The 115343-nt window shown below is 37.7% G+C and carries 98 protein-coding genes and 1 riboswitch (1 of these 99 cut by a window edge); of the genes, 70 read left to right on the top strand and 28 right to left on the bottom strand.

The window, feature by feature from the left end; translation table 11 throughout:
- Window positions 1-2: 2 nt before the first annotated feature.
- The gene (locus AA0017_RS14000) at window positions 3-377 is read right to left on the bottom strand and encodes a hypothetical protein (RefSeq protein ID WP_413375313.1); all 375 of its coding nucleotides are present in this window, start codon (window positions 375-377) and stop codon (window positions 3-5) included.
- A gap of 148 nt (window positions 378-525) precedes the next feature.
- Between AA0017_RS14000 and AA0017_RS13995 the strand changes: the two genes are divergently transcribed.
- Entirely contained in the window at window positions 526-1098 is a 573-nt protein-coding gene (locus AA0017_RS13995; RefSeq protein WP_413375311.1) for a thioredoxin family protein, read from the top strand.
- A 587-nt stretch (window positions 1099-1685) separates the two neighbouring features.
- Here AA0017_RS13995 and AA0017_RS13990 read toward each other — a convergent pair.
- The 3 genes from AA0017_RS13990 to AA0017_RS13980 form a co-directional block, all read right to left on the bottom strand.
- Window positions 1686-2996, bottom strand: coding sequence for a D-serine ammonia-lyase (locus tag AA0017_RS13990; RefSeq protein WP_413375309.1), 1311 nt, complete (start codon window positions 2994-2996; stop codon window positions 1686-1688).
- 100 nt (window positions 2997-3096) lie between these two features.
- On the bottom strand, window positions 3097-3549 hold the full coding sequence (locus AA0017_RS13985) for a hypothetical protein (protein ID WP_413375307.1): 453 nt from the start codon (window positions 3547-3549) through the stop codon (window positions 3097-3099).
- A gap of 130 nt (window positions 3550-3679) precedes the next feature.
- On the bottom strand, window positions 3680-4639 hold the full coding sequence (locus AA0017_RS13980; protein WP_413375305.1) for a D-2-hydroxyacid dehydrogenase: 960 nt from the start codon (window positions 4637-4639) through the stop codon (window positions 3680-3682).
- Between the two features lie 1297 nt (window positions 4640-5936).
- Here AA0017_RS13980 and AA0017_RS13975 point away from each other — a divergent pair.
- From AA0017_RS13975 to AA0017_RS13960, 4 genes are all read left to right on the top strand, one after another.
- Window positions 5937-6914 carry an acyltransferase family protein gene (locus tag AA0017_RS13975; RefSeq protein ID WP_413375303.1) on the top strand — a complete coding sequence of 326 codons (978 nt, stop codon included), beginning with the start codon at window positions 5937-5939 and terminating at the stop codon, window positions 6912-6914.
- 180 nt (window positions 6915-7094) lie between these two features.
- On the top strand, window positions 7095-8825 hold the full coding sequence (locus AA0017_RS13970; protein ID WP_413375301.1) for an ABC transporter ATP-binding protein: 1731 nt from the start codon (window positions 7095-7097) through the stop codon (window positions 8823-8825).
- Window positions 8818-10632 (top strand): ABC transporter ATP-binding protein, encoded by a 1815-nt coding sequence (locus AA0017_RS13965; protein WP_413375300.1) that lies wholly within the window; start codon window positions 8818-8820, stop codon window positions 10630-10632. Before AA0017_RS13970 ends, AA0017_RS13965 begins: the two co-directional genes overlap by 8 nt.
- A gap of 210 nt (window positions 10633-10842) precedes the next feature.
- The gene (locus AA0017_RS13960; protein WP_413375298.1) at window positions 10843-12132 is read left to right on the top strand and encodes an ATP-binding protein; all 1290 of its coding nucleotides are present in this window, start codon (window positions 10843-10845) and stop codon (window positions 12130-12132) included.
- A 204-nt stretch (window positions 12133-12336) separates the two neighbouring features.
- On the opposite strand, the gene AA0017_RS13955 is transcribed toward AA0017_RS13960, so the two are convergent.
- Window positions 12337-13260: an EamA family transporter gene (locus AA0017_RS13955; RefSeq protein WP_413375296.1), complete on the bottom strand. Its 924-nt coding sequence runs from the start codon at window positions 13258-13260 to the stop codon at window positions 12337-12339.
- A gap of 369 nt (window positions 13261-13629) precedes the next feature.
- On the opposite strand from AA0017_RS13955, the gene AA0017_RS13950 reads away from it, so the two are divergent.
- The 21 genes from AA0017_RS13950 to AA0017_RS13850 all read left to right on the top strand — a co-directional run bounded on the left by AA0017_RS13950 (window position 13630) and on the right by AA0017_RS13850 (window position 39242).
- Window positions 13630-15303, top strand: coding sequence for a glycerol-3-phosphate dehydrogenase/oxidase (locus AA0017_RS13950; RefSeq protein WP_413375294.1), 1674 nt, complete (start codon window positions 13630-13632; stop codon window positions 15301-15303).
- Between the two features lie 217 nt (window positions 15304-15520).
- Entirely contained in the window at window positions 15521-16855 is a 1335-nt protein-coding gene (locus tag AA0017_RS13945; protein WP_413375292.1) for a polysaccharide biosynthesis protein, read from the top strand.
- 83 nt (window positions 16856-16938) lie between these two features.
- Entirely contained in the window at window positions 16939-18042 is a 1104-nt protein-coding gene (locus AA0017_RS13940) for a sensor histidine kinase (RefSeq protein ID WP_413375290.1), read from the top strand.
- A gap of 20 nt (window positions 18043-18062) precedes the next feature.
- Window positions 18063-18707: a response regulator transcription factor gene (locus AA0017_RS13935; RefSeq protein WP_413375288.1), complete on the top strand. Its 645-nt coding sequence runs from the start codon at window positions 18063-18065 to the stop codon at window positions 18705-18707.
- Between the two features lie 185 nt (window positions 18708-18892).
- On the top strand, window positions 18893-19825 hold the full coding sequence (locus tag AA0017_RS13930) for an ABC transporter ATP-binding protein (RefSeq protein WP_413375286.1): 933 nt from the start codon (window positions 18893-18895) through the stop codon (window positions 19823-19825).
- Window positions 19826-19837: 12 nt separating this feature from the next.
- On the top strand, window positions 19838-21085 hold the full coding sequence (locus AA0017_RS13925) for an ABC transporter permease (protein WP_413375284.1): 1248 nt from the start codon (window positions 19838-19840) through the stop codon (window positions 21083-21085).
- Window positions 21082-22158, top strand: coding sequence for an ABC transporter permease (locus AA0017_RS13920; protein WP_413375282.1), 1077 nt, complete (start codon window positions 21082-21084; stop codon window positions 22156-22158). The genes AA0017_RS13925 and AA0017_RS13920 overlap by 4 nt, the downstream gene beginning before the upstream one ends.
- 97 nt (window positions 22159-22255) lie before the next feature.
- Window positions 22256-23605 (top strand): aspartate aminotransferase family protein, encoded by a 1350-nt coding sequence (locus AA0017_RS13915; protein ID WP_413375280.1) that lies wholly within the window; start codon window positions 22256-22258, stop codon window positions 23603-23605.
- 907 nt (window positions 23606-24512) lie between these two features.
- Window positions 24513-25925: a PTS system trehalose-specific EIIBC component gene (gene treP, locus AA0017_RS13910; protein ID WP_413375278.1), complete on the top strand. Its 1413-nt coding sequence runs from the start codon at window positions 24513-24515 to the stop codon at window positions 25923-25925.
- A 257-nt stretch (window positions 25926-26182) separates the two neighbouring features.
- Window positions 26183-27850 (top strand): alpha,alpha-phosphotrehalase, encoded by a 1668-nt coding sequence (gene treC / locus AA0017_RS13905; protein ID WP_413375276.1) that lies wholly within the window; start codon window positions 26183-26185, stop codon window positions 27848-27850.
- A 21-nt stretch (window positions 27851-27871) separates the two neighbouring features.
- Window positions 27872-28585 carry a trehalose operon repressor gene (gene treR / locus AA0017_RS13900; protein WP_413375274.1) on the top strand — a complete coding sequence of 238 codons (714 nt, stop codon included), beginning with the start codon at window positions 27872-27874 and terminating at the stop codon, window positions 28583-28585.
- Between the two features lie 421 nt (window positions 28586-29006).
- The gene (locus AA0017_RS13895) at window positions 29007-30257 is read left to right on the top strand and encodes an NlpC/P60 family protein (RefSeq protein WP_413375272.1); all 1251 of its coding nucleotides are present in this window, start codon (window positions 29007-29009) and stop codon (window positions 30255-30257) included.
- A 175-nt stretch (window positions 30258-30432) separates the two neighbouring features.
- Complete coding sequence (locus AA0017_RS13890) at window positions 30433-30921, top strand: glutathione peroxidase (protein WP_413375270.1); 489 nt, start codon at window positions 30433-30435, stop codon at window positions 30919-30921.
- Between the two features lie 87 nt (window positions 30922-31008).
- Entirely contained in the window at window positions 31009-32094 is a 1086-nt protein-coding gene (locus AA0017_RS13885) for a nitric oxide synthase oxygenase (protein ID WP_413375268.1), read from the top strand.
- A gap of 91 nt (window positions 32095-32185) precedes the next feature.
- Entirely contained in the window at window positions 32186-34084 is a 1899-nt protein-coding gene (locus tag AA0017_RS13880) for an ABC-F family ATP-binding cassette domain-containing protein (protein ID WP_413375266.1), read from the top strand.
- A 56-nt stretch (window positions 34085-34140) separates the two neighbouring features.
- A riboswitch (TPP riboswitch) is annotated at window positions 34141-34241 on the top strand.
- An 81-nt stretch (window positions 34242-34322) separates the two neighbouring features.
- The gene (gene thiT, locus AA0017_RS13875) at window positions 34323-34868 is read left to right on the top strand and encodes an energy-coupled thiamine transporter ThiT (protein ID WP_413375264.1); all 546 of its coding nucleotides are present in this window, start codon (window positions 34323-34325) and stop codon (window positions 34866-34868) included.
- 299 nt (window positions 34869-35167) lie between these two features.
- Window positions 35168-35356, top strand: a complete 189-nt coding sequence (locus AA0017_RS13870; protein ID WP_413375262.1) for a CsbD family protein — start codon at window positions 35168-35170, stop codon at window positions 35354-35356.
- A gap of 258 nt (window positions 35357-35614) precedes the next feature.
- On the top strand, window positions 35615-36526 hold the full coding sequence (locus tag AA0017_RS13865; RefSeq protein ID WP_413382598.1) for an SDR family oxidoreductase: 912 nt from the start codon (window positions 35615-35617) through the stop codon (window positions 36524-36526).
- Between the two features lie 25 nt (window positions 36527-36551).
- Window positions 36552-36716 carry a hypothetical protein gene (locus tag AA0017_RS13860; protein ID WP_413375260.1) on the top strand — a complete coding sequence of 55 codons (165 nt, stop codon included), beginning with the start codon at window positions 36552-36554 and terminating at the stop codon, window positions 36714-36716.
- A 122-nt stretch (window positions 36717-36838) separates the two neighbouring features.
- On the top strand, window positions 36839-37633 hold the full coding sequence (locus AA0017_RS13855) for a carbon-nitrogen family hydrolase (protein ID WP_413375258.1): 795 nt from the start codon (window positions 36839-36841) through the stop codon (window positions 37631-37633).
- Between the two features lie 250 nt (window positions 37634-37883).
- Window positions 37884-39242: an L-cystine transporter gene (locus AA0017_RS13850; RefSeq protein WP_413382596.1), complete on the top strand. Its 1359-nt coding sequence runs from the start codon at window positions 37884-37886 to the stop codon at window positions 39240-39242.
- A 46-nt stretch (window positions 39243-39288) separates the two neighbouring features.
- Here AA0017_RS13850 and mreBH read toward each other — a convergent pair whose 3' ends face one another.
- Window positions 39289-40296, bottom strand: coding sequence for a rod-share determining protein MreBH (gene mreBH, locus AA0017_RS13845; protein ID WP_413375256.1), 1008 nt, complete (start codon window positions 40294-40296; stop codon window positions 39289-39291).
- Window positions 40297-40750: 454 nt separating this feature from the next.
- On the opposite strand from mreBH, the gene AA0017_RS13840 reads away from it, so the two are divergent.
- From AA0017_RS13840 to AA0017_RS13825, 4 genes are all read left to right on the top strand, one after another.
- Window positions 40751-41155 (top strand): thiol-disulfide oxidoreductase DCC family protein, encoded by a 405-nt coding sequence (locus AA0017_RS13840; protein WP_413375254.1) that lies wholly within the window; start codon window positions 40751-40753, stop codon window positions 41153-41155.
- Window positions 41156-41437: 282 nt separating this feature from the next.
- Window positions 41438-42805, top strand: coding sequence for a sodium-dependent transporter (locus AA0017_RS13835; protein WP_413375252.1), 1368 nt, complete (start codon window positions 41438-41440; stop codon window positions 42803-42805).
- Window positions 42806-42938: 133 nt separating this feature from the next.
- Window positions 42939-43280: a hypothetical protein gene (locus AA0017_RS13830; protein ID WP_413375250.1), complete on the top strand. Its 342-nt coding sequence runs from the start codon at window positions 42939-42941 to the stop codon at window positions 43278-43280.
- 79 nt (window positions 43281-43359) lie between these two features.
- Window positions 43360-44256, top strand: coding sequence for a polysaccharide deacetylase family protein (locus AA0017_RS13825; RefSeq protein ID WP_413375248.1), 897 nt, complete (start codon window positions 43360-43362; stop codon window positions 44254-44256).
- On the opposite strand, the gene AA0017_RS13820 is transcribed toward AA0017_RS13825, so the two are convergent.
- Entirely contained in the window at window positions 44249-44500 is a 252-nt protein-coding gene (locus AA0017_RS13820) for a hypothetical protein (RefSeq protein ID WP_413375246.1), read from the bottom strand. The two genes, AA0017_RS13825 and AA0017_RS13820, sit on opposite strands and share 8 nt — an antisense overlap.
- Window positions 44501-45443: 943 nt before the next feature.
- Here AA0017_RS13820 and AA0017_RS13815 point away from each other — a divergent pair.
- The gene (locus tag AA0017_RS13815) at window positions 45444-45575 is read left to right on the top strand and encodes a hypothetical protein (protein ID WP_413375244.1); all 132 of its coding nucleotides are present in this window, start codon (window positions 45444-45446) and stop codon (window positions 45573-45575) included.
- A 171-nt stretch (window positions 45576-45746) separates the two neighbouring features.
- Here AA0017_RS13815 and AA0017_RS13810 read toward each other — a convergent pair whose 3' ends face one another.
- Window positions 45747-45884, bottom strand: a complete 138-nt coding sequence (locus AA0017_RS13810; protein ID WP_003324720.1) for a hypothetical protein — start codon at window positions 45882-45884, stop codon at window positions 45747-45749.
- An 86-nt stretch (window positions 45885-45970) separates the two neighbouring features.
- Here AA0017_RS13810 and rnhA point away from each other — a divergent pair, with 86 nt between their 5' ends.
- The 6 genes from rnhA (at window position 45971) to AA0017_RS13780 (ending at window position 53876) form a co-directional block, all read left to right on the top strand.
- Complete coding sequence (gene rnhA, locus AA0017_RS13805; RefSeq protein ID WP_413375243.1) at window positions 45971-46600, top strand: ribonuclease H; 630 nt, start codon at window positions 45971-45973, stop codon at window positions 46598-46600.
- Window positions 46601-46626: 26 nt separating this feature from the next.
- Window positions 46627-47994, top strand: coding sequence for an aldehyde dehydrogenase (locus AA0017_RS13800; protein WP_413375241.1), 1368 nt, complete (start codon window positions 46627-46629; stop codon window positions 47992-47994).
- A gap of 594 nt (window positions 47995-48588) precedes the next feature.
- Window positions 48589-50208, top strand: a complete 1620-nt coding sequence (ggt, locus tag AA0017_RS13795) for a gamma-glutamyltransferase (protein WP_413375239.1) — start codon at window positions 48589-48591, stop codon at window positions 50206-50208.
- A 249-nt stretch (window positions 50209-50457) separates the two neighbouring features.
- A complete protein-coding gene (locus AA0017_RS13790; RefSeq protein ID WP_413375237.1) occupies window positions 50458-51429 on the top strand; it encodes an AAA family ATPase in 972 nt (323 codons plus the stop codon).
- A gap of 1 nt (window position 51430) precedes the next feature.
- Window positions 51431-52537, top strand: a complete 1107-nt coding sequence (locus AA0017_RS13785) for a DUF58 domain-containing protein (protein WP_413375235.1) — start codon at window positions 51431-51433, stop codon at window positions 52535-52537.
- A gap of 10 nt (window positions 52538-52547) precedes the next feature.
- Window positions 52548-53876 carry a hypothetical protein gene (locus AA0017_RS13780; protein WP_413375233.1) on the top strand — a complete coding sequence of 443 codons (1329 nt, stop codon included), beginning with the start codon at window positions 52548-52550 and terminating at the stop codon, window positions 53874-53876.
- 236 nt (window positions 53877-54112) lie between these two features.
- Here the strand turns inward: AA0017_RS13780 and AA0017_RS13775 are convergent, their stop codons facing one another.
- A complete protein-coding gene (locus AA0017_RS13775; RefSeq protein WP_003322104.1) occupies window positions 54113-54562 on the bottom strand; it encodes an Lrp/AsnC family transcriptional regulator in 450 nt (149 codons plus the stop codon).
- Window positions 54563-54818: 256 nt separating this feature from the next.
- On the opposite strand from AA0017_RS13775, the gene AA0017_RS13770 reads away from it, so the two are divergent.
- From AA0017_RS13770 to AA0017_RS13760, 3 genes are all read left to right on the top strand, one after another.
- A complete protein-coding gene (locus tag AA0017_RS13770; protein ID WP_413375231.1) occupies window positions 54819-55400 on the top strand; it encodes a chromate transporter in 582 nt (193 codons plus the stop codon).
- Window positions 55397-55933 (top strand): chromate transporter, encoded by a 537-nt coding sequence (locus AA0017_RS13765; RefSeq protein ID WP_413375229.1) that lies wholly within the window; start codon window positions 55397-55399, stop codon window positions 55931-55933. The genes AA0017_RS13770 and AA0017_RS13765 overlap by 4 nt, the downstream gene beginning before the upstream one ends.
- Before the next feature lie 298 nt (window positions 55934-56231).
- Window positions 56232-58031, top strand: coding sequence for a M3 family oligoendopeptidase (locus tag AA0017_RS13760; RefSeq protein WP_413375227.1), 1800 nt, complete (start codon window positions 56232-56234; stop codon window positions 58029-58031).
- A gap of 189 nt (window positions 58032-58220) precedes the next feature.
- On the opposite strand, the gene AA0017_RS13755 is transcribed toward AA0017_RS13760, so the two are convergent.
- Complete coding sequence (locus AA0017_RS13755) at window positions 58221-58358, bottom strand: FbpB family small basic protein (protein WP_003322108.1); 138 nt, start codon at window positions 58356-58358, stop codon at window positions 58221-58223.
- 192 nt (window positions 58359-58550) lie between these two features.
- Here AA0017_RS13755 and AA0017_RS13750 point away from each other — a divergent pair, with 192 nt between their 5' ends.
- From AA0017_RS13750 to AA0017_RS13735, 4 genes are all read left to right on the top strand, one after another.
- Window positions 58551-58982 carry a hypothetical protein gene (locus AA0017_RS13750; RefSeq protein WP_413375225.1) on the top strand — a complete coding sequence of 144 codons (432 nt, stop codon included), beginning with the start codon at window positions 58551-58553 and terminating at the stop codon, window positions 58980-58982.
- A 629-nt stretch (window positions 58983-59611) separates the two neighbouring features.
- Window positions 59612-59764, top strand: coding sequence for a hypothetical protein (locus AA0017_RS13745; RefSeq protein WP_160173416.1), 153 nt, complete (start codon window positions 59612-59614; stop codon window positions 59762-59764).
- Window positions 59765-59893: 129 nt separating this feature from the next.
- The gene (locus AA0017_RS13740; RefSeq protein ID WP_003321656.1) at window positions 59894-60274 is read left to right on the top strand and encodes a hypothetical protein; all 381 of its coding nucleotides are present in this window, start codon (window positions 59894-59896) and stop codon (window positions 60272-60274) included.
- 1627 nt (window positions 60275-61901) lie between these two features.
- On the top strand, window positions 61902-62771 hold the full coding sequence (locus tag AA0017_RS13735; RefSeq protein WP_413375222.1) for a YfkD family protein: 870 nt from the start codon (window positions 61902-61904) through the stop codon (window positions 62769-62771).
- 45 nt (window positions 62772-62816) lie between these two features.
- On the opposite strand, the gene yfkAB is transcribed toward AA0017_RS13735, so the two are convergent.
- Window positions 62817-63932, bottom strand: coding sequence for a radical SAM/CxCxxxxC motif protein YfkAB (yfkAB, locus tag AA0017_RS13730; RefSeq protein ID WP_413375220.1), 1116 nt, complete (start codon window positions 63930-63932; stop codon window positions 62817-62819).
- A 224-nt stretch (window positions 63933-64156) separates the two neighbouring features.
- Between yfkAB and AA0017_RS13725 the strand changes: the two genes are divergently transcribed.
- From AA0017_RS13725 to pdaA, 9 genes are all read left to right on the top strand, one after another.
- Window positions 64157-64345, top strand: coding sequence for an SE1561 family protein (locus AA0017_RS13725; protein WP_003321661.1), 189 nt, complete (start codon window positions 64157-64159; stop codon window positions 64343-64345).
- A 15-nt stretch (window positions 64346-64360) separates the two neighbouring features.
- Window positions 64361-65008, top strand: coding sequence for a histidine phosphatase family protein (locus AA0017_RS13720; RefSeq protein ID WP_413375217.1), 648 nt, complete (start codon window positions 64361-64363; stop codon window positions 65006-65008).
- A gap of 282 nt (window positions 65009-65290) precedes the next feature.
- Window positions 65291-66835: a fumarate hydratase gene (locus AA0017_RS13715; protein ID WP_413375215.1), complete on the top strand. Its 1545-nt coding sequence runs from the start codon at window positions 65291-65293 to the stop codon at window positions 66833-66835.
- A gap of 301 nt (window positions 66836-67136) precedes the next feature.
- Window positions 67137-68123, top strand: coding sequence for a Gfo/Idh/MocA family protein (locus tag AA0017_RS13710; protein ID WP_413375213.1), 987 nt, complete (start codon window positions 67137-67139; stop codon window positions 68121-68123).
- Between the two features lie 370 nt (window positions 68124-68493).
- Entirely contained in the window at window positions 68494-69204 is a 711-nt protein-coding gene (locus AA0017_RS13705; RefSeq protein WP_413375211.1) for a PIG-L deacetylase family protein, read from the top strand.
- Between the two features lie 94 nt (window positions 69205-69298).
- Window positions 69299-70447, top strand: a complete 1149-nt coding sequence (locus tag AA0017_RS13700) for an exo-beta-N-acetylmuramidase NamZ domain-containing protein (RefSeq protein WP_413375209.1) — start codon at window positions 69299-69301, stop codon at window positions 70445-70447.
- Window positions 70448-70506: 59 nt separating this feature from the next.
- Window positions 70507-71454: a GNAT family N-acetyltransferase gene (locus tag AA0017_RS13695; RefSeq protein WP_413375208.1), complete on the top strand. Its 948-nt coding sequence runs from the start codon at window positions 70507-70509 to the stop codon at window positions 71452-71454.
- 374 nt (window positions 71455-71828) lie between these two features.
- Window positions 71829-72656 carry a hypothetical protein gene (locus AA0017_RS13690; protein ID WP_413375206.1) on the top strand — a complete coding sequence of 276 codons (828 nt, stop codon included), beginning with the start codon at window positions 71829-71831 and terminating at the stop codon, window positions 72654-72656.
- Between the two features lie 60 nt (window positions 72657-72716).
- On the top strand, window positions 72717-73517 hold the full coding sequence (gene pdaA, locus AA0017_RS13685) for a delta-lactam-biosynthetic de-N-acetylase (RefSeq protein WP_413375204.1): 801 nt from the start codon (window positions 72717-72719) through the stop codon (window positions 73515-73517).
- An 856-nt stretch (window positions 73518-74373) separates the two neighbouring features.
- Here pdaA and AA0017_RS13680 read toward each other — a convergent pair.
- Window positions 74374-74736: a GAF domain-containing protein gene (locus tag AA0017_RS13680; protein WP_413375202.1), complete on the bottom strand. Its 363-nt coding sequence runs from the start codon at window positions 74734-74736 to the stop codon at window positions 74374-74376.
- Window positions 74737-74974: 238 nt separating this feature from the next.
- On the opposite strand from AA0017_RS13680, the gene rlmD reads away from it, so the two are divergent.
- Together rlmD and AA0017_RS13670 are read left to right on the top strand one after the other, a co-directional pair.
- On the top strand, window positions 74975-76384 hold the full coding sequence (rlmD, locus tag AA0017_RS13675; RefSeq protein ID WP_413375201.1) for a 23S rRNA (uracil(1939)-C(5))-methyltransferase RlmD: 1410 nt from the start codon (window positions 74975-74977) through the stop codon (window positions 76382-76384).
- A gap of 50 nt (window positions 76385-76434) precedes the next feature.
- Window positions 76435-76770, top strand: a complete 336-nt coding sequence (locus AA0017_RS13670; RefSeq protein WP_413375199.1) for an NIPSNAP family protein — start codon at window positions 76435-76437, stop codon at window positions 76768-76770.
- A 124-nt stretch (window positions 76771-76894) separates the two neighbouring features.
- On the opposite strand, the gene AA0017_RS13665 is transcribed toward AA0017_RS13670, so the two are convergent.
- Entirely contained in the window at window positions 76895-77605 is a 711-nt protein-coding gene (locus AA0017_RS13665; protein WP_413375197.1) for a GntR family transcriptional regulator, read from the bottom strand.
- A 171-nt stretch (window positions 77606-77776) separates the two neighbouring features.
- Between AA0017_RS13665 and AA0017_RS13660 the strand changes: the two genes are divergently transcribed.
- From AA0017_RS13660 to AA0017_RS13615, 10 genes are all read left to right on the top strand, one after another.
- Window positions 77777-79672 carry a beta-glucoside-specific PTS transporter subunit IIABC gene (locus tag AA0017_RS13660; RefSeq protein WP_413375195.1) on the top strand — a complete coding sequence of 632 codons (1896 nt, stop codon included), beginning with the start codon at window positions 77777-77779 and terminating at the stop codon, window positions 79670-79672.
- Window positions 79673-79685: 13 nt separating this feature from the next.
- Complete coding sequence (gene bglA, locus AA0017_RS13655; protein WP_413375193.1) at window positions 79686-81122, top strand: 6-phospho-beta-glucosidase BglA; 1437 nt, start codon at window positions 79686-79688, stop codon at window positions 81120-81122.
- A gap of 664 nt (window positions 81123-81786) precedes the next feature.
- Window positions 81787-85203, top strand: a complete 3417-nt coding sequence (locus AA0017_RS13650) for a pullulanase (protein WP_413375191.1) — start codon at window positions 81787-81789, stop codon at window positions 85201-85203.
- A 261-nt stretch (window positions 85204-85464) separates the two neighbouring features.
- The gene (locus AA0017_RS13645) at window positions 85465-86103 is read left to right on the top strand and encodes a TetR/AcrR family transcriptional regulator (RefSeq protein WP_413375189.1); all 639 of its coding nucleotides are present in this window, start codon (window positions 85465-85467) and stop codon (window positions 86101-86103) included.
- Window positions 86087-86479 carry an OsmC family protein gene (locus tag AA0017_RS13640; protein ID WP_413375187.1) on the top strand — a complete coding sequence of 131 codons (393 nt, stop codon included), beginning with the start codon at window positions 86087-86089 and terminating at the stop codon, window positions 86477-86479. Before AA0017_RS13645 ends, AA0017_RS13640 begins: the two co-directional genes overlap by 17 nt.
- A gap of 30 nt (window positions 86480-86509) precedes the next feature.
- Window positions 86510-88090, top strand: coding sequence for an ABC transporter substrate-binding protein (locus AA0017_RS13635; RefSeq protein WP_413375185.1), 1581 nt, complete (start codon window positions 86510-86512; stop codon window positions 88088-88090).
- Window positions 88091-88201: 111 nt separating this feature from the next.
- Window positions 88202-89164 carry an ABC transporter permease gene (locus AA0017_RS13630; RefSeq protein WP_413375183.1) on the top strand — a complete coding sequence of 321 codons (963 nt, stop codon included), beginning with the start codon at window positions 88202-88204 and terminating at the stop codon, window positions 89162-89164.
- A gap of 4 nt (window positions 89165-89168) precedes the next feature.
- On the top strand, window positions 89169-90071 hold the full coding sequence (locus tag AA0017_RS13625; protein WP_413375181.1) for an ABC transporter permease: 903 nt from the start codon (window positions 89169-89171) through the stop codon (window positions 90069-90071).
- Between the two features lie 14 nt (window positions 90072-90085).
- Entirely contained in the window at window positions 90086-91090 is a 1005-nt protein-coding gene (locus AA0017_RS13620) for an ABC transporter ATP-binding protein (RefSeq protein ID WP_413375179.1), read from the top strand.
- A complete protein-coding gene (locus AA0017_RS13615; protein WP_413375177.1) occupies window positions 91083-92087 on the top strand; it encodes an ABC transporter ATP-binding protein in 1005 nt (334 codons plus the stop codon). Before AA0017_RS13620 ends, AA0017_RS13615 begins: the two co-directional genes overlap by 8 nt.
- 588 nt (window positions 92088-92675) lie before the next feature.
- Here AA0017_RS13615 and AA0017_RS13610 read toward each other — a convergent pair.
- The 5 genes from AA0017_RS13610 to AA0017_RS13590 all read right to left on the bottom strand — a co-directional run bounded on the left by AA0017_RS13610 (window position 92676) and on the right by AA0017_RS13590 (window position 97850).
- Window positions 92676-93599 (bottom strand): nuclease-related domain-containing protein, encoded by a 924-nt coding sequence (locus AA0017_RS13610; RefSeq protein WP_413375175.1) that lies wholly within the window; start codon window positions 93597-93599, stop codon window positions 92676-92678.
- A gap of 490 nt (window positions 93600-94089) precedes the next feature.
- A complete protein-coding gene (locus AA0017_RS13605; RefSeq protein ID WP_413375173.1) occupies window positions 94090-94947 on the bottom strand; it encodes a PepSY domain-containing protein in 858 nt (285 codons plus the stop codon).
- A gap of 128 nt (window positions 94948-95075) precedes the next feature.
- Window positions 95076-95783 carry a PepSY domain-containing protein gene (locus AA0017_RS13600; RefSeq protein ID WP_413375171.1) on the bottom strand — a complete coding sequence of 236 codons (708 nt, stop codon included), beginning with the start codon at window positions 95781-95783 and terminating at the stop codon, window positions 95076-95078.
- Window positions 95784-95787: 4 nt separating this feature from the next.
- Window positions 95788-97149, bottom strand: a complete 1362-nt coding sequence (locus AA0017_RS13595) for a sensor histidine kinase (protein ID WP_413375169.1) — start codon at window positions 97147-97149, stop codon at window positions 95788-95790.
- The gene (locus tag AA0017_RS13590) at window positions 97146-97850 is read right to left on the bottom strand and encodes a response regulator transcription factor (RefSeq protein ID WP_413375167.1); all 705 of its coding nucleotides are present in this window, start codon (window positions 97848-97850) and stop codon (window positions 97146-97148) included. Before AA0017_RS13590 ends, AA0017_RS13595 begins: the two co-directional genes overlap by 4 nt.
- Window positions 97851-98737: 887 nt before the next feature.
- Here AA0017_RS13590 and ileS point away from each other — a divergent pair.
- Window positions 98738-101809, top strand: a complete 3072-nt coding sequence (ileS, locus tag AA0017_RS13585; protein WP_413375165.1) for an isoleucine--tRNA ligase — start codon at window positions 98738-98740, stop codon at window positions 101807-101809.
- Window positions 101810-102214: 405 nt separating this feature from the next.
- Here ileS and AA0017_RS13580 read toward each other — a convergent pair whose 3' ends face one another.
- From AA0017_RS13580 to AA0017_RS13565, 4 genes are all read right to left on the bottom strand, one after another.
- Window positions 102215-102625 (bottom strand): nuclear transport factor 2 family protein, encoded by a 411-nt coding sequence (locus tag AA0017_RS13580; RefSeq protein WP_413375163.1) that lies wholly within the window; start codon window positions 102623-102625, stop codon window positions 102215-102217.
- A gap of 105 nt (window positions 102626-102730) precedes the next feature.
- Window positions 102731-103822, bottom strand: coding sequence for an XdhC family protein (locus AA0017_RS13575; protein ID WP_413375161.1), 1092 nt, complete (start codon window positions 103820-103822; stop codon window positions 102731-102733).
- Between the two features lie 63 nt (window positions 103823-103885).
- Entirely contained in the window at window positions 103886-104086 is a 201-nt protein-coding gene (locus AA0017_RS13570) for a capping complex subunit for YIEGIA (RefSeq protein WP_413375159.1), read from the bottom strand.
- A 2-nt stretch (window positions 104087-104088) separates the two neighbouring features.
- Window positions 104089-105012 (bottom strand): YIEGIA domain-containing protein, encoded by a 924-nt coding sequence (locus tag AA0017_RS13565; RefSeq protein WP_413375157.1) that lies wholly within the window; start codon window positions 105010-105012, stop codon window positions 104089-104091.
- A gap of 463 nt (window positions 105013-105475) precedes the next feature.
- Here AA0017_RS13565 and AA0017_RS13560 point away from each other — a divergent pair, with 463 nt between their 5' ends.
- Genes AA0017_RS13560 through AA0017_RS13545 form a run of 4 tightly spaced genes read left to right on the top strand, consistent with a single transcriptional unit; the run spans window position 105476 to window position 109394 of the window.
- On the top strand, window positions 105476-107797 hold the full coding sequence (locus AA0017_RS13560) for a xanthine dehydrogenase family protein molybdopterin-binding subunit (RefSeq protein ID WP_413375155.1): 2322 nt from the start codon (window positions 105476-105478) through the stop codon (window positions 107795-107797).
- A 2-nt stretch (window positions 107798-107799) separates the two neighbouring features.
- A complete protein-coding gene (locus AA0017_RS13555; protein WP_413375153.1) occupies window positions 107800-108630 on the top strand; it encodes an FAD binding domain-containing protein in 831 nt (276 codons plus the stop codon).
- A gap of 3 nt (window positions 108631-108633) precedes the next feature.
- Window positions 108634-109101, top strand: coding sequence for a (2Fe-2S)-binding protein (locus AA0017_RS13550; protein WP_413375151.1), 468 nt, complete (start codon window positions 108634-108636; stop codon window positions 109099-109101).
- 26 nt (window positions 109102-109127) lie between these two features.
- Window positions 109128-109394 carry a hypothetical protein gene (locus AA0017_RS13545; protein WP_413375149.1) on the top strand — a complete coding sequence of 89 codons (267 nt, stop codon included), beginning with the start codon at window positions 109128-109130 and terminating at the stop codon, window positions 109392-109394.
- A gap of 107 nt (window positions 109395-109501) precedes the next feature.
- On the opposite strand, the gene AA0017_RS13540 is transcribed toward AA0017_RS13545, so the two are convergent.
- From AA0017_RS13540 to AA0017_RS13515, 6 genes are all read right to left on the bottom strand, one after another.
- Window positions 109502-110470 (bottom strand): ABC transporter ATP-binding protein, encoded by a 969-nt coding sequence (locus tag AA0017_RS13540; RefSeq protein WP_413375147.1) that lies wholly within the window; start codon window positions 110468-110470, stop codon window positions 109502-109504.
- Window positions 110467-111453, bottom strand: a complete 987-nt coding sequence (locus AA0017_RS13535; RefSeq protein ID WP_413375145.1) for an ABC transporter ATP-binding protein — start codon at window positions 111451-111453, stop codon at window positions 110467-110469. Before AA0017_RS13535 ends, AA0017_RS13540 begins: the two co-directional genes overlap by 4 nt.
- A 5-nt stretch (window positions 111454-111458) precedes the next feature.
- Window positions 111459-112385 (bottom strand): oligopeptide ABC transporter permease, encoded by a 927-nt coding sequence (gene opp4C / locus AA0017_RS13530; RefSeq protein ID WP_413375143.1) that lies wholly within the window; start codon window positions 112383-112385, stop codon window positions 111459-111461.
- A gap of 15 nt (window positions 112386-112400) precedes the next feature.
- Window positions 112401-113357 (bottom strand): ABC transporter permease, encoded by a 957-nt coding sequence (locus AA0017_RS13525; protein ID WP_413375141.1) that lies wholly within the window; start codon window positions 113355-113357, stop codon window positions 112401-112403.
- Between the two features lie 84 nt (window positions 113358-113441).
- Complete coding sequence (locus AA0017_RS13520; protein ID WP_413375139.1) at window positions 113442-115193, bottom strand: ABC transporter substrate-binding protein; 1752 nt, start codon at window positions 115191-115193, stop codon at window positions 113442-113444.
- A 27-nt stretch (window positions 115194-115220) separates the two neighbouring features.
- Window positions 115221-115343 carry the end of an ABC transporter substrate-binding protein gene (locus tag AA0017_RS13515; protein WP_413382592.1) on the bottom strand. 1611 nt of this gene lie beyond the right edge of the window, so 123 of the gene's 1734 nt are visible here — the last part of the coding sequence; the start codon falls outside the window, past its right edge; the stop codon is at window positions 115221-115223.

Below are 115343 nucleotides of genomic sequence, written 5' to 3'. Positions count from 1 at the left end.
TACTAGAGAGACTTTGTCAGCTTTTTAGTTCCGACCAATATTAAATGAATAACGAGCTGACAAATAAATATGAATAAACCGGTTAACAAAATGACGATATCTCGTTCAAATGGTTTAAACCAATTTGTATCATTTGGAATAAAAAGATTACCTAGTATAAGAGAGAATCCGACTGAACCAATAGTTATTATGAACATATAACGCAACTTCATTTTAATAGAAAGCACTCCTGTTACAACAATAAATAAAAGGGTAGCTAACAGTAAAAATGGAGCGTTTTCTCCATGTATATGTTGATGATATTCGTAAAAATGAAAGAGAAAAGCAGCTGGGGTTAAACATAATATGATTAGTAGAGTCCTAATAAAGGTCTTCATTAGATGATGTACCTCCCAAATCTTTTGGGTTTATTTTACACTAAATTGGGAAGCTTTGAGCGGAATCTAAGCAATTTTTTTGTTTTTATAGCCTAAAGTGTATATAGTAAAGGAAGATTTAGGTTTATGAGATGAAGGAGGAAAATAGATGACTAAATTATTGAATTGGTTTGATAAAGGTATGACGGAATTTGAATATATTCAGGCGATGAATGTACATAAAGAAAGATTGTTAACAGTATACAATGGGGTCCATTTAAAGGATGAAGAGAAGAAAAAGCTGCAACAATATCAAACGAAAGGATTAAAGGCGATCGTATTAACCGCAGATTGGTGTGGTGATGCGATGGTAAATGTGCCTATTTTGATCCGTTTGGCTAACGAAGCTCTCATTGAAACCCGCTATTTGATTCGGGATGAGCATTTAGAATTAATGGATCAGTATTTAACAAATGGGAAGTCTCGCTCCATTCCAATTGTGATTTTCTTAAATGAAAACGGAGAAGAAGTGGCGAAGTGGGGACCTCGTGCTCCAGAAGTTCAAACGCTTGTGGAAAAAATAAAAGTGGAGCAAAATATTCCTGAGGATAAAGAAGATCCTGAATATGAGGAAGCTTTTAAAGCATTTGTTCAAACGATTTCAAAAGAATTTTCGAGCAACGAGCAAATTTGGAATGAAGTAAAAATAAGTTTAATGGAAACGATTGAAAAAGCTATTTAATTTCATGATTTTTTAATAAAGGAGCCTTGAGAAAGAGCCAAATCGATTAAAGATTTGGCTCTTTTTTGAGGGGTGAATAAATCGTTTTTTGATAAGGTGAATATAGGGAAAGTACGGCGTAAAAAGAGTGAAGAAGATGAATTATAAGCCGAACAAGAGCTAGCTCGGCGTAAAAAGAATGGAGAAAAAGAATTATAAGCTGAACAAGAGCCAACTCGGCGTAAAAAGAATAGGAGAAGATGAATTATAAGCCGAATAAGAGCCAGCTCGGCGTAAAAAGAATAGGAGAAGATGAATTATAAGCCGAATAAGAGCCAGCTCGGCGTAAAAAGAGTGAAGAAGATGAATTATAAGCCGAACAAGAGCTAGCTCGGCGTAAAAAGAGTGGAGAAAAAGGAATATAAGCCGAACAAGAGCAAACTCGGCGTAAAAAGAAAGGAGAAAAAGAATTATAAGCCGAACAAGAGCCAACTCGACGTAAAAATTAAAAAGGATACAATACGCCGAATTAGCTCTCATTTTTAGCTACACTAGTATCTTCTAAATTTCACTTTTACATGTAACAGCTTAAAATAGATATTCGCTTACTAGGTCATTTTTAAGTAACGGTCACGTTCTTCATTCGGTACTAATCTTCCACCGGTTGCCCAGATGATGTGGGTGGCATTGTTCATTTTATTTTGTAAATTCTGTTTTTGTATATATGTTTGGAATTGAGAGTTATCTTGCTGAAGTAAGCCGATAAAACCGGCGGCTGCTGATGGTTCGATAAATAAATTCTCGGTTTGATAAAGAGTTTGTAAATAATGAAACAACGTGGAATCTTCCACAGTCAAAATCCCACTTAATAATGGTGTCATCACTTTGCCGATAAAAGAGGATGGACGACCAACGGCCAAACCATCAGCAGCTGTTCTTCCGTCGATACCATAGTCTTGTATTGAAATCTTGTCATGCTTTTCAGTCGCCATACCGAGTAGCATACAAGGGGCTTTCGTTGGTTCGATAAAAAAGCAGTGGACATCGTCTCCAAAAATTTGTTTTAAACCATATGTAATTCCGCCTGGAGCCCCTCCGACTCCGCATGGTAAATAGACAAAAAGAGGTTTTGCTTCAGTCACTTCAATGTTTGCATCTTCTAGCTGCTTTTGTAAATAAGAAGCGGCGGTGGCATAGCCTAAGAATAAGTCGACTGAATTTTCATCATCAATAAAGTAGCTTTTCGGATCGGTATCAGATTGTTTTCGGCCTGCTTCAACAGCTTGGCTATAGTCATTTTCATATTCGATGACATGCACTCCTTTTTCACGTAAGAGCTGCTTTTTCCATTCTTTTGCATCAGAGGACATATGAACAATTACTTTAAAGCCTATTTTGGCACTGATGATGCCAATACTTAAACCTAAGTTTCCAGTGGACCCGACTTGAATCGTATATTGATTAAATACTTCTTTTGTTTTACTATCTGCTAGTTTTTGGTAATTGTCATCAGGAGAAAGAAGTCCATTTTCTAAGGCGATGCGTTCGGCCAATGTTAACACTTCGTAAACACCACCTCGACCTTTAACAGAACCGGCAATCGCTAATTGACTGTCTAGTTTTATAAAAACGTCTCCAGCAATCGTCGCTGAATCTAAGTTTTCAAGTGCCTTTTTCATTTTAGGAATCGAGTATAAAGGAGATTCGACTAATCCGTTAGTAACTTTTGTTTCTGGGAATTGCTCGATTAAATAAGGAGCAAATCGAAGTAAGCGTTGACGGGCTTCTTCTATTTTTTCTGAAGATAATTTGTTCTTAAATTCTGTTGATGATGATTCTGTTTGATAATTAGGGTTAATCCAAAGTGTTTTTTTGTGATTTTGTAGTTCTTTTATTACGTCCGTTTGATTCTGTGCCATCATGACCCTCCAATTGAACAGTTTATAGTTGTCATTTTAACAAAAATAAGCACGCAATAATAAAAAAACTTCCAAACCGATAAAATGGTTGGAAGCTCTTTCAGGCGGCATGTTCAGTTGTATGAGGGGTCTTTTGTAAAGTAATTAAAATAGAAATAACGACAATGACAAAAAGGATATCAAAAAAAAGCAATAAGATGTTAGAGGATGAATGGTGATGGATCATCATTCCCGTCATCGCTCCCATCATTCCTCCCATAATGCCTTCAACCGTCCCACATAAAATACAGAAGGTTTCAAAATCTTTCCCGACTAAAAAGCCAATTGACATCCCGACTGTACAAGCGACCATTGTTGAAATGACAAGATCGTGACCGAAGATAAGTCCAAATGTGAGACCAAATGCCAAACTCGACATCATACACAAAGCCATAATGATCATATGCAAATGTTTGGATGAACCTTTTAGATTCTGTTTATTAGTAGTGATTTTTATCATACAAAAGAAAGTGAGAATGGTTAAAAACACCAAATTGACGATAAGGATGGTCAAAGCCTTCCCTCCTTTTTAATCAGGCCTAAATAAGATTCTGTATTATCTTATTGTAGAGGGAAGGGAAATAGACCATTCGTATAAAAAGTACTAACCAAAAGCTTATTTTGGTTAGTGCTTGGAAGAGGCGTTAATAACCTAACGAAAAATCGACTTGGTTAATGGGAAGCTTTTTATCACCTTTTAAATAGATTTCTAAATTAGGTAAGAAAATTTCTTCAATCACTCGCTCATTATAGTATCCAGTTGAGCCTGATGTGTGCGGAGTCACAATGACTTGTTCCATTTCCCAAAGTGGGTTCGATTCTGGTAGTGGCTCTACTTCAAATACATCGAGGCCAGCACCGAGAATTTCTTTATTTTCTAACGCCCATATCAGATCATCTTCTTTGACAAGCTGTCCACGACCAATGTTGATAAAAAAAGCTGTTTCTTTCATTAATTTGAAGCTCTCACGAGTAAAGGAATGTTTCGTTTCTGGGGTTAAAGGAGTAGCAACTACTACATAATCACAAAGGGGTAAAACATCCTCCAGTTCAGAACTACGATACATCCGATCGACATAATCCAAATCTTTACTGCTATTTCGTACACCTAACACATTCATATTAAAAGCTTTGGCAATTTTTGCGACTTCTTGGCCAATAGCTCCAACACCTACAATGCCAATTGTTTTACCGTGTAACTCTAAATAATTATACTCATGAAACCATTTTTTCTTTTCTTGGTTTCGGATGTATTTATGAAGGTTACGAGTTAGGCTTAACATGAGCGCAAACACTGTTTCGGAGATTGGGTTTGTATGTACACCATTTGCTGTTGTTAATAAAATTTGATTCTTTTTAAAGTAGTCAAGGGGGTAATTATCAATTCCAGCACTCCAACTTTGGAGCCAACGGAGAGTGTTCGATTTTTGGATTTGCTCGGCAAAGGACTTTTTCCAGGAAACAAGGATTTCAGCTGAATCAATATGTTCCTGCCAAATAGAAGAGTCTTTACCCACAATAATATCCCAGTCTTTTAAAGGTCCACTTAGCTTATCTAATAATTCAGGTTTTAAATCTTGAGTTATAACAATTTTTCGTTTCAAATGGATCACCCTTTTAAATTTGATAAGATTTTTATAATAACTAGCTCAACTTTCGCATCGAGAAAATCCGTTCAACTAGTTGGCAGAGCGAAAGGGAAGCTCTTAAACAAATGCCCTTGACACGTTTGAAAAGCGAGAACGACTATCACACAAAACGTATAAACTGCGTATCAAGAAAAAAATAATAGGCCCTCCGGCGGTCGCTCCCAAACAGACACTCCGCGTCCTGCCGGAACCTCATGAGCCTCCTCAGCGTTTCACGCTTGCGGGGTCTCATTGGACGGTTTATTCCGGCGGGAGTCTCCGTGTCTGTTTGTCCGCTAGATCATGGAATCGAATCTAGGTTCGGTTTTCTCCTTGAATAAAAAAACAGTCATTACTTCAAAGGACATTAGCTTGAGAATGATTTTTCTCCTTCCATGACTCATTCCGTTACAGTTGTAAACAAATCAGTGTGGATGCTCTGTACGTTAGCTAGATGATCGAGCTGGTTTCGGTTTGAATCATGTCTTTTCATGACGGCAGACTTAGGAAAAAAATAGGTGGCAACTCCCTATTTAGTTCCATAACCAACAAAGTGAAGAAGAAGGTCCTTCTGCGTTAGAAATAGCTGATTTGGAAAAAGCCATATCATCAAGCATCTCCACTACACTTAGCGGACAAAACCATACGGAGACTCCAGCAGGAATAAACCGTGGAGCGAGACCCCACAGGTGTACCGAGGAGGCTCGCCAGGTTCTCGGCAAGGACGCGGAGTATGGGTTTGGTAGCGACAGCCGAAGCGATTCATTTTAGTGAACAGATTTCTTCAACAGCCTACGAAGAGACGTGTTCAGACTGTCAACGATTGAACCGTTCATGTAAAGTCAATTTGAGTCTTGTATCGCCCTAAAGTCAATCTCTATTAACGGTTAAGGGTCAATCATACGCTGTGAAAGTTGAGTAACTAGTTTAAGAATAAAACATTCTGAACGGCTTGTCACATTATTTGGGAGAAACTATCCGAATGATATAGAAAGAGTTGGAAGGAGAAGGGGTGGTTTCGAGTTTCTTAAAAAAATCAATTGAGAAGGTTCAATTATTAATGGGAGTAGAGTCATGACCATGTTTTAATGGATTGAAAGTCGAACCGATATCCATTATTTTTGAGGATTCTTCCATAATATTAGAGTTAGTGCTAATCGTCTTGTAACAGGAATGACATATAATTTGGGTATCTAATACTTGGGGAGAAGTATTAGATTTTCTTTTGTAAAGATCTGAATGAAGAGTTAGAGAGAACTTAGGAGGTGGAAGTGTGGCAGATACGGCAATCAAACACCAAAATCGGAATCCTTACTTTGATAATGTTAAATTCTTTCTTATTTTTTTGGTTGTTGTTGGTCATGTTATTAGTCCGTTAAAAGGGCAGGAGGATTTTCTTTTTGATTTATATGCAATGATTTATATTTTTCATATGCCTGCCTTTATTTTAATTTCCGGTTATTTTTCGAAGGGCTATAAAAAGAAAGGGTACTTACAGAAGACATTTAAGAAAATTCTTATTCCATATTTTATTTTTCAAATTTTCTATTCGATTTTTTATTATTTGAATGGAGATAAGGGGTTAAGTTTTGAATTGTTTTCACCACATTGGACGTTATGGTTTTTATTAAGTTTATTTACGTGGAATGTGCTTTTATATGTATTTGGAAAATGGCGTTGGCTTGGTTTATTCATAGCGACTGCGATCGGTGTGGGTATTGGATTTATAGAATCTGTTGGAACTTGGATGAGCTTATCAAGAACATTTGTCTTTTTTCCGTTCTTCTTTCTTGGATTCTTATTAAGTAAGGAAAATTTTGAAAAGCTAAAGCAATATAAATACAGCCCGCATATTGGAATTTTTGTTTTATTAAGTGTTTTTATAATCGTCGTTGAGTTTTTTCCTGAAGGGGGAATTCCTTGGCTATTTGGTTCACAATCCTATGTAGAGATGGGAAGAGGTTATGTGATTGATGCCGCTGTTCGTTTAGCACAGTATATAGGAACATTAGTTGTGTTAGTTGCTTTTATGGCGGTTGTACCAAATAAGGAATATAGCTTTACGATAATTGGTCAACGGACGATGTCGATCTATTTATTACACGGGATTATCATTCAATTGATTCAAACGTTCATTTCAAAAAGTACCTTACATGATTTTGCGAACAACTATGCGTTATTGATCGGTTTATCACTTCTCATTTGTATCGCCTGTGGAAGTTATTATTCGAAAAAGGTATTGCCGATTTAATTCCTTATATTGTTTTACCTATGATTTAAAGCATACACATGATTGTTTTTGTGTATGCTTATTTTCTGTTCGTTCATAATAAAAAAACTTCGTGTTCCAAAATATTATGAATTAGGCTAAAATGTATAAATATATAGAAAAGACAAAATAGTTCGGGGTGTTTATGGAGGGGGGACTAGTGTGAAAATCATTTGGAGTTACATAAGACCATATCGATTTGCGATGTGGATCGCCATTTTTCTGATGTTTGTTGAGTTAATTGTTGAACTCATTCATCCATTATTATTAGCGAAAATTATAGATGATGGGATTATGCAAAATGATTTACAAAGTGTCCTTTATTGGGGGGCGATTATGGTAGGGGTTTCTTTTATAGCTTTTATCGCTGGAATTGTGAACTCCTTTTATGCTGGGCATGTTAGTCAAAGTACAGGTCTTGATTTAAGAAATGGATTATATGATAAGGTTCAGGCTTTTTCTTTTGCCAATTTACAAAAATTCCAGACGTCATCGTTAATTACAAGGTTAACAAATGATGTCACACAAATACAAAATACGATTTTTATGAGTTTACGAATTATGTTGAGGGCACCCCTTTTAGTTGTCGGTGGCGTCATTATGGCTCTGTTCATAAATGTGCATTTAGCGATGTTTTTAGTCGTGACAATTCCTATTCTGATTGTTTTTTTAGTTTTTGTGATGAGAAGAGCGTCCAAGCTATTTAAGCTCGTTCAGCAAAAGTTAGATGGCGTTAATTCAATCATTCGCGAACATTTAGGTGGGATGAAACTGATTAAAGCGTATGTAAGACGAAAACATGAGGTGAGACGTTTTACAGAACGTAACAAACAGCTAATGGAAAAAACAGTGTCTGCTTTAAGGCTTTTAGAAGCGACGATGCCTATTCTTTTATTCGTGATGAACTTAGCGATTATTGCGATTTTATGGTTTGGGCAAGCTTATATCACAGCAGGAAATGTGCAAGTTGGTGAAGTGGTCGCGATTATTAATTATGTACTTAGAATTACAGGTGCCTTAACGGTGTTTGCGATGATTATTATGGTTTTTTCAAGAGCACAGGCATCCTCAGAACGGATTAATGAAGTGTTAACGACAGAGGTCGATATGCAAGAAGAAGAAAATAGGAAAGAAGCGAATCCATTAAATTCTGAAGTGATTAAGTTTAAAAATGTTTCGTTTAAATATCCGAGTACAGGTGACTGGGCTTTAGAGCATGTGAACTTTTCGGTTCGTAAAGGAGAAACGGTCGCGATTATGGGTGGAACTGGCTCAGGAAAAACCTCAATGTTTCAGATGATTCCGCGCTTATATGATACGACAGAAGGGGATATTTTTATTGAAGGAGTCAATGTGAAAGAACGTCATGTTGATGATTTACGAAAATCGATTGCTTATGTTCCTCAGGAGGTCCTTTTATTTAGTGGTACGATCAAAGAAAACATTGCTTGGGGAAAAGAGGGAGCAAATGATGCACAAATAAGACAAGCAGCGATTGACGCTCAAATTCACGAGACGATTTTATCATTACCAGAACAATATAACGGGAAAATTGGACAAAAGGGTGTGAATTTATCAGGGGGACAGAAGCAAAGAATCTCGATTGCAAGAGCATTAATTCGAAAGCCGAGAATCTTACTTCTAGATGATAGTACGAGTGCTCTAGATGTACAAACAGAAAAAAAATTTTTAGAAGCGTTGAAACAATACGAATGTACGACGTTAATTATTACACAGAAGGTTATGAGTGCCCAAGCAGCTGATCGAATCTTATTATTTGATGAAGGAAAAATTGTGGCAACAGGTGACCATAATCAACTGTTAAAGGAATCTCCACTTTATCAAAAAATAGTTCAGTCACAAGAACGTGGAGGTGTGTTTGAAAATGCTTAAACAATTAAAAGAACCATTTGAATATGAGCGTATCCCGATTGAGCAAACGCCTCCACAAAAGCAAGCTGGACAAACAGGCAAACCAAAAGTAGAAAATTGGTATCAAACGATCAAAAGGGTTTGGAGTTATTTAGCCGTTTATAAGGTTCAAATTTTCTTTATTTTATTACTTGTTGTGGCTTCTTCAGCTTTAGCCTTAGTTGGTCCTTTTATCGTCGGACGAGCTGTTGATTTTTATTTAGTATCAAGAGAAACTGATTTTTTTGTTCAAGTACTAATTGCCTTAGCTCTTGTTTATTTCCTTCATTCCCTGACGCTTTGGCTTCAAAATTTTTGGATGGTAGGGATTGCTCAAAAGACGATTTTTACGTTACGAACTCAGCTTGTGAAGCATTTACATAAACTGCCGCTTCCGTTTTTTGATAAAAGGCAGCACGGCGAGTTAATGAGCAGAGTCACAAATGACATTGAAAATATTAGCTCCACTTTAAATAGTTCCGTTATCCAAATTTTCTCCAGTGTGCTGACCTTTGTCGGAATCATTGCGGTCATGTTATTTGAAAGTGTGTTACTGACGGTTATTACGATGCTAGTCATTCCTTTAATGTTTTTTGGAATGAAGTGGATTACAAAGAGAACATCGGTCTTTTTTAAAGAGCAACAGCGACAAGTTGGGGAAATTAATGGTTATATCGAAGAAACGATTTCTGGGCAAAAAATTGTCAAGACTTTTTCCCAAGAAGAGCGTGTGATTCGTGAATTTAGAGAAAAAAATAAAAAATTACGACGTGCCAGCTTTTGGGCCCAAACGTATTCTGGATTTATTCCGAAAGTAATGAACGTTTTAAACAACTTAAGTTTTGCCTTTATAGCAGGGATTGGAGCCATTTTAGCACTGAACGGACATGTTTCAGTCGGAACGATCGTTATTTTTACTGAGTATTCAAGACAATTTACCCGACCGCTTAATGATTTAGCGAACCAATTTAATATGTTGTTATCGGCTGTTGCAGGTGCGGAGCGGGTATTTGATATTTTGGATGAAGAAGAGGAAAAGGATAAACAAGAAGCGAAGCAAGTGAGTTCTTTTAACGGCGATGTGGAGTTTGAGCAAGTTGTTTTCTCTTATGATTCAGCTCAAGCAACGCTCGCTGGCATGAGCTTTCATGTCCCAGCTGGAAATGTGCTCGCCTTAGTCGGTCCAACTGGAGCAGGAAAAACAACGATTGTCAATTTGTTAGCGAAGTTTTATCATCCTGTTTCGGGGCAAATAAAAATTGATGGTCAAGATATTCGCTTGATTCAAACGGAAAGCCTTCGTTCACAAATGGCTTTTGTTTTGCAAGATACCTTTTTATTCGAAGCAACAATTCGTGAAAATATTCGTTATGGAAGATTGAATGCAACGGATGAAGAAGTAGAGAAAGCGGCCAAGCTAGCTAATGCAGAAGCATTTATCAAAAAAATGCCGTCTGGTTTTGATACCGTTCTCGACCAAGATGGAAGTGGAATTAGCCAAGGGCAGAAGCAATTGCTTTCAATAGCCCGTGCGATACTCGCAGACCCGGCTATTTTAATATTAGATGAAGCGACGAGTAGTATTGATACGATAATGGAAATGGAAATTCAAGAAGCCCTACAAGTGTTAATGAAGGATAGAACAAGCTTCATCATAGCCCACCGTTTAAATACGATTGAACGAGCCGATAAAATTCTAGTCATACAGGAGGGAAATGTCATCGAGCAAGGCTCACATGATGAGCTCCTTTCCAAAAAAGGTTATTATGCTCATATGCATGGGGCTTAGAGATATAAATGGAAGATAGTAAAAGCCTTTAAGGGTGCCCAACTGCATCTCTTAAAGGTTTTTTGTGTGACAATTAACGGCTTTAAGTTTTGTAATCATACAAAATATAAAAAAATATAAGGATATTTTTATAAAAAAATGGAGGTTATTAAAAGTTGATGTCGAATTATCCTTTTATATTATATGTGTGGAAGGAGAAGAGTGAGGCGTGTGTTAGTTGCAGAAAAGCTATTATTACAAGTGTTAATCGTCTTAACCCCAGGTTTTTTAATGAGTTTATTTTATAATGGAAAAAGAATGAGCAACTCTTCAACATGGTTCTTAGCCATCCTACATTCAACAGTCGCTCTCATTTGTATGAGCGTGTCTTATATTGAATTCCAAGTGCCTTGGGACTTTCGCTACATTCCTTTAATTCTCAGTTTTTTATATGGTGGGGCAAGAGTAGGGTGGATTGTGACAGCAGTTTTGGTCGGTATTAATTTATTAAATGCTTTTGATCTGTCGACGATATTGACTTCGATTGTTATCGCTATAGTAAGCCATATTATGTTTATGAGGTATCGTTTGTGTCGCTCCCGTATTACTAAAATGGCTATCCTTTTATCATTAGCATTTTTTAGTTTGTTTTTGAAATTTTTGTCAATAGCTGATGAGCTCTTCATTTCATTGGAGTCGACTGCGATGGTTCTTCTTATGAACCATATGGTTTTTTATTTTATTGCCTTTATTTTAACGACGTTATTCTCGATGCTATTATATGAATTAATTAATGAAAAAAATCGAATTTTAGGAGAAATTATTCAGAAAGAGAGGCAGAACACTGTAGCCGAATTAGCGGCTTCCATTGCCCATGAAGTTCGAAATCCGCTTACTGTCGTAAAAGGATTTTTGCAATTAATGCGAGAAGATTCTAAAAGGGAAAATGAAGTTGAATATTATAATTTAGCTTTAAGTGAGCTAGAGCGAGCAGAATATATAGTGACCGATTATTTAGATTTTGCCAAACCAAAATTGAACAAAATTGAAGTTGTGAGCGTTACCAAATGTATACAGGAAGTAGTCAGTTTATTAACACCTTTAGCCTTGAAGGAAAATGTTGAGTTGCTTGCTATTTATACGGAAAATATTGATATTAAAACAGACCGTTATCAGTTTAAACAAGTCCTTATTAATTTTATTAAAAATTCAATTGAAGCTATTAACGGAGAGGGTAAAATCAATATCAAAGTTCATCAAAATAAAGGGCAAGTTTATATCAAAATTAGTGATAATGGTAAGGGGATGAGCCAGGAGCAACTTAAACAAGTTGGTACCGTTTATTATACGACAAAAAAAGAAGGCACCGGTTTAGGGACAATGGTTTCATTTCAGTTAATTAAACAAATGGGAGGTAAAGTTACTTTTTACAGTCGTGAAGGTGTTGGAACGGATGTACAAATCGCACTACCACTTTATATGAATGGAAGAACAGTAGGTGCATGGCGGGTGACGCCTTGATGAGGATAAAGACCAAGTAATGAATGTCAAGCTTTAATAAAAAATCATTAGATTTACGGGAAATAGTAAGCTGATTAGCTTGCTGTTTTTTTGTTTTGGTGAGAAAAAAAGCCGAGCAACAGCGCCAAAAATAGAAGCGTGATAACAAACATAAATAACTCCCGCACCAAGATACTTAATATCCGGTGCGGGAGTTGAGGTTGTTTAGGCAGAATGCTGATTGGAAGCTTCGGGCTGCTGTTGCTGCATGGGTAGATTCCTATATCTGAATTTCATATTTCCGTAGATGATTCCAAAAATAATGATAACGACTCCTACCCATTGTGAGGGGAGCACTTGTTCATTTAATATCAGAATCGACATCAGTAAAGCAACCGGTAATTCAGACGATGATAAAATGGTTCCCAAACCTGCACCGACATGTGGCATACCAATTGCAAATAATAATGGTGGCAATGTAACTCCGAATAATCCTAATAATAAACCGTATGGAGCTATCGCTACGATTGTTGTTGGTTCAAGTAAAAACAACGGAGGGAAAATAATAAATGTAATAATTAACCCACCTATTGCAAAAATAGCACTTCTTTGGATTGGCGGTAATTCTCTGCCAACGTTTCCGCTAACATATGCAAAGGATGAGAAACTAATCGCTGCTAAAATTCCCCAAACTATACCTATCATTGAGATGTTCGCAAACCCACCAGATAGAACTCCCGCGGCTAAAACCGAACCAATGATTAATAGAAAAATCGAAACGAGCTTTTGCTTGCTCGGTTTTTTCTTGTCTAAAATATATTCAAGTAACGTTCCAACCCAAACGAATTGGAATAAGAAGATGATGGCTAATGAAGCATCTAATGTTTGTAACGATTGGTAATAAAAGATCCCTGTTAATCCCATAGGAATTCCGCCTGCCGCAACAATTGCAAAGCGTTTTCCTGTGACTTTCTGTTTTTTGGTAAATAATACAAGCAACCAGATTAATAGTGTTCCAATAATAAATTGACTCCCTGTAACTTCGGCGAGTTGAAAGCCTTGGGCATAAGCAAGCTTAACGAATGTTGAAAGAACACCAAAGCAAGCTCCTCCTAATAATACTGCTAACGGATAAATGGATTGTTTCATAAAAAATACACCTCAGTTCAAAAGTTGATCGTAGTTAAATCAAATTAATTTTTTTTAGAAAAAAGTAAGGATATTCACTTCATTCTCATAACTATTTATAACAGCAAAAAACCACACATCAATGAAGGTCATTAATGTGTGGCGAAAAAGAAAGGGAAGCCCCTTCTTGAAAAGTCCACAAATCCACATGGGTTTTGTATTAAATTATGTTCGTTCGTTAGAAATTCTAACAAGAGAAAAAAATAAAGTCAAGGAAAAAATAAAGAAAGGCTTCAAAAATGGTTAACTGTCTGTCATGTCAAAGGTTGCTAAGTGAAGGAATGTGAATCCGTTTCAGGAGAGAATCAGCATAGAAAAGAGGGATGAACAGTGAACTTTTCTTATCAAAACCGCACAAAAATTTTAGGGAGTATGGAAAAAAAGGAGCTTGACGTTCTGGTTATTGGTGGAGGTATCACGGGAGCTGGAATCCTTTTAGATGGACAATCAAGAGGGTTACAAATGGGATTAGTTGAGATGGATGATTTTGCAAGTGGGACATCTAGCCGGTCAACAAAATTGATTCATGGAGGATTACGTTACTTAAAACAATTCGAAATCAAACTAGTAGCGGAAGTGGGTAAGGAGAGAGCGATTGTTTATGAAAATGCTCCACATGTGACAACTCCGGTGAAAATGATGCTTCCTTTTTATAAAGGTGGAACATTTGGACGATTGACGACATCTTTTGGTCTAAAAGTATATGATTATTTGGCCCAAGTTAAACGGATTGAACGGAGAAAAATGCTTTCAAAAAAAGAAACGATCACCCGTGAACCTTTATTAAAACAAGACGGTCTAAATGGTTCTGGAGTTTATGTTGAATACCGAACAGATGATGCAAGACTAACGCTTGAAATCATCAAAAAAGCGCATGAGCTAGGGGCTAAGGCAGTTAATTACGTTGAAGCGAAACACCTTATTTATAAGGATAAAAAAATTGTCGGTGTCAAAGTGGAAGATTTACTCTCAGGGAAAAGTAAGACGATTTATGCCAAATATATTGTTAATGCAACAGGTCCTTGGGCTGATAATTTGAGAGAACAAGACCGTTCAAAGGAAGGGAAGTATTTACACTTAACAAAAGGGGTTCATATTGTAATCGATCAAAAAAAGTTACCAATTAATGATGCGATTTATTTTGATACCCCTTTTAAGGACGGAAGGATGATTTTTGCGATACCACGTGGCCAAAAAACATACATCGGAACAACGGATACGGACTATTTTGGTGATCCAAAAGAAGTGAAAATGATGAGAGAGGATTCAACGTATTTAATTCGTGCAATTAATGGTTTATTCCCCAAACAAAAGCTAAAGGAGGAGGATATCGAATCCAGTTGGGCGGGGCTTAGGCCGCTCATACACGAACAAGGTAAAGGTCCTTCTGATATTTCAAGAAAAGATGAATTATTTTTAGCGAAATCTGGTTTAATTACGATTGCAGGAGGAAAGTTAACAGGATATCGTAAAATGGCAGAAAAGACGATGGCTGTGATTGAGACTCGAATTCAAGAGAGTGAAAACCGCACACTCCCAAAAAGCGAAACTGCTAAAGTGATTCTTTCAGGGGGAGAAGTGGGTGGATCAGCTCAGTTTGAGCGATTTATCGAGAAAAATATTCCATTTGGTAAGGAAGTCGGTTTTTCTGAAGAGGAAGCGAGGCAAATCGTTGAAAAGTATGGTTCAAATTGTAACTTAATATTTGAGTTGGCGAAAGCTCATTTTTGGGAGTTAGAACGAACGGGGTTGCCTTTAGCTGTTTCCTCGACCCTCCTCTATAGTTTGGAGCATGAAATGGCCATTTGTCCGTCTGATTATTATGTGAGACGCTCATCGTTGTTACTTTTTGACATAGGACTTGTAAAAAAGACGAAAAATCGCACCTTAAATTGGCTCGGGCGAAAATTAAATTGGACGAATGAACAGAAGCGAAATTATACACGAGATTTAGATAGACAGATGGAGATTGCGACAAGTGGAATTGAAAATGACGACTACTAATAAAAAGGTTCATATATCACAAGATAGAAAAATAGCGAAAAGCAGGAAATCCCTAAAAGAGGATTTTCCGCTTTTTAATTTTTTTTAGATAAGCAGAAACATAGGAAGGGAAGCACTAGGAAGAGGACTTTGTTACTGAACAGCTTCAAAGCTGGTACCATATTTTCAGGCCTTGTCTCATATAGTGAAGTAAGAGATATAGATGAGGAGAGAAATTATGAACCGATTTGTGAAAGGTGCTCTGTTATTAATGGTTGCCGCTTTCCTAGGAGAGTGTCTAGAATTTATCATTAACATTGTGTTAGCGAGGGAATTAGGTGAAGAAGGACTTGGCCTGTATATGTCGATTTTTCCCACGATTGCTTTTATCGTCGTCATTGCGAGCCTTGAGCTTCCGATTTCAATATCTAAGTTTGTTGCTGAAAAAGAAGAGTTATTTCATCATAGTATGCTTAAACATGCTCTTCGTTTTGCGAGTCTTTGTACGATTGGTTTTATTTTAATTGCTTTCGTTTTGTTTCCACTTATCCCTGTTTTTGATCACTATCATCCTTTAGTGAAATGGTTGTTTATTATTTTAATACCGGTCATTACTTTTAGTTCTGTCGCCCGTGGTTATTTTATGGGTGCTCAAAAGATGTCAAAAATCGCCATTTCCAACTTTTTAAGGAGGGCTGTTCAACTTCTATTCCTTATCATTATTTTTCAATTGTTTCAATTTGATTTACAAACAGCCATTTTAGTCGGTTTATCAGCTGTGATCGTTTGTGAAATGGCGGTTTTAGCTTACTTAATTTTAGCTTTTGTCGGGCAAATGCGAGGGTTTAGAAAGCAGCCAAGAGCTGAAATCCCAGGGAAGAAAGTGCGAAAGTCATTATTAGAAGTCTCTTTACCGACGACTGGTTTACGAATCTTCCATGCGGCAACTTTTGCGATGAAGCCATTTTTGATTAAAGCTGCTTTAATGCGGGCTGGTTTAGTGGAGTCGATGGCTGTTATACAGTATGGCAAGCTTGCCGGGGTCGCGTTTGCGATTGGCTTTTTTCCGGCTTTTATTGCTCATTCGCTTTTAATAGTTCTAATTCCAACCGTTTCAGAAGCATATAGTAAACGGAATTATGAAGAACTTCATAATTTACTGCGAAAAGTACTGATTTTTACAGGACTATATGGTTTTCCAATTGTAGCGATATTTTATTTATATGCCGAACCATTGACGACTTTATTTTTTGAGAATTCTCCAGCTGCTGGTTATTTGCAGTTACTAGTCCCATATTTCCTTTTTCACTATTTTGTGATTCCGATGCAGGCTTATTTAATTGGCCTGGGGCTAGTGAAGGATGCTTTTATTCATTCTGTGATCACGACGATTATTTCGTTTGTGATGATGTTTACACTTGGATCCATGCCACAGTTCCAAATGGGGGGAATTATTTTAGGGATGAACATGAGTGCGGTGTTGCTGACTTTCCTCCACTATGCGACAATCTGTAAGAAGCTTGGGGTCACATGGACGCTCAAAAAAGATCGCTTAAGTGATTTACGATTTTAGTTAATTGATTTTTCGGAAAAAATCCATCAAAAATAGGATAAAAATGTTAGAATAAGAGACAAATGACGTAAAGGACAGACAAAATGAAAGTGATTACGGCAGGGTGTTTTATTATTTTTTTTATCTTATTAGAAAACATAGAATTGAGATTACATCCAGGTTTTTGGCTTTGGGTTGGGTGCTTTGTCGCTATGATGAGCACAGAAGCATTGTGGAAGAATCGACTTTATTTAGTCGGAATTCTCGTTGGTATGGTGGTAATAGCTCAGTTTATGCTTTTCTCAGTAGAAATGCAGTCTCCATGGCTAATGTATTTTTGGCTCTTATTTTTGGTTAATGATCTTGAAAAGAAGAAGTGGTTGTTTTTCCTTATAGTCGGAGTCACATTTATTCCGTTGATTTTGTATCGCGATGTTTCATTTTCGCTTTTTTATACGGCAATTTTGACCCTTCTGTTATTTAGTTTTTGGCAGAAAAATAAAATGGAGCAAGCGGCATTAGCATATGAGAAAGACTGGAAAAGCTTATTAATTGAATACAGGAAATTAAAAAGGCTATTACAAGTTCAAGAGGAAAATGCTAGAGCAGAAGAGAGGACGAGAATTGCTCGTGATATTCATGATAATGTCGGACATCAATTAACCGCTTTAGCGATGCAACTTGAAATGGTTGAAATCACCCAGGAAAACGGAGAGGTGGATGAAGTGGCTCTTCGACAAGCAAAGGAACTCGCCAAACAAAGCCTAACGGAAATGAGGCAATCTGTTCAGGCATTACGAAATGAAGAACTGAAAGGTTTTTCTTCGGTTATACAACTTATTCGCCGTTTAGAATCGGAAAGTCATATCCAAGTAAATTTAATCACGCGTAAAGGAGCTTTATCTGCCCCCTTAACGAGTGAGCAAATGATTACGATTTATCGAATTGTTCAAGAGGGGTTAACGAATGCAATGCGACATGCTCATTCAAGAGAAGTGGAAGTGATTTTTGAAGGAATCGCTAATCATGCCTTTACTGTATTGGTCAAAAACAATTATTACTCTGAAGAACGTTTTCATAAAGAGGGTTTTGGTTTAACGAATCTCAGAGAACGAGTTGAACAATTAGAGGGACGATTTACCGTATTAAAAATGAACAATGAATTTAAAATAGAAGCTTATTTACCGTTAAAGGTATCACAATCATGAGTTGAATAAGGGGACAAAGAATGGTTAAGAATCGAATTTTATTAGCGGAAGATCAAGCTTTAGTTCGTCAAGGTTTAAAAATGATGATCGAGTATTCTGGAAAAAATGAAGTGATAGTAGAAGCGTGTAATGGCAAGGAAGCACTCGAGCTCTATCCTAAACATATTATTGATTTAATTATTATGGATATCCGGATGCCCAAAATGAATGGCCTTGAGGCGACCAAAAAGTTACGGCAGCTTTACCCAAAAGTTAAAATCTTAATTCTCACAACGTTTGCCGATGATGAATATGCATTGGAGGCATTAAAGCTTGGTGCGGCTGGTTATTTATTAAAGGATGCCGACCGTGAACGTCTATTGTATTCAATTGATAAAGCTCTTGAAGGTGGAATGGCTTTAGATGAACAAGTCGCTGCAAAGGTTGTTCCGCAACTATTTATGAACAATCAAGAAAAAAAGCCGTTGCCGATTCCATTAACAGAAAGAGAACGTTCACTTGTTTTTCTAGTAGGAGAAGGTAAAAGCAATCAGGAAATTGCCGATACATTATTTCTTTCATTAGGGACTGTTAAAAATTTAATGAGCCAACTGTTAACTAAATTACAACTGCGCGATCGGACGCAGCTCGCTATCTTTGCTTTAAAACATGATATTGATGAATAATCTGTGCTCCTAAAAGTCACTTGATGTGCTTTTAGGAGCTTTTTGTTGAAGTCAAATTAATTATTTCGCTATTTCTAAAAATGACTAAAGTCACTACTCAGATAAACAGGAAATGACTTTTTATAGTAGGGCGATTTTTATGAAAGATTTAATCTATAGATAGATAACGGTAAGGAGGCTATTAGATGATTGAGGTCGTCAATTTAAAAAAGAAATACAAAAAGAACGAAGCAGTAAAAGGGATCAATCTTTTTTTAGAGAAAGGGGAGTCTGTTGGGTTACTCGGACCAAATGGAGCAGGGAAATCTACAGCTATTTCACTCATATCTTCCTTGTTAAAACCTACTAGTGGTGAAGTTCGTTTAAATGGAAAAGTAGTTTGGGAAAATTCAAAAGAAATGCGAAAAATCGTTGGTGTTGTCCCGCAAGAAATTGCTTTATATCATGAGCTTTCAGCTGAAGAAAATCTCTTGTTTTTCGGAAAGATTTATAAAATGGATTCTAACCAATTAAAACAAAGAATAGAAGAAACGTTAAAATTAGTCGGACTATCTGAACGAAAAAAAGAACGGGTTAAGACGTATTCAGGTGGGATGAAAAGGCGTTTAAATATCGCAGCTTCTATACTTCATCAACCAGAGTTTTTAATTATGGATGAACCGACTGTTGGGATTGACCCGCAATCAAGAAATCATATTTTGAATTTAGTAAGGAAATTACAAAAAGAGAGCAATGTCACTGTATTATACACAAGCCATTATATGGAGGAAGTGGAGGCTGTATGTGACAGAGTTTATATAATGGATCAAGGAAATATCATTGCTTCAGGGACAATATCAGAGCTGAAGGCAATATTATCTTCGGAGCAAACGGTAGAGCTTACGATTATGCAAAATAATGAAGCACTCTATGAACGGCTAAAACAGAATGAAGCATTTAAAGTATCACAAAAATCGGAATTGGTTTATAAAATCATTGCCCCTCATTCTTATGATTTATTTGACTTATTAGTGAACCAGTCAAATGAATTAGGTGTCAAAATTAAGGCATTAGAAGTAAAGTCACCAACATTAGAAGATGTTTTTTTACATTTGACAGGCAGAAATTTAAGAGATTAAGGGGGGAGGGGTGTGTTTTTTGCATTAATTAAAAAGGATTTAAAATTGATTTTACATGATCGGATGGAACTTCTTGTTTTATTACTGATGCCTGTTGTTTTAATAGGGATATTAGGAGTAGCAATTGGAAATATTGGTGGAAGTGAAGATCGTGCAATGCTCCATTTAGCAATCGTTGAGGAAGAAGATTTACAAGAATCATTAAGTGAATATAAAGAAATCTTGGAAAGTAGAGGATTGGAGAGTAACCAGATTAGAAGTATTTTAGAGGAAGCAAGAGCTTTTTCTATTCCTGAAATTTTGAGGGAGGATGTATTTACTGAAGAGGAATTTATGGTTCAACTTACTGAGGAGCTTTCTGAAGAAGAAGCGATTAATTCTGGGCTATATGATGGGATTTTTATTGTGGAACGAGGCTATCGTCTCGCGTTTTGGGATTATATATTTTTCCGATCAGGGGAGCTTTTACCGCTCGCGATTAAAGTCAATGAAAACCCATTTTATATGTCCATTATTGAACAAATGATGAACCACTTCTTTTTGCAAATTCATTTCGAGGTGGAATTAGCGTCATTAAAGGATCACTTTGATTTATCCCTACTAAATGAACATAAAAACTTTAAAGAAGAAATTGTTGTAGCTAATCGTTTAATTTCAGGGTTTGATTATTACGCGGTCGGCATGGTGACGATGTTTGTTTTATTTGGAACCTCCTTTATTGCTAGTTATGCAATGACTGAAAAATTTTCGCATATTTTTATGAGGTTAAAAGTGGCCAATCTCCCGTTTATTTATTATATGTTAACAAAATGGCTGTCGAGCTTTATTATCGCCTTTTTGCAAATTAGTATTATCTTTACTTTTTGTTATTTTGTTTATCAAGTTAGTTGGGATAATATCGGATTATTTCTTATCGTGACAAGTTGTTTAAGCTTGATGGTTGGAGGAATGACAACGGTTTTAACAGCGATCAACTTTTTAACAAATTCATATAGAGCGGTCAGTGCATTTTCCTATTTTGGTGTAGCCTTATTAGCGTTTATTGGTGGAAGTTTCGGATATATTCATTCTTATTCTCCAATCCTTGCTAATCTAGCAGGGGTTACCCCCAATGGAGTTGCGATGGAAGGATATTTTGTCGCGATGGTTGGTGGGACATTAAACGATATTTCATCTATTTTTCCTACCGTTATCTTTTTTTCTTTCTTCTGTTTTGTCGTCTCTCTTTTTATTTTTTCAAGAAGAGGTGATGTTCAATGAAAGCGATAATTTGGGGAGAATGGAAGCAAGTTCTAAGAAATCCACTTAGCCTGATCGGTACAATCGTCTTAACGGTCATCTTTGCGATTGTCATGGGGCAGGGAGGAAATACTACGGAAAAAACGGTACCGATTTTTTCGAACAGTTTATCTAAGGAGCAGCTTATTGTTGAAGTCAATAAATTAAATGAAGCAGAAGCCCTTCGTTTTGAAATCAGAAGTGAAACGAATATTCGCTCGGGTTTAACGAATCAAGCCTATGATTTGGCGATCCATTTAGAGGAGAAAGATTATCAATTATTTTTATCGAGACAATCCGAATATAAGCGTTTAGTAGAAGCTGAGATGACAGCTTATTTTAATCAGAAACGTCTGAGTGAAAATGAGATTGAATTAGAAACCTATTCAGCAGATGCTTATACAAAATATGAATCATTTTCTAATGAAGATGGTTTACCATTTGATATGACCCTGCATGCTTTATTCGGATTCAGTTTATTTTTTGTCTTTTATACGGTTGCCTTTTCGATTCAATCGATATTATATCAAAAGGAATTTGGTTTATGGGATCGGGTCATTCTTTCCCCAACAACCAAAACCGAAATGTATGTAGGGCAAATATTGTTTAGTTTTCAAATTGGTTATATCCAATTATTAATCATTTATTTTATTTTTAAGTTTATAGTGGGGATTAATTTTTATGGAGGGTTTTTAGTCGTTTTAATTGCTGTTATTCCATATTTAGTGGCTCTTGTATCTTTAGGAATTTTAATAAGTGGTCTCGTTACAAATGTCAGGCAACTAAATGGGATCGTTCCATTTATCTCGGTCAGTATGGCCATGTTAGGTGGAGCCTTTTTCCCACTAGATATTGTTTCTTCTGACTTGATTTTGTTTTTATCGAAATTTTCACCGACTAGCTACGGTTTGGAAATGCTAAAAGGGGCAACGGTATATCAATGGAGGTTTGAACAATTTCTGCTTCCTGCTTCGGTTCTATTTGGCATGTGTGCTTTCTGTATGGGAGTTGGCTTGAACTTAATGGAAAAACGAATGAAATATAAAAAAGGGTAAAGAAGCCACATGTCCGAGCTTTTGGTTTCATATGATGGAGGGAGGAGTAAAACCTTCCTCTTTTTTGTATGCACATAATACATTTGGAGGTGTTAAAGTGGGGGATTTATATAAACAAGATAAAGACTTTCTTTGGCATTCTATGAAGCCTTATAACCCTGATGAGACGGTGATTGTCAAGGAAGCAGATGGTGTCTCCGTTACGGATGAAGATGGGAAGCAATATTTGGATGCGATGTCTGGTTTATGGTGTGTCAATGTTGGTTACGGGCGAAAGGAGCTAACAGAGGTTGCAGCCCAGCAAATGAATCAATTGGCTTATTATCCTTTGACGCAAAGCCATCAACCAGCGATTAAATTAGCCGCCGAGTTAAATGAATTGCTCGGTGGAGGTTATGTCATTTATTTTTCAAATAGTGGTTCTGAAGCAAATGAGACCGCTTTTAAAATGGCAAGGCAATATCATCATCAAAAAGGAGAATCGAGTCGACATAAAATCATTTCCAGATATCGTTCCTATCATGGGAATACGATGACGACACTCGCGGCAACAGGTCAAGCGGAACGGAAGTATAAGTATGAACCATTATCATCAGGGTTTATTCATGTGCGACCACCGGATTTATATCGAAATCCATTAAAAAGGGAAGAGAGTGCGAGGGAGCGACCTGAAACGAAGGCAATTGAGGAAGCCATTGTCTGGGAAATGAAAGAGACGGTAGCAGCTTGTATTATGGAACCGATTATTACAGGTGGAGGTATTTTAATGCCACCTGATGATTATATGGGAGCTGTTGCCGATATTTGTGCGGAGAATGGTGTTCTTTTAATTGTAGATGAAGTGATTTGTGGGTTTGGACGGACAGGTAAACCATTTGGATTTATGAATTATGACGTCAAGCCCGATATTATTACGATGGCTAAAGGAATTACAAGTGGCTATTTACCGTTAGCGGCAACAGCGGTAAAAAAGGAAATTTATGAAGCTTTCCAAGGGTCAGACAAATATGATTATTTACGTCATGTGAACACATTTGGCGGACATCCAGCTTCATGTGCCGTCGCTTCTCGTAATATTCAAATTATGGAGGAGGAAAGATTATTTGAACGCTCCAAAATACAAGGAGAGAAGTTGAAGAAAAAGCTTGTTGAGCAATTAAAAGACCATGCTAATATAGGCGATATTCGAGGGAAAGGTCTGCTAATTGGTTTGGAGCTAGTCAAAAATAAGGAAAGTAAACAACCATTAGATGTGAGCTTTCTTAATAAAATCATCGCTTTATGTAAAGAGGCCGGAGTCATCATTGGAAAAAACGGGGCAACGGTTGCAAACTTTAACAATGTTCTCTCCTTAGCCCCACCGCTCATTATTAACGACGAGCAATGTGATAAGCTCGTAAACACAGTTGTTCAAGCGATAAGAACCGTATTACCGATGAAAGAATGAATAAGGTGATAAGTCATGAAACTTGGGTTTAGGGCGAATTAGGGTGTGAAAAAAGCGGGATAAGTAATGAAACTCAGGCCTAGGGTGGAATTAAGGTGCGAAAAAAGGTTAATAAGTAATGAAACTCAGGCTTAGGACGAATTAAAGTACGAAAAAGGTTAATCAAAGCCGCAAAGGGAATCAAAGGCTGTCAATGAGTCCCGAAGCCATCGAATAAAAGCCGTAAAGGGAATCAAAGAGCCGCAATGAATCCGGGAGCTGTTGAATAAAAGCCGTAAAGGGAATCAAAGAGCCGCAATGAATCCGAAAGCCATCAAATAAAAGCCGTAAAGGGAATCAAAGGACGTCAAAGAATCCGAAAGCCATCAAATAAAAGCGGGAAAGGGAATCAAAGGCTGTCAATGAGTCCCGAAGCCATCGAATAAAAGCCGTAAAGGGAATCAAAGAGCCGCAATGAATCCAAAAGCCATCAAATAAAAGTGGGAAAGGGAATCAAAGGACGTCAATGAATCCGGGAGCGATCAATAAAGAGGCGGGGACAAAACAAAAAAGTAGATGAGAGCATTGATGAATGCTTCCTCATCTACTTTTTTATTTTCGCTTAAAAGCAATCAAAATCTCCCTTTTTAGCATTTTATTAAATAGGCCAAAATGAGAACTATATTAATGTGTTTAATCGAACAAGATAAGTTGACAGGTTATCTTCTTGATACAGATTGAAACGGTTTTTATTGAATAAAGCGTTTTAATCAGGAAAAAAAGAGGAAAAGAATGGAGAAAACGAATTGAAATAAAAATATTGACGGATCATGTATATACAAGTTAAAATAAATGTCGAATCAACTTGTATATACAACATGAATTCAATTTTTTTATATTCTATGAAAACGGTAACAGGGAGGATAATATGAGCGATCCAAAAAAAGCGGCAAAGGAAATACTAGCGGCGATTGGGGGCGAGGAGAATATTGATTCTGCTACCCACTGTGTCACTAGACTTCGTTTTGTATTAAAAGATGACGATAAAGTTGATAAAAAAGCTTTGGAAAAAGTGGATGTCGTAAAAGGAACCTTTGCGACGGATGGTCAGTTCCAAGTTATTATTGGGCCGAAGCTTGTTGAAATGGTTTACAAAGAACTAACGAATGTGGCTCAAATTGAAGAAGTTTCAAAAGAGGAAGTAAAAGCAAAGGCTTCCAAAAAGATGAATCCGCTTAAACGTGCAATTAAAACATTAGCTGATATTTTTATTCCAATTTTACCTGCGATTGTAACAGCCGGTCTTTTACTAGGGATTAATAACATACTTACTGCAACAGGTATTTTTGGCGAACAATCTTTAGTTGAGATGTATCCGCAATGGGCTGACTTTGCGAATATCATTAACTTAATAGCTGGAACGGCTTTTGCTTTTTTACCTGCTTTAATTGGTTGGTCGGCTGTTAAACGTTTTGGAGGGAATCCATTACTTGGGATTGTTCTCGGTTTAATTCTTGTTCACCCGGATCTCTTAAATGCATGGGCATATGGGGCTGCACTTGAAGCTGGAGAAGTGCCTTATTGGAATTTATTCGGTCTTGAGATAGCTCAAATGGGCTATCAAGGACAAGTGTTACCAATACTTGTTGCGGCGTTTATTCTTGCTAAAATGGAGGTTTTTTTAAAGAGAAAAGTTCCAGAAGGCTTTCAATTATTGGTGGTTGCACCGGTCGCATTGCTTGTAACAGGTTTTCTTGCGTTTATCTTAATCGGACCTGTCACATTTTCAATTGGTAACTTTATTACAGATATTTTTGTTTGGGTATTTGAAAATGTCGCGGCTGTTGGTGGATTATTGTATGGTTTATCCTATGCACCATTAGTTATTACCGGTATGCATCATACGTTCCTTGCCATTGATGTGCAGCTAATTGGAACGATTGGTGGAACATTCCTGTGGCCGATTTTGGTGCTATCGAATATTGCACAAGGTTCTGCAGCACTTGCGATGAATTTCTTAGTGAAAGACGAAAAAATTAAAGGCTTATCGGTTACATCATCGATTTCTGCTTATCTAGGAATTACGGAGCCTGCTCTATTTGGAGTGAATTTACGTTATCGTTTTCCATTTGTTTTTGCGATTATTAGTGCCGCAATAGGTGGACTATGGATTTCCTGGAATTCAGTTATGGCCTTTTCAATTGGAGTAGGAGGATTACCGGGAATTTTTTCAATCGTTACGGAACAATGGGGGGTATTTGCGATTGGGATGGCGATCGCCTTCTTCTTACCGCTTATTTTAACGTATTTTTATGGCAAGACACGAAAGATTACGGATTAAAAGAATATTGGAGGTCATTAGTCAAAAGCTAATGGCCTTTTCCAATAAAAGAATACCCTAGCTACGTCCGTTAGAAGCTCGAGAAAAATTGCTTCGCTCAAACGGACTTCGCTTTATAATCAATCTAGCTACGCCTGTTAGAAGCTCGAGAAAAATCGGCCAGCCTATAAAGTCAAAAAGCGACTTTTTAGTCTGTCCTGTATTTTTTCTCGCTTCTGAGCAAACAGGCTTCGCTTTATAAATAAGGAGTGTATAGAATGAATGAATGGTGGAGACGTTCTGTTGTTTATCAAATTTATCCAAAAAGCTTTAATGATACGACTGGAAATGGATTGGGAGACATCAACGGAATTATTGAAAAGCTTGATTACTTAAAGACATTAGGTGTTGATGTCATTTGGTTAACGCCTGTTTATGCATCACCACAAAATGACAATGGTTATGATATTTCCGATTATTATGCGATTGAATCTGATTATGGAACGATGGAAGACTTTGAAAACCTACTTGAAGAAGTGCATAAGAGAGAAATGAAATTGATTATGGATTTAGTCGTGAATCATACATCTACTGAACATCAATGGTTTAAAGAAGCGAGTACATCAAAGGAAAATCGCTATCGAGATTTTTATATTTGGAAAGATCCAGTTGAAGGAGAAGCACCAACAAACTGGCAATCAAAATTTGGAGGATCAGCCTGGAAATATGATGAGAAGACAGGCCAATATTTTTTACATCTATTTGATCAAACACAAGCTGATTTAAACTGGGAAAACGAGGAGATGCGAGAGCATATTTATGAAATGATGCATTTCTGGTTTGAAAAAGGCATTGATGGTTTTCGTTTAGACGTGATCAATTTGATTTCTAAGGATCAAAATTTTCCAAATGAAACGGATCCAAAAAAGGACGGACGTAGGTTTTATACAGATGGGCCTCGAGTTCATGAGTTCCTACATGAAATGAATCAAGAAGTTTTATCAAAGTATCAAAATATGACCGTCGGGGAAATGTCCTCAACCTCCATTGAGAATTGTATAAAATATTCAAACCTAGAACGACAAGAATTAAATATGACCTTTAACTTTCATCATTTAAAAGTCGATTATTTAAATGGAGAGAAATGGGCACTTAAACCATTTGATTTTAAAGAATTAAAAAATATTCTTTCAACGTGGCAAGTAGAGATGCACAAAGGAGGAGGCTGGAATGCCTTATTTTGGTGCAATCATGATCAACCCCGTGTTGTAAGTCGATATGGAAATGATCAAGAATATCATGAGCAGTCGGCGAAAATGTTGGCTACAGCAATTCACTTAATGCAAGGGACACCTTATATTTATCAAGGGGAAGAGTTTGGCATGACCAACCCTCATTTTACTACAATTGATAAGTACCGTGATGTCGAGACACTAAATGCCTACCAACTATTAAAAGAAGCTGGAAAAAGTGAAGAAGAGATTTTATCCATAATTCAAGAGCGCTCAAGAGATAATGCTCGAACACCGATGCAATGGACTAATGATAGCCAGGCTGGATTTACGACGGGGACCCCTTGGATTGATGTCGCCGATAACTATCAAGAAATTAATGCTAAAAATGCTATAGCAAAGGAAGATTCAATCTTTTATCATTATCAAAAATTGATCCAAATGCGTAAACAATATGATATTATCACATATGGAGATTATCAATTATTGGAAGATAATAATGAACAGTTATTTGTTTATGTACGAACGTATAATAACCAAAAGCTTTTAGTAATCAATAATTTTTATGCAAAAGAGGTTGCGTTTAATGTACCAAAGGAGTGGTTAGAGAAAAACGCAACATTACTCTTATCAAATGACCGGCAAAATGATGACTTAAGTGAAGTCCTTCATTTAAAGCCATATGAATCGCTCGTTTATTTGATTGACGCATAGAGGTAGAAAAGGTGAATCTTGGTGAAGCAAAATAAATTTAAACTTATTTATGAACAATTAAAAAACGATATACAACAAGGCTTCTATCAAAAAAATGATTATTTGCCTTCAGAACACGAACTAGTGGAAAGTTTTCAGGCCTCAAGGGAAACGATACGAAAGGCATTAAAACTCTTGTCAGAACACGGATTTATTCAAAAGATCCAGGGCAAAGGCTCACTCGTATTAAATAATCCAAAAATCCAATTTCCCGTTACTGGGCTTGTGAGCTTTAAAGAATTAGCTAAATCAATTGGAAATAAGTCGAAAACAGAAGTGATTTCATTAGAGGATAAACCAATCATCGAACCATTGTTGGATGGGGCTTTCCATCCAAATGAGCGTGTATGGGAAATTATTCGTGTCCGCCAAATTGATGATGAAAACATTATCCTTGATAAAGATTTTTTGCTGAAGAGTCATGTCCCCATGATTACAAAGGAACAATGTGAGCATTCGATTTATCAATATGTAGAAAATGAATTAGGTTTAGCCATTAGCTTCGCAAAAAAGGAAATAACAGTTGAAAATGTAACAGAAGAGGATAAAAGTTTGCTTGACCTTGAAGGATTTTCGAATATCGTTGTCGTAAGAAGTCTTGTATATCTAGAAGACGCTAGTTTATTCCAATATACGGAATCTCGTCATCGGACAGATAAGTTTCGATTTGTTGATTTTGCTCGCCGAATTAAATAACTTCGAAGACTTGCTGTCACAAAAAAAGGGCAGCGAGTCTTTTGTTTGTAATAGAAAACCTTTCGCTAGTGACCTCTTGTAACATTCCTGTAATATTGAATTTTAAAAAAGGAACTAGTAGTTTAAGAGAGTAAAGTGAAAAAAGGGATTAAATCACTCCTTTTTCTAGTAATCTAAGTGTTTTATAGGAATATTAACCCGAAATTAGCCTTATTTTATATTACAAAACGAGTTGTTTTTGTAACAATAGAAATATAATTGTAATACTACTAACATGTCTTTGTCATTTTTTGATGATATACTTCAAATCGTGAAAGAAAATAAATAGATTTATAAGTTTTTTGTCGTTATACATAAAAGTTCGTCGTTAACATTAAATAAAAACAATTAATATTGACTATTACTGAAAGTAGGGGAATTTATGCGTAAGCAGAAGCATTTAATCTTGGGTACAGTTTTTGCTCTTGGTTTATCAAGTCTATTTGCACCAACTGCATCAGCAAATGCAGATTTAGACCGTATTGAGTCAGAGCGTGATACCATTCAAAGTGAGATTGCCAAGCAAGACGAAGAGTTAACAGCTTTAGAAAAAGAAATTCAGCAAATTAATGAACAAATTGCTCGAGTGGAGCAGGCGATCATTGACAACCAGAAGATGATTGATGACACAGAAGAAGGTATTGCCGTTACAGAAGCTGAAATTGCAACTCTTGAAGAAGAGATTAAGATTTTAGAAGAGCAAATTGAAGCTCGCTTTGAACTATTAAAACAACGTGCTGTTTCTTATCATCAAAATGGCGGTTCGAATTCTAATTTCTTAGAAGTTGTTTTCGGTTCTACTAGTTTTAGTAATTTTATTGACCGTGTTGTAGCTGTAACAAAAATTGCCGAAGCGGATAACACGATGATTGAAAGTTTAGAAGCAGATCAAGCAAAAGTCGAAGAGGCTCGTGTAGAGGTTGCAACTAAATTAGAAGAACTTCAAGAGAAAAAAGTTGAACTAGATGGTATGAAGCATCACATCTTAGAACAACAAGAACAAAATGAAGTGTTAAAAGCAGAAGTACAAGATAAAGTGAAATTAGCAAAAGAGGAAAAAAGTAGTTTACAAGCAAGAGATAGTGAACTAGCTTCTGAAGCAGCTAATATCGAAGCACGTCAAAACGAAGTAGTTGATCGTTCAGCGACTGTATCTTTAACTTCAGCGACAACAACAGATTCATCAACAACAACATCAAATGCATCATCAGCTTCTTCATCACCAGCTCCTGCTTCAAGTGGAAATGGTAGTATTCAAGTTGCGATGGATGCTGGTCGTAAATACATTGGAAACTCTGTCTATGTATTCGGTGGTGGACGTTCAGCAGCTGACATTGCAGCAGGTCGATTTGATTGTTCAGCTTTTGTCGCATGGGCAATGGGACAAGCTGGTTACAGTGTTCCTGCAAGCACGGATGGTTTAAGATATGCTGGTAAACAAATTGCAGCTGGGGATAGACAACCTGGAGACCTTGTTTTCTTTAACACTTATAAAACAGATGGTCACGTTGGAATTTATCTTGGAAATAATAAATTTATCGGTGCACAAAGCTCAACTGGTGTAGCGATTGCGGACATGTCAAGTGGTTACTGGAATAATACTTTCAGCGGACGTGTTGTACGCGTACATTAATCTAACAAGAACTCAGGCTTACTTTCGTTAAAGAAGGTAAGTCTTTTTTCGCTATAATGCCCTATTCCCGTTTATAATAAATTAAAACAATGGATGATAAATAGGTGTAATGCTCGAATATTGATAGGCCACTTAGTATAATAAAGAAAAGACTGATATAATAAAGGAGACTTTTATGACGAATGTATTCGATTTTTCAGTAAAGACACCAAAAGGGACCGATATTGCATTAGAAAAATATAAAGGTAATGTTTTGTTAATTGTTAATACGGCAACCAAGTGTGGCTTAGCCCCTCAGTTTAATGGATTAGAAGAGCTCCATCAAAAGTACAAAGAGGAAGGTTTAGTGGTATTAGGATTTCCTAGTAATCAGTTTATGAACCAAGAGCCATTATCAAATGATAAAATGGAAGAAGTTTGTAAATTGAATCACGGTGTAACATTTCCGTTATTTTCGAAAATTAAAGTGAATGGCTCTGGTGCCGATCCGTTATATAAACATTTAAAAAAAGCGAAAAAAGGGGTTTTAAGCTCGGAAATAAAATGGAACTTCACTAAATTTCTTGTCAATGAAGAGGGGGAAGTAGTAGAGCGCTTCTCCCCGCAAACCGCACCAGAGAAATTAGAGGGTGACATCGTAAAGCTTTTAAATGAAAAGAAGTAATCAATAGGTTTTGTGGTTCATTTTTATAAGATGAACCACTTATTTTCTTGTATCAATCGATTTATGGTGGGGATTAGGAGGAGAAAAATGTTTTCAAAGAAAAATCTTTTTAATGAAGCAAAACAATTTTTTGAAACATGCTATTATGAACTTGCAAAATCAGAGCAGGAATTAAAGAGGAGATTAAATGAAGTACATGAAGAAATTGAACAAACAGGTACTTATCATCATACATACGAAGAATTAAGTCATGGTGCGAAAATGGCTTGGCGTAATAGCAATAAATGTATTGGTCGCCTCTTTTGGGATTCTATGCATGTTCGTGATGCAAGGCATGTCGAAACAGCCTCTGATATTCACCATGAATTATTTGAACATATTCAATATGCAACGAATCATGGAAAAATCCGACCAACGATTACGATTTTTCGAGCTGATCATCCGAGTCATCCCGAAGTTAAAATCCTCAATCACCAATTATTTCGTTATGCAGGTTTTGAAACAGAAAATGGTATAATCGGCGATCCGGCTTCAATTGAATTTACAAAAGTTTGTTTGGACTTGGGGTGGCAAGGCACTAGAGCTGATTTTCAATTATTGCCAATCGTCGTACAAATAGGAGAGGAAAAACCTCAGTGGCTTGCTATTCCAGAACATTTAATTGTAGAGGTTGATATCGAACATCCGACAAATGAACATGTAACTGAACTCGGGTTAAAGTGGTATGCTGTTCCGATTATTTCGGATATGGTACTTGAAATAGGAGGGATTCGTTATTCAGCTGCCCCGTTTAATGGATGGTATATGGGAACCGAAATTGCAGCTCGAAATTTTGCTGATCCATTTCGTTACGATCTTTTAAGACGAGTCGCTAAAATATTTCACTTAAATCAGGAACGTGATTCCTCTTTATGGAGAGATGAGGCATTAATAGAGTTAAATAGAGCCGTGTTATATTCGTACAAAAAAGCAGGTGTCAGCATTGTTGATCATCATACAGCCGCCAAACAATTTAAAAGGTTTGAAGAGAAGGAAGCACAAGTGAATCGAGATGTAACAGGTGATTGGACTTGGTTAATTCCACCGATATCACCGGCAACGACTCATATATTTCATCAACAATATGAAAATAGAATCGTTACCCCTAATTATTTTCGCAAAGATGAACTTTGATAAAGGGATTTTAGGATATAGTTGCCTTTAATAAATGATAGAAATAGGCATAGGAATATTAGTCCAGTGCTTTGATAAGGAATGAATGAGAATGAGTTTATTACAAATAGAACATTTAACAAAAACATTTGGAGAAAAGGTTTTATTTCAAGATCTCAATTTTACAATTAATGAAAAAGAACGGATTGGTTTGATTGGGGTTAACGGAACTGGAAAATCATCTCTTTTAAAAGCGATCGCACGGATTGAAGAAGCCGATAATGGTAAATTTATTCATGCTAATGATTTTCAAGTCGAGTACTTAGCCCAACAGCCTGATTTAGATCTGGATCTAACTGTGTTAGAACAAATTTATTATGGAGAAACGCCTATTATGGTGACGATGCGTCGTTATGAGCAGGCATTATTTGAGTTAGAGTTATCGAATGATGAGAAAAAACTCCAAACTTTAATGAAACTCCAACAAGACATGGATAGATTAGAGGCGTGGGAAGCGAATACGGTCGCAAAGACGATTTTAACAAAACTGGGTATTAAAGAGTTTGGAAAAAAAGTTTCAGAGCTTTCTGGTGGCCAGAAAAAAAGAGTCGCGATTGCGAAGGCTCTTATTAATCCAGTCGATCTTTTGTTGTTGGATGAACCTACAAACCATTTGGACAATGAAACGATTGAATGGTTAGAAGGTTTTCTTGGGCAATACAAAGGCTCTTTTATCGTCATTACCCATGATCGTTATTTTCTTAATAGGGTAACAAACCAAATATTTGAGTTGGACCGTGGTCGACTTTTCCGTTATCAAGGAAATTATGAAGTGTTTTTGGAGAAAAAAGCAGAAAGAGAAGAAATTGAAACACAGCAGGAAAGTAAACGCCAAAATTTATTAAGAAGAGAATTAGCTTGGCTGCAAAGAGGAGCAAAAGCAAGGACGACAAAACAAAAAGCTCGAATTGACCGAGTTCATGATCTAAAAGACCAAGAATTTAAACAGGAAACGAGAGAGTTCGATTTTGCGATTGGTTCCAAACGTCTAGGTAATGATGTAATTGAATTAAAGGGAGTAAGTCATTCTTTTTCAGGAAAGGAGCTCTTTTATCCATTTGATTATTTGCTTGTAAAAGGAGAACGACTCGGAATTATTGGGCCGAATGGGAGTGGAAAGTCATCCTTATTAAACATTATGGCAGGAAGACTTCAACCTGAAAAAGGCGAGGTTCATGTCGGGGAAACAGTCGAATTTGGTTATTATACACAGGAAGACCATGAAATTGATGGAGATTTAAAAGTCATCGAATATATTAAGGAAATCGCTGAAATCGTTTATACAAAATCAGGTGATGTCATCACTGCGGAGCAAATGCTAGAGCGTTTTTTATTTCCGCGTTCGATGCATTGGACTTACATCCGTCGTTTATCAGGTGGGGAGAGACGAAGACTTTATTTACTTCGAGTGTTAATGGCAGAGCCTAATGTACTCTTCCTGGATGAGCCGACAAACGATTTAGACACAGAAACGTTATCAGTATTAGAAGATTATTTGGAGCAATTCCCAGGTGTAGTTGTGACCGTATCGCATGATCGTTATTTCCTCGATCGGATCGCCCATCATTTGCTTGTTTTTAATGGGAAAGGGGACATTAATCGTTTTCAAGGTAGCTATAGCGATTATTTGGAAATGGCGAATGAAGAGAAAGAACAAGAACAACGGGATAAACAACAGGTAGCGAAAGCTCAAGCGACTTCAACAAAAGCACAAAAGAAAAAGAAACTATCTTATAAGGACCAAAAGGATTGGGAAACGATTGAAGGAAAAATTTCAAGCTTAGAAGAGAAACTAGAGAGTATTGAAGAAGAAATTGCAGCAGCTGGGAGTGATTTTACGATGATTGAAAAACTCCTTGCTGAACAAAAGCAGCTGAATGACGAATTAGAGAAAGCGATGGAGAGATGGGAGGAGTTATCGTTACTAGTTGAGGAGTTTGAAACGGATTAATAAGGAAATGGTCTACCACATAGAAACTACTTATGTTACAATGAAAAAAATAATTAGATAACCACTAGGGGTGTCGTTTGACTGAGAGAGGTAATAACCTTAACTCTTGGAACCTGATCTAGGTAAAACTAGCGTAGGGAAGTGGTGTTTACGGTTTTGCACTTATGGATTTAGTCTGTTCATATTGTGCAACGGATGACATCCCCCTGTGGTTACGCATAGAGGGGATGTTTTTCGTTTGGAAAGAGAACGTTTAGTGATTATGATTGAGGTAGCAGTGATTGCAGGGCTCGCAACGTTATTAAGTTTAGTAAAGATTAATGCTTTTTGGCCAAATGGAGGTTCGATCTCCTTAGAAATGATTCCATTATTTATTATTGCTTTTCGTCGTGGCTGGAAAGTTGGGGTATTAACTGGTTTGATTACCGGTCTTGTTGATTTATTAATTAGTCCATACGTTGTTCATCCAATCCAACTACTGTTAGATTATCCAGTTCCATTTTTATTGCTTGGTTTTGCTGCTCTCTTTGTGAAAAAAGGTCAAGTGCCTAAAGTGACTTCACTTATTATTGGCGTGATTTTTGCAACGCTTCTACGCTTTTTATCCCATTTTGCTTCAGGTGTCATTTGGTTTTCCGAATTTACGCCAGATGGATGGAATGATTTAGCCTATTCGGCTTTTTATAATGCCTCCTACCTTGTTCCGCAAATGCTTATCACTTTAGCAGTTTTAATTATTTTTGTGAAAAGCTATCCACAGTTTTTTAATGTGAAAAAGATATAAGCTCAAAAAGCCCGTTCCAAAATGACTGTTTAGGTACTTGAAGCCACTGAAAACGGGCTAATCTTAAAAAATGGTTACATTAGTTAACATACTCCGCCAGCTGCATGCTAACAGCAATAGCGGGCGAGCGTGAGTCTCCTCACCTTCATGTTGTTAGATGCCTCAGATGTTGTTTCGTAAAATTGCCGCTGATTTTGATAAATGATGAAAAAAAGCGATTCTGTGTTTGAAGGCTATCGATAACGGTAAATGAAAGAGTAAGCAACGATAAGAATTTTACTTTAGAGGAGGAAAAACAAATGGAACAAGTGAAATGGAAAGGTAAATGGAATCAAATGAAAGGTGAAGCGAAGAAAAAGTGGGGGAAATTAACCGATGATGATTTACAACAAGTGGACGGAGACAAGGATAAGTTAATTGGGAAAATTCAAGAAAGGTACGGTAAATCCAAAGAAGAGGCAGAAAAAGAAGTGAATAGCTGGAACTAAAACGATAAGCTGTTCATTCAATCCCCTTTTTGTTCAAACAATTCGTTTAGGTTAACAAGGGATTCGCTTAGACGAATTGATTATATAGATTGACCCCTATACTGGCTATGCTAGTATAGGGGTTTTTGGTTTTGCATGAATCATTTCAAGTCTCATATACATAGCATAGAAGTTAAAACGAGGAGGGGTTATGTGTCAAAAGATGAACAGGAGCAACTGCAAAAGATTAATGAATTACAGCAAAAATTTTTAGAAACGATGCGCTCTACGCCTTATCCGCTTTACCGTAATTATGGAAAAATCACACGGTATGAAGAAATACCTATCAGTGCCCCTGAACAAAGGCAATTAAGGCAGCCTGGTGTAGACGCGTTAATGGTGCCTCTACCAATTTTGGAAAATCCTCATTATAAAGGGAGTGGAAAATTAAAGGATAAGGTTGCTCTAATTACTGGTGGAGATAGTGGGATTGGAGCCGCCACCGCTATCGCTTATGCGAAAGAGGGAGCAGATATAGCGATATCTTATTTAGATGAACATGATGATGCCAATCGAACGAAAAAAAGAATTGAAGAGCTAGGCAGGCAATGTTTATTATTGCCAGGTGATGTTCGGGAGAAAAAGCAAAGTGTGGCGATTGTTGAGAAGACGATTGAAAAGTGGAATCGTTTAGATATTCTCGTGAATAATGTCGGCATCCAATTTCAACAAAAGGATTTAACCGATATTACGGATGAACAGTTTGATGACACATTTAAAGTGAATATTTATTCGCATTTTTATACGACAAGAGCGGCATTGCCTTATATGAAACCTGGCAGTTCGATTATTGGGACGACATCAGTTGTGACGTATAATGGCGAAGAACAAATGATTGACTATACAGCTACCAAGGGAGCGATTGTTGGATTTACTAGAGCACTAGCTAAGAATGTGATTAAAAAGGGAATCAGAGTGAATGCAGTAGCCCCAGGACGGATTTGGACCCCTTTAATTCCTGCCAGTTTCACGGCTGATCAAGTTGCCACCTTTGGTTCATTAAACCCAATGGAACGAATGGCACAACCGTTTGAATTGGCCCCGACTTATGTGTATCTTGCTTCAGATGATGCCAGTTTTGTCACGGGGCAGGTTCTTCATGTGAATGGAGGAGAAGCAACTAACTCCTAATGTGACTTTGAAAGGAGGAGAAGGAATGCGATTTGAATTTAATCCTGAAATGGTGTTGCTTTTATTAAATGAATCTGATGATTTGGTCACAATGCATTATATCGATCACTCTTGGACGATGCAAAAAATAGGGCCAAGACCGCCTTTTTATACGAACCCAGTTTATAAAAGTGATTTTCCGCTTATTTAACGAGAACGATTCCACCTCCTACTTTAACAATGCTTTTTTCTTTTGCTTTCTATTTAAATACGCTAATCTATCAATAAGGAAGTAAGTTAAGAATAGTAGATGAAGTGAAGGGTGGAATCGAGATGTTACATGTTGCATGTTTTCAAATGGATATTACCCCAGGAGATCCGGAGGCTAACAGGCGGGTCGTTGAAGCTTGGGTGAAGGAACAAATGACTGTTGATGAAAATACGGATGTTTTAGTGTTACCTGAAATGTGGACGACGGCGTATCGATTAAAAGATTTAGCTAAAACAGCAGATACACCAAATGGAGAAACGATTCAATTTTTAAGTGATCTAGCTAAATTTTATCAAGTTAACATTGTTGGAGGCTCTATTGCTGTGAAGGAAGCAGGTGAGATTTATAACCGAGCCCTCATTTTTAATCGTGAAGGTGAGCTTATTTATGAATATGATAAAATTCACCTTGTGCCTATGTTAGATGAACCGAAGTATTTAACTGGTGGCAGGCAAAAGGTTGAATCGTTTACTTTGGATGGTCATAAGATGGGAATTATTATTTGTTATGATCTGCGCTTTCCAGAGCTGGCCCGTTCCTTAGCTGTAGAAGGCGTTGAATTGTTATTTGTTGTCGCTGAGTGGCCTGAGGTGCGTGCGATTCATTGGGAAGTATTACAGCAAGCAAGAGCCATTGAAAATCAGATTTATTTAATTTCTTGTAATAGAGTGGGAGAAGATGAGGGAACTTTATTTTCCGGACGCTCTATGTTTATTAACCCTTGGGGAGAGGTTATCTTAAAAGGAGCAAAAGATAAACAAGAGACTTTAAGGGCGAAATTAGAGCTTGAAGAAGTTGCGGAAATACGTGAGAATGTTCCAGTTTTTAAAAGTCGTGTTCCTCACCTTTATAAATAGGATATCTTTTAATGAAGGAGCTGTTCCAAAGTTGGAACAGCTCTTTTTTCTTTCTAATCAGAAGGAGAGTTCATCGGTGTTTAGCTACTAGAGAAAAGAAAAAATAGAGATCGGAAATAAGTTAGGTCTATTTTCAGTTAAGTTGAATAAAATAGATTATTCCTACCTAGCTGATAGGAATAATCTTGTAAAATGATCTACGATAAGAAGGGGGAGGGTTTAAGTGTTTACCATTTTAAACATTGTCATTATGCTATTATTTATTTTTGGTTTATATGTCATGCAAAAGAAGCAGATTTCCTTTTCTAAAAGAGTGTTTACGGCTCTAGGTGTAGGGATTGTTTTTGGGTTAGTACTTCAATGGGTATATGGTTCATCATCTGAGATTATCGTAGAAACGACAAGTTGGTATAATATTGTTGGAACCGGTTATATTCGATTTTTACAAATGATTGTCATGCCTTTAATTTTTATTTCAATCTTAGCTGCCTTTACGAAGCTAACGATAACGAAAAACCTTGGGAAAGTTAGTACCCTAATTATTGCTATTCTAGTTGGAACGACAGCTATTGCTGCCACTGTTGGAATCGTTACGACGCTTGGTTTTAACTTAGAAGCGATTGAAATTGAGCAAGGAGAAGCAGAAATCGCTCGTGGAGCGGCAATGGAGGAAAACTATACAAATAATGTCGAAGGTTTGACTTTCCCTCAGCAAGTGATTCAGTTGCTTCCAGCTAATCCATTTTTAGATTTTACTGGTGCTAGGTCTACTTCAACGATTGCGGTCGTTATCTTTGCTATTTTCTTAGGAATCGCTTATTTAGGAGTTAGACGAAAAGAACCAGCACAAGCTGCAATGTTTGCAAAGATTATTGATTCAATCCATGCAATTGTCATGCGTGTCGTTAAAATGATTATTAGATTAACTCCATATGGGGTGTTAGCGATTATGACCCGCACGGCAGCAACGAGTGATTTAGCTTCGATTGCCAACCTTGGAAAATTTGTTGTTGCTTCATATGTAGCCTTAATTGTCATGTTTATTATTCATTTATTGTTATTATTAATATCAGGATTAAATCCAATTACGTATGTGAAAAAAGCATTCCCTGTATTAGCTTTTGCTTTTACCTCAAGAACGAGTGCTGGTGCATTACCTTTAAATATTGAGACACAACGCAAATTAGGTGTACCAGAAGGAACAGCTAACTTTGCAGGGTCATTTGGCTTATCGATTGGTCAAAACGGTTGTGCCGGAATTTATCCAGCAATGCTAGCTGTGATGATTGCCCCAACAGTAGGGATTAATCCACTAGATCCAGGGTTTCTTTTTACGTTAATTGTTGTGGTGGCTATTAGTTCCTTTGGGGTTGCTGGTGTTGGAGGAGGAGCAACATTTGCTGCTTTACTCGTTTTATCAGCCCTAGATATGCCGATTGCTTTAGCTGGTTTATTGATTTCAGTCGAGCCGCTAATTGATATGGGTCGAACAGCTGTTAACGTAAGTGGGAGTATGACAGCAGGTACGTTAACTGGAAAATGGACGAAGGAGCTTGACGAAACGGTTTATAATGATCAAACTCAACGATTAGAGGCACAAGATATTTAAAAAGAAGAAATCCCGTAAGTCCAGAAGGGCTTTACGGGATTTCTTCTTATACAGTTGCTTTTTGTAGTTTATCAATAAACTTTAATGAACGGCCAGTCCCGATCGCAACAGATTCTAATGGACTTGGTGCAATATGAACCGGTACGGAAATCTCATCCGATAACCATTCTTGCATGCCGTTTAGTAAAGCTCCTCCACCTGTAACCATTACACCACGATCGACAATGTCACCACTTAATTCAGGTGGACAGTTTTCTAACGTCGCACGAATAGCTTCTAGTAATTGCACCATAGATTCATGTAAGGCTGATTGAATTTCAGAGGATGTTAAGGTAATCGTCTTTGGTAGTCCATTAACTAAGTCGCGACCTCTCACTTCCATCGTTAATTCTTCGTGCTCGATTGGGGTATAACCAATTTCCATTTTTACTTGTTCGGAAGTTCGTTCCCCAATTAAAATATTGTATTGTTTACGTACATATTGAATAATCGCGTCATCAAGCTTGTCTCCTCCAACACGGACAGAGTTACAAGAAACAACACCACCGAATGAGATGATCGCAACTTCTGTTGTCCCACCACCGATATCGACGACCACATTGGCTATCGGTTCGCTAACGGGCAAATCAGAACCGATAGCAGCCGCGACAGGCTCTTCGATGATATGGACATTTTTAGCTCCACAGCTCCGTACAGCATCCAAAATAGCACGACGCTCGACAGAGGTTGAGCCAGAAGGGGCACAGACGACAACATTTGGTTTTCTCATCGATAACCCTAATTTTTTACTTGCTTTTCTCATGACCGCTTTTAACAAATCACTCGTTACATCAAAATCAGCGATGACACCATCTCTTAAAGGGCGAACAGCGATAATGTTGGCAGGTGTTTTTCCAACCATATTTTTCGCTTCTGTTCCAACGGCAAGTACTTCTTTCGTTTCTGTGTTTAATGCCACAACAGAAGGCTCATTTATAACAATTCCTTTATCTTTTGTATATACCAGCAAATTTGCTGTTCCTAAGTCTATTCCGATTTCTGCAGTAGACCACATAATAGCACCAACTTTTCTATTAGAAGTTATTTTCATAGGTAGTCATTTTATCAAGCATTTTACGATTTTCATAGTGTCCTACAGCTTATCTTCTATGTAAGAATATGAGATCATTATGGGATATTTTTAATATAAAGCGTATTATTAGGAAGGGTCTTCCAAAAAAACAGCTAGTAGTCATTTTGGTGTAGGTCTTTTGTTTTGTTTTATAAAAAAGGAACCCCATAAACCTTCAGAAAAGAAGGTAATGAGGTTCAAAAATAAAGGGGGTGAGGAATAAAGATGCATTAATCTTCACTCGTTCAATAATGGTATACCCGCTCTTGAAAGTTTAAAACATAAAAATTAAAAAATTTTCATAAAAAATGTAGGTTAAAGGGTTTATCTATGCAAATAAATTCAGACAGATTAAACTATAAGTAAATCATGTTTTAAAACAGGGGTGTGTTTAGTATTGAAAATCGATCACGATGGGATTATTTTATTCGACGGAGTTTGTAATGTTTGCAATAAGACTGTTGATTTTTTGCTTAAACACGATAAGCAACAGCATTTTAAATTTGCTTCTATTCAATCAGAAATAGGCCAACAACTCATTCAAAAGCACCGTATTGACCCAGCAGTTGATTCAGTCATTGTTATTCGGCAAAATGAAGCATACCTCCATTCAGAAGCTATATTAAAAATTATTCCAAAGTTATCGTGGTATTGGCAGTGGCTACGCTTATTTAGAGTTGTTCCTAGGAGGTTGAGGGACCGGTTTTATTTTTGGTTTGCGAAAAATCGCTATCGGTTTTTTGGAACGAAATCAACTTGCCGATTACCTACAAAAGAAGAAAGGGAAAGGTTTTTGGAATAATGGCGTCTGTTTTCGAACTTAATTTAAGGGAAGAAAATGCATCCTATTTTTTTTCCTATTTAAAGGCATTATCAAGCCTTTTCTCATAAACATTACCAAAACTAGAAAATGAATATAGACAATAGTGCGAAAAAATAAACAGATTCTCATTTTACCCTTGTCCTAATGGTATTGCTTTGCTAATATAGGGACATTCGTTCATTTAAAGCGATAAAGTCTGATTGTATAATCATAGTCAATTGATGAGAATATAAGGAAGACTGGAGTATAAGAGAGAAGGGTATGAGAAGTGTGAGTCAACAACAAGAGCAATGGTCTTCGAAGCTTGGTTTTGTATTTGCCACAGCGGGGACAGCAATAGGATTAGGAGCGATTTGGAAGTTCCCATATATAGCGGGAACGAGTGGAGGCGGGGCCTTCTTTTTATTATTTTTATTATTTACTTTTTTAATTGGGTTACCTTTATTAATTGGAGAGTTTGTCTTAGGAAGAACAACAGGAAAAGAAGCAGTCTCTACTTATAAAGAGCTAGCCCCCAAATCGTTCTGGCCGATTACAGGATGGATTGGGGTTGTTGCCTGTTTTTTAATATTATCGTTCTATAGTGTTATTGGTGGCTGGAGTTTACTTTATATTTTTGAAACAGTAACAGGTCAGATGAATAACTTAACGGTAGAGCAGCTATCGAATAAATTTGGAGAGATGATTGCAAGTCCATGGAGAGCTTTAGGGGCGCAAGCTTTATTTATGCTTATGACGATTTATGTTATTTCAAAAGGGGTTCAGTCAGGGATTGAACGAGCAAGCAAAATTATGATGCCAGCATTGCTTATCCTTTTAGTCATTATCGCCGCAAGATCCTTGACTTTAGAAGGGGCTTGGGAAGGCGTTCAATTTTTATTAAAACCAGAATGGTCAAATATACAATCAGAAACGATTTTATTTGCTTTAGGACAAGCCTTTTTTGCTTTGTCTCTAGGGGTATCTGTCATGGTTACGTATAGTTCTTATGTATCGAAAAAACAGAACCTTCCATTAACAGCATCCATTATTGGGGTTATGAATATTATTGTTGCGTTACTAGCTGGGTTAATGATTTTCCCTGGTGTCTTTACATTCGGACTTGAACCAAGTGAAGGTCCAGCTTTGATCTTTGTTGTATTGCCAACGATTTTTAATCAAATGCCATTAGGAATCCTGTTTATGTTAGCCTTTTTTATCTTGTTTTTCTTTGCTGCTTTAACTTCGGCTTTTTCGTTATTAGAAATTATTGTGGCGACTTTTTCAAAAGGAGATCAACAAAAGCGTGTGAAATTTAGTTGGGGAATTGGAACCATTATTTTTATAGTTGGAATACCATCAGCTCTTTCATACGGCGTTTTAGCAGACTTTCAGCTATTTAACTTAACCTTCTTTGATTCCTTAGATTATTTAGCTAGCAATATCTTATTACCAGTAGGGGCATTATTAGTCGCTTTATTTATCACGAGGAAGGTTCCAAAAGAAAGACTGTTGAATGAAATTAAACAAGGATCAAATGTGGGCAAACGTTTCTTTGCTTGCTGGTATTTTTTAGTGAAGTATATGATTCCTCTTGCCATTATTATTATATTTTTAGACGTACTTGGTGTTTTCCAGCTTTTCTCCTAGAATTTTATAATTGTGAGAAAAGTAAAAATTGACAAAATTTAATCATATTTGGCTATGTTGATTAATAAAAGTCATGTTATGATAGAAGCAACACAACAAGATGCATTTTAAGCATCAAGCAGGAGGGACTAAGATGGATAACAGCAAGCTACAAGTTTACTTTGAGGAAAAGTTAGCTCAAGCTAAAAATCAATTTGAACGAACAATTGATTGTAAGCACACGGAGTTTGATGATTTGTACCCATACATGACTGAGCAGCCACAGTTTTTCTGGTATAAACGTTATGTAGCATGGCAAGAGTTGTTGACCATTGTTCAAACTGTATCTGATTTAGAGTTGAATTGGCAGCAGCCATTTACAGACAAACAAATTATCTTTGTAGAGTCCAAAGTAATGGATGCAAAGGTGCTAGATAACTGGTACGAACAGCAACAAGAAGAAGTGGAAACAGAGCAATCTTCTCAAAAAGAGTAGGATGGCCGTACCCTAAGTTCAATTAGAGCTTAGGGTTTTCTTTTTGCCCGTAAGATAACTTTTATAATTGGAGGCTATAATGAAAATAAAAATGATTATGTGTTTATTAATGGTGCTCTTTCTTTTAATCGCTTGTCAGACAGATAGGGGGATAGATGAAACGGAAGAGGTGGACCTAGTTCAAGAAGACCCAAAAGAGGATACTAGTGAGAATGAAATAAAGGAAACGACAGATTCAAAGGTAACGGATTTACTTGCATCCATTCAAAAAAAGAAAGAAACGGACTTAACGGAATACGAAGGACGAACAGCAACGGAATGGGGAGAGAATGTAACAGGGGTTAAAACAAGACTAAATACAGAGGAGCAAGTGATAGCTTTGACATTTGACGCTTGTGGTGGACCTTATGGAGGTGAGTATGACGAGGAGTTGATTTCTTTTTTACGTGAAGAGGAAATTCCAGCAACATTGTTTATTAATAAACGCTGGATTCTTTCTAATGAAGCGATTTTTCAAGAGCTGGTTGCCAATCCTTTATTTGAAATCGAAAATCATGGAAGTGACCACTTACCATTATCAATCGATGGTAACGAAGCTTGGGGCATTGAGGGAACGACTAGTATAGAAGAAATCGTTGAAGAAGTGCTCGAAAATCAAATCGCAATTGCTGAATTTACTAAAGTGGAACCTACCTTCTTTCGTTCTGGGACGGCCTTTTATGATGAGGTTGCTGTGGAAATTGTCGAGAAGCTCGGTTTACAAGTCGTAAACTTTGATGTGTTAGGGGATGCAGGTGCGACCTTTTCCGCTGAACAGGTACATCAAGCTTTGATGGGAGCACAGCCCGGATCGATTGCGCTATTACATATGAATCAGCCGAGCTCAGGAACAGCAGAAGGGGTTAAGCGGGCAGTCAAGGGTTTATTAGATGAAGGTTATGAGTTTGTTACACTATCGCAATACGACCTTAATTAATGTTAATCTCGGCATCTTCATGATGGTACACACCACTTAGCTCCGCTTCAATATCAAATTCTAACTCCTGATTAGTCGGGAGAGAATCATAGTTTTGAATAATTTTAAACGTTTGCAAATTTAATAAAAGATACGGATATTTATCATCCTCATCTTCAATAAGAGCGTAAAGCTTATTATCAACAGTCGCAATTAAATCACCGGCTTCTTTAACAGAACGTTTTTTATGAATCGTAATTTCCATGAGAAAAAACCTCCTTTACTTATAAAGCGGAGCCTGTTCGGTCAGAAGCGAGAAAAAATACAAGATGGCTTTTGAAGACGCTCTTTGTCTTCATAAAGACAGCTGATTTTTCTCGAGCTTCTAACAGGCGCAGCTAGATTGATTATAAAGCGGAGTCCGTTTGGTCAGAAGCGAGAATATTAAGGAGCAACGCTAAGTTCGCGTCATCCTGCCGCAACGCCTTGTACCCACGTCCTGTGGGCAAGAACAGCTGATGAAGACGCTCTTTGTCTTCACTCAGATGGGCGATTTTCTCGAGCTTCTAACGGACGTAGCTAGATTTATCTTTATTTTGAACAAAAAATGGAAAGTCTAAACAAGGATGTTGAGATATGAGTAGTGTTAAAGAGGAATCGTGTTGTAAAAGTGTTGACTCGTGGGGGGGATAAGGAAGGAAAGTCGTGCGGGTTGCAAAGAGTTAGAGACGCGGCGGGGAATGTGGGGAACAAGGAGTCGCATGTGTCGTAAAGCCGGAGATACGACAGGGGATATGGGAAAGAAGGAGTCGCAGGCGTCGTAAAGCCGGAGATACGACAGGGAATGTGAGAAAGAGGAGTTGCAAGCGGCGTAAAGCCGGGGATACGACAGGGAATGTGAAAAAGAGGGAGTCGGACGCGACGTAAAGAAGCGGATACGACAGGGAATGTGAGAAAGAGGAGTTGCAAGCGGCGTAAAGCCGGGGATACGACAGGGAATGTGAAAAAGAGGGAGTCGGACGCGACGTAAAGAAGCGGATACGACAGGGAATGTGAGAAAGAGGGAGTCGGACGCGACGTAAAGAAGCGGATACGGCAGGGAATGTGAAAAAGAGGGAGTCGGACGCGACGTAAAGAAGCGGATACGGCAGGGAGTGTGGGAAAGAAGGAGTCGCACGCGTCGTAAAGCCGGGGATACGACAGGGAATGTGAGAAAGAGGAGTTGCAGGCGACGTAAAGAAGCGGATACGGCAGGGAATGTGAAAAACGAGAGTCGCACGCGTCGTAAAGAAGCGGATGCGACAGAGAATGTGAAAAAGGGGAAGGCACATGCGACGTAAAGAAGCGGATGCGACAGAGAATGTGAGAAAGAGGAAGGTACTCACGTCATAAAGAACGGCTACGTGGCATACAAACAAAAAAGAAAATGGTGCGTTGAAGTTAATAAATAGCATACATACAAAAGGCACTTCCTACTTGAAAATGATAGGAGTGCCATTCATATTCCACTTTTATTTTTTTCTCTTCTTGTTGGCTTTATTATGGCCGTTATCGATTATTTCACTTGCTACTTCTTCGTTAAACATCGATTCTGTAGGCGTTTGATTATTGGTTTCGGCTTTATTCTTTTGTCTATTTCGTTTCTTCAATTTGATTAGCTCCTTTCGTTGTATAAAATAACATTCATTGTTACTATTTGATTAATCATTATTTCTATACAAAAGAGGGTGTCATTTTGGCTAAAGGTAAATTTTATGTTGTTTGGGAAGGTAGAAAAAAAGGGATTTTTACGACATGGGCAGAATGTGAAAAGCAAGTAAAGGGCTTTCAAGGGGCTCGTTTTAAATCATTCCCGACTGAAAAGGAAGCAAAGGAAGCTTTTGCGAATCGACCTTCTTCTTCAAGTGCTAAGAAAAGTGGCACAAAAAAATCGACAAAGACAAAAGTAGATCCATCAGAAATCATTTGGGATAGCATCTCGGTTGATGTTGGGAGTAGGGGGAACCCTGGTATTATTGAATACAAGGGAGTCGATACAAAGACGGGTGAGGTTTTATTTGCTCATGAGGAAATCCCAGTTGGAACAAATAATATGGGGGAATTTCTTGCGATTGTGCATGGGCTCGCGTATTTAAAAGAACAAGGGAGCACTAAGCCGATTTATTCGGATTCCGTTACAGGTATGAAATGGGTTAAGCAAAAAAAGGCCAATGCGACATTAGTTCGTAATAAGGAGACCGCTTATATTTGGGAACTAGTAGAACGAGCAGAGAAATGGTTACATGAAAACCGTTATGAGAATCAAATTATTAAGTGGCAAACGGAATCTTGGGGAGAAATTAAAGCCGATTATGGAAGAAAATAAAACGGAACACCAATCGAGAAAGGGTGATGCACTTGTTCGCACAATTACGTATGAAACAAAAAGAGTTTTTTTATGACGGAGAGACGAAAAAGCTTGATTTTAGATTGGCACAACTTGAAAAGTTAAAAGTTGTCTTAAAGGAAAATGAACGCTTGTTTTTTGATGCGTTAGCAAAGGACTTGAACAAAAGTAAAGAAGAAGCTTTTCTGACAGAAATGTCGATGCTCTATCAAGAAATTAATCATATGAAAAAACATCTTGCTGATTGGGTTAAACCGGAAAAGGTGAAAACGGTCGTTACTCATGTAGGGTCTCAAGGGTTTATTCAGCATGAACCATATGGAGTAGCGTTAATTATTGCACCATGGAATTATCCTGTGCAATTAGCTTTTTCACCTTTAATTGGGGCGATTGCGGCTGGAAACTGTGCAGTTATTAAACCTTCTGAATTGACACCTAATGTATCAAGAGCGATTACAAATGTTATTAATTCTGCATTTCCGAAAGAGTTTATTCATGTCGTAGAGGGAGCTGTGGAAGAAAGTCAAGCCTTACTTGATGAACCGTTTGATTATATCTTTTTTACAGGAAGTGTGGGCGTGGGGAAAGTGGTCATGGAGGCTGCGTCCAAACACTTAACACCATTAACGCTTGAATTAGGTGGGAAAAGTCCGGTTATTGTTGATAAGGATGCAAAATTAGACTTGGCTGCAAAACGAATCGTTTTTGGTAAATTCTTAAACGCTGGTCAAACTTGTGTCGCTCCCGATTACTTGTTAGTTGATGAAGAGGTGAAAGAAGAATTTCTTGCCGAGTTAAAAAAGGAAATTAAACGTTTTAAAGAAGATAAAGTGAAAAAAGGTAAATATGTACGCATTGTGAGTGATAGACATTTTAAGAGGTTGGTGAAATTTCTTGATGAGGGAGATGTCATTATTGGTGGTGAATATGAGGAAGGCTCATTGAAAATAGAACCAACTGTTATGGAGAATGTCTCGTTGACTTCGGCTTTAATGGAAGAGGAAATTTTTGGTCCGATTTTGCCTGTCTTTGTTTATCAAAATTTAAATGAAGTCTTTTCAATCGTCAGAGAACGACCGAATCCACTTGCTCTTTATTTATTTACGGAAAATAAAGAGGTCGAACAAAAAGTATTAGAAAGTCTTTCTTTTGGTGGCGGTTGTGTGAATGATACGGTCATGCATTTAGCGACCCCATATTTGCCATTTGGTGGAGTTGGTGAAAGTGGGATGGGAGCTTATCATGGCTATGAAAGCTTTAATGCATTTTCACATCGAAAAAGTATTTTGAAACAAACGACTAAATTTGATCTAGCAGTCAGGTATAAACAAAACAAATTAACGACTACCGTTTTAAAGAAATTAATGAAATAGACATTTGTAGTATTAGTAGTTAGTTATTTGTTGCTTCATATTATGAGCATGATGTGTTCTCATTTAGTGCTGTTAGTTAAATCATTCACGTTTTCAATTCTGTTTCATAGAATACAAGAAGCACCTCTCCTTCAATTCTAGCTTTCTATTTTTAGAAAGCAGGAGCGAAATGGGAGAGGTGCTTTTGCGTTGTTGAGCGATTTTTTAAGAGGTGCATGAAGCCGGAAGAAGCTAATCGGAAAGGACAAAGGGAATCATAAGGGGGCAATGAAGCCAGAAGAAGCTAATAGGGAAGGCCAAAGGGAATCATAAGGGGGCAATGAAGTCGGAAGAAGCCAATCGGGATAGCCAAAGGGAATCATAGGAAGCCAATGAAGCCAGAAGAAGCTGATAGGAAAGGCCAAAGGGAATCATACGCGACCAATGAAGCAGATAAAAGCCAACTAAGCAAGACGAATGGCTTCATTCACTGCCTATCGAGGTAGTCTGTCATAAAATAGTGTAAGCTAGACTCAATATAAATATTGGATTATACTGAATATTATTAAAAATAAGTGATGTAACCATAGATTATAAGAGAGAAGGGACGCCTTTATGCCAATACATAATGACGCACATCATTATCCATATTCGTCTAAAAGAAATGTTACTTTTGCTAAAAAGGGGATGGTGGCGACCTCACAGCCATTAGCAGCACAAGCTGGATTAGATATGCTCAAACAAGGTGGAAATGCGATCGATGCTGCGATAGCAACGGCAGCTTGTTTAACTGTTGTTGAGCCGACTTCAAATGGAATTGGCTCCGATTGTTTTGCTCTCGTCTGGGTCAACAGTGAACTTTATGGTTTAAATGGGAGTGGACAAGCACCAAAAGGGCTCTCGATAGAAGCGGTCAATCAAGCTGGACATGTAGATGAGATGCCGCGGTATGGCATGATTCCAGTGACGGTTCCAGGAAGTCCACGTGCATGGGCAGAGTTATCGAGGAGGTTTGGAAAGCTCCCATTTGCTAACCTGTTAGAACCTGCGATTGATTATGCTGAAAATGGTTACCCCGTATCACCTACCTTAGCGAAAAATTGGCAAAAAGCCTTTGAACTTTATCAAACGGTTTTAACGGATCAAGTGTTTAAACCGTGGTTTTTAACTTTTGCTCCAAACGGTCAGCCTCCAAAAGCGGGCGACATATGGCGATCTCCTGAACAGGCTGCTACATTAAAAGAACTAGCTAAGACGGAGGCCGAATCGTTTTATACCGGTTCCTTAGCTGATAAAATTAGTCATCACTTTCAAGAATATGGTGGTTTTTTAAGAAGAGAGGACTTAGAAGCCTATCAGCCAGAGTGGGTTAATCCAATTTCGATTGATTACCGTGGTTATCGCGTTTGGGAAATTCCACCGAACGGTCAAGGGCTTGTCGCTTTAGAGACGCTCAAAATATTAGAAGGGTACACTTTTAATGAAAGAAACCATGTTGAAACCTATCATAAACAAATTGAAGCAATGAAACTAGCGTTTGTTGATGGTATGACCTATATTACCGATCCAAAAGAAATGAAGGTAACTCCAGAGCAGCTTCTATCAGAAGAATATATTTCTAAAAGAAGAGAATTAATCGGTGAAAAAGCTCTTATACCAAAACCAGGTCAACCACTTGGTGGGGGAACGGTTTATATTGCAACAGCTGATGCTGATGGAAATATGGTTTCGTTTATCCAAAGTAATTACAATGGCTTTGGCTCTGGAGTGGTGGTTCCAGGGACAGGAATTGCGATGCAAAACCGGGGGCATAACTTCTCACTAAACAAAGACCATGATAATGCGTTAAGACCTGGAAAACGGACGTATCATACGATTATTCCTGGCTTCTTAACAAAAGATGATCAAGCAGTTGGTCCCTTTGGTGTGATGGGCGAATTTATGCAACCACAAGGTCATGTACAGGTCATAATGAATTCGATTGATTTTAAACTTAATCCACAGGCCGCTTTGGATGCACCACGATGGATGTGGCAAAAGGATAAGGTGGTCTTTTTGGAGCAGTCATTCCCAGCAGATATAGCGAAACAGTTAAATCGTTTAGGTCATCACATCCAAATGACAGTTGACGAAGCTCCTTTTGGCAGAGGACAAATCATTTGGCGTGATCAGGAATCAGGTGTTTTGCAAGGGGGAACGGAGTCGCGAACGGACGGCTGTATTGCCGCATGGTAGTTGATGAAAACAAATTAAATATCTGCTCATTTTAAGTTATTAAGTTCGAGGGTAGCCTAGTTATTTTACAATATAATTAGGTTACTCTCTTTTTTTGAAATCCTCATCACTTCCATCAATTTTACTTTTTATGAAGGAAAAAGGATATTTTTGTCTAAATAGGTAGTTGGTAGTACTGCTTTGTTGGAAGAGGAAAAAAAGCTTACAGTGCTTCTAAGAAAATCATCAGATTAAAGGGGTTCGTATATTGTGAAAATGAATGACATTCAAACATTAGCTCAATCATTAAAAGAAAATGTTCAAAAAGTAATTGTGGGTAAGGATGAGGTCCTTGACTTATTGTTAGTTGGATTATTTTCATCAAGCCATGTGTTATTGGATGATGTACCAGGCACGGGGAAGACTTTGTTAGCCAAAGCGATTTCTAGGTCGTTAGGGGTTCAGTTTAAAAGAATTCAGTTTACGCCGGATTTATTGCCGACCGATTTAACAGGAATTCAATTTTTTAATCAAAAGTCAGGTGAATTTGAGTTTAGAGCTGGGCCGCTATTTACGAATTTACTACTTGCTGATGAAATTAATCGAGCGACGCCAAGAACTCAATCTAGTTTACTTGAGTGTATGGAAGAGAGACAAGTGACGATTGATGGAGAGACGCATCCATTAAATCGTCCATTTATGGTGATTGCTACCCAAAACCCAGTCGAGAGTCAAGGGACGTTTCCGTTACCAGAAGCACAGCTTGATCGATTTTTGCTCAAAATATCGATGGGCTATCCTTCAAAAGAAGATGGCATTTCCATTTTAAAACGTTTTAAAGAATCGAACCCTTTAGATAGTTTACAAGCGGTTGCTAGTCAAGAGGATATCATTAAAGCACAGGACATTTACTCAGATGTTTATGTCAGTGATGAGTTATTATCATACATAATGGAAATTGTGGAAAAAACGAGAAACCATCCAGATATTGAGCTTGGAGTAAGTCCACGTGGTAGTCAAGCCCTACTTAAAGCGGTGCAAGTTTATGCGATTTTGCAAGGGCGTGATTATGTTGAGCCAGATGATATTAAGAAACTTTGTAAACCGGTCCTAAGTCACAGAATTGTTTCCAAACAGTTGTATCAAGAAGCTTCCTTGCATGATGAATTAAACGAAAAAATCCTTACTGATGTTGAAGTTCCACTAGAGAAAGAATTGTTACAAAAAGGAGCGAACAGATAAAATGGCGGTTGCTGCATTAGTGACGATTACAGCATTGCTCGTTTTTATTCAGATGTCTTGTTACCAAAAATGGGCATTAAACGATGTTGAGTACGAACGCTATATGAATGATCGAGCGGTTTTTGCTGGTGAAAAAACGGAAATGACTGAAATTATTGTCAACCGAAAGCTTTTACCTTTACCGTGGATTCGCTTGGAATCGAGAATGGATAAAAGTTTAAGGTTTAAGTCACAGGAAAACCTTTCGATTGTAGGAGAAGCCTACCATCGAAGTTTATTTACGTTAGCACCGTACCAAAAGGTGAAAAGACGTCATCTGATTGAATGTACGAAAAGAGGTTATTATCCGCTGAAATCTGTCACAATGACGAGTGGCGATCTGTTTGGTTTTGTGCAACCATTTGAGACACGAAAAGTTGAATGTGAAATGCTCGTTTATCCGAAGCTTTTAACTATAAAAGAGTTGCCGTTACCATCTAAAAGCTGGCAAGGGGATACGATTGTAAGACGATGGATTCAAGAGGACCCGTTTGTGAATGCGGGGGTTCGTCCGTATGGTCCAAACGATACGTTAAAAAGTGTCAATTGGAATGCCTCTGTTCGTACCGGTGACTTGCAGGTCAATAAAAAGGATTACACGGCTGATTATCATCTAATGATTTATATTAATTTTGATCAAAACTATCAGAATTGGTCTCGAGAGCAATATGAAGATTTAATGGAAATGGCGATATCTTATGCGGCTACTATGGCTACATATACGATAAAAAACGGGATTGAAACAGGATTTGGCTGTAATTCTTATACATTGGATACGGAACAAAAAATCACCAATTTTAAGCAACCGATTCGGATGACACCAAAGGCTAGTAAGGCTCAATTACATGCGATCTATGAAAAGTTAGCGAAGCTGCATGTAACGAAAAGTATTTCGTTTGTGCAGTTTTTGCAGCAAGATATTGAGACAAGACAGTCCGGAAGAGATATTTTTATCATAACAGAAATGGTCGATGTGGAAATGAAAAAACAAATCGAAAAACTTAAGAGATTAGGAAATTCCGTTGAAATCATTTGGTTAAAAGATGTGGGAAACAAAAAGCAAGCATAGGAGTTGGTGAGTGAAGTTGGATGTAGGGTTATTTTTTAGAAAATGGGCTAAATCATTATTAGAGCTGCTTGTTTTTTTTCCATTGCTCTTGTACATAGGGATTGTTGCTTATTCGGAGCAAGTCATTTGGGTCTGGTTCATCATCGTTTATCTCATATTTGGACTCAGTTTATTCATAGGGAAACGGCTTCAATTAAAGCAACGATGGTCACGAGTGTTAGTTGCGTTTGTGCTTGTTTTTTTTATTGCGTTCCTGTTGTTGCCGGCAAGTGGACCATCATTATCGCTCGTTTTTATTTTTTTGGTGGCAGTTAGTATGAGGGCTTTCTATTATAGCCGTCATTATATAGAAGATTTAGTACCGGTTCGATTAATGTGGTATGGGTTGCTTGGCTACTTTTTTGCGTATTTCTTTTTCCGAATGTATATGGTCTTAATGCCCTATGAAGCTATTCTGAATGGAGTAGGTGTTTTTTACGTCGTTATCACTTTATTTTATACGAATACTAGGCATTTAAAAGAAGCAACGTTAGTGAATCGGGTAAACCCATTTTTAAGTAAAGGGACGAAAAGACAAAATCGACTTTATTTAATCGGTTTTATTGCCTTTCTTTTATTTGTTGTTGGTGGACGTTATATTCAGGAAACGATTCGTTTTTTATGGAGCGGATTTGTTTATCTGATTACACTTATTTCCCCTGATTTCTCTGGAGAGTCAGATTTTGTCCCGCCCGCTTTTGAAGAAGACGAATTATCATTGATAGACCTTGGTGGGAATAGTGAAGTAGAAGGTAGTGTCCTTTGGGTTAATGCGTTTGTGCTCTTCTTCATTTTTGTCACGGTCCTTTTCTTTGTTATTTTAATGTTGAGTAAGTCTAAGCGTTTCGTAAGCTGGCTCCAAAAAGGAATCAATGGTTTCTTTTCAAATTCCAAACAAAAAGATGAGGAAGCTTTTGTTGATGAAAAAGAAAAGCTTATGACATTAAGTGATTTACGTAAGCGATGGCAGAAAAGAACAAAAGAATGGTTCCAAACGAAGCTATCGCGAAAGCTAACCATTGACGATTTCGAAACGAATCAAGAGAAGGTCCGTTTTCTATTTAGACAGTTGATGAAAAAAGAAAAGCTAAATGGTTTTTCTATTCATAAAAGTGACACAGCACATGAGCTATTGCTTTTGTTAGAAAGAGAGAAACGGACGTCTAAAAAGGAATTTCATTTAATGAATGATCGTTACAATCTAGCGAGGTATGGTCTAGATTCTATTTCAATAAAAGATAAAGATGTTGAACAGATAAAAAAATGGATTGATGAGATAAGTACACAAGCTCAAAAATAAAATAAATAGATGACTTTTTCGAACAAGTGAAGGGGGAATGAGAGTTGAGTCAACTTTTCTAAAGAAATGGCTCCTCTTTTTTCCTTTATTTTTTTATGTCGGTGCGGTCTCATTTTCTGGTGTTTTTGTCTTGGTTTGGCCAGTCTTTTTATATCTATTATTTGGGAGAGAAATGAATGAAAGTGGAGCGAGTGAGCTAGACTCAATCGTTTTTTTTATGAAAAAGAGGCCTTGCATTATAGTTGCAATCCGCCTCGGCTTTTAAAACGTCTTAATAAAATATGGCTTTCCACTCGTGTAATCCCTTTTAAAGCATACAGTTCTTCATTAATAAAATATTCAAGTTCATCAAAGTCATTCACTAAAACATGCATATGTAATGTACTAGGACCTGTCATTTGATAACAACTGGCGACTTTTGCGTTTTCTGCTAGTTCCTCAGCGACTGAAACTAACGAAGTCGGCTCGCAATCGACTTCAAAAAAAGCGGATACTTTTTTTCCGACTTTATCAGAGTTAATAACAACGCTAAATTTCTCGATGATTCCTTCATCCATTAGTTGATTGATTCGTTCTCGAATGGCGACACGTGATAACCCGAGTTCTTTGGCGATATCAACATACGACATTCGCCCGTTCTCTGTTAATAGTTCTAAAATTTTTCGATCAGTCACATCTAATTTCATCCGATTCGTTTCCCCTCAATAATTTCTTCATAATAGGATTTGATTAACCGCTTCCAATAATAGTAAAATAAATAGCTCCTTGTCTTTATTATAAGCTAATGCCAGTTTTATGCAATATGTTAGAAAAAAAGATTCGAACTAAATGAAAGTAATTATCGAAAATGGATTCCTTTTGTAAATGTAATTATAATAGATTATAATCAAATTAGTATAAAAATAGAATGATAGTTAAACAAAAGTAAAGTGAGGGAATCGTATGGATTGGAGGAAACAAAGAGATATCTTTATCGCCTTTTTTCGTTCGGGGATGCTGGGGTATGGAGGTGGTCCATCCACAATACCGCTCGTACATAAAGAGGTTGTTCACACGTTTAAGTGGTTAACTGATGAGGAATTTAGTGATGTTTTAGCACTGGGAAATGCATTGCCTGGACCGATTAATACAAAAATGAGTGGATATATTGGCTATAAAGTCGGGGGATGGATCGGATTAATGAATGCCATTATTGCAACGATAATGCCAACGGTTTTATTAATGATCGGTTTAATTGGTCTTTTAAGCCAATTTCGTGATTCTCGAATTGTGGCTGGAATGACAGAGGCTGTTGCTCCGGTTGTTGGGGTAATGCTTGCGACCTTAACTTATGGTTTTTTAAAACAATCAAAGGGTGGAATTGGCTGGGTTTGGATGATTGTGTTAACGTTCATTAGTTTAATTCTGTATCAATTTATAGGTGTTCACCCGGCCATTATTATTGCTGTTTTATTAGTTTATGCTTTATTAAAAAGAGACAAACCAAAAGAAGAAGTAACGAATCAAGGGGAGGGAGAGTCATGATTTATTGGGAAATCTTTTTAGCCTTTTTTATTCCTGGCATTGTTGGGTATGGGGGGGGACCTGCGACGATTCCACTCATTCAAGAAGAGGTTGTTCATACTTATGGTTGGTTATCAACAGAACGATTTGGAGAATTGCTAGCAATTGGAAATGCTCTACCAGGGCCGATTGCGACAAAAATGGCTGGTTATATTGGCTTTGAAGTCGGAGGCGTGCTTGGCTCAGCCATTGCTTTATTTGCCACTGTTGCCCCTTCCTTACTAGCAATGGTTTTTTTACTAAGTATTTTATATAAATTTAAAAATTCACCGAAAGTTAAACGAATGACAACTTTAGTAAAACCTACGATTGCTGTGTTACTTGGAGTCATGGCGTTTGAATTTTTCTTTTCTTCTTATGAAAACTCAGGAGTATGGCAAATGGTCTTTTTAACGATTGCGAGCTTTCTTTTGTTAGAAAAATGGAAAGTACATCCTGCTTTTGTTATTGTCGGAGCTCTTTTATATGGAGCCTTCTTTTTAGGTCATACGTAAAAGCTTTTAGGTAATGTATCTCAAATTAAACAGATGGAACTTACCTGGTTCTTGCCGGTAGGTAGTAACGCTTCATACAAAAAGAGACTTCATTAAAGTTATATTAGGAAAGTAAGGCAACTGCTTGTTTTATTGGTAGAGGCCTTGTTTATTCTGATACTTTAACGCTTTACCATGTGTGTATGAATTATAAATGCCCAAAAAATATTTTCACAAAATATCTAAAAAATACTGAATATTGTAAGTATTTTTGGTAAACTAGATGTTACGCAAGGCGAAATATCTAGGAGGGGATTAAATGAAGTATCCAATTACTTGGGATTTAGAAAGCGTATTTGCAGGAGGAAGTGAATCAAAGGAGTATGTAGCCTTTGTGGAAGAAACGAATGTATACATAAAAGAGTTTAACGAACGTTTAGCGAAAGTGGACGATTCAGTAGAACAAATAGCAGAATTAATTGAAGACATTCAACAGCTTATGTTGAGAGCTAGGCAATCAGGGGCTTTTATTAGTTGTTTGAGTTCAGCAAATGTCCAAGACAAAAAAGCAATTCAATGGTTAGGAACGATTCGTACACAAAGTAATGAAATTCAACAAATTTGGACTAAGATTGAAGAAAAGATTGTCGCTTTTTCAGAAGGAAAATGGCAAGAACTTCTGCAACATGAGAAGTTACAACCGATCGTTTTCTCATTAAATGAAAGCCGTGAGAAGGCCAAGGATAAATTACCTCCTGATCAGGAAAGATTAGCGTCTAAGTTAGCGATTGATGGATACCATTCTTGGGGTTCATTTTATAATCAATTAGTTGGCGATATGGAATTTCCATTTGAAGAAGATGGGGAAGAAAAACGATTGTCAGCTGGGCAAATTCAAAATCGCATGAATCATTCGGATCGTGATATTAGGAAGCGTGCTTTCTTAGCCTCCGAAAAAGGTTGGGAACAAAAAGCGGATATGTTTGCAACGACTCTTAATTCATTAGCGGGATTCCGTTTACAGTTATATGATGCACGAGGTTGGGAAAATGTTTTAAAAGAGCCTTTAGATATTAATCGTATGCAAGAACAAACATTAGATACAATGTGGAATACAATCGAAGAAAATAAACCGATGCTTCACCAATTTATGGAACGAAAAGCGAGTCTTTTAAACATTGACGAGCTGGCATTCTACGATGTTTTTGCTCCACTACCAGTTGAAGGTGATGAGAAAATTAGTTATGATGATGCATGCGATTTAATTATTAAACATTTTAAAACGATTAGCCCTAAACTTGCCAACTTTGCTGAAATGGCTTTACGAGATGGTTGGATTGAAGCAGAAGATCGTCCAGGAAAGCGCCCAGGCGGTTTTTGCACGAGTTTACCTCTATCCGGAACTGATGGCGAATCTCGAATTTTTATGACCTATGATGGTAGTCTTGCTAATGTTGCCACTTTAGCTCATGAGCTTGGTCACGCCTATCACAGTCACTGCTTAAAAGAATTAAAACCATTTGCTCGTAGTTATGCGATGAATGTTGCGGAAACAGCGTCTACTTTTGCAGAAAATATTGTGGCTGATGCACTAGTTAAAGAAGCTCAAAGTGAAGATTTACGCCTTTCATTGTTAGAAAATAAAATTTCGCGGTCACTTGCCTTCTTTATGAATATTCACGCTCGGTTTATTTTTGAGAAAAACTTCTATGAGGCAAGAAAGAGTGGAACGTTATCTGCTGCTGATTTGAATCAATTGATGGAAGAGGCCCAAAAGCAAGCATTTGGAAACGCCTTAAGTGAGTATTCGCCAACTTTCTGGGCGTCTAAACTACATTTCCATATTACTGGAGTCCCATTCTACAACTTCCCTTACACATTCGGATTCCTATTTAGCTTAGGTATTTATAAACGAGCACTTGATGCTGGAACGAGCTTTGAGGATCACTATATTGATTTATTAAAAGACACCGCAAGTATGAAGGTTGAAGAATTAGCTGATAAGCACTTAGGTGTGGATCTAACGAAAGCAGAATTCTGGCAGGACGCCCTTAATGTTGTCAAAGAAGATATTGAGGAATTCCTTAAATTAACTGACGAAAAGATAGCTGCTAAATAAGCGGGAATGGTTAATGAATAGCTAATTTTACGAACTGCCTGTAAAGTGCTTAACTCGACTTTATAGGTAGTTTTTTTGTGGAGGAAATTTAAATTTCAATATTTAAAACGAAGAAGAAAGGAACTGCTCTAATGTCGTTTTGATGACCTAGAGTAGTTCCTTTCATGGTTGAGGAAATAAAGTTATATATTAACTACTTTTAATCGAATCGTCCGCATTTCTTTCATCAATTCGTTTTTCGATTTCAGATAATGCTTTCGGGTCGTTGAGTAAATTTTCTTTATTCTTCTTAATTAATTCCTCTAATGAAATATGTTGTTTTCTCATTAAACTCAGTCCTTTAATCAATTAAATTTCTATTTAGTACTATTATACCAGTTAATTTAACGATAAGTTGAATTAATTGTTAAAATTATTTGAAAAATAAATTAATTAAACCGCAGAAATAACTAAATGAAAAAGATTATGTACTTCTATGAAGGCTTTTTTTACATAAACTGTTATAAAAATGTGTAATGAATGGATGTGACGGTGATTTTTAATCCAAGAGCACTTAATCTAACCCAATTAGAAAATATGTTAAAGACCGAGAGCCCTGATGTTTTGACATTAGATTATTTATCAACAAGAACAAATAATTCTCAGGCGAAGGAGCTATGGCGAGTACTTGTATCAAGTAGGCGTCAACATTACGAATGGTTAAAAACATTTTTTATCACTGTGAGTGGGCGGCCTCCAGCAGTCGATCAAAATACATTTGTTAGACCTTCTTCTTATGAAAGTGGATTGAATGAACAAATTAATGAGTACCAAGAAAGGTTACGTGCTCTTAACCAGTTACTAAACGAAGCATCTAATCAATATGAATCAGAATATTTAAGGGTCCTGATTTATTATTTTGAACAGGAAGGAATACTGTTTAATCAACTACGTCAAATGCCAAGTGAATGATGTTAATTTTCTACTCATAAAAATAAACAAACTTATTCATACTAACAAGAAGAATGTGCTTGTTTAAATGTAACAAGCTTTTTAGACGGTTGTTTTTGGGGACGGAGAGTAACTGGTATACCCTCTGGTCTTATTTTAGACCATTGAAAAAAAGGTCTACTCGTTAAAATATGGTTACATTAGTTAGCATACTCCACCAGCTCCATGCCTTACGCGTTCCGCGGGTGAGTCGGGAGCCACCTCGCTAAGCGCTGCGGGGTCTCCCGTCCTTCACTATTCCCGCAGGAGTCTCCGGGCATTGCACTGTCTCCGTTTGGTTAATGAAAAAACGGTTTGATGTTATGATTGAAGCTCTAATGAATAACTTAATTGCCTAGGATTCTTTCTCCTTAAGGTTGTGCATGACTTGCTCAGCTCGGGTTGTAATTCTTCGAGAGTGAGTAAATAACAACATTCCAACAGTCAGCCTCTAAATAAACAAAAACATTCTTGATTTTAACGCTAAAACACTTTACAAAGTTAAAGTGATTTGTTAGAATATTTTTAAGATTCTTTATATAAAAGAACTTTTTGTGGAACAAAACTGAGCGAGTGTTCGTTAGCTAAAAAATAGAGAAAGGGAGAGGATCATGACGGTTTCAGAGCAAAAAATGATTGAAGATATGCAGGAGAAGCTAGAACAGTTATCACTTGAATTAAAGAAACTAAAAGAAAAGCCTTATACAAGCACACAATTTGAACGAACGGAAGCGGATGATTTTCTTCTTCAAACATATAATTAACAATAAAAACTACTCAGGATTTGATACGCTTGAGTAGTTTTTTTATTGAACAAATATCATTTTATTTCTTTTTTCAACAAATTATTGGTAAAATAATCTTATTGTATAAATACATGAGGAGGATTTGTGATGGACAATTTGGACAGGAAAGTGCGGACATCAAAAACCTGCAGTAAAGCAACCAAAGGATTATGGATAGGGGGAGCTGTTCTGTTAACAGCGGTACTCTTAAAAAAAGACTGGCGGGACAAGCTCATTTCAGAGGCAACTGAATTAAAAAAATGTTCCGTAAATGCCTATGAATTTGTTAAAGATAATCGCGAACAAATTATTGAACAAGTCCGTCACACCGCCAATGAGGTTTCTGAAGTTGTACGAGGAATTAGTGACGATGTAAAAAAAATTGGTGAGAGTGCGGCTCATTTAAAAGAAAGCTCTGAGGAGTTAATCAAAACAACAAAAGAAAGCGCACAAGAAATTAAAGAATTAAAAATAAAAAATCATGAATAAAAACCAAAAGCTTGGTTATCATAATAACCGAGGCAGACATTTATTGTTTCCTCAAAACTAATCACATATAGCAAATGTTCAAAGTTGCAATAGGAATAGAGCTATTTTTGTTGTTGTGATTACCGATGAGGTGATTCCATTGAACAGGGATAAGGATTTTTCATTTTGGTAAATCAAAATGAGATGAGGTGTCTCCAAAAGACAAAAATCGTTTCGACCCCAGATTGTTTATTGAATACAAGCTGTGATTAGAAAATGAAGGTGGTCACATTTCGTTGGCCACCTTCTTCATTTCTTAAAGGAGTGAGTTCAATGAGCGACAAAAAGAAAAGAAAACAAAAATCAGGAAAAAATCAGGAAAGTAAACATAAAACAAGTGGTTCTGCCAATAAAAAGAATACGTATCATTAATGAATTTAATGGGGGCAACTCAAACGCCCACTAATTAAAAAGAACCTCGAGTAGCCTTAAAGCTTCTCAGGGTTCTTTTGTTTATCTATTAATTACTCAACTTTCGCATCGAGAAAATCCGTTCAACTAGTTGGTGGAGCGAAAGGGAAGCTCTTAAACAAATGCCCTTGACACGTTTGAAAAGCGAGAACGTACTATCACACAAAACGGATAAACTGCGCATCAAGAAAAAAATAATAGGCCCTCCGGCGGTCGCTCCCAAACAGACACTCGCGTCCTTGCCGAGAACCTCATGAGCCTCCTCAGCGTTTCACGCTTGCGGGGTCTCATTGGACGGTTTATTCCTGCGGGAGTCTCCGTGTCTATTTGTCCGCTAGATCATGGAATTGAATCTAGGTTCGGTTTTCTCCTTGAATAAAAAAACAGTCATGACTTCAAAGGGCATTATTAGCTTGAGAATGATTTTTCTCCTTCCATGACTAATTCCGTTCCAGTTGTAAACAAATCAGTGTGGATGCTCTGTACGTTAGCTAGATGATCGAGCTGGTTTCGATTTGAATCCTGTCTTTTCATGACGGCAGACTTAGGAAAAAAATAGTTGGCAACTCCCTATTTAGTTCCATAACTAACAAAGTGAAGAAGAAGGTTCTTCTGCGTTAGAAATAGCTGATTGAGAATGGCCATATCATCAAGCATCTCCCCTACACTTAGCGGACAAAACCATACGGAGACTCCCGCAGGAATAAACCGTGGAGCGAGACCCCACAGGTGTACCGAGGAGGCTCGCCAGGTTCTCGGCAAGGACGCGGAGTATGGTTTTGGTCGCGACAGCCGAAGCGCTTCATTTTAGTGAACAGCTTCCTTCAACAGCCTACGAAGAGATGTGTTCAGACTGTCAACGATTGAACCGTTCATGTAAAGTCAATTTGAGTATGGTATCGCCCTAAAGTCAATCTCTATTAACGGTCAATCATACGCTGCGAAAGTTGAGTTAATTAGTCTAAATCATTTTTTTATGACTAAAACGGAGCTGGCGGAGTATACCAAAGCAACCAAACTTGAGACTCTTTAACAGGAGAGTATTTCAATGTATTATTTCCGCGGAAATAGTCGAATGAAGCAATAATTTTATTTAGTATTGGATATTTTATTAAAGAATCGCTCAAACTAACTTTAATAAAAATCTGAATCACAAAAAATGAAGGAGGAATCATTGATGAAACGATTTTTCGTTTTATTCATCGCTCTTTTAATCGTGTTCCCAAGTGTCAGCTTTGCCACTGATGTAGATACAAGTAAAGAAGATAAAAAACAAAAAGAAAAACAAACAGAAGAAAAGCAGTCAGAAGAGCAACCAGAAGTTGAAAAGAAATCCTTTGAAATTCCTAACTCTGTTTTGAATATTGCTAAGGATAATACGTACACAAATCCAACTCAAGAACAACCTTATCTGCAGCCAAGTGAACTGGCACAGGAGTTAATTGAGACGAGTGAAGATGTAAGCATTGAAAACCCTGACCTTGTCAAGATTTTAAATGAATCGACGATCCAGTATCCGAAGCTAGCACTTGCTTTTCGTGCGTCGATTTATTTAGGAGAGTGGCCACTTTCCTATGAGTCAGAAGCAACAGAAGTTAATTGGGAGTATCAGAAAGTGAATACTAATTATGTCGATAATCGCGGTGGAAATAATGCACATAAGCTAACGTATTATCAAGAGCAGCAAAAGAAAATTGCTGGTGGACTGACAGCAAAAATTCCAAATAGTGAAGCTGTCCAAAAAATGATGATGATTAAAGCAACAGAAGTGACCCATCTTCCATTATCTTTTGATACTGTGATCGGACAAGGAACAAAAAAAACACAAACCTATAATGTTGCTCCAAGACAGGTCGGGTATTTACATAGCTATGTTCCAGCTGTGCATGAAACAGGAAAAGTAACCTATGGTGAAGTGTATTTAACGTTTAAGGGTGGAAAGCCGACATTAGAAGTGAAAAATGTGACACAGCAAGGAATTGGTGCATGGATTCCGATCCAAGATCATTTGTCCTTTACGTTTATTGCAGCGAATCAACCTAGATAATATCCAAAAAGCGTATCCCTACTATTTTAGGGTATACGCTTTTTCTTATATATTGGTTGTTCGTTTTGTGAAATCGATTTTTGGATAATAGGCGTCTTTAACGAGGACGTTAGGTCCAAGACATTGAACACTTGGGCAATGGCAATTTAAAGATTGAGCAATATTTGATTCCATCCATGTTGTGTAGGCATCAGGTAAAGTTGTTGTTTGAATATTTCCAAGTGGTGGTGTATCACCAAAGTCGGTTACGATAATGTCACCGTCAAAAATATTCACATTTAAGCGGGAACGGCCATCAGGGTCATTACGAACCGTTACATTTTTTTCGCTAAATAACCGCTTTTGTAACTTTAAATCATCAGCATTATCACTGCATGGATAAAACGGTAGTGTTCCAAAAAGCATCCAGACATCTTGATTTCTCGAATCTAAGAGCCGGTGAATCCCAGAGCGGATATCTTCTAAAGAAGCCACTTCAAGAGCACTGGCAAAATCGCTAGGGTACATAGGGTGTACTTCATGCCGTTGGCAACCCATTTCGACAATTTGTTGGTGAATACTTTCTAAATGAGGCAAGGTCCGTTTGTTAATCATCGTTTCTGCAGAGACGATAACACCACGACTTGTTAATGCTTTTGCATTTTCAACCATCCGATAAAACATCGCATCTCTTTGTGCCAAGCTTGGTTTTCTGTCCATGACCGCAAATCCAATCTCTTGAAAATCTTCAATACTCCCGTAGTTAAAAGAAATATGTAAAACATCTAAGTAGGGGATGATTTTTTCATAGCGTTTTAAATCTAATGTAAGATTGGAGTTGATTTGTGTCCGGGCCCCCCGTTCATGAGCATATTTTAGTAAAGGGACAACATATTGATTCACCGACTTCATTGACAACATCGGCTCGCCACCAGTAATACTAAAAGCACGTAAATGAGGGATCTCATCGAGTCGTTTTATTAAGAGCTCTAGTGGTAGGGGATTGGGGTCCTTAGGTGAAAGAGTGTACCCGACAGCACAATGTTCACAGCGCATGTTGCATAATGTTGTTGTCGTAAACTCAACATTGGTTAGTTCAAGCTTTCCAAATTCTTTTATATCTTCATAAGCTTCCCAAGGGTCACGTTCTGGTGTGATTTTCGGTAAGGGTGTACGTAGCAATTTAATCCTGCTCCTTTTTATTTCAAAAATTCCTTTCCTCATCATAACGTAATTTCTTGAATTTCAAAAGCCTATTCATGAAGAGAAAAGTTCTTCCATTGAGACTCGTCATTTAATTTGTTAAACTAACAGAAGTAATAAAAAGATGTCCAAGGCGTTAAAAAACTCAAAAGTTTGAGTAAGGATAAATAATAATACCATATGATTAAAAGGAGCGACTTATTTTGGGTGGAGCGATTTATGATAAAAAGGAACAAATGAATTATTTACAAGCACGTTTTGAAATGGTGATGAATATGCTTGATGCAATAGATCCGGAAGAAGCAGGAGTAGAAGAAATTGATCGTTTAATTACAATGCTTGATGAGATTGAAAACAAATGTAAACAGTTTAGACATGATTGGTCTGAATAGTAAGGAGCGAAGTCGATGAACTTATATTTAATCCGTCATGGACAATCAGAAGGGAATCGTTTAAAAAAAATTCAAGGTACGATGGATTTTCCTTTGTCTGAAGACGGAAAAAGACAGGTTGAATTGCTTGGTGAACGATTTGTTTCCATCAAACTTGACCATCTTTATTCAAGTGATTTGACCCGGGCAAGTAGCACAGCCGATGCCATTGCAGTACGTAAGAATATGACTGTGCATAAATGGGATAAATTAAGAGAAGTCGAGCTCGGACCACTTCAAGGGAAGACACGTGTTCAAATTTATGAAGAATTCCCACAAGCAAATAAAGAATCATTAATAACATCTGGAATTGATGGAACTGAAACGGTCGAACAACTAGAAGCTAGATGTAAATATATTTTAGAGCAACTTCTTTTAGCTCATAAAGGGAAAAATATAGCCCTCGTTTCACACGGTGGCTTTTTGAGTGTTCTCATGATGTATATTTTAACAGGTGAGCAATGGGTGAATTTTCACCGTCCATTTCGCTTTGGCAATACGAGCATTACCCACCTAGAATGGCCACTTGATTCAGAAAAACCGTATTTGCATTATATGAATGATCGGCAACATTTAAATGAGCAAAATCAAGCAATGACGGATAGAAAGATTGATATTTTATAATAAATAGTGTGAACGCAATGAGGCTTAGGCTTTGTTGCGTTTTTTAGTATGTGCCCCTTCAATTTACAGACAGCTTTCCGACAATACAACCCAATTTCTACATGAACACGTTTCCATTTTTGTTCTTTAAGAAAAGTGTGACAAGCAGTATAATAGGAGAGTAATAGTCCTATTTAGTGTTTGTGTATGGGGGAAGTGTTGTTGTTGTGATGTGTGCCGATGGACGACATTTCTAGTGCTTTTATGGTTTTGAATTTCCAAATGTAAAGGGAGTTGGATGTTGTGGAGAAATTGCAAGATAGTATTTATCAGTTGATTGTAGAAACATCTACAAATTTACCAAATGACGTTAGAAGAGCGATTAAAGCAGCAAAAGAAAAAGAAAATGCTGGGACTCGTGCCGCCTTATCATTAGGTACGATTACAGAAAATATTGAAATGGCGGATGAAAATATTTCACCAATTTGTCAGGATACAGGAATGCCAACATTTGAAGTGAAAGTTCCCGTTGGTGTGAATCAAATTAAAATGAAAAAAGCGATTTATGAGGCAATAGCAAGAGCAACAAAGGATGCAAAATTACGACCAAACTCAGTTGACTCGTTGACAGGGAAAAATACAGGTGACAACTTAGGGGAAGGGACACCTGTTATTCATTTTGAACAGTGGGAAAAGGATGTCATTGATGTACGCCTTATTTTAAAAGGGGGGGGCTGTGAGAATAAAAACATTCAATATAGCTTACCGACTGAATTAGAAGGTTTAGGACGGGCGGGTCGTGACCTTGATGGGATTCGAAAATGTATTATGCATTCTGTCTATCAAGCCCAAGGTCAAGGCTGTAGCGCGGGCTTCATCGGTGTAGGTATCGGTGGAGACCGGACAACGAGCTATTCATTAGCAAAAGAGCAATTATTCCGTACGGTCGATGATGTCAATCCAAATCCAGAGTTAGAAAAGCTTGAGGATTATGTACTAGAAAATGCGAATAAACTTGGAATTGGAACGATGGGTTTTGGTGGAGAAGCGACTTTATTAGGGGTAAAAGTTGGAGCGATGAACCGTCTACCAGCTAGTTTCTTTGTATCCGTTGCGTACAATTGTTGGGCTTATCGCCGTCTTGGTGTCGTGTTAGATCAAGAAACGGGTGAAATTCAAGAATGGTTATATAAAGATGGAGAAAAAGTTGACCTAAACACAACAAATGAAGAAGTAGCCGCTACAGCTGAAGAGCAAGAGGAAGTACGCGAAGTGGTCTTACAAGCTCCGGTTACAGAGAAGCAAATTCGTGAACTCAAAGTAGGGGACGTTGTCATTATTAATGGAATGATGCATACAGGTCGTGACGCGATTCATCATCATTTAATGGATCATGATGCCCCGATTGACTTGAATGGTCAAATTATTTATCACTGTGGTCCTGTGATGGCAAAAGACGCAGACGATAATTGGACGGTTAAAGCGGCAGGGCCAACGACAAGTATTCGCGAGGAGCCTTATCAAGGGGACATCATGAAGAAATTTGGCATTCGTGCGGTCATCGGTAAAGGCGGAATGGGACCGAAAACATTAAAAGCGTTGGAAGAACATGGTGGGGTTTATTTAAATGCCATTGGTGGAGCAGCTCAGTACTACGCGGACTGTATTAAGGAAGTAAAGGGTGTTGATCTCATCGATTTTGGAATTCCAGAAGCAATGTGGCATTTAGAAGTAGAAGGGTTTGCCGCAATCGTGACCATGGATTCACATGGAAATAGTCTACACGCTGATGTCGATAAATCCTCATTAGAAAAACTCGCTCAATTTAAAGAGCCAGTGTTTAAATAATTAAGTTAAGTAGGCTCGTCTCTAAGTAAATTTAAATTTCCTTATAGACGAGCTTTTTTATGATCTCGATATGTAGAAAGATGGGAGATGAAATTCTATCGACTCACCCGCAGAGGGTGTTAACTAATGTAACCATATATGAACGAGTAGACCGTTTTTCAGCGGTCTTTTAGCTATCCTTTGATGCCTCATCAGTTTCCCTACCAATAGAAGGAATTTAATGTATAATAAACTTTTACATAAAAGATATTGTCTCATAAATGTTTTATCCTAATATCTAAAAAGAATGGGAGATAAGAAAATGGTTAGATTTGGAGTTGTGGGTACTAATTGGATTACAGAGAGTTTGCTTGATGCAGCTAAAGGTGTAACAGGTTTTGAATTAACAGCTGTTTATTCACGTGATAGTGAGAGAGCAGAAGATTTTGCAAGTAAATACGGTGTTACAAAAACGTTTACAAGTTTGGAGCAAATGGCGAGTAGCGAAGAAATTGACGCTGTGTATATTGCGACACCTAATTCTTATCATGCAGAACAAGCGATTTTATTTTTGCAAAATGGCAAGCATGTCTTATGTGAGAAACCGCTGGCAGCCAATGCAATGGAAGTAAAGACGATGATTCAAGTGGCAAAAGATCACAATGTCTTATTAATGGAAGCCATGAAATCTACGTTACTTCCTAACTTTAAAGTCATTCAAGAGCACCTAGATAAAATCGGTCCTATCCGTAAGTACTTTTCAAGTTACTGTCAATATTCATCACGTTATGATAAATATAAAGAAGGAATTGTTCTTAATGCTTTTAACCCTAAGTATGCGAACGGTTCATTAATGGATCTCGGTGTTTATTGTCTATACCCACTTATCGTCTTATTTGGCGAACCGAATGATGTGAAGGCAACCGGTAATCTACTTAATTCGGGGGTAGATGGCGAGGGAAATATCATCTTAAAGTATGACGATAAAAATGCGTCAATCATGCATTCCAAAATAACGAATTCTTATTTACCAACGGAAATCCAAGGTGAAAAAGGCAGTATAATCATTGATAAGATACATACACCCGAAAAAGTAGAAATTCACTACAAGGATGGTACGGTAGAACCATTAACAGTGGAACAATCACACCCATCTATGTATTATGAAATAAAGGAGTTTGTTGATATTATTCAGCAAGGTAGAACAGAATCAACGATAAACTCATACAAACATTCATACGTTACGATGCAAATAATGGATAAAGTACGAAAGGAAATAGGACTTGTTTTTCCAAGTGATCATAAATAAGTACCTGCTGTATTAGGTGATTCATTGACATTGATTAAAGCAAATAAAAGATAAGACTCTTTTATAAGGTCATCCCCTTATAGGAGAGTCTTTTTTTATACAAGTATATTTGATTAGTGGGGGGAGAGGAGACAGGAAAAATGCTCCTTATAAGTGAAGGTAAATCTTAAGAGGGAAAATTGAAAAACAAACACGTTGAATTATTATTTTAATTTTTCGTTATATAATGTAAAATAAAAATATAAAAGTTTAGAAAATTTCGTTTATATTTTTGAATTAGACCTTTAAAACGAAATTAGAGTATGCAAAAAAAGTGAATTTGAACATTTAGACTAGAATCCTAATTTAAGCTGAAAAGGAGAGAGTGTAGGTGGAGAAGAAAAATTTAGTTGTAGTGGGAGCGCATTGTGGGGATGCAGAAATTCAAGCGGGAGCGATCGCTCATAAGTATGCGAAAAGCGGATGGAACGTTACCTTTTTACATTTAACGGCTGGCGAAAAAGGAAATCCACCACATCTTTCCGTGGAAGAGTATCGAAATCAGAAAATCAAAGAAGCCGAAAAAGTAGCTGGAATTCTTGGGGGAAAAAGCATCACATTGGAATATAAAGATGCGGAATTAACCTTTAATGATGACATTATTATTCACGTAGCAACACTTATGCGTCAATTAAGACCGAATGTTGTGATCACACATTGGGAAAATAGCATTCATCCTGATCATAGTCTATGCCAAAGGATTGTCGAAGCTGCTCAGTTAAAGGCAGGTCTTCCAGGGTTTGATTTAGATGGTTTAAAACCACATTATTATCCGTACTACCATAGTGAAAACTGGGAAGACATGGAGGGATATGAACCAGACATCTTTGTTGACGTAACAGAAGAATTTGAGACTTATTTAGAAGCTTTATCAAACTACTGGTTTATCATGAATTCAACTTCTTTCCGATATTTTGATTATTACAAAGCTCTTGGTACGGTTAGAGGATGTTTGAATCGAACGGAGTATGCTCAAACATTAAAAATTCCAACAGGTAGAAATGTTAGAAAAGGTAAATTTATTCCAGGTTTTGAACTTTAAATTTATTTAGAAGAAGGGGATTAGGGTTGTCCTTGGAAACGTAAATTTTGATGAAGTTCTTTCCTAGTTTGTGTTTTGAAATGGAGGGATAGATATGAAGCTTGGATTAGACGTTTTTTTAGAAACAGAATTTAGCAAGTTTAAAGGAAAGAGGCTTGGTCTTGTCACGAATATGACAGGAGTAAATGAAAAGTTGCAGCCGGCGATTGACCTTTTTTATGACCATTCAGACATTGACCTTGTCGCCCTTTATGGGCCAGAACATGGGATAAGAGGGGATGCAAGAGAAGGAGAAATCGTTAACTCTTTTACTGACCCTTATACTAATTTACCTGTGTATAGCTTATATGGACAAACGAAAAAACCAACAAAAGAAATGTTAGAACATGTTGATGTAGTTGTTTTTGATTTACAGGATATTGGCTCAAGATATTATACCTTTATTTACACGATGGCTTATATGATGGAAGCTTGTGCGGAGAATCACATCGATTTTGTTGTACTTGATCGCCCGAATCCAATTTCAGGGTGTCAAATGGAAGGAAACTTGGTCGAAGAGAATACTCGTTCCTTTGTCGGGATGCTTCCGATTCCAAATCGACATGGATTGACGGTTGGAGAATTGGCTTTATTGTTTAAGCATAAATTTGGTTATGAATGTAACTTAACGGTAATTCCGATGTTAGGTTGGAAGCGCCATATGTATTTTGAGGATACGGGTTTCATTTGGGTACCACCCTCCCCTAATACAACATCAATCGATATGGCTTTGCTTTATCCAGGTACTTGTTTTATAGAAGGGACAAATTTGTCAGAAGGAAGAGGAACAACGAAACCTTTTGAATATATCGGAGCACCGTTTATTGATGGGAACTTATTAGCGAAAAGATTTAATGAGAAGCAAATAGAGGGAATCATGGCCAGACCGACCTCTTTTATCCCAACGTATTCCAAGCATAAAGATACGATTTGTGGAGGGGTTCAGCTTCACGTCATAGAGCGAGCAAAAATAAAGTCGGTTGAGATGGGCGTTCAGTTAATTGAAACCATTCTTGAATTATATCCGAATGATTTCTCTTTTATTGAAAATCAAAACGGAAAGTATTTTTTTGATTTATTAGCGGGTACTAAAACATTAAGACATTTAATAATGAAAGGTGATTTAGAGCGATTTTTAGAACGTAATCAAATAGAAGTAGAGAGCTTTAAGAAACAAGCAGAACCATACCTATTATATGATTAAAAGTGAGTGGTATTATTCGAAAGGCGATTGATATTTTATTAAATAAAGGAAGTGAAAATTTGGTCTCATTTAGATTTTATCAATCAGGTGATGAAGAACAAATTGTGCATTTATGGAATGAAACTTTGGGGAACGATCCGATTACGGCCAAACGGTTTCGAAATTTAATCTTATTAGATGCTAATTTTGATCCAGTTGGACTAAGATTGGCTTTTGAAAAAGACCGTCTTATTGGAGTCGTTTATGCGGTTAGAAGATTGTTACCGATGTATGGAACCGATTTAGAACCAGACAATGGCTGGATTCCTTTCTTCTTTGTTGATGAGAAAGCTCAAAATAATGGAGTTGCCAAACAACTGATGAAAGAAGCAGAGCAGTTTTTAAAAAATGAAGGAAGAAAGACGGTCTTCTTTGCTTCATACGCTCCTAATTATATTTTGCCAGGAGTTGATGAGGAGGCTTACCCAGATGCTTATCAATTTTTACAAAAGCAAGGTTTCCAAAAGCTTTATTCGCCGGTGGCGATGGATCGAAATTTAGTCGGTTTTAAACAAACAGAGGAAATGAAGAAGTTAAAAACGCTAAGAGAGGAAGAAGGTTATACATTTGCTCAAGCAGAGGACAAGGATCTATATGAAGTGATTCAATTCGCCAATCAAAAGTTTAATCCTGATTGGGGACGGGCGATTCGAGAAGGTGTCTTACAAGGATTACCGTTGGAACGCATTTTAGTGGCACGATATGCTCGGGAAGTTGTTGGTTTTTGTATTTATGGTGGATATGAAGGCATACCAGAACGGTTTGGTCCATTCGGTGTTGATGAAGGTCAACAAGGAAAAGGGCTCGGGAAACTTCTTTTGCATGAGTGCTTAACGATGATGAGAGCAGAAGGGCTGCATAGTGCTTGGTTTTTGTGGACAGGTGAAAAGAGTGCAGCAGGTCATTTATATAAAAAAACACGGTTTGAAATCACGCGAAGATTCCATGTTATGAAAAAAGAGATTTAACTAGTCAATTTAGTGAATGGGATTCATTAAAGGGAAAAAATTCGATAAAAAGGTGTCGTTGATTGATTAAGAGTTAATCGAAAAAGTCATCCCTCCCTAAAAATATCAGTTCAAAATGGCTCTTCTAAGGTGAATCGACCTAAGAAGAGCTTTTTCTGTTAGGGATGTTGCTGAGTATACTTTCTTTTGGTTGGCCGGCGATGATGTGAGAAAAAGTCGAAGAAAAGCCGTGCATCATTAAATTATTTGGCATAAACGATTTGAGTGCATATTAGTGAACTTAAAAAATGTTCTTTAAAAAAGGGATAAGAATGGGCAACCTCTGTTGGAAAATTTCGTATAATGAATGTGTTGGTATTATGGGGGGATGACTTATGTTATACGAAGATTTACAGAAACCAAGGATTAAAAGAACGTTTATGGTTGGTCATATTCTGTTAGGACTTTTTATTATTTCTTTTAGTTTGTATTGGTTATTCTGGAGAGAATATTGGGGAGATTTTCTTCAAGTTATTCTGATGTTAGGTATGATGATGATGATAAGTTATGCTGGTGCTTTTTGGATGAAGTATTTAACAAAACAGGGGAGTTTATCGGTGTCAGCTGATGATTTAGCCAAAAGTGAGCGTTTGCTATTGGAAAGCCCTCGTGTAATGGCGATGAGGGAAACCCATTGGCGCTACAGTATTCATTTTTTTACATTAAAAGGGAAAAGAATTGCCTATGCGGAAGAGGTGAATTCAGCTCACTTTGTATTGGTTGCTTTGTTAAGGATCATCAATTTTCGTGTCTGGCTGCAGATGGAATTTCATTTTCATTTATCGGAAACGGAAACTTTAACCTTAAAAAAGGGGACAGGGTTAAAGCCATTTTATTTATATGATCATCAAGACGAACCGCTTGCAAAGTTTACGTATAAGTGGAATGAGTTAATTAAGTCGAAAATCCATTTAGAAACACCAACAGGCGAACCACTTGCTTTATTAAATGGTGGTATTACTGGGACACAAATTGACTTAACTGGAGCAGATGGCCAAAAGTGGATGAACATCAAAGTCGGTGGTGTACCAGTTGAAGCGATGGAGCTTTTTCCAGAAGGTGGACATATTATTGATATTTCACATAGTTTATCAGAGGAAAAACGATTATTGGCCTTTGCTTCGATTGTTGCGCTCCATTCCTTTTACGGACTTAATGAATAACATACATATTGACGTGATTGTCGTGAAACACTAACAAAAAAAGAGGGAGAATGATGATTAGTGAAACGGAAAATCGCGATCCTTATGATCGTTTTTGTTAGTGCGACCTGCCACTTTGCGTTAAATGCTTTAGCGGCAAGCGACCAAACGTATAATTGGAGCTATATTCCAGCAAAAGATAATAAGCCGGTCTCAACTGAGCCTGAGTATCAGGAGTTATTAAATAAAACCGGTGGTATTTTTATCGGGAATACAGAAAAAAAGGACCTTTATCTTACTTTTGATAATGGGTATGAGAATGGTTATACGGAACAAGTGCTTGATGTTTTAAAGGAAAAAGAAGTTCCTGCGACTTTTTTTGTGACCGGACATTACTTAGAAACAGCGGCTGATTTAGTTAAGCGGATGGTCGAGGAAGAACATATTGTTGGAAATCATTCATGGCATCATCCTAGTTTGCCAGCAGTTGGTGATGGTAGGCTGATTGAGGAACTAGATGAAGTAAAAAAGAGATTTACTGAATTAACGGGAGTGAATGAAATGAATTATTTACGTCCGCCACGTGGAGAATTTAGTGAACGATCTTTAGCTCTTTCCAATAAGCTTGGTTATACAAATGTTTTCTGGTCACTTGCTTACAAAGATTGGGATGTGGATAATCAAAAAGGTGGAGATTATGCTTACAAGCAAATTATGAATAGAATTCATCCTGGTTCGATTATGCTCATTCATTCTGTATCCTCTGACAATGCCGAAGCCCTACCACGAGTTATTGATGAGGCACGCAAATTAGGGTATGAGTTCAAAAGCCTAGATGATTTAATGCTTGAAAGACAAATGGAACAATTGCCATTTCCGTGAGGAATTATTAAAGAAAAAACTCAAGCGACAGTTTGTGCTTGAGTTTTTTTGCTTTGAAAAAGTGGTGGTGAAAGGGAAGTTAAAGTATTAAAAGTGCTTATTGTAGACAAAGAAGCGGAATGAAGCCGAAAGCCCGCAAATAAAAGCGTGAAAGGGAAACAAAGGAGGCCAATGAATCCGAAAGCCCGCAAATAAAAGCGTGAAAGGGAAACAAAGGAGGCCAATGAATCCGAAAGCACATTAATAAAAGTGTGAAAGGGAATCAAAGGGAGGCAATGAAGCCCAAAGCCCGCAAATAAAAGCGTGAAAGGGAAACAAAGGAGGCCAATGAATCCGAAAGCACATTAATAAAAGTGTGAAAGGGAATCAAAGGGAGGCAATGAAGCCCAAAGCCCGCAAATAAAAGCGTGAAAGGAATCAAAGAAGTTCAATGAATCCGAAAGCCCGCAAATAAAAGCGTGAAAGGGAATCAAAGAAGTTCAATGAAGCCGAAAGCCCGCAAATAAAAGTGTGAAAGGGAATCAAAGGGAGGCAATGAATCCGAAAGCCCGCAAATAAAAGCGTGAAAGGGAATCAAAGGGAGGCAATGAAGCCCAAAGCCCGCAAATAAAAGCGTGAAAGGGAATCAAAGAAGTTCAATGAAGCCCAAAGCCCGCAAATAAAAGCGTGAAAGGGAAACAAAGGAGGCCAATGAATCCGAAAGCCAGCAATTAAAAGCCGCAAAAGTAATCATATAAGCTAGTAACTCCATCCATGCATACCCTTCAAACTAAAAAACTCACACAACACTCTTTTCAACAATGAGTATCATGTGAATTTTCTCTTCGTATGAATGAATATTTGAAAATTAACCGCGTCAATTTAAAAGTGTTTCTTGCCCAATGGCTGCTGCAATTGTTTCTAAAGTACTGACATCTGTGATATCGAAGGCAATTGGCTGTAGGCTTCGGACAACCATTAAACCGATATCCTTATTCTCATTATTTAAAATCGGAAACTTCAATTCCCCATTATAATCCCATCTTAAATCATTTTCTAATGAGGATGCGGCCACTAGTTTATGATCTAGATTTTCATACATATAAATGCCAACCCAATTTATATAAGGAACATTCTCAACTAAACTTGTGACTGTTTTCTCATAAATAGATTGTGTACTTTTTTTCTGATAAACATGTGCCATAATTTGTAATGATGCGACATCTGTTGGTATAGACAAAATCATCTCTCCTCAGTGAACCGATACGTTCAACGTTTTTCTAGCTGTACTGACAAAAACTTACCATACTGAATCGATTCTAACCGATATTATATTAAATAAGCACTGCCGTATGTCCTGTTTATTGTAACAAAAAAAGAAGGAGTATCGGTCTAGAAAGTTTAGGAAGTTCAAAGGACATGCTATAATAAGGGACGCCAAACAAGTAATTCGGGATCAATTGGACGGAGTGGAAAACATGAATAAAAAAACAAGTGTAAATAAAAGACAAGAAAATGGAGTGGTTCAGCTCAAGGTTGGTCAGCAGTTTCCATTAACGATAAAAAGGCTTGGCATAAATGGGGAAGGTGTTGGTTATTTCAAACGAAAGGTCGTTTTTGTACCTGGTGCTTTGCCTAATGAAGAGATCGTAGCTGAAGTCACAAAGGTTGGAGCGAAGTTTTCGGAAGCGAAAATTAATAAAATTCGAAAAAAATCGAAGGAACGTATTGAAGCACCATGCCCAATCTATGATAAATGCGGGGGCTGTCAGCTTCAACATTTAAAATATAAGGGTACATTACGTGAAAAAAGAGATGTCGTCATTCAAGCTCTCGAACGTTTTACAAAATTAAATATTAATCAACTCTCAATTAAAGAGACGATTGGAATGGACGACCCGTGGTACTATCGGAATAAAAGTCAGCTTCAGGTTGGGAAAAAAGGAAATCAAGTGATTGCTGGTTTATATGCGATGAAATCCCATGAACTCATTGATCTATCGGCCTGTATGGTCCAACATAAAGCAACGAACAAAGTAACCGAAGTCGTGAAACAAATTTTAACGGATTTGAATATTTCCATTTATGATGAACGCAAACGAAGAGGACTTATTCGGACGATTGTCACAAGAGTGGGCTTTGAAACCGGTCAAGTTCAAGTCGTTCTCGTTACAACTGATCCAAACATTCCAAGGTTAAATTTAATTACAGACGAAATCCAAAAACGTTTACCTGAAGTTACTTCTTTTCAACTTAATATTAATAATCAAAAAACATCATTGATCTTTGGGGAGAAAACGGTTCATTTAGATGGAGAAGAAGTCATTGAAGAAAAATTAGGCGATATTTCTTTTGATTTATCGGCACGAGCGTTCTTTCAACTAAATCCTAAGCAAACGGTTCAACTTTATAATGAAGCCAAAAAAGCGGCAAAGCTATCCGGTAAAGAAAAAATCGTTGATGCGTATTGTGGCGTTGGAACAATTGGACTTTGGTTGGCAAATGATGCAGCCGAAGTCCGGGGAATGGACGTGATTGAAGCCTCGATTAAGGACGCAAGAAAAAATGCCGAAAAGCACGGTTATGCTCATATGCGATATGAAGTCGGGCCAGCTGAAGAATGGTTACCTAAATGGGTAAAAGAAGGATGGAAACCAGATGTTGTCGTCGTCGATCCACCACGGACGGGCTGTGATGATAAACTGTTACAATCAATTATTAAGGTCAAACCAAAACGAGTCGTGTATGTATCCTGTAATCCATCCACACTCGCCAAAGACATTGAAGTATTAAGATTAAAAGGCTATCAAGTGAAAAATATTCAACCTGTTGACATGTTCCCATGGACGGCACAAGTGGAGTCGGTGACGGAGTTGGTGTTGAGGTAGAGGCACACTGTCACTGCTCGAAATTTGTCGATTAAAGGGGTGTAGGCATTTTGTTCTATAGGAGAAAGTTTTATATAGTTAAAAATGAATTTGTAGAAACTTTTAATCAACACTTTAACGAAACAAACTTGCCCAATCAGTTAAAACATGGTTCACGACTAGTTGGAAGATGGATGACCCCTCATAGTGAATCGACCACGGAAATATTTGCGATCTGGGAGTATGACAGCCATGAGAAGTATCTAGAAATTGAAGCGAATGTGAGAAGTGATCAAGAGCATGTCAAAAGAGTTATAAAGTGGTATAACAAGCATGGTGGAAGAGACTATGTGTATAGTGAATATATATTAGAAGTGAAAAATGAGCCGTTAACGTCTACTTTGTAAGAGAAAATAAGTTAATAAAACCCCTGCCAATCGAGTGAATTAAGAGTGGCAGGGGTTTTACGTATATGACTCAAATATGAATTTGGGCTGAAAGTTATCTTAGAATGCTTCTAATGGATTTATTTTATAAAAAATAACTATTTGCTTGGACGAAAAATTGCGATTGCTCATAGTTATACGTTACTTTTGAAAAGTCGAATGGTTGTCCATTTGTTAAATGAAATACAGATTCAACGAATAGTTTAGGGTCTCCTTTTTTTAATCCTAGATAATGGGCTTCCGTATCCGTCAACTTGGCGACATGAAGAAATGTATCTGAAAAACCAATCTTTAATCCTAAACCTTCCGTAATATAATTAAATATCGATTCAGAAATAATTTCATTGTTTAAGTAAGTAATGATCGATTTATTAAAATACGATTCCTCTAAGCATAATGTTTGCTCGTGAATATAACGAACTCTTTTAACATAATAGACATCGTCACTAAGTTCCATATTTAAGTTAAGCGCCGCTTCTTTTGTTGGTTTTCGGACGTCTAGCTCGATTACTTCTGATGTGATTTGGAAATCTTCAAGATTTTTTTTAAACCCCTGACTAGATAGAAGACTAATATATCCTTTTCTTTTATGCCTTCTAACAAAAATTCCACTACCTCTGACTTGAAAGACAACTCCTTTTTTCTCTAAAAGCTCTAATGATTTCGTGACTGTACTTTTACTTACCCCAAATTGAACCATCAAATCTTGTAATACAGGTAATTTTTCTCCTTGTTGCAGCTTATGTTCTTCAATATAATTTTCAATCTCGTTGGCGATGTGTTGGTATTTTAACATATACATTCCTCATTATTTAATAATCTCATTCAGTATCAAAATTATACCATAAACTTACTAAAAGCTCATTTCGTTAAAGCATGCACATATAAAATTATTATTTAGTCCTTGATGAATTGTACCGATACAATTATAATGTGAATGTATAAAAGAAGCGAGGGGGGATCTAAGGTGAGTTCAAAAATTAGGGATTATTCCCAGTTAGCCAAAGATATATTAGAGGCTGTTGGGGGAGAAGAAAATGTTGTAAGTGTTACAAGATGTGCGACTAGACTTCGAATCGTACTAAAGCGCTCTAAATCAGAGTCGAAAGCAAAAGTAGCAGCAATGCCTGGGGTTATTACAGTAGTAGAAAACAGTGGGCAATTCCAAGTGGTCATTGGTCAACATGTAGGAGAAGTTTATGATGTTTTTTCAAGTTTAGTAAAAGTTGAAGAGTCAGATAATACAAGTGAAAATAAGGGAACGATCTTAAATCGAGTTATTGCCACAATGTCTGCTGTTTTTGCACCATTTGTCTATATTCTAGCTGCAGCTGGTATTTTACAAGGTTCATTAATATTAATTAATTTATTTTCTAATACTTTTGTAGAAACGGGGACTTATCAAGTTTTAAGTTTTATTTCATGGGCACCCTTTACTTTTTTACCGATTTTTATTGCTATTACAGCATCCAAACATTTTAAAACAAACACATTTATCGCAGTAGCATGTTCTGCTGCACTAGTAAGTCCGACGTGGACAGAAATAACAACCAGAATTACAGAAGGTGAAACCATTACATTTTTAGGGTTGGCTTTATCTCAAACTGTATATACCTCTTCCGTATTGCCACCGCTATTTTTAGTATGGATTTTGTCATACGTTGAACGATTTTTAAATAAGAGAATGAACGAAGTGGTTAGGCCATTATTTGTTCCGCTCGTATGTATGGTTGTTATGGTACCTTTAACGATTTTATTAATTGGACCTGTTACAACTATGGGTGCAACTGGGATTGCAAATGGCTATAACTTCTTAGCAGAAAATGCCCCTGCTGTTGCTGGTGCTATAATTGGTGGCTTCTGGCAAGTGGCCGTTATTTTTGGAGTACATTGGGGAGTCACCCCTATGGTATTAGCTAATTTTGAGTTATACGGTCGTGACTCATTTCAAGCGTACCAAACGATTGCTGTTATCGCCCAAGTTGGAGCTGTGCTTGGGGTTATTTTAAAAGCTAAAAGTCAAGAAACACGAAAAATTGGTATTTCAGCTGGTGTAACTGGATTTTTCGGGATTACTGAGCCAGCTATTTATGGGGTCACTTTAAGATTTAAAAAGCCATTTATCATTGGGTGTATTTCAGGTGCTGTTGGGGCAATAACAGCAAGTTTCTTTAAACCCAGTTACTTTGCCTATGCAGGATTACCAGGACCATTAACGATTGTAAATGGGATAAGTGCGGACTACCCTTCGTCGATATGGGGAATTTTAATTGGTTCGGCCATTGCTCTAATACTTCCAGTTATTTTAATTCAAATCTTTGGGTACGGTGAGGATACAGCAAAAGCTGCAGGTGGAAAGAACCTATTAAATGGACAAGAACAACATACAATTAATTTCCAACAAAATAACGAAGAAATGATAAATGCTCCATTAAGTGGTCAAGTCATCCCACTTTCTGAGGTCCCTGATGAAGTCTTTAGTTCAGGTGCGATGGGGCAGGGAGTAGCAATTGAGCCGTCTGACAACAAATTATATGCTCCTTTTGATGGAACGGTTGTTATGATTGCACCGACTAAGCATGCAATCGGTTTACGTTCAAACTCTGGGGTTGAATTGCTTGTGCATATTGGTTTAGATACCGTTAAATTAGGCGGAAAACCATTTACCTTAAATATAGAAGATGGCGCTAAAGTCAAAAGAGGGGATTTACTCATCACCTTTGATAAAGAATTTATTCAAAATGAAGGCATAAAAACATTGACACCTCTTGTTGTAACGAACACACAAGCTTATAAAGAAGTAATTATCGAAATTATTAATGAGAGTAAAGTAGAGCAGAAATTATTAACAGTTGTGAAATAAGGAGGAATTGAAAATGACAACATTACCGAAAGATTTTCTATGGGGTGGCGCTTTAGCTGCTCACCAATTTGAAGGTGGTTGGAATCAAGGTGGAAAGGGACCGAGTGTTGTGGATGTAATGACAGCAGGTGCACATGGTGTTCCTAGAGAAATAACAGAAACCGTTCAAGCAGATAAATTTTATCCGAACCATGAAGCCATAGATTTCTATCATAAATATGAAGAAGATATCGCCTTATTTGCTGAAATGGGGTTGAAATGTTTACGTACATCCATTGGTTGGAGTCGAATTTTTTCAAAGGGTGATGAAGTTGAACCAAATGAAGAAGGTTTGCAATTTTACGATAATGTCTTTGATGAATTGTTAAAATACGGAATTGAACCTGTCATCACACTCTCTCACTTTGAAATGCCATTGCATTTAGCAAGGGAATATGGTGGTTTTCGAAGTAGAAAAGTAGTAGATTATTTCGTGAAATTTGCTGAAGTTTGTTTCAACCGTTATAAAGATAAAGTGAAATATTGGATGACTTTTAACGAAATCAATAACAAAATGGATGTCCATAATCCAATATTCTTATGGACAAATTCAGGTGTTGTTGTAAAAGAAGGGGAAAATCCAAAAGAAGTCATGTATCAAGCTGGTCACCATGAATTGATTGCAAGTGCATTAGCGGTAGCTAAAGGAAAAGAAATTAATCGAGAGTTTAAAATTGGAGCAATGGTTTCACATATACCTATTTATCCTTTTTCATCAAATCCTGAAGATGTGATGTTAGCTGAAGAAGAAATGAGACAACGATACTTCTTCCCTGATGTTCATGTTCGTGGTTTTTACCCAAGTTATGCGTTAAAAGAATTTGAAAGAGAAGGCTATAATATTAAATTTGAAGCTGGCGATGAAGACATTTTAAAAAATGGTACGGTTGATTATTTAGGCTTTAGTTATTACATGTCGACCACTGTTAAAAGTGATGTTGTGAACGATAATATAGGTGATGTTGTCAATGGCGGATTACCTAACGGTGTTGAAAATCCATATATTAAATCGAGCGACTGGGGCTGGGCGATTGATCCAACTGGATTAAGATATACATTAAATCGTTTCTATGATCGTTATCAAATTCCTTTATTTATTGTCGAAAATGGTTTTGGTGCAATCGATACTCTAGAAGAAAATGGCTCAATTCATGACCCACAAAGAATTGATTATTTAAAATCCCATATTGAAGCTTTAGAAAAAGCTGTCACTTTTGATGGTGTAGATTTAATGGGGTACACGCCATGGGGAATCATTGATATTGTATCGTTTACAACAGGTGAAATGAAAAAACGTTATGGCATGATTTATGTGGACCGTGATAATGAAGGAAACGGATCAATGAAGCGTTATAAAAAAGATTCGTTTGAATGGTATAAACAAGTGATTCAGACGAATGGCATGGGTTAATTACTGTCACCACCCGAAATTTGTTGAAATTTTCAACTGAATTATAATGTTCGCATCTAAATAAAACACCTGCCAATTGAGTGGTTTTCACAAAGATTGGTAGGTGTTTTTTATATAATAGGGTATTTGGTGGTTGGCGATACGTATTTAATTCTTACTCAAAAATGAATTTTGATAAAAGTTGATCTCGAATTCTTCTAATTGAGCCATAGAAAGTAGGGTCGTTAGTCGTTTTGTTAGGTCTGTTTCAAACTTTTGATACAGTTCAGATTCAAGAGATTTTTGCCAAGCGAATTGATAATGAAAAATATGGTTAGGCCCCTTTTCTAAAGGATTTAAAGCACCCTTGGTTTTTAAAGATTACCCTTTGAGAAAACGTTTGCCTATAATAGGACAAAAGAATCAAATGACCTTCTTATGAGATGAATAAAAGATAAAAATCTCTTAAAGTATTAAAAATGAATTGACTGCATAAGTTCTGAATCTTATAATTATTAATGAAAACGATTGCACTAATTTGAGAAACAGATACATATTCATGAGCGAGGGTGAGTGATGGTTGCTATTCTGCTAAATGGCTTTTTTATTTATGAAAGCGTTACCTTTTTTGTGTGCGTAAATAAAAGCATTTAGTAGATTAATAGTAAATAAAAGGATATGAGGGGTGTTTGTATTGAGGCGGCAATTAAGTAGAGGGTTTATGACCTTTTTAGTTTTTATTTTAGTTTTTTCCAGTTCAAGCTTTTTATTTCCAACTACTGGATATGTAGAAGGTTTACATGTACAAGCAGCAGAGTTAGAAATACCGGAAAATACGTTACGAATTCATTATCAAACAGTTGATGATGATTACACGAATTTAGGGTTATGGACTTGGGATGATGTCGAATCACCAACCGATAATTGGCCATCAGGTGGCATTCCTTTTGTAGAAGAGCAAATGACAGATTACGGGGCATATCTTGACATTCCCTTAAAATCTGGAGCACGTAATGTTGGTTTTCTTGTTCTTGATGTGACAACAGGTGCTAAGGATGAAGCCGGAGAGCGTGGCGGTGATAAGCGTTTAGAAATGTTCTCGCCTCATATTAATGAGGTTTGGATTCAAGAAGGTTCAGATGACATTTCCCTATACGAACCGATTGAATTAGCAGAGGATGTTGTCCGCATTCATTACAAAATAGGAGATGGAAATTACGAGAATTTAGGACTCTGGTTATGGGGAGATGTTAAGGTAGCGTCTGAAGAAAATGGTAGTTGGCCTACCGGTGCAACCGCATTTTCGGATGAACAAATTGGAAAGTATGGGGCTTATTTAGATATTGAATTGAAGGAGAATGCACAAGAAATTGGTTTTCTTCCAGTAAATAGAGACACAGGAGATCAAGAGATGGATCGCGAATTTATTAATCTAAGTAGTGCGAACCAATTATTTATCGTTGAAGGTGATGATCGAGTGTATATGAACCCGTATGGGGCTGTTGCAACAGAGCTATTGGCAGCAGAGCTTTTATCAGATACAAAGATGGTTTTAAGTTTTACCCGAACAGATGAATTAACAGAAGAAGGGTTGTTAGAAGGGCTAACGATTGAAAACCAAATAGGAGAGTTGGTAGCTGTACAAGAAGTGAATCTATTAGATGACAACAAACCGGTTGAATTAACCGGTCCATTTGATTTGGCTCAGTCACCTTATATGGTTACTTTCGAGGAGAAAACCGTAACGACAAAAGTCGGGTGGCGAATGATCGATGAAATGTACGCCTATGACGGAGAGCTTGGAGCAAAATTACATGGCGATGGGACGGCTACATTAAAATTATGGTCGCCAAAGGCTGAGAGTGTTTCGGTTATTTTATATGATAGGGAAGATCAGAATACGGTTGTAACAGAATTAGAAATGACTTTAGGAGAGCGTGGCGTTTGGCAAATTGATTTAGACCAACAACACACGGGTCTTGCCAATCTTAATGGTTATTATTATCACTATGAGATTGAACATGATGGAGAAAAGAAACTGGCTCTGGATCCATATGCTAAATCATTAGCAGCTTGGAATAATGAAGGGGATGATCCAATTGCGAAAGCCGCGATTGTGGATCCAGCTACGATTGGCCCTGAATTGGATTTTGCTCAGATTGATGGTTTTGAGAAAAAAGAAGATGCGATTATTTATGAAGTACATGTTCGTGATTTTACGTCTGACCCGAATATTGCCGATGAATTAACCGCTCAATTTGGAACATTTGCTTCCTTTGTTGAGAAGTTAGATTATATTGAAGAGCTTGGTGTCACGCATATTCAGCTTTTACCAGTCATGAGTTACTTTTTTGCGAATGAATTTGAAAATGATGTGAGAATGCTTGAGTATGCTTCGACTAATACAAATTATAACTGGGGTTATGATCCACAAAGTTATTTCTCGTTAACAGGGATGTATTCTGAAAATCCAGAGGATCCAGAACGACGAATAGAAGAATTTAAAAAGTTAATCGATGAAATTCATCGCCGTGGTATGGGTGTTATTTTGGATGTGGTCTATAACCATACGGCGAGAGTGAGTATTTTTGAAGATTTAGTGCCAAATTATTATCATTTTATGGATGCAGATGGAACATCAAGGGAGAGCTTTGGTGGAGGACGTCTCGGTACAACCCATGAAATGGCAAGGCGGGTGTTAGTTGATTCAATCTCGTATTGGGTGGAAGAGTTTAAAGTTGATGGATTCCGTTTTGATATGATGGGTGACCATGATGCGGAAACGATCCAAATCGCTTATGATAAGGCGAAAGAAATAAATCCGAATATCATCATGATTGGGGAAGGCTGGATCACCTATGTTGGTGATGAGGACGATACGAATGTCCAAGCTGCTGATCAACACTGGATGCAGTACACAGATAGTGTCGGTGTGTTTTCAGATGAGTTTAGAAATGAATTAAAATCAGGATTTGGTAGTGAAGGGCAGCCAATGTTTCTTACAGGTGGGGCAAGAAATATTGATTTAATTTTTGATAATATTAAAGCCCAACCTCATAACTTCGTTGCTGATGATCCGGGTGATGTCGTGCCATATATTGAGGCTCATGACAACTTAACATTACATGATGTTATTGCCCAATCAATTAAGAAAGATCCGGAATTCCATCAAGAGGAAATTCACCAACGCATTCGTTTAGGGAATTTAATGGTGTTAACTTCTCAAGGAACTGCTTTTCTTCATGCCGGTCAGGAGTTTGGACGCACGAAACAATTTAGAGCGGAAACAGCAGGAGCTCCTTATAAATCAACGTATATGACTGATGAGGAAGGGGACCCATTTACGTATCCTTACTTTATTCATGATTCCTATGATTCTACAGACATTATTAATCGTTTTGATTGGGAGCAAGCGACAGATGAAGCCGAGTATCCAATTAACAATCAAACGAGAGAATATACGACTGGACTAATTGAGTTAAGAAAATCAAGTGATGCTTTCCGTTTAGGAACGAAGGAATTGGTTGATAACCATGTGACAAAAGTCGAAGCTCCAGAAATAAAAGAGAAAGATTTAATTATTGCATACCGTAATGAAGCGACGAATGATGATGCTTATTATGTGTTTGTTAATGCTGATACAACGGAACGTATATTGACATTGGAAGCGGATTTAACAGAAGGAATCGTTGTTGTTGACCAAGTACAAGCAGGGACGACTGAAATTGTGGAACCCGTTGGAGTGGAATTAACTGCGGATACGATTACGATTGATCCATTAACAGCTGTTGTTGTAAAAATGGGTGATGTAGAAGTGACTGACCCACCTGAAACACCGGAGCCACCAGTTGAGCCAAAAGATTCGGATCCAGAAGATGACCCTGTTGAGAAGGAGCAAGAGCCACCGGTTAAAGACGAAAATGGAACGGGAGAGGATGACGAAAAGGAAAATGGAACGACCACTCCAGAAAAAGAGGAGCAAAAACGAGGGGAAGGCCTACCGAATACAGCCACATCCCTTTATAATTACTTAGCGATCGGAGCGGCTTTATTGCTGGCCGGTGCAGGGTTATACTGGGTGAGAAGAAGAAAGTTAAATTAAGAATTAAATAAAAGGCACCACGATTATCCGTCTGTATGGATGGATTTCGTGGTGCCTTTTTTAGTTAATGGCACACCACATCTACATATTTATGGAAACAATTCAAATGTAGCAGAGGGATAAAATAATAAAGGTTTTATCATTGACAAAGATAAAAGAAGTAATCTATAGTATTTCTATAGGAATTATTTTTTTATTTACCATTGACTGACTCATCAATCAGTTAACATAAAGGGGGGATTTCTTATCGTAAATCAGAAGGTGGATGTTTCCGAGAGAAGAGCACAATTTGAACAAATAGCTCTTCAATTATTTGCAACAAAAGGTTATCATTCAACAAAAATTTCAGATATTGTAAAGCAAGTTGGTGTTGCTCAAGGGACATTTTACTGGCATTTTTCAAGTAAAGAAGAAATCGCTTTATCGATTATAAAAGAGGGCAAGGAAAAATTGTTAGAGGTTGTTAATCGAGGCTACCGAGAATCAGCTGGTACAACAGAAGACATGCTTCAATCATCTCGAAATCTTATTTCCTCCTATTTACATTTTGCGAGTCAAAATCGTGATTTAATGGCTTTTATTTTTTTAAAAGGTCAAGGTGCGGATACTTCCATTCGAAACGAAATATCCAAAATATTTGTATCGATTGAGACGGCTTTTGCTAACAATATAAACAGAGCGATGCAATTAAAAATGTTAAAAAAAGATCAGAATCCCGAATTAAGAGCAATGATGTTAACCAGTCTTTTAAATGGGACGATTGAAAGATGGTTGTTTGGGCCGCTACGTGAGCAAGATTATACACCAGGTGAATCGATAGATATGGTGGCCGATCATCTTGTACAATTTGAATTTTTTGGTCTTTTATCAGGAGGGATACAGGATGGTAACAACGGTTAAGTGGAAAGACGAAAGCATGTTCATATCAAATGGTAAAAATGTAGAGATTAACGGAGCGACAATACATACCAATGACATAGGCTATTCTCCCGTTGAATTAATAACGAGTTCATTAGGTTTGTGTGTATTTATTTCATTAACTAAATTGTTCGAAAGGGATCAAATTGAAATTGAAAAGGAGCAATTGGCTGTTACCGTTTCGGCTTCTAAGGCAGAGGGAAGCCCATCTCGCCTTGAGAAATTTGATGTAACTGTGCAATTCCCGACTGGTTTAGATAATGCTTATCGTGAAAAGCTACTTAAGTCGGCTGAAAGAGCTTGTACAATTGGGAATACGATTCAGCAAGGTGCAAAGATCAATATGAACCAAAAATAATAGAGCATTTATTATGAGGAGGCAACAAATATGAGATTGAAAAAAACATCTTTATTAATCTTTTCGGTGCTTTTGTTTTTCGTGCTCGCAGCTTGTGGAGGAACGAATGAAGAAGAGACAACGAACGAAGAAACGACACCAGATAGTTCGGAAGAAAGCGGTGGAGAAATTCATGTCGCAGTTCCAGCACAGCCACCAACACTTGATGCTCAAATTACAGTATCATCAGTAGCCTTAAATATTACAAGGCATATTTATGAGACACTTGTGACACTTAATGAAGAGTATGAGCCGGTTCCGATGTTGGCGGAATCAGTCGATATTAGTGATGACAGCTTAACGTATACGTTTGTTCTTCGCGAAGGGTTAACCTTCCATAATGGGGAACCTGTCACAACAGAAGATGTAGAGGCATCTATGAATCGGTGGTTAGAAACATCTTCTCGGGCTAAGTTGCTTTTAGCTGGAGCGGGTTTTGAAGCAACAGATGACAGTACGGTTATCTTACAGTTAGAAGAACGGGCAGCAGATGTATTAGATATTATGGCAGGTCAAAGTGAATTCCCAGCCATTATGCCTAAAGATGTAGTGGAAGCTGCCGATGCAACAGGTGTTACAGAATATATCGGAACAGGTCCTTTTCAGTTTGAAGAATGGGCTCAAGATCAATACATTCTTTTATCAAAATTTGAAGACTATGTATCAAGAGAAGAAGAGCGTAGTGGTCTTTCAGGGAAAAAAGAAGCTCTTGTTGATGAAATCTATTTCCAAATTGTAACCGATCCTTTTACAAGAGTATCTGGATTGCAAACAGGAAGTTATGATATTGCTGATGAAATTCCTTTTGATAATTACGCTCAAGTAAGTCAAATGTCAGGAATAGAAACACATCTTTATTTAAATCGAACATTAACTTGGTTCTATAACATTAATGAGGGCCCAATGGCTGACCAAAAAATGCGTGAAGCTGTGAATACAGCTATTAATTTAGATGACTTATTATTATTTGCTTATGCAGATGAAGATTTATTTGAAACTCACCCAGGGTATATGAACTTAGCTCAAGTGAATTGGTCAAATACAGAAGGTGAAGAGAGTTATAATGTCAATGATCCTGAAAGAGCGAAGGAACTTCTAGAAGAAGCTGGTTATGATGGAGAAGAATTAGTGATTATCACAACTCGTGATTATGATTACATGTACAAAGCAGCTCTTTCTGTTCAAGAGCAGCTTCAAGCAATCGGGATGAATGTGAAAGTGGATAACTATGATTTGGCGACGTTTTTAGAATTAAAAACCGATCCAGGTGCATGGGATATGCTAGCGGCAGGAACGGGTTATGTCACCATTCCAGCTCAACTACTTGCCTTAAACCCAGGTTTTGCAGGAACCGATGATCCAGTCGCGCAAGAAATGCTTCAAGAGGTACGCTCAGCAGAAACTCCTGAGGAAGCATATGAACGTTGGGAAGAGTTACAAGCGTATTTATATGACTTTTTATCAACAACAGTTATGGGACATCAGCATGATATTATTGCCACTTCAGAGAAAGTAGAAGGATTTGAGCCATTTCAAGCACCAATCCTTTGGGGTACTAAAATCGTTGAATAATGGAATGAAAAAGGTGTGGGCTGAACCTCACACCTTTTTCCTAATACGATTAGGAAAGTCTAAGTTGGCTTCATTTGAAAGTGGATAAATCATAAGAAAGGAGTGGATTCCTTGACTGCTTATATTGTAAAAAGATTACTTTCATTGTTTCCTGTTTTATTTGTTGTATCGGTCGTTATTTTTTCTATTATTCATATTACACCTGGTAACCCGGCAGCGATGATTTTAGGTCAGGAGGCAACTGCTGAACAGATTGCCACTTTAAGTGAACAAATGGGGCTTCATTTACCTATTTATGAACAGTATTTAAATTGGGTCATCGGAGTCTTTCAAGCCGATCTTGGAATGTCTTATTTTATGCGAGAGCCTGTATTAGATTTGATTTTTAAATACATACAGCCGACACTATCATTGGCCATTTTTGCACAAATTATCGCGGTCATCATTGCGATTCCTGTTGGTATTATTGCGGCAACACGTCGTGGTTCGGTGGTTGATCAATCTTTAATGGGGATGACTTTAATAGGCATGGCGATTCCGAGCTTTTTACTTGGCCTATTACTGATGTTAGTTTTTGGCGTGTACCTTCAATGGCTTCCAATCGGCGGTTATCGTGCAATTGAAAATGGTTTTTTAGAGCATGTTAAATTTTTAATTATGCCAGCCCTTTCATTAGCCACAGTTCAAGCCGCTCTTATCGCCCGTATGACGAGGTCTTCTATGCTCGAAGTACTGAATCGTAGTTTTATTAAAACCGCACGCTCTAAAGGTTCTAAGGAACGTCGGGTTATTTTTGGTCATGCACTTCGGAATGCCTTTTTACCAGTTTTAACGGTGATTGGACAATCATTTGGAACATTGATTGCCGGTGCGGTCGTGACAGAAATTATCTTTAATATTCCGGGAATCGGTCAACTGGTCATTAATTCTGTTGAACGAAGAGATTATCCGGTTATTCAAGGAACGGTGCTTTTTATTACCGTCTCTTATGTCTTTATCAATTTATTGGTTGATTTATTATATGGTGTGATCGATCCACGTGTTAGACTCGGGCAAGGTCGGAGGGGAGAATAAGTTGATGACTGATCAAAAAGAAATGTTAACCAAGGTAAAGGTTCAGTTGAAGAAACAACAGCGTCAATTATTCTTTAAACGATTTTGGTCGAATCCATCCATTGTCATTGGAACCGTACTGATTTTATTTATGCTTGGAATTGCGACAATTGGTCCATGGCTTGTCTCGGCGAGTCCATTTCAAATGGAAGCATCAAATCGCCTGCAAGCACCAAGTTTGGGACATTGGTTAGGAACGGATGAGTTTGGTCGCGATTTATTAGCGAGAGTCGTTCACGGTGCCCAAGTATCGATTATCGTCGGTCTAGCGGTGACGCTCATTTCTGGGATTATCGGTTTAGTTATCGGTTTATATGCTAGTTATTACCCAAAGCTCGACCATATTTTAATGCGAATATGCGATGGATTAATGGCCATTCCAGGTGTGTTGCTTGCGATTGCTTTAATGGCTGCACTCGGTCCGTCACCTACAAATGTCGTCATTGCCTTGAGTATTGTTTTTACACCTAACATTGCTCGAGTCGTTCGTTCGGAAGCTTTAGTTGTCAAGGAGCAAACCTATATTGAAGCGATGTATGCTCAAGGGGCAAAGGGAACAAGAATCATTTGGCAGCATATCGCACCTAATACGATTTCCCCTTTAATTGTTCAAGCGACTTTTGTTTTTGCGGAAACGATTATTACAGAAGCAGCCTTAAGCTTTTTAGGAGTTGGTATTCCTGCTCCAGACCCTAGTTGGGGAAATATTTTATATGATGGTAAGCTTGTCATTTTCCAAGCTTGGTGGATGGTTGTTTTTCCAGGATTAATGATTATTATATCTGTTCTTGGTTTGAATTTACTTGGAGATGGTTTAAGAGATTTACTCGATCCCCATGCTAAAAGTCGAAAAAAACGTAAGCGATGAAATGAGGAACGTAAATGGAAAAGCATACACTTTTAGAAGTGAATAATTTAAAGACTCATTTTGATACGGAACGAGGATCTGTGACAGCGGTTGATCGTGTTAGCTTTGTTGTTGAGAATGGTGAAATCCTCGGTGTAGTAGGAGAATCAGGCTGTGGAAAAAGTGTCACTTCTCAATCAATTACGAGATTACATGATGAACATTTTACTTCCTATGAAGGACAGATTATGTTTAATGCTCAAAATATATTGGAGTTGCCTTTATCAAAAGTTCAATCGATTCGTGGCAATGAGATTTCAATGGTTTTTCAAGATCCGCACAGTTCCTTAAATCCGGTGCAAACGGTCGGTAAACAAATTGTTGAGGCAATTTTGTTGCATAAAAAGATGTCGAAAAAGACGGCCAAAATGGAAGCCATCGAATTATTAAGAAAAACAGGTATTCCATCACCCGAGCAACGGTTTAAAGAGTATCCTCACCAGCTCTCAGGAGGAATGCAACAAAGAGTCGGAATTGCGATGGCGTTAGCTTGTCAACCAAAGCTTTTAATAGCGGACGAACCAACGACGGCTTTAGATGTGACCATTCAAGCTCAGATTTTGAAGTTAATTTCCCAATTAAATAAAGAAACAGGTATGGGGGTTATGCTCATTACCCACGATTTAGGTGTTGTGGCTCAAGTTTGTACTCGTGTGATGGTGATGTATTTAGGGCAGATCGTGGAGGTCGCTAGTACAAAAAGTTTATTTGATGAGCCGTTACATCCTTATACAAAAGGTTTAATGGAGTCAATTCCAAAACTAGAGGGTGATCGCACGAGGAAGTTACCGGTTATTCCAGGAGTTGTGCCTTCTTTAGAAGATGTACCAAAAGGCTGTCGTTTTGCAACGAGATGTCCGTATGCTGATGCACTCTGTGTGGAAAAAGAACCACAATTAGAAGAGGTCAAAGATGGACGCCAAGTTCGATGCTGGCATTTTGAGAAATTATTAAAAAAGGAGGGGAGCTATCATGAATGAACTAGCCGTTGAAGAGAAGTATTTATTAAATGTTCAACAACTGAAAAAGTATTATCAGATTCGTGGTGCCTTTGGTCGTTTAAGCCGAGTTAAAGGTTATGTGAAGGCGGTTGATAATATCTCGTTTCAATTAATAGCTGGTGAAACATATGGTTTAGTTGGTGAGTCAGGTTGTGGAAAATCAACAACAGGCCGTTCGCTCCTCCGTTTAATTGAGCCAAGTGATGGCAAGGTCATTTATGATGGCAAAGATGTGTCTCAATTGAATTCTTCTGAGTTACGGAAAATCCGTCAAAACATGCAGATGGTCTTTCAGGATCCATTTTCATCGCTTAATCCTAGGAAGAGAATTGGTAAAGTAATTGAAGAGCCTTTAGTCATTCACGGTATAGGGAATAAAAAAGAGCGACAGGAAATGGCCTTTGAAATTTTAGAAAAAGTTGGTTTAAAACCAGAGCACTATTACCGCTATCCACATGAATTTTCAGGTGGTCAACGACAAAGAATCGGTTTAGCGAGAGCTCTTGTGTTAAGACCAAAATTAGTTATTTTAGACGAACCAGTGTCGGCATTAGATGTATCCATTCAATCACAAATTCTAAATTTGCTAGATGAGCTTCAAGATGAGTTTGATTTAACGTTCTTATTTATTGCTCATGATATTAGTGTCGTTCGACATATTTCTGATCGAATTGGTGTCATGTATTTAGGCCATATTGTCGAAGAAGCACCGACTGATCATTTGTTTTCAAAGCCACTACACCCATATACACAAGCTCTATTATCCGCTGTCCCACGTCCGACAACAGATGTAGTACAGGAACTTGTATCAATTGAGGGAGAATTGCCGTCACCATTAAACCCACCATCCGGATGTGTGTTTCATACAAGATGCCCTCATGCGATGGAACGCTGTAAGCTTGAGGTGCCTATTTATAAAGAAGTACACGAAGGTCATAAGGTTGCTTGTCATTTATATGATGAAGAGAGAAAATAATGCTAAGTAGAGTAAAAAAGGAAGCGAGCTGTCGCAAAAACGGTAGCATGAAAGCAGATGAGAAGGGGCAGAGCTTCTTGTCTGTTTTTTGGTATGGTTGCTGATTTTATGGGCTATCAGGACAAAAATGAGTAAGAGAGAGCGTCGTGAGTTGTGAGATACGACGTGAAATGTGAAAAGGGGAGGGAGAGAGCGTCGTAAGTTGTGAGATACGACGTGAAATGTGAAAAGCGGAGGGTAGGAAGCGTCGTAAGTAGTGGGATACGACGTGGAATGTGAAAAGGGGAGGGGAAAGAGCGTCGTAAGTTGTGAGATACGACGTGAAATGTGAAAAGCGGAGGGTAGGAAGCGTCGTAAGTAGTGGGATACGACGTGGAATGTGAAAAGGGGAGGGAGAGAGCGTCGTAAGTAGTGGGATACAACGCGGAATGTGAAAAGGGGAGGGGAAAGAGCGTCGTAAGTTGTGAGATACGACGTGAAATGTGAAAAGCGGAGGGTAGGAAGCGTCGTAAGTAGTGGGGATACGACGCGAAGTGTGAAAAATGAAGGGGAGGGGAGAGAGCGTCGTAAAATTGTAAAAAGGTAATGTTATTCTTTTACATAGTAAGAATTTCTCCCTTGTCCTAATTGATGATAAAATTTTAATAGAATTCTTCTAATTGTTCGGTCTGAAATGGAAGCGTTATTGAGCCATTTACTCATCTTAATTGTTGTAATTTTCTCTGCCGGAAATAGTGTGCGGTATTCTTCAATGGTTCTATAAATCGCTAAATCTAAATGTTCGTCCTTTGTACAGTTCTCACAATTAATTTGATTATAGCTAAATTTAAGAATGCTAGAGCCACAATAAAAACAATATATTCCTTTTTGCAACTCGGGTTCTGTAAATTTTGGGAGTCGTGTAAAAGGGTTGATTTGTAAATGTTGTGAAAGCAGTACATCGGAAATTTGAAGAAAAGCAGAAGAGATTTTTGTTGCTGGTTTTTGAAGAGTAGCCATAAATCGTTTTAATTGAGTAGGGAAAACAAATGAACTATTTGCTGTGTCTGCTTGGTAAAGGTGGAATTCAGGATTAATGAAGATTACAAAAGAAGAAATGGGTTGGTGATTCAATTTTTTGTCATTTAAAAACTGTCTCAAATGAGAGGATGTTTTGGTCAGTTGTGTCATCGGATTTTGAACTTCACGAGAATGTTTTTTTAACAATAAATTATCTTCTAAAACAAAATCTCCTTCATAATTTTTGATTTCAAAAAGGAGAATATTGTGAGGGGTAAAAATAAGTGAATCAATTTGTGAAATACTTTGTCCTTTTTCTAGAAGTAAATCATAAAATTGAAGCCAACTGTTTGGTAGGCTCTTCGCTAATTGCTGGAATTGAAGTTCACCTTCATATCCCTTTTCGATTGCTTGTAATCGATAACTATCCTCTTGAGAGAAGGTTTTTAATCTTTTTTTTAATATGCGTAATAAAAGCAATTCATGTGGTTGTTGTAGTGGTTTTACTATCATTTGAAGTGTATAAATCTCCTTTCTTATAGATGATTATGTTAATTCATTTTACTAGAATTATCGAATTGAATAAATTATTATGGTTGATTATCTGACGAGGTATTATGAGAAATCGAATATTAGAAAGTTAAAGAGAATTGGGACATTCGAAACAAAATAGTTACTTTTTACGACACTGAATGTGAAAAAGAGGAGAAGGGAAGTACCGTAAGTAGTGAGATACGACATGAAATGTGAAAAAGAGGAGAAGGAAAGTGTTGTAGGTAGTGAGATACGACACGAAATGTGAAAAAGGAGGGTGTAAAAGTGTCGTAAAGGGAGAGATATGACGCTGAATGTGAAAAAGAGGGAAGTAAAAGTGTCGCATCAACGAAGATATGACGCGGAATGTGAAAAAGAGGAGAAGAAAAGCGTCGCATCAACCAAGATACAACGCCAAATGTGAAAAATCAGCTTAGAAAATAGTTACATAAGTTGCTTCGATTCGGCCTTAATCCCAATCGACATAAAGCACGTCGCCTGTAACAGCATCCACATAAACCTCGACATCATCATCATGTATTTCGATTTCTACTTCATATAAAACGTTGCCTGATTTGATTTTACGCTCGACTTCATCTAATGTTCCTTCACCAAGATAATCTAAGGCAATTTTGGTTGCTTCTTCTTTTGAAATATAAGAGGTAGATTCATTTGTTTTTCCGTTATGACTCTCGTTACCACTCTTACTTTTAGTTGTCATACGTTCCATTTCTTTCATAATGTCACCATCAAGTTTGATGACTTCGCCTGTATTGGCATCGAGGTATAAATCTCCATCTTCATCATTGAGCTCTAACTCAATATCATATACGTAAATCCCTTTTTCTTTCTTTAACTCAATGTCATCAATCTTTGAATTGGGTACTAGATCGTTTGCGATTTCTTTTGCTTCTTCAACGGTGATCTTCATTTCGTTAGCTACTGGAGTTTTTAATAAATCATCATCAATTTCAATCACTTCAGCGGTATAGGTATCAATGTCGAAATCATATTCTTCTCCTTCAAATAAGACCTCAACCTCATAAATAAGTCTGCCATCTTCTTTATCTCGTTCTACCTCTTTAATGTCTCCGTCTAAAACAGAAAGGGCTGCCTTTTTTGCTTCTTCTTTAGTGATGAGCCCATCCTTTTTTTGAGTGGTTGTTTCTCCGTTGTTTTGAACAGTTGATTGAAGCACAATATTTTCTCCACTGTCATTAAAGGATGTTTGGTTAACCCCTTTTGAATCTGAATCATTTGCGGCTACTACTGCAGTTGCACCTACAGATAGTAATAATGCGGTAAACATAATCGTTGTTTTTTTCATTTTAATTCCTCCTTTTGTTCTCTCAGTTACTATGATAGTCACTGACTCTGAAAACAAGATAAAAGGAAAATGAGAATTTGATGAGAAAATGGATATAATTATTAGTAAAGAAAAATCGTCGTGTAAGCCTAATCTAATTCAACACTTATGACTTCTCCAGTCAGGGCATCAATCGTAACGAGCATATCTTCACCTGTTGCAAATTCCTCTATCTCAATTTCATACACATCACGGCCATTTCTTCTTTCTAAATCGATATCATCCACTTCCCCTTGTACTTCTGCAAGGGCAATATCAGCTGCTTCTTGTTCTGTGATAAAAGAAAGTTCTTTTCGTTCGAGAATGTAACTATTAAACTGCTCAGTCAAAATATCAAGTTCAATCGTGGCAATTCCATTCTCCTGTTCAGCTTTAATCAAATAAGTTGTTTGTTGCTCTGAATCTAGTTCAACCGTTAATAAAGTGACTGTCTCATCCAGTTCCTTTTCAATAATTTCTTGTATTTCTTGAGGGGTAAGGCGTTTACCTTCGCTTTCATTTGGTGTGCTTTCTTCTGTTGAGTCATCAAGTTGTCGCAAAGTCTGGATTGTTCCCGTTATTGCGTTCATTTCAACTAAATAAGGGCCTTGAGCTGATTCAAAATAAACATGATATATTTCCTCGCCGTTTTTATTTAATTGTTCGATCGCTTGAATCGTACCAGTGTATCTCTCAGTAACGAGATCAATAATTTCTGATTCAGTTAATAACGAGTTGGAAGAGACGATGTTCCAAGTGATAATGCTCGCTAATAGGGCGATAACAATCGTAGTAATGATAAATCCTATTTTTTTCAATTTTTCACTCCCTTTCTAACAGAGGGAATTCCACAATAAAAGTTGTGCCCACTCCTAATTCACTTTCAACTTTAATCGTTCCCGAATGACTATCGACTATTGATTTAGCAATGGCAAGTCCTAAGCCGCTACCGCCCGTTTCTCGACTCCTTGCTTTGTCAACTCGAAAAAATCGTTCAAAGATATGTTCTTTGTCTTGATGATCAATTCCTACCCCGTAATCGGTTACGGTAAATAGGGCGTGCTTATTTTTTGTCGTGAGCATCAAATCGATTTTCTCTTCACTATATTTCACTGCATTTTCTAATAAAATAAAGAGTAATTGTTTTATTTTTTCTTTCTCTGCCAAAATATAGGAGGAGTATTTTGTTCGGTCTTCAAACTGGATTTCACGCTCATACGCTTGATTAAAATGTTTCCTTGTCTCTACTATTACTTGATTGAGGTCAACCTTTTCAACTTCATTCACTAACGAATTTTCACCATTCGCTAAATCAAGCATTTGTTTCGTTAACCCTTTCATTCGTAAAGATTCAGAAGAAATGGCTTCAATCGCTTCCTCTAAAACTTCTGGCTTCGACTTTCCCCATCTCTTTAAAAGCTTTGCATAGCTACTAATGACGGTCAAAGGCGTTCTTAATTCATGGGATGCATCGGAAACAAAGCGTTGTTGTTTTTGGTAATTTTGATCAAGTAAATCAATCATATGATTAAACGTAAGACTCATTTGTCCTAATTCGTCCTTTGTTTCCTTGGAAATATCAATTTTTTTAAAGCGACCACTTTGTCTAATTTCTTCCATCGTCTGTATTAAGCTTTTGATCGGGTTTAAAATGATGTTGCTTAACGCACGACCAGCAAAATAAGAAGGGATGATAATGGCAGCACTCGCAATGAAAAGGGCAATTCTTAACAGTTGAATAGTCGATTCGTGAATATTCATTCGTTCAATATATTCCAAAGTTAACACGGAGCCATTAGGCCAAATAACTGGAGTTCTCGCTACCGCATATTTTTCTTCTCTATGAATGATCGTTTCCATTTCCTCACTTAATGAGTAAGTGGACGGAAGCTCACGTAATAAAGATAAATTTAAGGTCGTTTGTAAATAGGGGAGACCATCATCTGAAATAAGGCGAATGACGCCATCATGAACAATGGCTAACTCGAATATTTGGGTGGCATCGGCAACATTGTTTTGTTCTGAAATTTGTTTGGCCATACTCTGAGCTTGATTTAAACTACGCTCTAGCTCTGCTTGCTGAGAGAATTGTGAGAATAACAGATAAATCGCGACACTAATGATGAGCATAAGTAAAATGAGTAAGCCTGTAGAGAAAATCGTTATTTTGCGAGCGAGACTCATTGATTTTTCTCCTTTAACACGTAACCAACGCCTCGTACTGTATGGATAATAGGTTTAGCAAATGGTTTATCAATTTTTTGCCGTAAATAGCGAATATAAACATCCACTATATTCGTATCACCAAAATAATCATAGCCCCACACTTGCTCTAATATTTGCTCTCGTGACATCACTTGTTGTTGATGATCTAATAAAAATAAAAGCAAATCATACTCTCTCGCTGTTAATTCGATAAACGTTTCGTCCCTTTTGACGTCTCTTGATTTTGTGTTCACTGTTAGATTAGCAAATGTGATGGTTGCCTCTTCTAGTTTTGAATGGCCTCTTTCAACAGAAGGATTCGTCCGCAAACTAACTCGAATTCGGGCTAATAATTCTTCTATTTCAAATGGTTTAGTGATGTAGTCATTGGCTCCTTGATCAAGCCCACTAACTTTATCGACAACGGTGTCTCTTGCCGTCAGCATAATGACAGGTAAGTCAGGATCCGTCATTCTTAACCTTCTTAGAACTTCCATTCCACTTAATCCAGGTAGCATAATATCTAATAAAATCAGATCCCAATTGTTATCTTGAATATATGTTAAAGCTTGTAAGCCATCAGCCGCTATTTGTGTTTCGTAACCTTCGTGCTCTAATTCTAGCTGAAGCAATCTTGAGATATTTTTTTCATCCTCAACAATCAAAATTTTTGTAGCCATAGAAACCCTCCTACTAATAAAAAGCGAAGCCTGTTCGCTCAGAAGCGAGAAAAAATGTAGGGCGGCTGTTGAAGACGCTTTTTGTCTTCATAAAGACGACCGATTTTTCTCGAGCTTCTAACAGGCGCAGCTAGATTGAATAAAAAGCGAAGCCTGTTCGCTCAGAAGCGAGAAAAAATGTAGGGCGGCTGTTGAAGACGCTTTTTGTCTTCATAAAGACGACCGATTTTTCTCGAGCTTCTAACAGGCGCAGCTAGATTGAATAAAAAGCGAAGTCCGTTGGTCAGAAGTGAGAAAAAATACAGGGCCAGCTAAAAAGTCGCTTTTTGACTTTATAGATGGACCGATTTTTCTCGAAGTTCTAACGGACGTAGCTAGATTAAATATGATTTATGTTCAGTTTACATGAAAACATTAAAAAGAAAAATGATGCATTTGGAATGAGAGGTTTTATTAAAAATATAAAAATGGGAATAAATAAGTTGGAAAGTTCAAAAGCCCATTAATTGATTTTTCTGAACCATTATTTGACTTTTCAATAAAATAAGAGTAAACTACCGATAATTACAAATTGAATTCGATGACGAGAAAGAGTAATGATGGGATCTTATCTACAGAGAGTTGACGATTTGCTGGAAGTCAACGTTAAGACCATGATGAAAATCCTCTCCGAGAAGCAAGGCTGAGCTTAATGTTTTAAGCCTTGACGGTATTCTACCGATATCCAGGACGCGTATGATGGTACGTAGTGATTAGAATTTGAGAAAAACCCACTACTATGAGGTTTTTTTATTTTTCTTTTAATCGAATGTTATTTGTATAGATAACCCGATCCTACGCCAAGGATCGGTTTTTTTGTTTTAAAAAAATGAAAAGGAGTGAGTGGAATGAGTGATGTGAAAGAACGTGAACTGAACGTGCGTCAAGGATGGGAAAAGGAAAAAACGTTTCAGAAGTCAATCGATCAGCGTGAGGGAAAAGAGACCTATGTTTTTTATGAAGGGCCACCAACGGCAAATGGCCTACCTCATGCGGGCCACGCTTTAGGAAGAACGATGAAGGATTTTGTCGCTCGCTATAAAACGATGTCGGGATATCAAGTGTTAAGAAAAGCAGGGTGGGATACGCATGGACTGCCTGTTGAATTAGAGGTAGAGAAGCAATTAAACATTCGTGGGAAAGATGAAATCGAAAAGTATGGGGTCGAGAATTTTATAAAAAAGTGCAAAGAAAGTGTTTTTACGTATGAAAAAGAATGGCGTCAATTTACCGAGGCACTTGGTTATTGGGTGGATATGGACGATCCATATGTAACCTTGGATAACCCCTATATCGAGTCCGTTTGGAACATTCTTGCGACGATTCATCAAAAGAATTTGTTATATAAAGGGCATCGAGTTGTCCCTTATTGTCCAAACTGTGAAACGTCGTTAAGCTCACATGAGGTCGCCCAAGGTTATGTGGATGTGAAGGATTTATCGGCCACCGCGAAATTCCTAGTAAAGGGAACAGAAAATGAATTTTTGTTAGGATGGACAACGACCCCGTGGACTTTACCGGCGAATGTCGCGATCGCGGTCCACCCTGAGATGAATTATGTGAAAGCGAAAAAAGGCGAAGAAGTTTATACGGTAGCGGAAGGTCTTGTTGAAAAGTTACTCAAAACAGATTATGAAGTACTTGAGGTTATAAAAGGTGCTAAGTTAGTCGGAACAAAATATGAGCCTCCGTTTGATTTTATAAAAGTGGAGAAGGGGCATGAAGTGGTTGCGGCCGAGTTTGTAACCGATAAAAGCGGTACAGGACTTGTCCATATTGCTCCTGCTTATGGGGAAGATGACTATAATGTCATTAAAGAAAATCGCTTTGATTTTGTTCATGTTGTTGATTCAAAGGGGCAATATAAACAAAAAATTACTCCACTTGCAGGAAAGTTTGTCAAGGATTGCGATGTGGAGATTGTCAAAATGCTCGCTCAAAACAATCGTTTGTTCGACAAGGAAAGGTATGAGCATAGCTATCCACATTGCTGGCGTTGTGATAGTCCCCTTTTATATTATGCGATGGAAGGTTGGTTTATCGAAACGACCAAAGTGAAAGAGAAGATGTTAGCGAACAATCAAACGGTTGAATGGTTCCCTGGACATATGAAGGACGGACGTTTCGGGAATTTCCTTGAAAATTTGGTTGATTGGAATATCGGACGTAATCGTTACTGGGGGACGCCATTAAATGTTTGGCTTTGCGAAAGCTGTGAAGAGCAAGTTGCCCCCGATTCTTTAAACGAGTTACGGGAACGTGCCAATGTAGAGTTGCCCGAAGACTTTGAGCTTCATAAACCGTTTGTGGACGAGGTGACGTTCACATGTTCATGTGGGGGAACGATGAAAAGAACAAATGAAGTAATTGATGTTTGGTTTGATAGTGGTTCGATGCCATTTGCTCAATACCATTACCCGTTTGAAAATCAAGAAAAGGTGAAAACTCAGTATCCGGCAGATGTTGTCATTGAAGGTGTCGACCAAACGAGAGGCTGGTTTTATAGCTTATTAGCTGTTTCTACTTTGTTTACAGGTGAAGCTCCGTATAAACGCGTTCTCTCACTCGGTCATATTTTAGATGAGAATGGCCAAAAGATGTCAAAAAGTAAAGGGAATGCTTTAAACCCTGTTGAGTTAATCGAGGAATTTGGAGCAGATGCACTAAGGTGGGCATTGCTTGGCGATAGTGCCCCTTGGAATAATAAGCGCTTTTCAAAAAAGACAGTAAGCCAAGCGAAATCAAAGGTCATTGATACGTTGGCGAATGTCCATTCTTTCTATTCTATGTACGCCAAAATCGATAAATTTGATGTCAATCAGACAGATAAAGGGACAAAAACGAAAATGGATGAGTGGGTTTTATCCCGCTTAAATACAGTGGTAGGTGGGGTAACGAATAGTTTGGATGCCTATGATGTCACAAAAGGAGCAAGACTTATTGCCGCTTTTTTAGATGAGGTGAGCAACTGGTACATTCGTCGCTCAAGGCAGCGTTTTTGGAGTAGTGGCATGAATGACGATAAAAAAGCAGCCTTCCATACTTTATATGAGGTATTAACAAAAACCGCCCAGCTTATGGCTCCATTTGCTCCATTTATGAGTGAGGAAGTGTATCTGGATTTAGTAGGAGACAGTGTTCATTTAAGCGATTTTCCAAAGCCTGAATTAGCCTTAATTAATGAGCAATTAGAAGAAAAAATGCAAGCGGTTCTTCAAGTTGTTGAACTTACACGCTCGATTCGAAATGCAGTCGGAATCAAAACGAAACAGCCGCTCTCTCAATTAACAGTCCTTCCGGTAGGGACAGTGGAGGTAAGTGGTTTAGACAAATATGATGGCATTATTGCAGATGAAACGAATGTAAAACAGGTGTGTTTTGCAACGGGTGATTCAAGCTTAGTCACGAATGAATTAAAATTAAATTTCCCAGTAGCAGGACCAAAGCTCGGAAAAGCAGTGGGCGAAGTGCAAAAGTATGTCGCTCAGCTTTCACAAGAAGAAACGAGCCATTTTTTTGAGAACAATGAGCTTGAATTAACTTTAAAAGATGGAGTGAAGGTTCAATTAACAAAAGAAGATATTCTCGTCGAAACGAGTGCAAAGGCAGGATATGCTTTAGCGGAAGGTGACTCATTTAGAGTACTTCTTCATACGGAAATAACGGAAGAGTTAAAAGAAGAAGGGTTTGTACGCGAGTTCGTGCGGGCTGTACAAATGTACCGGAAGCAATTGAATTTACCAGTAGAATTACGGGTTGAATTATTTATTGGAGTAAGTGAACACGTGCAAATGACTCTCAAAAAATTCGAATCCTTCCTGTATGAAAATTTAATCGTTAAATCTATTAAATTTGAACAATCAGAGGAAATGGAAACCTTCACTGTTGAAGGAGAAGAGGTTTGTTTAAGGATAAAATAAAAAGGGTCCCTCTTAGTGGAAAAATTAAGAGGGGCTGTTTTAATTGGAGCCAATGAAGTCAAAAGAAGTAAAGTCGAGCAGTCAAAGGGAACCAAAGGCCGCCAATGAAACCGAAAGAAGGCAAATCAAGCAGCCAAAGGGAATCAAACGGAGCCAATTAAGCATATGGTAAAAAGTTTGTCTACATTCTTGTCAATGATTTACAAGGAACTTTCTAACATGGCCTTTTATCATATCTTTAATATAGATTCATTGATAGGGGGAACAAAAAAATACCTCTTACCACATGTGAGTGGTTGTAGAGGTAACTAAAAATTAATGAAATAGATTTTACTTTATTTGTAAGTTCGTTTTGAATTCGTTAACAATACTAGGTATATACATATCAATCTCATTTGGAAGCAATTAAGAAATATTCAACACATACGAAGTAATTTCTTTTAATTTTGCATCTTTTCCTGCTCCAGTAAAAACATAAACATCACAAAATCCGTATTTTTGCTCACCAAAAGTCAACACACCGTTTGTTGCTCCCGTTTTTCCATGAGTAATGATCTGGCTGATTTCTAGCTTCGTTGCCTTCTGTTCTTTCATTTGCTCAAGCACTTCTACAAATGCAGCTTTGCCTTGAAATGTTTGATTTTCGCTAACCATATTCCAAGTAATATCATCAGCCACAAAGCTAACAATGGACTCGATATCAGCTTTTGCAAAAGCAATGTTAAAATCACGTAGTTGTTCTCTCTTAGGTGAGTTACTACAGTCGTTTGGGGAAATGATTTCTAAAGAATGCTCATTTAACTTAGAAATAATCAACGCCTCCATATTAACATTATTTAGTGTTTTAATTTTATCATAAATAGGCCCGTTAAATCATGGTTGTTTCTTCTGTTAATATTTAGAGCCCTGAATATAAAACAATTAATGATCGCTAGTTCCTGTTTTCAGAACGTTGTCTTCAAAGAGTCTTTCGTTAAATAGATTCATTTGGTTTTGCTGATTTTTTGTTCGATTATGTTTAATCACATCTGCGAGAATACTAATCGCAATTTCTTCTGGACCAATCGCTCCGATTGAAAGGCCGAGTGGGGAGTGAAGCTTATTTGGAATTTTCTCCTCATTTAAAAGCTTAGCAGTTCTTTTCTTTGGACCTAAGACACCTAAATATTGTAAGTCCGTTTGTAAAAGTTGGTTGAGAATTTGTTGGTCTTTCTCGAAATTATGGGTCATAACGATCACGGAATCGTTTGGAGAAAATGAAAATTCACTAATAAAAGCGACTGGAAAATCCAGAATGATTTTATCAGCTTCTGGAAAGTGAGCTGGCTCGCAAAAAGCCGGTCGCCAATCTGTGACTGTCGTTTTGAAGCCGGATTTTGCAGCAAAAGTAACAAGGGGGCGCACATCTGGACCTGCCCCGAATACGATGAGACGTGGTTTTGGCTTTAGTACTTGGATGTAATAATGTTCATCTGAATTTTTAAATGAAACAAGACCATCTTTTTCTTGTTTCAACTGCTTTTTTAGTTCGATAAGCTCGTGATTAAGCTTATCCCACTCACCAAATAAATGGCCAGTGTCACTAATAAAGGCATAATCGCTTACCGTATTGACAGGGGAAAGTTTTTTAATATGTAAAACCGGTATACCATTGTTTAAAAAGGACTTTACTTTTTTTAAGTGCTCCTCTAACGGAGGATTGATCGGTTCTAATAAAACGGTTATCGTCCCGCTACACCCTTTGCCTTGTCCAAAACTTAAATCATCCTCAGCACTCATATCATAAACGATCGTTTGTGTGGTCTGTTTTTTCCTCACTTCAGCCGCTCTTTCAGCTAAATCATTTTCGAGACAGCCACCACTTAAAAGGCCAACGTGGGTTCCGTCTTCCATAATCAACATCATCGCGCCCTCCTTACGATAAGAGGAACCAACGACTTCAATAATGGTGGCCAATACTTTTGGTTGTTTTGAATCTGTTACTTTATTTAAAATCTCATCTGTTTCGTTCATCCGATTTTACCTCCAGCTTTCTATCATTTGGTCAAGCTAGCAAGTTTATATTTGTTAATTGGTTCATTTTTTGATTATGATATGGTCGCCATTTTTTAGTTCAAGAATATCAGCTAAAAACACCTCGGCTAGATTATTCGAAATATCAATTAGTTCGTCTTGGTTTTTGGCGAGTAACGCCAGAGCTGTTCCACCGAGGAATCGGTGTTTGTCCGTCGTAACATACGCTAGTATTCCTTTAATCTGTCCCTCATCTTTGCTCATTTTTATCCTCCATTTCCATGTTCATGTAATAATTCTGGGTTCTTTTTGACGGTTTCTAATAAGGGTGTCATTAAGATCGTTTCTTTTAATAAATCACTGCTTTTGATAATCGGCACTAAGACGATGATAATGACACCAGATCCAGGGTTTTCGACACTGTATAATTTCTTTTGCCCGATTCTTCGGGTTGTTTCAAATAGAATCGCCTGTCTTTGGCCACCGTTAAAGAGGGGAATTTGAAAATGATCTTTAGTGGGACGAATTACTGCCGCAAGACCGTCATTTAAAAACCATTCTTTCGCTTCCTCTCGCCCAGCTAAATTGTAAACGAACATATCATTTACATATAAATCAGATCCTTTAATTTCAATCTTTCCTTCTTCCACTGTGGCAATATCGCTAATTTGTTGACGGGATGTAAAGTGTTTTAAAGCAAAAAAGACAATTAAACCAACGATAGAACCACTGACTATTTGAATCCAAAAGGCCACATCAAAAAACTCTTGCAAAATTTGAATCAACAAAGCACAAGCAAAAGAAACGAGTAAAGTGATGTAGTTTCGCGATTCAAAAATCTTGGCAATACCATCGATGTAAGCATCTCCTCGTCTTGTAAATTCATCTCCTTCCAAGTCTAAGAGGCTTTCTCTTTCCACTTTTCGAACGTCACGGAAATGTTGGGCGGCAAGACCGAGAAAGGTCACCGCAGTAAAATTTTTCGTCATGACTGTCGGAATAATAAAAGCACCAATCATGGCTGCTAAGGCTCCTGTCACAATATGAATCAAATAGCCATTCGGATAATTCGGATACTGACGATAATCTAATTTAATCGACAAATAGCGTGCAACAATTCCGATAACGGTAGCGGTAATAATAAGCACTAACATTTCCGGAGAAATAACGTCATTGTTATTGTCTGGCATGTAACCGGCTCCTTTTTGAATAAATTTGGTAATAGAGTTTGTTAATTAAAAGATTCTATTCAAGCGATCTTGGAAATTTGGGAACTGAAAATCTAGGATAAGTAATGAAAAGCTATGCTGGGTGAGATTACGGTACGAATTATGTGGGATAAGTAATGAAAAACAGTATGAGTTGGAATTACGGTGCGAAAAAGCAGAGATAAGTAATAAAAATCAGAGAAGAGCAAGATTACGGTGCGAATAGTTAGAGATAAGTAATAAAAATCAGAGCTTCCCAAAATTACAGTACGAGTTGTCTAGAATAGGCCATCTAAACTGAAACTTTGAATAATCAAAATCACCATAGTCTTGAGCTTTTATTGCGATTTTATTTTTTACGAATGAATAAGTAATTAAACGCAATAATAAAAGAAAGTATGACGTGACCGTTTATCACAATGTTTCAAAAAGGTGGCTTGAATTCATGACTGGGAATATAGGAAAGAGCATTTATAGAAAAGAAGCATTAGAGAAAGTAACAGGAAAAGCGAAATATACGGATGATATTGCTCATAAAGATTTACTTTATATAAAGTTAGTAGTCAGTACAGAAGCACATGCCACAATTAAAAATATTGATATAAGTCATGCAATGAGTGTAAAGGGAGTGCGCTCCATTGTATTAGGACAACCATTGCCACTTACAGGAGATGAGATTCGAGATCGGCCACCACTCGCTTTTAAAAAAGTACGGTATTATGGTGAACCAATTGCTGCTGTTGTCGCAAATAGTGCCGCTATTGCCAAAAGGGCGGCGGAGTTAGTCAAGGTGGAGTATGAACCATTGCCTGTTGTCAACTCGCCACAAGAAGCTCTTTCTGCAGTAGCTCCACTAATTCATGAGCATTTAGGGGCGTATGAAAAGATTGCTCATGTTTATCCAGAGGCAAATACAAATATAGCGGACCGGACGATCATTCGGAAAGGAGATATGAAGAAAGGCTGGGAGGAAAGTGAAGTAACAGTAGAATCAAACTTTTCTTTAGCACCGTCTGACCATATGGCGATGGAAACTAGATGTGTTACTGCAGAAATTCGTTCGGATGGTGCTGTTGTCCTCACTTCCGCTTCTCAGGCACCTTATATCATTAAAAAGAAGCTGAGTGATTATTTTAACCTTGAAGAAGGGAAGATTATCGTTCATACCCCGTTAGTAGGTGGGGGATATGGAGGAAAAGTAGCTGTTCAGTTAGAACTGATTGCTTATATGGCGACTCTTTCTGTGGGAGGAAGACCTGTCAAGATTTTAAATACACGTGAAGAGGACATGGCGACCTCACCGGTTCATATTGGTATGGATGCAAAAGTGAAGCTAGGAGCGACACAAGAGGGCAAGCTAACGGCAGCTGAAATTTTGTATATGTTCGATTGTGGGGCCTATTCAGATAAAGGAGCGACGATTAGTCGGGCGGCGGCGGTTACATGTACCGGCCCTTATAAGATTGATCATATTTCATGTGATTCCTTATGTGTTTATACCAATCATCCATATGCGACAGCATTTAGAGGGTTTAGTCATTCTGAGCTTTTATTTGCGTTTGAGCGGGCAATGGATATGCTGGCTAAAAAATTAGGTGTCGATCCATTGGAACTAAGAGAAAAAAACGCCATTTTACCAGGGGATACGACCGCGACACAAGTTCGCCTCAATGCAAGTACTGTTGGAAATTTACCAAAATGTATTGAGCATTTAAAGCAATTGATGAATTGGAAAGAGGGTACTGTTCAACAAATTAATGAACGAAAAGTGAAAGTAAAAGGCGTTAGTTGTATTTGGAAGACTTCTACGATTGACTCTGATGCGAGTTCAGGTGTTTTGTTAACGTTTAATCAAGATGGTAGCGTTAATATTATTTCAGGAGTCGTTGAAATTGGCACAGGCACGAAATCGATTCTTGCTCAGCTATTAGCAGAAAAATTGAAAATGGATATTAATAAAGTTCATGTCAAAATGGAAGTTGATACACAAACGACACCAGAGCATTGGAAAACCGTTGCAAGTAGAGGAACGTTAATGGCGGGAAGAGCTTTATTAAAAGCAGCAGATGATGTCATAGCCCAATTAAAAGACATTGCCTCTCGGGTTTTAATGTGTTCGGCTGATGATTTAGAAGTTGGAAATGAAATGGTGTACGTTCGTGATGAGCCAGACCTATTTATGATGGTGAAGGATGTTTGTTATGGCTATAAATATCCGAATGGTTATGGGATAGGACATCAAGTGATTGGACGTGGAAATTATACTCTTAGACATTTAACTCATCTTCATCCAGACTCAGGAGTTGGCAAGCCAGGACCGGAATATTCCGTTGGAGCTCAAGGGGTGGAAGTCGAATTTGATCTTAGAGATTACACGTATAAAATCATTAAAGCGTATTCGGTTATCGATATCGGGAAAGTCCTAAATCAAAAGTCAGCAGAAGGACAAGTAATGGGGGCTATGAGTATGGGGTTAAGCTTTGCGAGTAGTGAAACATTCGAATTTAGCGAAGATGGAAAGATGTTAAATCCGCGCTTACGAACATATGTCCCGCTACGATATGGGGATCATCCTGAATATGTCGTACAGTTTATCGAAACCCCGCATATAGATGGACCTTATGGAGCCCGTGGTGTTGGAGAACAAGGGTTAATCGGCATGCCTGCCGCCTTAGCAAATTGTCTCTCTCATGCGGTTGGGTGTGATTTGAATCAATTGCCGCTTACTCCTGAATTCATTTGGAAGGTAAAAGAAAGGGGTGGGTAATCATGTTATCTTTTGATTTTCAATATTTTAAACCAACCTCTATAAAAGAAGCTATTGAATTATTCCAAGCTTTGCAAAAGCAAGGGAAGGATCCCCTTTATTTGGCAGGTGGTACCGAAGTAATTACATTAGGGAGAGAAAATAAAATTATCACAGATGCTGTTATTGATCTGAAGGCGATTCCAGAATGTTTAATCTTAAAAAAAGAAGAACAACAATTGACATTTGGTGCTGCTGTATCTTTAACGACGATCTATGAAAAGCATTGGTTTCCTTTTTTAAATAAAGCGATTGTCGAAATCGCTGACCGAACGGCTCGAAATAAAATTACTCTAGGTGGAAACCTTTGTGCCAATATCATTTTCAGAGAAACGGTGTTGCCACTGTTATTAACAAATAGTGAAGTGGTAATTGCTGGTCCGGGTGGAGAAAGAAGAGAGCCAATCAGTAAAGTGTTTGATCAAAAAATGAATTTAGAAAAGGGTGAATTTCTTGTTCAAGTCATCACTCAAAACAAAGAGTTAGAGTTTCCTTTTCTTTGTATAAAAAAAAGAAGGCAGTGGGATGTCGGCTATCCGCTCCTCACAACGGCAGTGCTGAAAGAAAACGACTATTTGAAAGTGGCCTTTAGTGGATTATGTTCCTATCCGTTTCGGAATGAGCTTTTTGAAAAAAGTTTAAATAAGCAACATTTATCGAAAGAGGAAAGAATTGAAGAGGCACTGCAGCACATTCCTGCTGAAATTTTAACCGATACTCATGGGTCTGCTGAGTATCGAATATTTGTTTTAAAAAACACATTACTTGATGTGCTCAATGAGATGGAAGGGTAGAACATGTATAAAACGGAAATTACATTAAATATAAATGGGGAAGAGCATGAGGTGTTTATTAGGAACGCCGATACATTATTATTTGTTCTTCGCGAAAAAGTAGGGTTAACTGGTGCAAAACCGGGTTGTTTAAATGGAGACTGTGGCTCTTGTACAATCGATGTTGACGGAGATTCGATGAAAGCGTGTCTGATGTTTGCGATCGAAGGTGTTGATAAAAAAATCACGACCGTGGAAGGAGTTCAAAACGCTGAACTTCAAACTCAATTTATTAAAGAATTCGCCTTTCAATGTGGTTATTGTACACCAGGATTTATTATGAATTGTCATGCTCTTATTCAGAAATTCCCTGAAGCAGATGATGCGATTATTAAAGATTGGTTGGAATCAAATATTTGCCGCTGTACGAGTTATCAAGAGATTGAAAAGGCTATAAAAGCTTGTTTACCTAAATATAAGGAAAGTACGTAAATTTATAATATAGAGGAGTTTTTTGGATGCAACTTTATGAACAAGGGCAACAGTTTACTGAGCAAGCCCAGCAGGCATTACAGCAAGCCCAGCAATCGGTGCAGCAGTTACTTCAGCAAGCAAATCCTCAAGTGATTGAACAGGCTCAACAGCAGATCAAACAAACGACACAACTTATTCAACAAGCTCAAAATAGTACAGCACCAGCTCAGCAGCAACAATACCAGCATATCCAACAGCAATTAAAACAAGTAGAACAACTTTTAAAACAAGCAGGACAACTACAGCAATAAAGGGAATAGAAATAGCAAATGAAAGCTGGTGACATTTTACTCGTTATAAAATGTCACCGGCTTTTCAGAGCAGAGGAGGGCTTTGTCCTAGGTGCTCCTCTACATATTTAAACTAAATGACAAGCAACAAAATGCCCTGCCTCGACCTCACGAAACTCTGGCACTTTATCACGACAAATGTCTGTGGCAAAAGGACAGCGTGTATGAAATTTACATCCTGAAGGTGGGTTACTTGGATCAGGAATATCTCCTTTTAAAACAATTCGCTCACGTCTTAACAAAGGATCTGGAATCGGAACCGCTGATAATAAAGCCTTTGTATACGGGTGCAGTGGGTTTTGGTAAATATGTTCCCGTGTTCCGAGCTCCATCATTGTCCCGAGATAAAGAACACCAATTTTCGAACACAAGTGCTCAACGACACTTAAATCATGTGAAATAAATAATAATGTAATATCTTGTTCTTCTTGTAGTCTTTTAAAAAGGTTAATAATTTGAGCCTGAATCGATACATCTAATGCGGAAACGGGCTCATCGGCGATAATAAAGTCTGGATTTAAAATCATTGAGCGTGCAATACCGATTCTTTGTCGTTGCCCACCACTAAATTCATGAGGGTAACGATCGATTTGATACTCTGATAAACCACATAGCTCCATAACCTCAATAACCTTTCGCCGAACCTCACTTTTGGAAACGAGCTGATGATCGAGTAAGGCTTCTCCGATAGCATCACCAATACGGATTCGTGGATTTAACGAACTGTAAGGGTCTTGGAAGACAAATTGCATACTTGTGCGGAGATGACGCATTTCTTCTTTTGATAATTGATGGATATTCTGACCTTTATATAAGATGTCACCTTCTGTAATGTCTTGTAAACGTAAGAGGCTTTTTCCGATGGTACTTTTTCCACTACCGGATTCGCCAACAAGTCCAAAGGTTTCTCCCTTATTAATGGTAAAGCTGACGTTATCAACAGCTTTTACGACATTTGATTTTTTCTTAAATAAACCTTTTCCATCGCTAAAGTACTTCTTTAAATTTTGAACTTCTATTAAAGGAGTTTGGCTCATTCTCCATCAACCTCCTCGTATAACCAACATGCGACCCCATGCTCAGATTCGTCACGTTTAAGCGGGGGGATGGTCGTGCGACAAATGTCCATACAATGTTCGCAACGATCACTGAAATAACAGGAAGGCTGTAGATTAACTAAATTAGGTACTTGCCCAGGGATCGTATAAAGACTATCCTTCCGTTGATTAATAACCGGTTTAGCGGCTAATAACCCTTTAGTATAAGGGTGCTTAGGGTTTTTGAACAATTCAATGACTGGGGCATGCTCAATCACTTTTCCAGCGTACATGACAATGACATAGTCGGCCACTTCGGCTACAACACCTAAATCATGGGTAATGAGCAGCATAGCCATTTGCATATCATCTTTTAATTTTCGTAAGAGCTCCAGAATTTGGGCTTGAATCGTGACATCAAGAGCTGTTGTTGGTTCATCAGCAATGAGTAGCCGTGGGTTACAAGAAAGAGCAATGGCAATCATAATTCTTTGGAGCATCCCACCACTTAATTGATGCGGATAGGAAGAAAAGATTTCTGCGCTTCTGCCGATTCCAACAAGCTCAATAAGGTCAATAGCTCGTTTTTTGGCTTCTTTTTTTGATAATAATTCATGCTCTCTTAAAGGTTCGGTAATTTGTTCACCAATTGTAAGAACTGGATTTAAAGAGGACATCGGCTCTTGAAAAATCATTGATAAATTATTTCCTCGAGCACGTCGTAAGTCACCTTTGCTCATTTTCAGTAAATCTTTTCCTTCAAAAAAGATTTCACCACCGGCAACTCCTCCTGAAGAAGGTTCAATGAGGCCCATGATTGACATCGCCGTTGCACTTTTTCCACAACCAGATTCACCAACCAGACAGACGGTTTGCCCTTGTTTTATTTCAAAGCTGATGTCATTTACGGCATTGACGACTCCGCCTTCTGTTCCAAATTGTGTTAGTAAATTGTTGACCTTTAACAAAGGTTGATTATTCATTGTTTTCACCTTCTTTTCATATTAGGGTCAATCGCATCACGCAGACCATCACCTAATAAATTAATGCTTATGACTGTTAAAAATATAGCAACACCTGGAGGAATCCAAAGCCATGGGCGTTTTTGAAAGTCAATTAAGGAGTTGGCGGCATTAATCATATTACCCCATGATGCGGTAGGAGGAACGACACCTAAACCGAAGTAGCTTAAAACAGATTCACTTAAAATGGCGCCACCAACGCTTAATGTCCCACTTACAATTAAAATTGGAACAATGTTGGGAAAGAGGTGACCAAACAGTTTTCTTCTATCTCTTAGGCCGAGTGCGTCTGTCGCTTGCATAAATTCACGTTCGCGCAAACTAAGTATTTGGCTGCGAACTAATCGTGCTAACCCAGCCCAACCGACTATACTTAGCATGATCATGACGATGTATAGTCGTTGATCGGCTGGTACTTTCCATTCCGACATTACAGCGGCCATAATAAACAGCAATGGAAGACCAGGAAGTGTCATAAGCACATCTGCTGTTCGCATCACAATTTGGTCAGGTAAGCCACGATAGTAACCGGCGATCATTCCTAATGTGGCACCAATCGCAATGGAAAGAACCATCGCCCCTATCCCAACAGTTAAGGAAATTCTCCCAGCTAACATTAGTCTTGTTAACACATCACGTCCAAGGTTATCAGTTCCTAGCCAATGCTCAAGACTAGGTGGTTGATGGATGTTCGTTGGATTCACCGTGTTAGAATACGGTGAAAGCACCGGACCTAAAAAAGAAAAAAGGAAAATAAATACGAGAAAACCAAGGCCGAAAAGAGCCATTTTCTTTTTAATAAATCGTTTAAACACTTGACGCCAAATAGACGACTTTTGGGAAACTTTTAGGTTAGCTTGATCTTTTTGATTGATTATGGGAGCTTTTTCCATTAGATGATCATCTCCTTACTTTAACCGAACTCGTGGATCGGCGACCCCATATAAGATATCTGCAATTAAATTACTAATGACGGTTAAGAGAGCGATAAACATCGTAAAGCCCATCAATAGTGGGTAATCACGAACAGTAAAGGCTTGCATGTAAATCGCCCCAATTCCTGGCCAATTGAAGATTTGTTCGGTAATAATTGCCCCACTAAATAAGGCGGGGAGTTCAAAAGCAAATAATGTGATCGCAGGCAACATCGCATTTCGTAGAGCGTGTTTATAAATAACGACTTTTTCTTTTAATCCTTTTGCTCTGGCTGTTCGAACAAAATCTTGTTTAATCACTTCTAGCATATTTGTTCGGAAATAGCGAGTTAATCCGCCGATTCCAAGCATTGTTAAGACAAGGACGGGTAAGACCATATGTTCAGCAACGTCTTTGATATACTCCCAGCCGGTTAAATCACTACCGGTTGTAATCATTCCACCCGCAGGCAACCAGCCAAGGTCGACAGCAAAAAATTTGATTAAGATCAGACCAAGGAAAAAGGAGGGAGTTGCCATAGCTGCAAAGACAAGAACCGTAATAACTGAATCAAAAAAAGAATATTGTTTTGTAGCCGAAACAACACCGATGATAACAGCAATAAACCATGTTAAAACGAGTGAAGCTAACGCTACGATAAAAGAGCTCCAAATATAATTCCCAAGCACCTCTGTAACTGGGCGTTGAAATTGAAGCGAGTAACCTAAATCTCCTTGGAAGAGATTCCCCATCCAAATGAAGTATCGAATATAGATCGGTTGGTCAAATCCGTATAAGGCATATAGTTCTGCTTTTCTTTCGGCCGTTAAATTTGGGTCGGAATCGACAAAATTACCAGGCACTAAGGAGTAAAGAAAAAAGATAAGAATGGACGCCCCTATTAATGTTGGAATTAAGTATAAAATTCTTCTGAATATATAGCCTTTCAAGCTGGTACCTCCTTTATTTGAGTTTTAAGAAAGAAAAGCGTACCCGCGGGATTATGAGCGGATACGCATATAACTTACAAACTTCTACTCTGTTTCCACTACTTTTAAGTTTGGTAGACTTGGTGTAATGCCGCGAACGCCGTTAGGTTCGAACCCATCAACTCGAGCATTTGTACCTGCTAGAACTTTTCCATAAGATAAAAAGATGTATGGAGGATCTTCGGCTAGTTCTTGATAGAGCTCGTGGTATAGTTCAGTCCGTTCTTCTAAATCAAATGTACTCACACTTGCTTGAATTAACTCATCAACTCGTTCGTTTGAATATCCGTTCGTATTTTGGAAGCTGCCACCACCATTTGTTTGGAAATAACGAACTCCATCAGATGGGTCCGCAAGCATCGTTGTTGAGAAGCTTGCTAAATCATGCTCGCCATCGGCTGTACGTGCTAATAGTGCATTATAATCCATTTGTTCTGCTTTAAATTGAATCCCAATTTCCGCATAATTTTCCATAGCGATTGGAATTAAGATTTCTGAAAGATTTCCTTGCGTGACAAAATAGTAGACAACGAGTTTCTCACCATCTTTTTCACGAATGCCATCTGCGCCTTCTACCCAACCTGCCGCTTCTAATAATTCTTTTGCTTTTTCAGGGTTATAGGCATATGGTTCAACCTCTTCTGTATAAGCCCATGAGGCAGGAGAGATCGGGACATTAGCAACTTGAGCAAATCCTTGAAAAGCCGTATCAACAATCGTTTGACGATCTAAGCCGTATATAAAAGCTTGCTTGACGCGTTCATCTTGGAAGATTTCTTTTTCGTGATTAAATTTAATAAAGCTATAAGAAGAAGATTGATAGATATTAATATCGGCAAAACCTAATAACTCTAGTAATTCCAAGTTATCTGGGTTAGCTGGGAAGGCACTATAATCAACTTCTCCAGTTTGAAAGAATTGAGTGGAATCCCCTTCAGATGTTTTATAAATGAAATAATCAGCTTCAGGTTCGCCATCGTAATAAAATTCGTTTGAGGCATAACGGATTTCTTGACCTGGTAAATAGCGATCAAATTTATATGGACCAGCACCAACAGGCTCAAGGTGGTAATCGCGAATATAATCAAGCTCCCCTTTTTCGTAACGGTCACCGTAGTAAGCTTTAGAAAGGACTTGACCACCGAGTAATCTTAATGAACGATAATTAGCGACTTCGGTTTCAATTTCAATCGTTTGCTCATCGATCACACGAATTCCAGAAACCGATTCAGCGTCGCCTTCTTTATACTCCGAACCACCCGTGACTTTGGCTTCGGTAATATCAGTGACACCTGCATAAGATGGGTCATGTAGAAGAGTTAACGTAAACTCGACATCTTCGGTTGTTAAAGGAGTGCCATTATCAAATGTCAAACCTTCACGAAGAGTGAACGTATACGTTAAACCGTCATCTGAAACATCCCAATCCTCAGCAAGTCTTGCATATGGTTCACCCGATGCATCTACATCAATAAGGGGAGGGAACATAACCGCTGTTACGTTTCCGTCATAACCATTTGTATAAAAGAAAGGATTAAATACGCCACCAGGCTCTGTTAATGTCGCAACGACTGTATTTCCTCGTTGTAGGGCATTTGCTGGAATCGCACTTAAATCAGTTGCTTCAATAAATTGGTTATCAACGAGCTCAAATCCTGATTCGGTTGTTTCTATTTCGGTTTCAGGAGTGTTTATTTCTTTAGAGCTATTTTGGACACTGTCGTTGCTATTGCCACAAGCTATAAGAGTAGATAATGCAGCAATAGAAAATAAAGAAAGGACTGTTTTTTTAATCATCTTGTTCTCTCCAATGTTTTCCTATTTTTATTCGTTCACATTAATAATTCGAAGGTCTTTAAGACTAGTAGAGATACCACGATAGCCATTTGGTGCAAACCCTTCGACTCTGGCATTTGTAGCCGAAAGCACTTTAGAGTAGGACAATAA

Origin of the sequence: Alkalihalobacillus phoenicis (assembly GCF_047302405.1) — a bacterium.
GTDB lineage: Bacteria > Bacillota > Bacilli > Bacillales > Bacillaceae_D > Alkalihalobacillus.
Note: the sequence above shows the minus strand (reverse complement) of the source record. Positions and strands in the feature narration are given on the sequence as shown.

What these genes read in the sequence shown, in the direction of transcription:
- AA0017_RS13850 (WP_413382596.1), top strand. Translation starts at nt 37,884, where the DNA reads ATGCTATTATTTATTTTTGGTTTATATGTCATGCAAAAGAAGCAGATT.
- ileS (WP_413375165.1), top strand. Translation starts at nt 98,738, where the DNA reads ATGAGTGATGTGAAAGAACGTGAACTGAACGTGCGTCAAGGATGGGAA.
- AA0017_RS13595 (WP_413375169.1), bottom strand. Translation starts at nt 97,149, where the DNA reads ATGAGTCTCGCTCGCAAAATAACGATTTTCTCTACAGGCTTACTCATT.
- AA0017_RS13955 (WP_413375296.1), bottom strand. Translation starts at nt 13,260, where the DNA reads ATGAAACAATCCATTTATCCGTTAGCAGTATTATTAGGAGGAGCTTGC.
- AA0017_RS13855 (WP_413375258.1), top strand. Translation starts at nt 36,839, where the DNA reads ATGTTACATGTTGCATGTTTTCAAATGGATATTACCCCAGGAGATCCG.
- AA0017_RS13605 (WP_413375173.1), bottom strand. Translation starts at nt 94,947, where the DNA reads ATGAAAAAAACAACGATTATGTTTACCGCATTATTACTATCTGTAGGT.
- AA0017_RS13990 (WP_413375309.1), bottom strand. Translation starts at nt 2,996, where the DNA reads ATGGCACAGAATCAAACGGACGTAATAAAAGAACTACAAAATCACAAA.
- AA0017_RS13835 (WP_413375252.1), top strand. Translation starts at nt 41,438, where the DNA reads ATGAGAAGTGTGAGTCAACAACAAGAGCAATGGTCTTCGAAGCTTGGT.
- AA0017_RS13520 (WP_413375139.1), bottom strand. Translation starts at nt 115,193, where the DNA reads ATGATTAAAAAAACAGTCCTTTCTTTATTTTCTATTGCTGCATTATCT.
- AA0017_RS13760 (WP_413375227.1), top strand. Translation starts at nt 56,232, where the DNA reads ATGAAGTATCCAATTACTTGGGATTTAGAAAGCGTATTTGCAGGAGGA.
- AA0017_RS13820 (WP_413375246.1), bottom strand. Translation starts at nt 44,500, where the DNA reads ATGGAAATTACGATTCATAAAAAACGTTCTGTTAAAGAAGCCGGTGAT.
- AA0017_RS13570 (WP_413375159.1), bottom strand. Translation starts at nt 104,086, where the DNA reads ATGAGCAAAGATGAGGGACAGATTAAAGGAATACTAGCGTATGTTACG.
- mreBH (WP_413375256.1), bottom strand. Translation starts at nt 40,296, where the DNA reads ATGTGGTCTACTGCAGAAATCGGAATAGACTTAGGAACAGCAAATTTG.
- AA0017_RS13590 (WP_413375167.1), bottom strand. Translation starts at nt 97,850, where the DNA reads ATGGCTACAAAAATTTTGATTGTTGAGGATGAAAAAAATATCTCAAGA.
- AA0017_RS13550 (WP_413375151.1), top strand. Translation starts at nt 108,634, where the DNA reads ATGTATAAAACGGAAATTACATTAAATATAAATGGGGAAGAGCATGAG.
- AA0017_RS13765 (WP_413375229.1), top strand. Translation starts at nt 55,397, where the DNA reads ATGATTTATTGGGAAATCTTTTTAGCCTTTTTTATTCCTGGCATTGTT.
- AA0017_RS13890 (WP_413375270.1), top strand. Translation starts at nt 30,433, where the DNA reads ATGACGAATGTATTCGATTTTTCAGTAAAGACACCAAAAGGGACCGAT.
- AA0017_RS13965 (WP_413375300.1), top strand. Translation starts at nt 8,818, where the DNA reads ATGCTTAAACAATTAAAAGAACCATTTGAATATGAGCGTATCCCGATT.
- opp4C (WP_413375143.1), bottom strand. Translation starts at nt 112,385, where the DNA reads ATGGAAAAAGCTCCCATAATCAATCAAAAAGATCAAGCTAACCTAAAA.
- AA0017_RS13775 (WP_003322104.1), bottom strand. Translation starts at nt 54,562, where the DNA reads ATGAAATTAGATGTGACTGATCGAAAAATTTTAGAACTATTAACAGAG.
- ggt (WP_413375239.1), top strand. Translation starts at nt 48,589, where the DNA reads ATGCCAATACATAATGACGCACATCATTATCCATATTCGTCTAAAAGA.
- AA0017_RS13735 (WP_413375222.1), top strand. Translation starts at nt 61,902, where the DNA reads ATGAAACGATTTTTCGTTTTATTCATCGCTCTTTTAATCGTGTTCCCA.
- AA0017_RS13540 (WP_413375147.1), bottom strand. Translation starts at nt 110,470, where the DNA reads ATGAGCCAAACTCCTTTAATAGAAGTTCAAAATTTAAAGAAGTACTTT.
- AA0017_RS13995 (WP_413375311.1), top strand. Translation starts at nt 526, where the DNA reads ATGACTAAATTATTGAATTGGTTTGATAAAGGTATGACGGAATTTGAA.
- AA0017_RS13700 (WP_413375209.1), top strand. Translation starts at nt 69,299, where the DNA reads ATGAAGCTTGGATTAGACGTTTTTTTAGAAACAGAATTTAGCAAGTTT.
- AA0017_RS13555 (WP_413375153.1), top strand. Translation starts at nt 107,800, where the DNA reads ATGTTATCTTTTGATTTTCAATATTTTAAACCAACCTCTATAAAAGAA.
- AA0017_RS13575 (WP_413375161.1), bottom strand. Translation starts at nt 103,822, where the DNA reads ATGAACGAAACAGATGAGATTTTAAATAAAGTAACAGATTCAAAACAA.
- AA0017_RS13770 (WP_413375231.1), top strand. Translation starts at nt 54,819, where the DNA reads ATGGATTGGAGGAAACAAAGAGATATCTTTATCGCCTTTTTTCGTTCG.
- AA0017_RS13745 (WP_160173416.1), top strand. Translation starts at nt 59,612, where the DNA reads ATGACGGTTTCAGAGCAAAAAATGATTGAAGATATGCAGGAGAAGCTA.
- AA0017_RS13665 (WP_413375197.1), bottom strand. Translation starts at nt 77,605, where the DNA reads ATGTTAAAATACCAACACATCGCCAACGAGATTGAAAATTATATTGAA.
- AA0017_RS13935 (WP_413375288.1), top strand. Translation starts at nt 18,063, where the DNA reads ATGGTTAAGAATCGAATTTTATTAGCGGAAGATCAAGCTTTAGTTCGT.
- bglA (WP_413375193.1), top strand. Translation starts at nt 79,686, where the DNA reads ATGACAACATTACCGAAAGATTTTCTATGGGGTGGCGCTTTAGCTGCT.
- AA0017_RS13750 (WP_413375225.1), top strand. Translation starts at nt 58,551, where the DNA reads ATGGATGTGACGGTGATTTTTAATCCAAGAGCACTTAATCTAACCCAA.
- AA0017_RS13895 (WP_413375272.1), top strand. Translation starts at nt 29,007, where the DNA reads ATGCGTAAGCAGAAGCATTTAATCTTGGGTACAGTTTTTGCTCTTGGT.
- AA0017_RS13945 (WP_413375292.1), top strand. Translation starts at nt 15,521, where the DNA reads ATGAACCGATTTGTGAAAGGTGCTCTGTTATTAATGGTTGCCGCTTTC.
- AA0017_RS13785 (WP_413375235.1), top strand. Translation starts at nt 51,431, where the DNA reads ATGGCGGTTGCTGCATTAGTGACGATTACAGCATTGCTCGTTTTTATT.
- treP (WP_413375278.1), top strand. Translation starts at nt 24,513, where the DNA reads ATGAGCGATCCAAAAAAAGCGGCAAAGGAAATACTAGCGGCGATTGGG.
- AA0017_RS13825 (WP_413375248.1), top strand. Translation starts at nt 43,360, where the DNA reads ATGAAAATAAAAATGATTATGTGTTTATTAATGGTGCTCTTTCTTTTA.
- AA0017_RS13740 (WP_003321656.1), top strand. Translation starts at nt 59,894, where the DNA reads ATGGACAATTTGGACAGGAAAGTGCGGACATCAAAAACCTGCAGTAAA.
- rlmD (WP_413375201.1), top strand. Translation starts at nt 74,975, where the DNA reads ATGAATAAAAAAACAAGTGTAAATAAAAGACAAGAAAATGGAGTGGTT.
- AA0017_RS13565 (WP_413375157.1), bottom strand. Translation starts at nt 105,012, where the DNA reads ATGCCAGACAATAACAATGACGTTATTTCTCCGGAAATGTTAGTGCTT.
- AA0017_RS13880 (WP_413375266.1), top strand. Translation starts at nt 32,186, where the DNA reads ATGAGTTTATTACAAATAGAACATTTAACAAAAACATTTGGAGAAAAG.
- AA0017_RS13545 (WP_413375149.1), top strand. Translation starts at nt 109,128, where the DNA reads ATGCAACTTTATGAACAAGGGCAACAGTTTACTGAGCAAGCCCAGCAG.
- AA0017_RS13535 (WP_413375145.1), bottom strand. Translation starts at nt 111,453, where the DNA reads ATGAATAATCAACCTTTGTTAAAGGTCAACAATTTACTAACACAATTT.
- AA0017_RS13560 (WP_413375155.1), top strand. Translation starts at nt 105,476, where the DNA reads ATGACTGGGAATATAGGAAAGAGCATTTATAGAAAAGAAGCATTAGAG.
- AA0017_RS13640 (WP_413375187.1), top strand. Translation starts at nt 86,087, where the DNA reads ATGGTAACAACGGTTAAGTGGAAAGACGAAAGCATGTTCATATCAAAT.
- AA0017_RS13755 (WP_003322108.1), bottom strand. Translation starts at nt 58,358, where the DNA reads ATGAGAAAACAACATATTTCATTAGAGGAATTAATTAAGAAGAATAAA.
- AA0017_RS13865 (WP_413382598.1), top strand. Translation starts at nt 35,615, where the DNA reads ATGCGCTCTACGCCTTATCCGCTTTACCGTAATTATGGAAAAATCACA.
- AA0017_RS13830 (WP_413375250.1), top strand. Translation starts at nt 42,939, where the DNA reads ATGGATAACAGCAAGCTACAAGTTTACTTTGAGGAAAAGTTAGCTCAA.
- AA0017_RS13885 (WP_413375268.1), top strand. Translation starts at nt 31,009, where the DNA reads ATGTTTTCAAAGAAAAATCTTTTTAATGAAGCAAAACAATTTTTTGAA.
- AA0017_RS13870 (WP_413375262.1), top strand. Translation starts at nt 35,168, where the DNA reads ATGGAACAAGTGAAATGGAAAGGTAAATGGAATCAAATGAAAGGTGAA.
- AA0017_RS13800 (WP_413375241.1), top strand. Translation starts at nt 46,627, where the DNA reads ATGCACTTGTTCGCACAATTACGTATGAAACAAAAAGAGTTTTTTTAT.
- AA0017_RS13940 (WP_413375290.1), top strand. Translation starts at nt 16,939, where the DNA reads ATGAAAGTGATTACGGCAGGGTGTTTTATTATTTTTTTTATCTTATTA.
- AA0017_RS13610 (WP_413375175.1), bottom strand. Translation starts at nt 93,599, where the DNA reads ATGATAGTAAAACCACTACAACAACCACATGAATTGCTTTTATTACGC.
- AA0017_RS13920 (WP_413375282.1), top strand. Translation starts at nt 21,082, where the DNA reads ATGAAAGCGATAATTTGGGGAGAATGGAAGCAAGTTCTAAGAAATCCA.
- AA0017_RS13635 (WP_413375185.1), top strand. Translation starts at nt 86,510, where the DNA reads ATGAGATTGAAAAAAACATCTTTATTAATCTTTTCGGTGCTTTTGTTT.
- treC (WP_413375276.1), top strand. Translation starts at nt 26,183, where the DNA reads ATGAATGAATGGTGGAGACGTTCTGTTGTTTATCAAATTTATCCAAAA.
- AA0017_RS13690 (WP_413375206.1), top strand. Translation starts at nt 71,829, where the DNA reads ATGTTATACGAAGATTTACAGAAACCAAGGATTAAAAGAACGTTTATG.
- AA0017_RS13625 (WP_413375181.1), top strand. Translation starts at nt 89,169, where the DNA reads ATGACTGATCAAAAAGAAATGTTAACCAAGGTAAAGGTTCAGTTGAAG.
- AA0017_RS14000 (WP_413375313.1), bottom strand. Translation starts at nt 377, where the DNA reads ATGAAGACCTTTATTAGGACTCTACTAATCATATTATGTTTAACCCCA.
- AA0017_RS13710 (WP_413375213.1), top strand. Translation starts at nt 67,137, where the DNA reads ATGGTTAGATTTGGAGTTGTGGGTACTAATTGGATTACAGAGAGTTTG.
- AA0017_RS13620 (WP_413375179.1), top strand. Translation starts at nt 90,086, where the DNA reads ATGGAAAAGCATACACTTTTAGAAGTGAATAATTTAAAGACTCATTTT.
- AA0017_RS13720 (WP_413375217.1), top strand. Translation starts at nt 64,361, where the DNA reads ATGAACTTATATTTAATCCGTCATGGACAATCAGAAGGGAATCGTTTA.
- AA0017_RS13930 (WP_413375286.1), top strand. Translation starts at nt 18,893, where the DNA reads ATGATTGAGGTCGTCAATTTAAAAAAGAAATACAAAAAGAACGAAGCA.
- AA0017_RS13860 (WP_413375260.1), top strand. Translation starts at nt 36,552, where the DNA reads ATGCGATTTGAATTTAATCCTGAAATGGTGTTGCTTTTATTAAATGAA.
- AA0017_RS13615 (WP_413375177.1), top strand. Translation starts at nt 91,083, where the DNA reads ATGAATGAACTAGCCGTTGAAGAGAAGTATTTATTAAATGTTCAACAA.